Origin of the sequence: Paraburkholderia sp. SARCC-3016, assembly GCF_031119615.1 — a bacterium.
In the GTDB taxonomy this organism is placed as follows: domain Bacteria; phylum Pseudomonadota; class Gammaproteobacteria; order Burkholderiales; family Burkholderiaceae; genus Paraburkholderia.
In genome coordinates this window covers 1-91962 of the sequence record NZ_JAVHZD010000034.1, presented here as the reverse complement: position 1 = coordinate 91962, position 91962 = coordinate 1, and the positions used below count along the sequence as shown (strand labels likewise).

The 91962-nt window shown below is 63.6% G+C and carries 83 protein-coding genes, 1 tRNA gene and 4 pseudogenes; 49 read left to right on the top strand and 39 right to left on the bottom strand.

All coding sequences use genetic code 11. The features are described from left to right. The first annotated feature begins 466 nt into the window (after positions 1-466). Positions 467-916: a hypothetical protein gene (locus QYH69_RS28800; RefSeq protein WP_083615197.1), complete on the top strand. Its 450-nt coding sequence runs from the start codon at positions 467-469 to the stop codon at positions 914-916. Between the two features lie 335 nt (positions 917-1251). On the opposite strand, the gene QYH69_RS28795 is transcribed toward QYH69_RS28800, so the two are convergent. Further along, positions 1252-2814, bottom strand: coding sequence for a YifB family Mg chelatase-like AAA ATPase (locus QYH69_RS28795; protein ID WP_308835092.1), 1563 nt, complete (start codon positions 2812-2814; stop codon positions 1252-1254). 105 nt (positions 2815-2919) lie between these two features. After that, entirely contained in the window at positions 2920-3174 is a 255-nt protein-coding gene (locus QYH69_RS28790) for an accessory factor UbiK family protein (RefSeq protein WP_308835091.1), read from the bottom strand. 433 nt (positions 3175-3607) lie between these two features. Between QYH69_RS28790 and QYH69_RS28785 the strand changes: the two genes are divergently transcribed. From QYH69_RS28785 to ptsP (QYH69_RS28755), 7 genes are all read left to right on the top strand, one after another. Further along, entirely contained in the window at positions 3608-3946 is a 339-nt protein-coding gene (locus QYH69_RS28785) for a P-II family nitrogen regulator (RefSeq protein ID WP_006048089.1), read from the top strand. A gap of 27 nt (positions 3947-3973) precedes the next feature. Beyond that, positions 3974-5428, top strand: coding sequence for an ammonium transporter (locus QYH69_RS28780; protein ID WP_075155658.1), 1455 nt, complete (start codon positions 3974-3976; stop codon positions 5426-5428). Between the two features lie 245 nt (positions 5429-5673). Continuing rightward, positions 5674-6963, top strand: a complete 1290-nt coding sequence (gene gshA / locus QYH69_RS28775) for a glutamate--cysteine ligase (RefSeq protein ID WP_075155659.1) — start codon at positions 5674-5676, stop codon at positions 6961-6963. Positions 6964-7083: 120 nt separating this feature from the next. Further along, positions 7084-8040 carry a glutathione synthase gene (gene gshB / locus QYH69_RS28770; protein WP_308835090.1) on the top strand — a complete coding sequence of 319 codons (957 nt, stop codon included), beginning with the start codon at positions 7084-7086 and terminating at the stop codon, positions 8038-8040. Positions 8041-8322: 282 nt separating this feature from the next. Further along, on the top strand, positions 8323-8859 hold the full coding sequence (locus tag QYH69_RS28765) for a PTS mannose transporter subunit IIA (RefSeq protein ID WP_308835089.1): 537 nt from the start codon (positions 8323-8325) through the stop codon (positions 8857-8859). Positions 8860-8975: 116 nt separating this feature from the next. Next, positions 8976-9245: an HPr family phosphocarrier protein gene (locus QYH69_RS28760; protein ID WP_308835088.1), complete on the top strand. Its 270-nt coding sequence runs from the start codon at positions 8976-8978 to the stop codon at positions 9243-9245. Between the two features lie 273 nt (positions 9246-9518). Beyond that, positions 9519-11273 carry a phosphoenolpyruvate--protein phosphotransferase gene (gene ptsP, locus QYH69_RS28755; protein WP_308835087.1) on the top strand — a complete coding sequence of 585 codons (1755 nt, stop codon included), beginning with the start codon at positions 9519-9521 and terminating at the stop codon, positions 11271-11273. Between the two features lie 102 nt (positions 11274-11375). Here the strand turns inward: ptsP (QYH69_RS28755) and QYH69_RS28750 are convergent, their stop codons facing one another. From QYH69_RS28750 to gpmA, 3 genes are all read right to left on the bottom strand, one after another. After that, the gene (locus tag QYH69_RS28750) at positions 11376-12188 is read right to left on the bottom strand and encodes a molybdopterin-synthase adenylyltransferase MoeB (protein WP_308835086.1); all 813 of its coding nucleotides are present in this window, start codon (positions 12186-12188) and stop codon (positions 11376-11378) included. Between the two features lie 198 nt (positions 12189-12386). Then, on the bottom strand, positions 12387-13988 hold the full coding sequence (locus QYH69_RS28745) for a S41 family peptidase (protein WP_308835085.1): 1602 nt from the start codon (positions 13986-13988) through the stop codon (positions 12387-12389). A 357-nt stretch (positions 13989-14345) separates the two neighbouring features. Beyond that, on the bottom strand, positions 14346-15092 hold the full coding sequence (gpmA, locus tag QYH69_RS28740; protein WP_308835084.1) for a 2,3-diphosphoglycerate-dependent phosphoglycerate mutase: 747 nt from the start codon (positions 15090-15092) through the stop codon (positions 14346-14348). A gap of 151 nt (positions 15093-15243) precedes the next feature. On the opposite strand from gpmA, the gene QYH69_RS28735 reads away from it, so the two are divergent. The 5 genes from QYH69_RS28735 to QYH69_RS28715 all read left to right on the top strand — a co-directional run bounded on the left by QYH69_RS28735 (position 15244) and on the right by QYH69_RS28715 (position 18431). Beyond that, positions 15244-15669, top strand: coding sequence for a rhodanese-like domain-containing protein (locus tag QYH69_RS28735; RefSeq protein WP_075155667.1), 426 nt, complete (start codon positions 15244-15246; stop codon positions 15667-15669). Beyond that, positions 15666-15929, top strand: a complete 264-nt coding sequence (gene grxC, locus QYH69_RS28730; RefSeq protein ID WP_308835083.1) for a glutaredoxin 3 — start codon at positions 15666-15668, stop codon at positions 15927-15929. Before QYH69_RS28735 ends, grxC begins: the two co-directional genes overlap by 4 nt. Before the next feature lie 376 nt (positions 15930-16305). Next, positions 16306-16776: a protein-export chaperone SecB gene (gene secB / locus QYH69_RS28725; protein ID WP_219798121.1), complete on the top strand. Its 471-nt coding sequence runs from the start codon at positions 16306-16308 to the stop codon at positions 16774-16776. A gap of 22 nt (positions 16777-16798) precedes the next feature. Beyond that, a complete protein-coding gene (locus QYH69_RS28720; RefSeq protein WP_308835082.1) occupies positions 16799-17797 on the top strand; it encodes an NAD(P)H-dependent glycerol-3-phosphate dehydrogenase in 999 nt (332 codons plus the stop codon). Positions 17798-17864: 67 nt separating this feature from the next. Beyond that, the gene (locus QYH69_RS28715; RefSeq protein WP_308835081.1) at positions 17865-18431 is read left to right on the top strand and encodes an O-acetyl-ADP-ribose deacetylase; all 567 of its coding nucleotides are present in this window, start codon (positions 17865-17867) and stop codon (positions 18429-18431) included. On the opposite strand, the gene trmL is transcribed toward QYH69_RS28715, so the two are convergent. After that, on the bottom strand, positions 18404-18874 hold the full coding sequence (trmL, locus tag QYH69_RS28710) for a tRNA (uridine(34)/cytosine(34)/5-carboxymethylaminomethyluridine(34)-2'-O)-methyltransferase TrmL (RefSeq protein ID WP_308835080.1): 471 nt from the start codon (positions 18872-18874) through the stop codon (positions 18404-18406). The two genes, QYH69_RS28715 and trmL, sit on opposite strands and share 28 nt — an antisense overlap. A gap of 19 nt (positions 18875-18893) precedes the next feature. Next, positions 18894-19556 (bottom strand): ComF family protein, encoded by a 663-nt coding sequence (locus QYH69_RS28705; protein WP_308835097.1) that lies wholly within the window; start codon positions 19554-19556, stop codon positions 18894-18896. 373 nt (positions 19557-19929) lie between these two features. Between QYH69_RS28705 and QYH69_RS28700 the strand changes: the two genes are divergently transcribed. The 8 genes and pseudogenes from QYH69_RS28700 (at position 19930) to QYH69_RS28665 (ending at position 27186) form a co-directional block, all read left to right on the top strand. Further along, positions 19930-20898 carry a methyltransferase domain-containing protein gene (locus QYH69_RS28700; RefSeq protein ID WP_308835079.1) on the top strand — a complete coding sequence of 323 codons (969 nt, stop codon included), beginning with the start codon at positions 19930-19932 and terminating at the stop codon, positions 20896-20898. A 371-nt stretch (positions 20899-21269) separates the two neighbouring features. Beyond that, on the top strand, positions 21270-21743 hold the full coding sequence (locus QYH69_RS28695; RefSeq protein ID WP_308835078.1) for a DUF2244 domain-containing protein: 474 nt from the start codon (positions 21270-21272) through the stop codon (positions 21741-21743). A 146-nt stretch (positions 21744-21889) separates the two neighbouring features. Then, positions 21890-23233, top strand: a pseudogene (gene coxB, locus QYH69_RS28690) (cytochrome c oxidase subunit II); the annotation flags it as partial. Positions 23234-23373: 140 nt separating this feature from the next. Then, positions 23374-24987, top strand: coding sequence for a cytochrome c oxidase subunit I (gene ctaD / locus QYH69_RS28685; RefSeq protein ID WP_308835077.1), 1614 nt, complete (start codon positions 23374-23376; stop codon positions 24985-24987). 115 nt (positions 24988-25102) lie between these two features. Next, positions 25103-25237 (top strand): cytochrome oxidase small assembly protein, encoded by a 135-nt coding sequence (locus QYH69_RS28680; protein WP_232243500.1) that lies wholly within the window; start codon positions 25103-25105, stop codon positions 25235-25237. Positions 25238-25279: 42 nt separating this feature from the next. Beyond that, positions 25280-25876, top strand: a complete 597-nt coding sequence (locus QYH69_RS28675) for a cytochrome c oxidase assembly protein (protein WP_308835076.1) — start codon at positions 25280-25282, stop codon at positions 25874-25876. A 101-nt stretch (positions 25877-25977) separates the two neighbouring features. Then, positions 25978-26187: a DUF2970 domain-containing protein gene (locus QYH69_RS28670; protein ID WP_308835075.1), complete on the top strand. Its 210-nt coding sequence runs from the start codon at positions 25978-25980 to the stop codon at positions 26185-26187. 141 nt (positions 26188-26328) lie between these two features. Then, positions 26329-27186: a cytochrome c oxidase subunit 3 gene (locus QYH69_RS28665; protein ID WP_075155676.1), complete on the top strand. Its 858-nt coding sequence runs from the start codon at positions 26329-26331 to the stop codon at positions 27184-27186. A gap of 204 nt (positions 27187-27390) precedes the next feature. On the opposite strand, the gene QYH69_RS28660 is transcribed toward QYH69_RS28665, so the two are convergent. After that, positions 27391-27600, bottom strand: coding sequence for a twin transmembrane helix small protein (locus QYH69_RS28660; protein ID WP_075155677.1), 210 nt, complete (start codon positions 27598-27600; stop codon positions 27391-27393). A gap of 90 nt (positions 27601-27690) precedes the next feature. Between QYH69_RS28660 and QYH69_RS28655 the strand changes: the two genes are divergently transcribed. From QYH69_RS28655 to QYH69_RS28625, 7 genes are all read left to right on the top strand, one after another. Beyond that, positions 27691-28470 carry an SURF1 family protein gene (locus QYH69_RS28655; protein ID WP_308835074.1) on the top strand — a complete coding sequence of 260 codons (780 nt, stop codon included), beginning with the start codon at positions 27691-27693 and terminating at the stop codon, positions 28468-28470. Positions 28471-28571: 101 nt separating this feature from the next. Beyond that, on the top strand, positions 28572-29264 hold the full coding sequence (locus QYH69_RS28650) for an SCO family protein (RefSeq protein WP_374992516.1): 693 nt from the start codon (positions 28572-28574) through the stop codon (positions 29262-29264). Between the two features lie 46 nt (positions 29265-29310). Beyond that, entirely contained in the window at positions 29311-30420 is a 1110-nt protein-coding gene (locus QYH69_RS28645) for a COX15/CtaA family protein (protein WP_308835073.1), read from the top strand. Positions 30421-30426: 6 nt separating this feature from the next. Next, a complete protein-coding gene (gene cyoE / locus QYH69_RS28640; protein WP_308835072.1) occupies positions 30427-31332 on the top strand; it encodes a heme o synthase in 906 nt (301 codons plus the stop codon). Between the two features lie 131 nt (positions 31333-31463). Next, positions 31464-32093 carry an SCO family protein gene (locus QYH69_RS28635; protein ID WP_308835071.1) on the top strand — a complete coding sequence of 210 codons (630 nt, stop codon included), beginning with the start codon at positions 31464-31466 and terminating at the stop codon, positions 32091-32093. Between the two features lie 270 nt (positions 32094-32363). Beyond that, on the top strand, positions 32364-34223 hold the full coding sequence (locus QYH69_RS28630) for a methyl-accepting chemotaxis protein (protein ID WP_374992515.1): 1860 nt from the start codon (positions 32364-32366) through the stop codon (positions 34221-34223). A gap of 276 nt (positions 34224-34499) precedes the next feature. After that, complete coding sequence (locus QYH69_RS28625) at positions 34500-35333, top strand: MetQ/NlpA family ABC transporter substrate-binding protein (protein ID WP_308835070.1); 834 nt, start codon at positions 34500-34502, stop codon at positions 35331-35333. A 74-nt stretch (positions 35334-35407) separates the two neighbouring features. Here QYH69_RS28625 and QYH69_RS28620 read toward each other — a convergent pair whose 3' ends face one another. Next, the gene (locus tag QYH69_RS28620; protein WP_308835069.1) at positions 35408-36334 is read right to left on the bottom strand and encodes a bifunctional helix-turn-helix transcriptional regulator/GNAT family N-acetyltransferase; all 927 of its coding nucleotides are present in this window, start codon (positions 36332-36334) and stop codon (positions 35408-35410) included. Between the two features lie 371 nt (positions 36335-36705). Here QYH69_RS28620 and QYH69_RS28615 point away from each other — a divergent pair, with 371 nt between their 5' ends. The 5 genes and pseudogenes from QYH69_RS28615 to nagE all read left to right on the top strand — a co-directional run bounded on the left by QYH69_RS28615 (position 36706) and on the right by nagE (position 44229). Continuing rightward, on the top strand, positions 36706-37440 hold the full coding sequence (locus QYH69_RS28615) for a GntR family transcriptional regulator (RefSeq protein WP_308835068.1): 735 nt from the start codon (positions 36706-36708) through the stop codon (positions 37438-37440). 84 nt (positions 37441-37524) lie between these two features. Further along, entirely contained in the window at positions 37525-38628 is a 1104-nt protein-coding gene (gene nagA, locus QYH69_RS28610) for an N-acetylglucosamine-6-phosphate deacetylase (RefSeq protein WP_308835067.1), read from the top strand. Continuing rightward, positions 38621-39628, top strand: a complete 1008-nt coding sequence (locus QYH69_RS28605) for an SIS domain-containing protein (protein ID WP_308835094.1) — start codon at positions 38621-38623, stop codon at positions 39626-39628. Before nagA ends, QYH69_RS28605 begins: the two co-directional genes overlap by 8 nt. Positions 39629-39640: 12 nt before the next feature. Further along, positions 39641-42314, top strand: a pseudogene (ptsP, locus tag QYH69_RS28600) (phosphoenolpyruvate--protein phosphotransferase). Positions 42315-42441: 127 nt separating this feature from the next. Further along, a complete protein-coding gene (gene nagE / locus QYH69_RS28595) occupies positions 42442-44229 on the top strand; it encodes an N-acetylglucosamine-specific PTS transporter subunit IIBC (RefSeq protein WP_308835066.1) in 1788 nt (595 codons plus the stop codon). Positions 44230-44288: 59 nt separating this feature from the next. Here the strand turns inward: nagE and cydX are convergent, their stop codons facing one another. From cydX to rpoH, 5 genes are all read right to left on the bottom strand, one after another. Further along, positions 44289-44402 carry a cytochrome bd-I oxidase subunit CydX gene (gene cydX, locus QYH69_RS28590; protein WP_075155688.1) on the bottom strand — a complete coding sequence of 38 codons (114 nt, stop codon included), beginning with the start codon at positions 44400-44402 and terminating at the stop codon, positions 44289-44291. Between the two features lie 61 nt (positions 44403-44463). Beyond that, entirely contained in the window at positions 44464-45600 is a 1137-nt protein-coding gene (cydB, locus tag QYH69_RS28585) for a cytochrome d ubiquinol oxidase subunit II (protein WP_308835065.1), read from the bottom strand. Between the two features lie 51 nt (positions 45601-45651). Next, positions 45652-47241 carry a cytochrome ubiquinol oxidase subunit I gene (locus QYH69_RS28580; RefSeq protein WP_308835064.1) on the bottom strand — a complete coding sequence of 530 codons (1590 nt, stop codon included), beginning with the start codon at positions 47239-47241 and terminating at the stop codon, positions 45652-45654. After that, complete coding sequence (gene cydP, locus QYH69_RS28575) at positions 47231-47497, bottom strand: cytochrome oxidase putative small subunit CydP (RefSeq protein ID WP_308835063.1); 267 nt, start codon at positions 47495-47497, stop codon at positions 47231-47233. Before cydP ends, QYH69_RS28580 begins: the two co-directional genes overlap by 11 nt. Before the next feature lie 340 nt (positions 47498-47837). Then, complete coding sequence (rpoH, locus tag QYH69_RS28570) at positions 47838-48773, bottom strand: RNA polymerase sigma factor RpoH (RefSeq protein WP_075155692.1); 936 nt, start codon at positions 48771-48773, stop codon at positions 47838-47840. A 365-nt stretch (positions 48774-49138) separates the two neighbouring features. Here rpoH and QYH69_RS28565 point away from each other — a divergent pair, with 365 nt between their 5' ends. Next, positions 49139-49702 (top strand): acyloxyacyl hydrolase, encoded by a 564-nt coding sequence (locus tag QYH69_RS28565; RefSeq protein WP_308835062.1) that lies wholly within the window; start codon positions 49139-49141, stop codon positions 49700-49702. 44 nt (positions 49703-49746) lie between these two features. Then, positions 49747-50130, top strand: a complete 384-nt coding sequence (locus tag QYH69_RS28560; protein ID WP_075155694.1) for a nuclear transport factor 2 family protein — start codon at positions 49747-49749, stop codon at positions 50128-50130. Positions 50131-50384: 254 nt separating this feature from the next. On the opposite strand, the gene leuA is transcribed toward QYH69_RS28560, so the two are convergent. Together leuA and ybiB are read right to left on the bottom strand one after the other, a co-directional pair. Next, a complete protein-coding gene (gene leuA / locus QYH69_RS28555; protein ID WP_308835061.1) occupies positions 50385-52073 on the bottom strand; it encodes a 2-isopropylmalate synthase in 1689 nt (562 codons plus the stop codon). A gap of 542 nt (positions 52074-52615) precedes the next feature. Continuing rightward, positions 52616-53602 (bottom strand): DNA-binding protein YbiB, encoded by a 987-nt coding sequence (ybiB, locus tag QYH69_RS28550; RefSeq protein WP_308835060.1) that lies wholly within the window; start codon positions 53600-53602, stop codon positions 52616-52618. Between the two features lie 272 nt (positions 53603-53874). Between ybiB and QYH69_RS28545 the strand changes: the two genes are divergently transcribed. Beyond that, positions 53875-54573, top strand: coding sequence for a fumarylacetoacetate hydrolase family protein (locus QYH69_RS28545; protein WP_308835059.1), 699 nt, complete (start codon positions 53875-53877; stop codon positions 54571-54573). A 74-nt stretch (positions 54574-54647) separates the two neighbouring features. Continuing rightward, the gene (maiA, locus tag QYH69_RS28540) at positions 54648-55292 is read left to right on the top strand and encodes a maleylacetoacetate isomerase (RefSeq protein WP_308835058.1); all 645 of its coding nucleotides are present in this window, start codon (positions 54648-54650) and stop codon (positions 55290-55292) included. A 41-nt stretch (positions 55293-55333) separates the two neighbouring features. On the opposite strand, the gene ftsY is transcribed toward maiA, so the two are convergent. Then, positions 55334-56806 (bottom strand): signal recognition particle-docking protein FtsY, encoded by a 1473-nt coding sequence (ftsY, locus tag QYH69_RS28535; protein ID WP_308835057.1) that lies wholly within the window; start codon positions 56804-56806, stop codon positions 55334-55336. A gap of 271 nt (positions 56807-57077) precedes the next feature. Here ftsY and rsmD point away from each other — a divergent pair, with 271 nt between their 5' ends. The 3 genes from rsmD (at position 57078) to QYH69_RS28520 (ending at position 58710) form a co-directional block, all read left to right on the top strand. Further along, positions 57078-57695, top strand: a complete 618-nt coding sequence (rsmD, locus tag QYH69_RS28530) for a 16S rRNA (guanine(966)-N(2))-methyltransferase RsmD (protein ID WP_308835056.1) — start codon at positions 57078-57080, stop codon at positions 57693-57695. A 133-nt stretch (positions 57696-57828) separates the two neighbouring features. Next, entirely contained in the window at positions 57829-58335 is a 507-nt protein-coding gene (coaD, locus tag QYH69_RS28525) for a pantetheine-phosphate adenylyltransferase (RefSeq protein WP_075155701.1), read from the top strand. A gap of 117 nt (positions 58336-58452) precedes the next feature. Continuing rightward, the gene (locus QYH69_RS28520) at positions 58453-58710 is read left to right on the top strand and encodes a YfhL family 4Fe-4S dicluster ferredoxin (protein WP_308835055.1); all 258 of its coding nucleotides are present in this window, start codon (positions 58453-58455) and stop codon (positions 58708-58710) included. Between the two features lie 43 nt (positions 58711-58753). On the opposite strand, the gene hisC is transcribed toward QYH69_RS28520, so the two are convergent. The 8 genes from hisC to QYH69_RS28480 all read right to left on the bottom strand — a co-directional run bounded on the left by hisC (position 58754) and on the right by QYH69_RS28480 (position 66095). Continuing rightward, on the bottom strand, positions 58754-59830 hold the full coding sequence (gene hisC / locus QYH69_RS28515) for a histidinol-phosphate transaminase (protein ID WP_308835054.1): 1077 nt from the start codon (positions 59828-59830) through the stop codon (positions 58754-58756). A gap of 48 nt (positions 59831-59878) precedes the next feature. After that, the gene (gene pth / locus QYH69_RS28510) at positions 59879-60481 is read right to left on the bottom strand and encodes an aminoacyl-tRNA hydrolase (RefSeq protein WP_308835053.1); all 603 of its coding nucleotides are present in this window, start codon (positions 60479-60481) and stop codon (positions 59879-59881) included. 207 nt (positions 60482-60688) lie between these two features. Next, positions 60689-61312, bottom strand: a complete 624-nt coding sequence (locus QYH69_RS28505; RefSeq protein WP_308835052.1) for a 50S ribosomal protein L25/general stress protein Ctc — start codon at positions 61310-61312, stop codon at positions 60689-60691. Between the two features lie 163 nt (positions 61313-61475). Then, the gene (locus tag QYH69_RS28500) at positions 61476-62432 is read right to left on the bottom strand and encodes a ribose-phosphate pyrophosphokinase (protein ID WP_075155705.1); all 957 of its coding nucleotides are present in this window, start codon (positions 62430-62432) and stop codon (positions 61476-61478) included. A gap of 47 nt (positions 62433-62479) precedes the next feature. Next, positions 62480-62556: transfer RNA gene (locus tag QYH69_RS28495), tRNA-Gln, on the bottom strand. 52 nt (positions 62557-62608) lie between these two features. Beyond that, positions 62609-63502, bottom strand: coding sequence for a 4-(cytidine 5'-diphospho)-2-C-methyl-D-erythritol kinase (gene ispE / locus QYH69_RS28490; protein WP_308835051.1), 894 nt, complete (start codon positions 63500-63502; stop codon positions 62609-62611). Positions 63503-63558: 56 nt separating this feature from the next. Next, positions 63559-64233 (bottom strand): lipoprotein insertase outer membrane protein LolB, encoded by a 675-nt coding sequence (gene lolB, locus QYH69_RS28485; protein ID WP_308835050.1) that lies wholly within the window; start codon positions 64231-64233, stop codon positions 63559-63561. Beyond that, positions 64233-66095: a tetratricopeptide repeat protein gene (locus tag QYH69_RS28480; RefSeq protein WP_308835049.1), complete on the bottom strand. Its 1863-nt coding sequence runs from the start codon at positions 66093-66095 to the stop codon at positions 64233-64235. The genes lolB and QYH69_RS28480 overlap by 1 nt, the downstream gene beginning before the upstream one ends. Positions 66096-66182: 87 nt before the next feature. Here QYH69_RS28480 and mutM point away from each other — a divergent pair, with 87 nt between their 5' ends. After that, complete coding sequence (gene mutM / locus QYH69_RS28475; protein ID WP_308835048.1) at positions 66183-67013, top strand: bifunctional DNA-formamidopyrimidine glycosylase/DNA-(apurinic or apyrimidinic site) lyase; 831 nt, start codon at positions 66183-66185, stop codon at positions 67011-67013. Positions 67014-67061: 48 nt separating this feature from the next. Next, positions 67062-68150: an A/G-specific adenine glycosylase gene (gene mutY, locus QYH69_RS28470; RefSeq protein ID WP_308835047.1), complete on the top strand. Its 1089-nt coding sequence runs from the start codon at positions 67062-67064 to the stop codon at positions 68148-68150. A gap of 21 nt (positions 68151-68171) precedes the next feature. On the opposite strand, the gene QYH69_RS28465 is transcribed toward mutY, so the two are convergent. The 11 genes and pseudogenes from QYH69_RS28465 to kdsD form a co-directional block, all read right to left on the bottom strand. Then, complete coding sequence (locus QYH69_RS28465; protein ID WP_308835046.1) at positions 68172-68807, bottom strand: LON peptidase substrate-binding domain-containing protein; 636 nt, start codon at positions 68805-68807, stop codon at positions 68172-68174. 37 nt (positions 68808-68844) lie between these two features. Then, positions 68845-69738, bottom strand: coding sequence for an RNase adapter RapZ (rapZ, locus tag QYH69_RS28460; protein ID WP_075155711.1), 894 nt, complete (start codon positions 69736-69738; stop codon positions 68845-68847). 86 nt (positions 69739-69824) lie between these two features. Next, positions 69825-70793 (bottom strand): HPr(Ser) kinase/phosphatase, encoded by a 969-nt coding sequence (gene hprK, locus QYH69_RS28455; protein WP_075155712.1) that lies wholly within the window; start codon positions 70791-70793, stop codon positions 69825-69827. A gap of 220 nt (positions 70794-71013) precedes the next feature. Continuing rightward, entirely contained in the window at positions 71014-71529 is a 516-nt protein-coding gene (ptsN, locus tag QYH69_RS28450; RefSeq protein WP_075155713.1) for a PTS IIA-like nitrogen regulatory protein PtsN, read from the bottom strand. Between the two features lie 276 nt (positions 71530-71805). Further along, positions 71806-72165, bottom strand: coding sequence for a ribosome hibernation-promoting factor, HPF/YfiA family (gene hpf / locus QYH69_RS28445; RefSeq protein ID WP_075155714.1), 360 nt, complete (start codon positions 72163-72165; stop codon positions 71806-71808). Between the two features lie 172 nt (positions 72166-72337). Further along, positions 72338-73855 carry an RNA polymerase factor sigma-54 gene (locus tag QYH69_RS28440; RefSeq protein ID WP_308835045.1) on the bottom strand — a complete coding sequence of 506 codons (1518 nt, stop codon included), beginning with the start codon at positions 73853-73855 and terminating at the stop codon, positions 72338-72340. Between the two features lie 241 nt (positions 73856-74096). Further along, a complete protein-coding gene (gene lptB / locus QYH69_RS28435) occupies positions 74097-74879 on the bottom strand; it encodes an LPS export ABC transporter ATP-binding protein (RefSeq protein ID WP_075155716.1) in 783 nt (260 codons plus the stop codon). 95 nt (positions 74880-74974) lie between these two features. After that, positions 74975-75616 (bottom strand): annotated as a pseudogene (gene lptA / locus QYH69_RS28430) (lipopolysaccharide transport periplasmic protein LptA); the annotation flags it as partial. 30 nt (positions 75617-75646) lie between these two features. Further along, a complete protein-coding gene (gene lptC / locus QYH69_RS28425) occupies positions 75647-76234 on the bottom strand; it encodes an LPS export ABC transporter periplasmic protein LptC (RefSeq protein ID WP_308835044.1) in 588 nt (195 codons plus the stop codon). Between the two features lie 13 nt (positions 76235-76247). Then, positions 76248-76784, bottom strand: a complete 537-nt coding sequence (locus tag QYH69_RS28420) for an HAD family hydrolase (RefSeq protein WP_308835043.1) — start codon at positions 76782-76784, stop codon at positions 76248-76250. After that, positions 76784-77767 carry an arabinose 5-phosphate isomerase KdsD gene (kdsD, locus tag QYH69_RS28415; protein WP_075155719.1) on the bottom strand — a complete coding sequence of 328 codons (984 nt, stop codon included), beginning with the start codon at positions 77765-77767 and terminating at the stop codon, positions 76784-76786. The genes QYH69_RS28420 and kdsD overlap by 1 nt, the downstream gene beginning before the upstream one ends. A gap of 136 nt (positions 77768-77903) precedes the next feature. On the opposite strand from kdsD, the gene QYH69_RS28410 reads away from it, so the two are divergent. From QYH69_RS28410 to purU, 5 genes are all read left to right on the top strand, one after another. After that, complete coding sequence (locus QYH69_RS28410; RefSeq protein WP_308835042.1) at positions 77904-79910, top strand: cation:proton antiporter; 2007 nt, start codon at positions 77904-77906, stop codon at positions 79908-79910. 179 nt (positions 79911-80089) lie between these two features. Next, positions 80090-80656 (top strand): adenine phosphoribosyltransferase, encoded by a 567-nt coding sequence (locus tag QYH69_RS28405; protein ID WP_075155721.1) that lies wholly within the window; start codon positions 80090-80092, stop codon positions 80654-80656. A gap of 123 nt (positions 80657-80779) precedes the next feature. Then, on the top strand, positions 80780-81394 hold the full coding sequence (locus QYH69_RS28400) for a LysE family translocator (protein WP_308835041.1): 615 nt from the start codon (positions 80780-80782) through the stop codon (positions 81392-81394). Between the two features lie 82 nt (positions 81395-81476). After that, positions 81477-82355: a DUF4743 domain-containing protein gene (locus QYH69_RS28395; protein WP_308835040.1), complete on the top strand. Its 879-nt coding sequence runs from the start codon at positions 81477-81479 to the stop codon at positions 82353-82355. A gap of 106 nt (positions 82356-82461) precedes the next feature. Beyond that, the gene (gene purU, locus QYH69_RS28390) at positions 82462-83343 is read left to right on the top strand and encodes a formyltetrahydrofolate deformylase (protein ID WP_308835039.1); all 882 of its coding nucleotides are present in this window, start codon (positions 82462-82464) and stop codon (positions 83341-83343) included. Positions 83344-83377: 34 nt separating this feature from the next. Here the strand turns inward: purU and QYH69_RS28385 are convergent, their stop codons facing one another. After that, entirely contained in the window at positions 83378-84661 is a 1284-nt protein-coding gene (locus QYH69_RS28385; RefSeq protein ID WP_308835038.1) for a PepSY-associated TM helix domain-containing protein, read from the bottom strand. A 503-nt stretch (positions 84662-85164) separates the two neighbouring features. Here QYH69_RS28385 and QYH69_RS28380 point away from each other — a divergent pair. After that, positions 85165-87261: a TonB-dependent receptor gene (locus QYH69_RS28380; RefSeq protein ID WP_308835037.1), complete on the top strand. Its 2097-nt coding sequence runs from the start codon at positions 85165-85167 to the stop codon at positions 87259-87261. A 113-nt stretch (positions 87262-87374) separates the two neighbouring features. On the opposite strand, the gene QYH69_RS28375 is transcribed toward QYH69_RS28380, so the two are convergent. Together QYH69_RS28375 and uvrA are read right to left on the bottom strand one after the other, a co-directional pair. Next, positions 87375-88460 carry an AI-2E family transporter gene (locus tag QYH69_RS28375; RefSeq protein ID WP_308835036.1) on the bottom strand — a complete coding sequence of 362 codons (1086 nt, stop codon included), beginning with the start codon at positions 88458-88460 and terminating at the stop codon, positions 87375-87377. Positions 88461-88501: 41 nt separating this feature from the next. Next, entirely contained in the window at positions 88502-91456 is a 2955-nt protein-coding gene (gene uvrA, locus QYH69_RS28370) for an excinuclease ABC subunit UvrA (protein WP_308835035.1), read from the bottom strand. Positions 91457-91743: 287 nt separating this feature from the next. Here uvrA and QYH69_RS28365 point away from each other — a divergent pair. Next, a pseudogene (locus QYH69_RS28365) lies at positions 91744-91890 on the top strand (MFS transporter); the annotation flags it as partial. Between the last annotated feature and the right edge of the window lie 72 nt (positions 91891-91962).

Here is a 91962-nt window from a genome sequence, read left to right as displayed (position 1 = left end):
CAAGCGGTCTTAGGAAGACAAAACATTCTACCAACTCCTTGGCTCACAGAACGACATGGCTACGATCCGACTTGAATCGGGCTGGTGCGTCGGGAAACAGTGTCTTGGCTCATGAGTCGGGATCTCTGGGGCGCACCGTGTGCGCGAAAGGGGCGGGCAGTGCGCCGCGCGGCTGTCATTGTAGCCTCATTCAGTATAGGAGGCAGTCCCGACCGTGCGGGCGGATAATGAGGTTTTCAGCGCAATTTCGACTGTCCTGTCATTCATGTTTCGCGTCAATTTCCGATCGCTTTCGCTTGCCCGCCTTCGTCCCCGTGCTTCCGGTCCCCAGTCTGCTGCATGGCTCCTGCGTCGCGGCGCGCGGCGTAGCCCGCTGGCGCGTTCATCGTGGTGCCGCGCCCTGTTGGTGACCGTGTGCGCCGCGGCGTTCGCCGCATGCTCGCCGACTTACGACTGGCGCACGATCATGAATAACGACAACGGCTACACTGTCGATCTACCCGCCAAGCCGAGCCTCGACGAACGGCAGATCGACATCGACGGCACGCCGATGAAAATGGACATGCAGACCGCCGAAGCTGGCGGAGCGGTGTTCGCGATCGGCACGGTGCAACTCCCCGACGACGACCCCAATACGCAACGTGCGGCGCTCGAGTTCCTGCGCGCGGGCCTTGCACGCAATCTGGGCGCGGCGCCCGACGCGCACGCGACGATGATCCCACTGGCGGTCGGCGGCGACGTGCCGGGGCTCGAAGTGACATTCAGCGGCGCCGCCGGCCCGAAGAAAGAGGCGCGCATCATGCATGCGCGCCTTGTCGCAAAGGGACGGCACGTGTACCAGGCGGCTGTCGTCGCGAAAAAAGAGTTGCCGCCGGAGCAGCTAGATCAGTTCTTCCAGTCGTTCAAACTGTATTAAGAGCGGTAAATGCTCCGCCGCACGGCGCCGACCGAGCAGCGCCCGGAGTGAAAGTTTCTTCGTAGCTAGCGTCTGTAATCGATGGATTTCAATGAAGTTTTCGGGTTACCCACAGGACTTGTGGATATCTTTGTTGAGAACTATGCGCGGTAGGCCGCACAAGCCCGCCCAGCGGGCCTCGGGTTATTTTGCCCTGATTGTTGGCACTCGATAAAACTCAATAGAATCAAAGGACTTTGACGCCGGCCTCACAAGTCGCTTTCAGTTGTATCTAAACGTATCGGCGAGCGGTTCGTGTGCATAAGTCAAGTCTTGACACGCGTTTTTTGCTGAGATCACGCTGAGGCGAACACGCGCCGGTACTGCACGGCTTCCGCTATCTGGGACGCACTCGGTGTCTCGACGCCGGCGAGGTCCGCAATGGTTCGCGCTACTTTCAGCACCCGGTAATAGGCCCGCGCCGACCAGCCGAAGCGCTCGCCCGCTTCGCGCAACAGACTCTCGCCCGCGTTGTCGGGGCGACACACTTCGTCGACCTCGCGTCCGTCCAGTTCGCGGTTGGTCTTGCCCTGGCGCGTGATCTGGCGATCGCGCGCCTGCTGCACGCGAGCGGCGATCGTGGCGCTCGGCTCGCCGCTATCGGCGGCGCGCGCCGAAAGCTCCGCCGGCGACAGCGCGGGAATTTCGATCTGGATGTCGATGCGGTCGAGAAGCGGGCCCGACAGCTTGCGCATGTAGCGCGCCGCAATTTCCGGAGTGCACCGGCAGCGGCCGTTCGGGTCGCCGCGCCAGCCGCAAGGACACGGGTTCATGGCGGCTATCAGCTGGCACGCGGCGGGAAAATCGGCCTGCCAGGCGGCGCGTGAAATCGTGATGCGCCCGGCTTCGAGCGGCTCACGCAGCGTTTCGAGCACATGACGATCGAATTCGGGCAATTCGTCGAGAAACAGTACGCCCAGATGCGCGAGTGTGATTTCTCCAGGCCGCGGCGGATTGCGTCCGCCGACCAGCGCCGCCGCGCTCGACGAATGATGCGGCGCGCGGAACGGCCGTTGCCGCCATTGCGCCGGCGAGAAGCCGCAGAGGCTTGCCGACAGCAGTGCCGCCGAGGTCAGCGCTTCGTCGTCGGTCATCGGCGGCAGCAGGCCGGGCAGGCGCGCCGCGAGCATCGATTTGCCCGCGCCCGGTGGTCCGACCATCAGCACATGATGACCGCCTGCCGCCGCGACTTCGAGTGCGCGGCGCGCGCCGCGCTGACCGATCACGTCGGCCATGTCCGGCCTAGCAGCCGACGTCTGAGCGGACACCGGCGGGGTCGCGACTGGCCACAGCCGCGCGTCGGCGTCCCCCGCCAGATGCGCGCACAGCGACGGCAGATCCACCGCGCCGTATACGTCGACCCCAGGCACGAGCGCCGCTTCGGCCGCGCTCGCGGCAGGCAGATACAGCTCGGGAACGCGGTGCGCGGCATCGTTACCTTCGGTGGCGGCCAACGACGCGGCGCTGCGCGCGGTGCCGCACGCCATCGCGAACGCGCCGCGCATCGGCCGCAGCGCGCCGGTCAGAGACAGTTCGCCAGCGAACTCCCGGTGTGCAAGCGACTCGGCGGGAATCTGTCCGCTCGCGGCGAGTATGCCGAGCGCAATTGGCAGATCGAAGCGGCCGGACTCCTTCGGCAAATCGGCGGGGGCGAGATTGACGGTAATTCGGCGGACCGGGAAATCGAGTCCGCAGTTCTGCAAGGCGGCCCGCACCCGTTCGCGGCTTTCGCGCACTTCGAGATCGGGCAAACCCACTATCGAGAAAGAAGGCAAACCGTTCGCGAGGTGGACCTCGACGGTGACTTCAGGCGCGCGGCCAGCAGCCGGCGCGCGGCTCTTGACCACGGCAAGCGACATGTTTACTCCCGTCGGAACGCGCGGTCGTGGCCGCGCACTCCCATTAATACGCTGATGACGTCACGGCTCGCTTGCCGATGAAGTGCAGCTTGAGGAGGGGTTCAGTCAGGACGATTGGGTAACGGGCAGCTTCTGCTCGAGTTCGGCGACTCGCCGCTCGAGCTCTTCGAGCCGCGCACGCGTGCGCACGAGCACCTGGGTTTGGGTATCGAATTCCTCGCGCGTGACGAGATCGAGCTTCGAGAACCCTTGGGCCAGCATCGCCCTCACATTGCGTTCGACATCTTTGGCCGGTGAATTTTTGAGCAGGTCGCTCATGCGCGCCTGCAAATCGTTGAAGATGTCGTTCGGTTGTCTCATTGCGTTCCCCTTGTGCACAAATTATGTGCAAACGTCGTTACCTCAGTGCTTCGCGAGCGCCGATGTTCGTTGATGGTGCATCCCGCGCCGGCAAAGCACGCCGCATGTGCGAGACTGGTGCACATTCGCTGCGCACAGCCGTGCTGCATGCGTGCGGACACTCTAACAACGATCAACGCGCCGCGCCACCGTAGGCCGCCAACGCTGGCCGTTCGGACGAGTCTGCGCGCCGGTCGCGGCGAGAGCCTTGTGCGCCATGAACTTTACCCGTTCTGCGATGCAGCATGGCATGGAAGCTGCTGTTGTTGGCCCGCGCATCAATCGGGACGCCGATCGGCGCGCGGGCCCGCGGCTTCATTGGAGTGGCCGCCGACAGGCGAAAGGCACTAGAAAGCAGCACGCAACGGGTTGAGTCACTACAGCGAGGGATTTCATGAAACTGATTACCGCAATCATCAAGCCGTTCAAGCTCGATGAGGCGCGCGAAGCCCTGTCGGCGATCGGCGTCTCCGGGATCACGGTGACGGAAGTCAAGGGCTTCGGCCGTCAGAAGGGACACACGGAGTTGTATCGGGGCGCGGAGTACGTAGTCGACTTTCTGCCCAAGGTGAAGATCGAGGCGGCCGTATCGGACGACATCGTCGATCAGGCCATCGAAGCGCTCGAACGCGCGGCACGCACCGGCAAGATCGGCGACGGCAAGATCTTCGTCACGCCGATCGAACAAGTAATTCGGATTCGCACCGGGGAGACCGGCGCGGATGCCCTTTAGAAGAACAGTGACAAGAGGAAACCGGAAATGCGCAAACTTTTGATGTCCCTGCTGATGGTCGGCTCGCTGCTCGCAGCCGGCATCGGCAACGCCGTCGCGGATGACGCGTCGGCACCGGCCGCTGCATCGGCCCCCGATACGACCGCAAGCGCGCCGGCCGCGGATGCTTCCGCGGCGCCGGCCGCCAGCGCCCCCGCGGACGCGTCCGCTGCCGCCGCGGCAGCGCCTGCCGCACCGACCGCGCCGTTCTCGGTCGATTCGTCGAAGATCAGCTCCGGCGACACCGCCTGGATGCTGACCTCTACCGCGCTCGTGCTGTTCATGACGATTCCGGGCCTCGCGCTCTTCTACGGCGGCATGGTCCGCAAGAAGAACGTGCTCGCGACCGTGATGCAGAGCTTCGCGATCACGTGTCTCGTGACGGTGGTCTGGACCGTGATCGGCTACAGCCTCGCGTTCACGCCGGGTAACTCGTTCATCGGCGGATTCTCGCGGGTGTTCCTGTCGGGCATGAACTACATCAAGGGCGACAAGGCAACCACGCTGACCGTGAGCCACCTCGCGACGACGATTCCGGAATCGGTCTACTTCTGCTTCCAGCTGACCTTCGCGATCATCACGCCGGCGCTCATCACCGGTGCGTTCGCGGACCGTATGAAGTTCTCGTCGATGCTCGTCTTCATGACGCTGTGGTCGATTCTCGTCTACTCGCCGATCGCGCACATGGTGTGGGAACCGACCGGCTGGCTGGCTAGCGCGGGCATCCTCGACTTCGCGGGCGGCACGGTCGTGCACATCAATGCGGGTATCGCGGCGCTCGTCTGCGCACTCGTGCTCGGCAAGCGCACCGGCTACGGCAAGGACGTGATGGCGCCGCACAACCTCGTGCTGACGATGATCGGCGGCTCGATGCTGTGGGTGGGCTGGTTCGGCTTCAACGCCGGTTCGGCGGTGGCCGCCGACGGCCGCGCGGGTTTCGCGATGCTGACGACGCAAATCGCCACCGCGATGGCCGCAATGGGCTGGATGTTCGCCGAGTGGATCGCCAAGGGTAAGCCGTCGGTGCTCGGCATCGTGTCGGGCGCGGTGGCGGGTCTGGTCGCGATCACGCCGGCATCGGGCTTCGTCGGCGTGGCCGGCGCGCTCATCATCGGCCTCGTCGCAGGCGTGATCTGCTTCTGGTCGGCTACGTGGCTCAAGCACAAGCTCGGCTACGACGACTCGCTCGACGCGTTCGGCGTGCACTGCGTCGGCGGTATCGTGGGCGCCATCCTGACCGGCGTGTTCGCGGTCAAGGACATCAGCGGCCTCGACGCAAGCGTCATGCTGCAGGTCAAGGGCGTGCTGACGACCGTCATCTATTCGGGCGTGGTCAGCTTTGTCCTGCTGAAGGTGATCGATATGGTCATGGGCCTGCGCGTGACCGAAGAAGAAGAGCGCGAAGGTCTCGACGTGATCCTGCACGGCGAACACGTCGAATAAAACAACAGACGAATCTCAACCCGGATTTGACCAGAACCACCTGACCGGTTGGTAAGTGCAGCGACCTTAGCCCGCCTCTTCGGCGGGCTTTTTTCTTTCCACGCCATCTCGTAAATAGAGGATTTTCCTCACATTTTCCGCGATGGGAAGAATAGCTCCACCTGTGCCTTGCGATTGGAGAAAGCGTCCCCAGATGGGCCTAGCATTTGCTCTACAATCTTTCTTCTCCAGTCTGCGAGTGATCAATGGTTCCGCATCTAGTTACGGCGTTAAATGGTCCGCTGCTCGATCTCGAGCGGAAGATCCTCGACGCGACTCCCGCTATCGAGCGCTGGTTCCGGCTTGAATGGCAGGAGCACACGCCGCCGTTCTACTGCTCGGTCGACCTGCGCAACGCCGGCTTCAAGCTCGCACCGGTCGATACGAACCTGTTTCCGGGTGCGTTCAACGCGCTGCCGGTCGAAGTGCTGCCGCTCGCGGTCCAGGCCGCGATGGCATCGATCGAGAAGATCTGTCCGGATGCGAAGAACCTGCTCGTCATTCCCGAGCGCCATACGCGCAATGCGTTTTACCTCGAGAACGTCGCGCGGCTCGCGACGATCATGCGGCAGGCAGGCCTGAACGTTCGCTTCGGCACGCTCGATGAATCGATTCACGGCCCCGTCACGATTGCGCTGTCAGACGGGCAGAAGATCGTGCTCGAACCGCTCGAGCGCTCGCAGCGCCGGCTCGGCCTGAAGAATTTCGATCCGTGCTCGATCCTGATCAACAACGATCTGTCGGGCGGCATTCCGCCCGTGCTCGAGAATCTGCACGAGCAATATCTGTTGCCGCCGTTGCATGCGGGCTGGGCCGTGCGCCGCAAGTCGACGCATTTCTCGTGCTACGACGACGTCGCGAAGAAATTCGCGAAGATGGTCGAGATCGACCCGTGGATGATCAACCCCTATTACGCGCACGTCGAGGGTGTGGACTTCGAAGCGCGCACCGGTGAGGAAGCGCTCGCGGATGCGATCGACGGCGTGCTGAAGAAGATTGCGAAGAAGTATCGCGAGTACGGTATCTCCGAAAAGCCGTATGTCGTGATCAAGTCCGACGCGGGCACGTACGGCATGAGTGTGATGACGGTGCACGACGCGTCCGAAGTGGCCGCGCTCACCAAGCGCGAGCGTACGAAGATGGCGGCGACGAAAGAAGGCCTCGAAGTGCACGACATGCTCGTGCAGGAGGGCGTTTATACGTTCGAGCGCATCGGCGAGGAAGTCGCGGAGCCGGTCGTCTACATGATCGACCGATACGTGGTGGGCGGCTTCTACCGCGCGCACGGCAGCCGCGAGCGCGACCAGAACCTGAACGCGCCCGGCATGCATTTCGTGCCGCTCGGCTTCGAGCACACCGCGCTGCCCGATGCGCATGCAAAGCCGGGCGCGGCGCCGCCAAATCGCTTTTACATGTATGGTGTCGTTGCGCGGCTGGGTTTGCTTGCCGCATCGCTGGAACTCGAGCGGACCGATCCGGAAGCGATCCAGGTCTAAGTCCGAGGTCCGGGTCCGGGTCTCAGTGACGTCCGGGCGGGTGCCGGCGAGCGCGCGTCTTTCCGGCCATTTCCGTGTCACGAAATCAACGCGAGCCCGCGTGGCTGCACCAGGTATTCCATGGACATTCTTTTTATCGCCGACCCGCTTTCCCGTTTCAAGATCTACAAGGACACGACGTACGCGATGATGGCGGAGGCCGCGCGCCGCGGCCATAAGCTCTACACGTGCGAGCCGCGTCATCTGGCATGGACGGGCGGGGCGGTCGAAGCGAGCGCGCAGCGCTTCGAGATCGTCGGCGACGAAGCGGATAGCCACCGCGAGCCGTGGTTCGCGGCGCAGGACGCGGCGCCGCGCGCGCTGACGAGCTTCGGCGCGGTGCTGATGCGCAAGGATCCGCCGTTCGACATGGAGTACGTGACGTCGACGTGGCTGCTCGAGCTCGCCGAACGCGCGGGCGCGCGCATCTTCAACAAGCCGCAGGCCATTCGCGACCATTCGGAGAAACTCGCGATCGGCGAGTTTCCCCAGTTCGTCGCGCCGACGCTCGTGACGCGCGACGCGGCGCGCCTGCGCGGATTCCACGCCGAGCACGGCGACGTGATCCTCAAGCCGCTGGACGGCATGGGCGGGATGGGCGTGTTCCGCGTGAAGGCCGATGGCATGAACCTCGGCTCGATCGTCGAGATGCTGAGCCACGATGGCGCGCGAACGGTGATGGCGCAGAAGTTCATCCCCGAAATCAAGGACGGCGACAAGCGCATCCTGCTGATCGGCGGCGAGGCCGTGCCTTATTCGCTCGCGCGCATTCCGCAAGGCAACGAGGTACGCGGCAACCTCGCCGCGGGCGGCCTTGGCGTGGCACGGCCGCTCACGCCGCGCGATCGCGAGATCGCCGCAACGCTCGCTCCCGTGCTTGCCGCGCGCGGCCTTCTGCTGGTCGGGCTCGACGCGATCGGCGACTGGCTCACCGAAGTCAATGTGACGAGCCCGACGTGCTTTCGCGAGATCATGGATCAGACTGGCTTCGACGTCGCCGGCATGTTCATCAATGCGTTGGAGCGCGCGGTCGGGTAGGCGTGGTTTCGGCGCGGTGCTTTCCCACCGCAGTGCGCGCGCGTCGCGAGCGGGAATCGCCTGAAGGCGCGAAAATGACGCTGTTACAATGCCCGCTCGCGCGCTGATCTGCGTGGATACCGCAGACGTTCGGTTTCCTGGACATACGTTCGGACCCTTACGACGAAACAGCGGGCAAAGCGCCGCGCGCCCGCGGCAGCGCCTGGTTCGATACCGGGCCGCCGCTTGCGGGTCACGACTTCCGGGTCACGACAGCGGGCCGTTTTCTGCAGCAAGGCTGACATGGCAGGCATTCTGATCATTGCGCACGCTCCGTTCGCCACCGCGTTACGCGAGTGTGTCGCGCATATTTACGGCGGCTTGCCCGCCCGCATCGGCGTGATCGACGTCACGCCCGATTGCGATCCCGCACAGATCGTCGCGCTCGCGCATCGCGAGATCGAACGTCTGAAGGAAGACAACGGCGCGCTCGTCATGACCGACATGTTCGGCGCGACGCCTTCGAATATCGCGGGCCGGCTCGCGGCGATACCGAACGTGCGCGTCGTCGCGGGCGTCAATCTGCCGATGCTCGTGCGCGCCGTGTGCTACCGTGCTACGCCGCTCGATACGCTCGTCGACAAGGCACTTGCGGGTGCGACGAAAGGCATCCACGCGGTTGGCCCCGCTACGCCGCCGCCCGCCGCGCCGATCGCAAGCGACGCGGACTGCATTCCGGCGATGCCGCCCGACTGCGAGCTGAATACGAATGCGGAGGGGAAAGCCGAGGCGGGGGTGGCGGCCAATACCGAAGCGAGCGGCAAGGCAGGCGGCCGATAGGATCGGCGGCGTCCGCAGGCTGTCTGTCGCACGACGTTCGCGCACGCAATGCCAACGCTACCAGCAGCACCAACAACAGCACCGACAACTTTAATAACCGCTTTTCGGATCATCAGATGCTGCAACAGGAAACCACAATCGTGAACAAGCTGGGCCTGCACGCACGCGCGTCGGCCAAGCTGACGCAACTGGCCGCGAACTTCCAGTCCGAAATCTGGATGAGCCGCAACGGCCGCCGCATCAACGCGAAAAGCATCATGGGCGTGATGATGCTTGCGGCGGGCATCGGCAGCACCGTGCTGATCGAGACCGAGGGCACCGACGAAAAAGAAGCGATGGATGCGCTGCTGAAGCTGATCGCGGACAAGTTTGGCGAAGGTCAATAGCAGGCTGCGGCGTTGTGCCCGATGTGAGAAAACGCCGCGGTCGTTCCCGCGGCGTTTTTCTTCCGGCATAACGGCGGCATGCGCGGTGTGGGACCGCAGCCGCCGCCCGAGCGCAACGGTGCGGACTTTTCGCCGGCATGATTGCGTTCCGTGTGACGGCTTTTCTGCTGCATCGCACATCACACGGGGATGCCGCGGAATCTATAATCGTGGGCGGGGTCTGAGAGCACTGCAGCGGTTTGCCGCGGCATCAAACAACTAGAGGAGGTGCGCGTGTCTTTCACGCTGCATGGAATTCCCGTGTCACGCGGTATTGCCATCGGGCGGGCCTATCTGATCGCCCCGGCCGCACTCGACGTCGACCACTATCTGATCGAACCCGCCGAAATTGAAGGCGAGATCGAACGCTTTCGCTCAGCCCAGCTCGTCGTCACCGATGAACTCAACGCATTGCGCGCCGACCTGGCCGCCGATGCGCCGACCGAGATGGGCGCGTTCATCGATGTGCACTCGATGATCCTGAACGACGCAATGCTCGTGCAGGAAACGTTCGATCTGATCCGCACGCGCCGCTACAACGTCGAATGGGCGCTGACCGAGCAGCTCGAGCGCCTGTCGCGCCATTTCGACGAAGTCGACGACGAATACCTGCGCGAGCGCAAAGCCGATATCGAGCAGGTCGTCGAGCGCGTGCTGAAGGCGCTTGCGGGCGCATCGGTGAATCTCGCGCACGGCGCGCACGGCGCCTGCGACGAGATGATCGTGGTCGCGCACGACATTGCGCCCGCCGACATGATGCAGTTCAAGACGCAGACGTTCCAGGGCTTCGTCACGGATCTCGGCGGCCGCACGTCGCATACGGCGATCGTTGCGCGCAGTCTCGGCATTCCGGCTGCGGTCGGCGTGCAGCAGGCGAGCGCGCTGATTCGCCAGGACGATCTGATCATTGTCGATGGCGATCATGGCATCGTGATCGTCGATCCCGCGCCGATCGTTCTCGAAGAATATTCGTACCGTCAAAGCGAGAAGGCGCTCGAACAGCGCAAACTGCAGCGGCTCAAGTTCTCGCCGACCAAAACACTGTGCGGCACGAACATCGAATTGTGCGCGAACATCGAATTGCCCGACGACGCGCGCGCGGCGATCGATGCGGGCGCGACCGGCGTGGGCCTGTTCCGCACCGAGTTCCTGTTCATGAACCAGAAGGACGGCCGGCTGCCCGAAGAGGAAGAGCAGTTCGATGCGTATCGCCGTGCGGTCGAACTGATGAACGGCATGCCCGTGACGATCCGCACGATCGACGTCGGCGCCGATAAGCCGCTCGAAGCGATGGGCAGCACCGGCGACGGCTACGAGACCGCGCCGAACCCCGCGCTCGGGCTGCGCGCGATTCGCTGGAGCCTGTCCGAGCCGCAGATGTTCCTCACGCAATTGCGCGCCATTCTGCGTGCGTCGGCGTTCGGCAGCGTGAAGATTCTGATTCCGATGCTCGCGCACGCGCAGGAGATCGACCAGACGCTCGACCTGATTCGCGAGGCGAAGCATCAGCTCGACGATGCGGGACTTGCGTACGATCCGAACGTGCGCGTCGGCGCAATGATCGAGATTCCGGCGGCGGCGATCGCGCTGCCGCTCTTTCTGAAGCGGCTCGATTTCCTGTCGATCGGCACGAACGATCTGATCCAGTACACGCTCGCGATCGACCGCGCCGATAATGCGGTCGCGCACCTGTACGACCCGCTGCATCCGGCCGTGCTGCATCTGATCGCGTTCACGCTGCGTGAGGCGAGGCGGGCGGGCGTGCCGGTTTCGGTATGCGGCGAGATGGCCGGCGATCCGGCGTTGACGCGGCTTCTGCTCGGGATGGGGCTGACTGAATTCTCGATGCATCCAAGCCAGTTGCTGCTCGTGAAGCAGGAGATCTTGCGCTCGAGCGTGAAGGCGCTGGAAAAGCCGGTAGCCGACGTGCTGGCGGCATTCGAGCCGGCCGAACTCGAAGCGGCGCTGAAGCGCCTCGCGCAAGCCTGATGGCCGGGCTATTCGCGTAAAGAGAGCGGTGCAGGAGCCGGTCACGCGGTGAGGGGCGGCGGTCCTGTCGATATGCGGTGCGCGGCGCCTGAGTCTGCGCTGTTAAGCCGTGCCGCGCGAAGCGCTGTCGGCGCCGGACTTAACCCCGTCCCCAACGCCGCGGCCGTGCCGCTCGCCGCACACCGCGCAATCGGGTTGCCGCGCGATTCGCATCGTCGTCCACTCCATGCGCAGCGAGTCCAGCATCATCAGGCGGCCGACGAGCGGCGTGCCAATGCCCGCGATCACGCGCAGCGCTTCGGCTGCCTGCATCGCGCCGATGATGCCGACCGTCGGCGAGAACACGCCCATCGTCGAGCACGCGACTTCCTCGAACGGCTGGTCTTCCGGGAACACGCACGCATAACACGGCGACGCGTCGTCGCGCAGATCGAACGTGCTGATCTGCCCGTCGAAGCGTAATGCCGCGCCGGAGACGAGCGGTACGCGGAGCGCGACGCACGCGCGATTGATCGCATGGCGCGTTGCGAAGTTGTCGGTGCAGTCGAGTACGACGGTCGCCGACGGCACGGCCCGAGCGAGCCATGCATCGTCGACCCGCTCGGTCACCGCGTGCACTTTCACATCGGGATTCAGGCGTGCAATCGCGTCGCGTCCCGATTCGACTTTCCTGCGGCCGACCGACGCGGTCACATGCAGAATCTGCCGCTGCAGGTTAGTCAGATCGACCGTATCGGCATCGACGAGCGTGAGTTGCCCGACGCCCGCCGCCGCCAGATACATCGCGGCCGGCGACCCCAAGCCACCCGCGCCGACGACGATTGCGTGCGCGTCGAGAAAGCGCTGCTGCGCCTCGATGCCGAGTTCGTCGACGAGGATATGGCGGGAATAGCGGAGCAGTTGTTCGTCGTTCATGGCGGGGCGCGTCGCGTTATCGCGTTACGAAGCCGCCGCGCGACGGCACGGCGGACAGCGGCAATGATCTTATTCTAGCCGCGCGCGAAATCAGGACTTCGAGTAGGGACTTGCGGATTCGGACTCGGGAAGCACGGTTTCAAACGCGTTCGGGTCTTCGCGACATGCAGCCAGCCGCGAAGACCCGTGGTTCAACCGTTACTTGCTGCTGCTCGACGTCGCACCCGCCGACGCCGGCGCGGGCGCCGCAGCACCCGGGCCCGACGCGCCCGGCGTGACCGGCAGCGCCGGCTTCACCGCGACCGGCGCCGAAGCCGATTGCGCCGGCTTGTTCTGCGCGAGACGGCGCTCCATGAGCGACTTCGATTCCACGACAGGCTTGCCTTCGAGCTTGTTGAGCCCCTGTTGCAGCATGAAGTCATCGTTCGAACCGAACTCGACCGGCTTGCGATCACGATCTTTCTGACGCTGTTCCGCCGTCTTCTTATCGTTTTGCTCTTCGAGCAGACGCAACTGATCCATGCGTTCCTGTTCGCGCTCTTCCTGCTCCTTCTTCTCGTTCGGATCCTGCGTGTTCGCCAGGTGATTCGAATAATCGACTTCACGCGTGACGAGTGCGTCGTCCGGATCGCCGTCGGCGTATTGATCGACCGCGATATCGGGGCGAATGCCCTTGTTCTGGATCGAACGGCCGCTCGGCGTGTAGTAGTACGCCGTGGTCAGACGCAGCGCCGTGTCGGCCGTCATCGGCCGCACGGTTTGCACCGAACCCTTGCCGAACGTCGTCTTGCCGACGATCAGCGCGCGATGCTGATCCTGCAGCGCGCCGGCGACGATTTCCGACGCCGAAGCCGAATACGCATTGGTCAGCACGATCATCGGCACCGTCTTGAAGATCGGCGGCAGACCTTTCAGCGGATCGCCGTCGAACGACGACAGGCGGTAATTATCGTAGGTGTCGCGATAGACCTGCTTCGAATCCGGAATCTGGCCGTTCGTAGAAACGACGACCGAATCGGGCGGCAGGAACGCGCCCGCGACGCCGACCGCGCTTTGCAGCAGCCCACCCCCGTTGTTGCGCAGATCGAGAATCAGGCCCTTCAGGTTCGGCTGCTGGCGCGCGATGTCCTGCAGCGCGGCGGCGAGATCCGGCACCGTCCGTTCCTGGAAGCTCGTAATACGGATGTAGGCGTAGCCCGGCGCGAGAATCTTCGACTTCACGCTCTTCACCTTGATGATCGCGCGCGTAACCGTCAGCGGGAAGGTGCGGTCGTCGGTCTTGCGGAAGATAGTGAGCGTGACCTTGGTGCCCGGGTCGCCGCGCATCTGCTTGACAGCCTTGTCGAGCGTCATGCCGCGCACGGGTTTGTCGTTGATGCGCGTGATCAGGTCGCCCGGACGGATGCCGGCGCGGAACGCCGGCGTGTCTTCGATCGGCGAGATCACCTTGATCAGGCCGTCTTCCTGCGAAATCTCGATGCCGAGACCCGCGAAACGGCCCTTGGTCTGTTCCTGCAGCTCTTCGTAGTCGGTCTTGTCGAGATACGACGAGTGCGGATCGAGGCTCGACACCATGCCCTTGATCGCGGCCGTCAGCAGCTTTTTATCGTCGACGGGTTCGACATATTCATGCTTGATCTGACCGAAGACTTCGGCGAAGAGCCGCAACTGGTCGAGCGGCAGGGGACTGGACGCGGGGACGGGCGTTTGCTGGGCCGAGGCGGAAAGTTGCAAGGTAGCAAAAACGCCGGTAGCAAGGCCCGCGGCGATCAGGCCGATAGTTTTCAGGTTCTTTCGCATAGAGTCTGTTGCGGTCGGAAGCGCGTGGCAGCGTGAAGGGTAAGGACGGACAAGTATAACTTCTCGACGCCGGGACGGCCGTTTGGGCGGCCGACCGGTTTTTCGACAAGGTCAGTACAGCGAGGTTCTTCGGATCGTCGCGGGCGGCAGCGCATAGTGTATGTGCGCTAACCGACACGCGGCGGTGCGTCGATACGGCGTGGCGGCTAGCGTGTTTATAGGCGAGCGCGCTTAAAGCCGTCTTAAAGCCAACTTGAAGCGGCCATCTGAATAACACGGTCTGAAGCGCGGGGCTCGAAGCAGCGTTCCTGCCGCGCAGATCCCGCCCGCGCCCCGCCGCGCGCCGTTTCCGCTCGATCAGCCCGCCTTGCCCTGATTGGCGACGGCCGCCTGCGCCTTCGCGATCGCTTCCGGATCTCCCAGATAGTAGTGTTTGATCGGCTTCAGCGCTTCGTCGAGTTCGTAGACGAGCGGCACGCCGTTCGGAATGTTCAATCCGACAATATCCTTGTCCGAGATTTCGTCCAGATATTTGACCAGCGCGCGAATCGAGTTGCCGTGCGCGGCGATCAGCACGTTGCGGCCCGATTTAATGGCCGGGGCGATCGATTCATTCCAGATCGGCATCACGCGCGCAACCGTATCCTTCAGGCACTCGGTCAGCGGCAACTGTTCGCGCGGCACCTTCGCATAGCGCGGGTCGTCGAACGGCGCGCGCGAATCGGACGGATCGAGCGCGGGCGGCGGCGTGTCGTAGCTGCGGCGCCAGATCAGCACCTGTTCGTCGCCGTACTTCTGGGCCGTCTCGGCCTTGTTCAGGCCGGAGAGCGCGCCGTAATGGCGCTCGTTGAGCCGCCACGAATGGACCACGGGCAGGTACATCAGATCCATCTGGTCCTGAACGTGCCACAGCGTGCGGATCGCGCGCTTGAGCACCGACGTGTACGCGATATCGAAGGTGTAGCCGGCGTCCTTGAGCAGGTCGCCCGCCTGTTTTGCCTCGCGAACGCCCTGCTCGGTCAGGTCGACGTCGACCCAGCCCGTGAAGCGGTTTTCCTTGTTCCACGTCGATTCGCCGTGGCGGATGAGAACGAGTTTGTACATGGTCTTGCCGGTCGGTAGTAAGGAAGCGGTGTGCGAGGCGCGGGCCGCGGCACATTCTATGCGGTCGCCATCGAGACAGGCGGTTATTTTATAATGGCCGGATTGCCCTTTTTTATTTCTCACCGTTTCTTACTTTTCCGGCAAATATTCCGTGACGTTTTTCACCGACTACTCGAACCTTGTCCTGATTGCGGCCGCCCTCATCTCCGGAGCATTGCTCCTGTGGCCGATGATCGCTCGCCGCGGCCGCGGCGGCCTGTCCGCGGCGCAAGCGACGCAGCTCATCAACCGTCGCAATGCCGTGGTGGTCGACCTGCGCCCCGCAGCGGAGTTCGCCAAAGGCCATTTGCCGTCGGCGCGCCACGTGGAGCTTGCGGAATTGCAGGCAAAGGTCGGGCAGCTCGTGAAGAACAAGAGCAACCCGGTGCTGCTGGTGTGCCAGACCGGTCAGCATTCGAACAAGGCCGCACGTATCGTGCGGGACGCAGGCTATGCCGAAGTGCATGTGCTCGAAGGCGGCGTGAACGCCTGGCAGCAAGCGGGCATGCCGGTCGTCAAACAAGGAGCAGCGAAGTGAACAAAGTGATCATGTACAGCACGCAAGTGTGCCCGTATTGCCAGATGGCCGAGCGGCTGCTGAAGTCGCGCGGCGTCGACCAGATCGAGAAGGTGCTGATCGACAAGGATCCGGCGCGTCGCCAGGAAATGATGACCCGCACGGGGCGCCGCACGGTGCCGCAGGTTTTCATCGGCGAAACACATGTCGGCGGGTACGATGATCTGTCCGCGCTCGATCGCGCAGGCGGTCTGATGCCGCTGCTCGAAGAAGTGGTCTGAGCGTTTTCGGGCATCGGCCTGCGCCGCCGGTCGCGCTGCCCGCACTTTATGGGGGCTCTGTCGGCGAAGCGGATGCTTCGAACGTATCGGCGCGGGGTCGGCTCGACCGTCTGGCGCGACCGTCCGACGCAACCATTTGGCTCAACCGCTGGCTGGCTTCAACGGACGGGTTCGGCCGCCGCTGCCTTCGCCAGGGGCTCCAACCGCTGCCACGCCCGTTCGAGCGCCCGAGCCGGCGTCACTTCGACGTCATGCGAATGTGGCCCGAACGCGAGCGCGCATACGCTCCGCCCCGGCGCAGTGTAGAAACTAGCGAACTTATAATCCGGCGGGCCGCCAAAGCCCGCCGCAACGTACCACGAGGGAGTACCGAATCATGTCCGACGAGAACAACCAGCCGTTCTTCAACATCCAGCGCATTTATCTGAAGGACATGTCGCTCGAGCAGCCGAATTCGCCGGCGATCTTTCTCGAGCAGGAAATGCCGTCGGTCGAAGTCGAAGTCGACGTGAAGGCCGAGCGACTCGCCGACACCGTGTTCGAAATTCTCGTTACCGGCACCGTCACCGCGAAGGTCAACGACAAAGTCGCGTTCCTGATCGAAGCGAAGCAAGCGGGCATTTTCGACATCCGGAACATCCCGGCCGAGCAGATCGATCCGCTCGTCGGCATCGCATGTCCGACTATTCTGTTCCCGTACCTGCGTTCGAACATCGCCGACGCGATCACGCGCGCCGGTTTCCCGCCGATCCATCTCGCCGAAATCAACTTCCAGGCGCTCTATGAGCAGCGTCTCGCGCAAATCGCCTCGCAAAACGGCGGCGCGCAAAGCGGCGCAACGCACTGACGCGCCCCGCACGGTGCCGGCCATGAAGGTCGCTGTACTGGGCGCCGGCGCATGGGGCACCGCGCTCGCCGGGCATCTGGCGACGCGGCACGACACGGTGCTGTGGGCGCGCGATGGCGCGCTTGTTGCCGAGCTTGCCTCGACGCATCAGAACGCTCGCTATCTGGCGGGCGTTGCTTTGCCTGCGGCGCTTCGTTACGAAGCCGGTCTGTCCGCGGCGCTCGATCACGCGCTTGCCGACGACGCGCTCTGCGTCGTTGCGACGCCCGTCGCGGGCTTGCGGGCGTTGCTTCGCGCGATGCACGACGCGCAGCGCGTGCCTGCGAACGTCGTGTGGCTGTGCAAAGGCTTCGAAGCCGATACGCAATTGATGCCGCATCAGGTCGTCGCACAGGAACTGGCCGGCCATCCGGGCAACGGCGTGCTGTCGGGACCGAGTTTTGCGCGCGAAGTCGCTCAGAACCTGCCGGTCGCATTGACGGTGGCGAGCGCGTCGGCCAGGTGTCGCGAACGCACGCTTGCCGCGTTTCACCATGGCGCGATGCGCATCTATACCGGCGACGACGTAGTCGGCGTCGAAGTGGGCGGCGCGGTGAAGAACGTGCTCGCGATCGCAACCGGCATTGCCGACGGATTGGGCCTCGGGCTCAACGCGCGCGCCGCATTGATCACGCGCGGGCTCGCTGAAATGACGCGCCTTGGCGTGACGCTTGGCGGTCGTGCGGAAACGTTCACGGGCCTCACGGGCCTCGGCGATCTGATCCTGACGGCGACCGGCGATTTGTCGCGCAATCGCACGGTCGGCATGCAACTCGCGTCGGGCCGCTCGCTGGCCGATATTCTCGGCGCACTCGGTCATGTGGCCGAAGGCGTGCGCTGCGCGCAAGCGGTGCTTTCGATCGCGCGCGCGCACGCGATCGACATGCCGATCACGCAGGCCGTGTGTGCGGTGCTGTTCGATGCAGTGGCGCCGCGTGACGCGGTCAGCGCATTGTTGCGCCGCGACGCGAAAGCGGAGTAGCGGCGGCGGGCGTGCCGCGTACGCCGCATACGGCTACGCCGCGAGCAACCTCGGGACGGAGGTACCCATGCTCACCATCGATCATTGCACGCTCGAAGCGCGAGTCGTCGACATCACGACGCTCGACGTCGATGCCATCGTCAACGCGGCGAATACGTCGTTGCTGGGCGGGGGCGGCGTCGACGGCGCAATTCATCGCGCGGCGGGCCGCGAGCTGTTACGCGAATGCGAAACGCTGAACGGCTGCGCGACCGGCGACGCAAAGATCACGCGCGGCTACAAGCTGCCGGCCAAACATGTCATTCACGCGGTCGGGCCCGTGTGGCATGGCGGCGGCCGGGGCGAGGCCGAACTTCTCGTGTCCTGCTACCGGCGCTCGCTCGAACTCGCGCAACACGCGCGCCTCAAAGGCATCGCTTTTCCGGCAATCAGCTGCGGCGTTTACCGCTATCCACCGGACGCCGCCGTACACATCGCCGTGTCGACCGTTATCGATACGCTGCCGCATGCGCGCAGCATCGAGCGCGTGGTCTTCGCATGCTTCGACGACGCGATGTTTCGCCGTTATGAAGCGAGGCTCGATGCGGAGCTCGCGACGCGGCGCGATCAGGCGCCGCCTTCGAAGCCGGCCTGACGCCACGCCTCGAACACGACCACGGCCACTGTATTCGACAGATTGAGACTGCGGTTGCCCGGCCGCATCGGCAAGCGCACGCGCTGCGCGGCGTCGAAGCGGCTCAATACCGCATCGGACAGCCCGCGCGTCTCCGCGCCGAATACGAACCAGTCGCCCGGGACGAACGCGTGCGAGTGGAACGGACTCGAGCCGCGCGTCGTGAACGCGAACATTCGCGCTGGGTTCGGGGCTTCGGCGGCAACCAGTGCATCCCAGTCGCGATGCACATGCATCTGCGCGTATTCGTGATAGTCGAGACCCGCGCGACGCATTTTCGCGTCGTCGAGCGGGAAGCCGAGCGGCTCGATCAGATGCAGCCGTGCGCCGGTGTTGGCACACAGGCGGATGACATTGCCGGTGTTCGGCGGGATTTCCGGCTCGACGAGTACGACGTTGAACATGGTCAGCGAATTTAGAGGGCTAGTGTTTCGGCGTACGGAACACGACGAAATTCGTCACGCGGCGCGCGCCGGCCGTTTTCAGCATATGAGCGAGCGCTTCGAGCGTGGCGCCGGTCGTCATCACATCGTCGACGAGCGCAACGTGCAGGCCCGTCACGGGTCTGGTCAGCGCAAACGCTCGCCCGACGTTTTGCCGGCGCGCGTTCAGATCGAGCCGCGATTGCGGCGCGGTCTCGACGATGCGGCGAATCAACGTCGCGTCCACCGGTACGCGCAACGCGTTAGCGAACGGCCGCGCGATTTCCCACGCCTGGTTGTAGCCGCGTTCGACGAGCCGCTTGTGCGCGAGCGGAACCGGCGCGACGACGTCGGGCCGCTGCGCGCCATCGAGTGCATCGTCGGCGAGCGTCGCAAGGCGCGACGCAAATTCGCGTGCAAGCATCAGACGCGCGCGAAACTTGAGACCTAGCGCAAGCGCATCGAGTGGCGCACGGTAATCGGCGAGCGCGAACGTCGCATCGAATGGCGGCGGCTCGGCCCGGCAGGTCGCGCATCGATAGCGCGCGACGCCGGTGCGGCTCCGTGAGCCTGTGGCTAGCGGAAACGCACAAGCCGTGCAGCGCAGACGCGCTTCGTTCCAGTACGCTGCGTCGCAACCAGCACACAACGTTTTATGCGACATATTGCCGCACAACGCGCACAGATTGGGCAGCGCGAACTGCAGGATGCGAGGTGCGACCTTCGACCCGCTCCGTTTCAACCATCGCGCGGCCGATCGTGCGACGCCAGCGAGCCGCGACAAGAACGGCCGCGCACCGTCGATCGACTTTGCGCAATGCAAAGTCCGACGAATCATGGCTGACGACTGCCGGAGAAAAGTGCTCGACTGCATGGGCTCGACTGCATACGAAGGCTACGCGCTTCGACGGATGCCAAAGTGCCTGGTAGGCGATGGTAACCGCCTGATAAGCGCCTGATGAGCGCCCGCGAGGCGCTGGCGCTGAACGGATGGAAGCGAGCGAGTATACTTCGCACTCTTCGTCAGTACGACACTCATGCCCCCCTCTTCGAGCCACACTGGCCGTCCGGCCTATGATTCGCGACGCCTGAGGCGCATTTTCGATCGCCGTGCCGCGACCTTCGGCGAGGTCGCGTTCCTGCCGCGCGAAATCGCGCAGCGCATGCGCGAGCGGCTCGACTACATCAAGGTGACGCCAGCGCACGTGCTCGACGCGGGCTGCGGCGCGGGCGACGATCTGCCGGTGCTGCGTCAGCGTTTTCCCGAGGCGCCGGTCTTCGGCGCGGATCTGTCGTGGCAGATGCTTTCGCGCGCGGTGCATCACGACGTCGGCGACACGAGCTGGCGGCGCTTCCTGCCTGCCGCGCTCGGCAAGGCGCTCGGCGCGCGCGGTCCACGCTTCGCGCAGGCGGACTTCGCCGCGCTGCCGTTTAGCGCAGGCGCGTTCGAGCTGGTCTGGTCCAACCTCGCGCTGCATTGGCATTCGCGACCCGATCTCGTTTTCCCCGAATGGCAGCGTGTGTTGAAAGTGGGTGGCCTGTTGATGTTCAGCACGCTCGGCCCGGACAGCCTGAAGGAATTGCGCGGCGCGTATGCCGAGGTCGAAGCGGCGCACGGCGGTTCGTCGCGCGCGCACGTGATCGACTTCGTCGACATGCACGATCTCGGCGACATGCTCGTCGAGAGCGGCTTCGAGATTCCCGTGATGGACCAGGAAACGCTGACGATTACCTATAAATCGCCGCAGTCGTTATTGACGGACGTGCGCCGCTGGGGCGCTTATCCGTTCGAACGCACGGCAGCGACTTCGGGCATATCCGCGCGGCGCCTGCACCACGCGCTGCTGGCCGCGCTTGAAGCGCGCCGCCGCGCGGACGGCACGATCCCGCTTACGTTCGAAGTGATTTACGGCCATGCGTGGAAGGCGGTGCCGCGCACGACCGCTGAAGGGCACGGCATCGTACGGATCGAGGACATCGGACGCGGTCCATCGAAGAACCGTTGACGAAAATGATGCGAAAGGCGGCAACGCGCGCATCCGTTATGTCGGGAATCAGCCTCGCGAAGACCCCTGGGCAAGGTGCGGCAAATCGGCGCAGAGGCTTGTCGCACATGGCTTACAGGCCGATAGACGCTTGCTTGTGGATGCCATAGAACGCGCCTATAATGCGTCAGTTTGTCGCCCGGGGTTCCCACATTTGAGCGGCAGGCGCAACGGATTGGGCACTGGGGTTTGTACCGGCGTGCATCTCGGGGTGCGCCCCGGGGTTGCCGGGGTTGTCTTGATACGGCCGGCGGTCAGAGGCAAGCGAGCGGCATGGCAGCAGCGCCAGGGTCGAGCGGTAATCGGCGGCGGGCAGTACGCGGGAGGCAGCGATGGAAGCAACCAATCTGCTGACGGGTTCTGAACCGGTCGTAAAAGACTGGCTGATGAAGCGCAACTGCGCGGTCTCGCCGCGGCAGTTCGTGTGGTTTTATATGTCGCTCGCGTCGTTCTCGCTGTTCATCGCTTTCCTGCTGGTGTTGTGTGGCGCATGGCTGGTGTTGCCGTTTACCGGCATCGAGTTGTTGGCGGTCGGCGTTGCTTTTGCGGTGTATGCGCGGCACGCGGTCGATTACGAGCGCATCAGGCTCTATCCGAACCGGCTTGTCATCGAACAGGTCAGCGCCGAAGATGTCACGCAGTTCGAGTTCAATCCGCGCTGGGTGCGGGTCGAAACGGGAGCGACGCCGCGCGACCGGATCAAGCTGGTCTCGCGTGGCGAGACGATCATGATTGGGCAGCATCTTGCGCAGTATCGGCGCGCGGAATTTGCGAACGAATTGCGCAGGTGGCTCAGACAGTGTTGACGTGACGGGTGTCGGCGAACGATTAGCGAGGCATGCGCGCCGCAGCATCAGCGTGCGCGCCGGTAAGCATCGGACGCAATCGGACGAACACTGACCGCGCCATTGAGGGGAGCGCGGAACACCTTCCTGCGGGGTCGAGGGTTTGAATGGAAATTTTGGGTAAGGAAGCTATGAAAACAATCAAGCGAGCCCTGATGGGCGTGCTGGCGGGTAGCGGGCTGCTGTTCGCCGGTGCCGCCCTTGCAGTCGGCGACAGTCCCGGCGGTCCCCGCGTGAACGAGATCAATTTCCAGCCGCCGGTGACGAAGATCGCTGCAGAGCTCTACAGCCTCCACATGTCCATGCTGGTCCTCTGTACGGTGATCTTCGTCGGCGTGTTCGGCGTGATGTTTTACTCGGTGTTCATGCACCGTAAGTCGAAAGGCCACAAGGCTGCCAATTTCCACGAAAGCACGACCGTGGAAATCATCTGGACGGTCGTTCCGTTCATCATCGTCGTGCTGATGGCGCTGCCCGCCACGAAGACCGTGGTTGCGATGAAGGACACGAGCAACGCCGACCTGACGGTCAAGGTCACGGGCTATCAGTGGAAGTGGGGTTACGACTACGTGAAGGGCCCGGGCGAAGGCATCAGCTTCCTGTCCACGCTCTCCACCCCGCGTGCCGAGGTAGACGGCCGTGAGCCGATCAGCGATACCTACCTGCAGGAAGTCGACAATCCGCTCGTCGTTCCTGTCAACAAGAAAATCCGCATCATCACCACCGCCAACGACGTCGTGCACTCGTGGTATGTGCCTGCGTTCGGCGTGAAGCAGGACGCGATTCCCGGTTTCGTGCGCGATACGTGGTTCAAGGCCGACAAGGTCGGCACGTTCCGCGGTTTCTGTACCGAGCTGTGCGGCAAGGAACACGCATTCATGCCGGTCGTCGTCACCGTGCTGTCCGACGATGACTACGCAAAGTGGGTCGACGCCGAGAAGAAGAAAATGGCGGCCGGCGCCGACGATCCGAACCGTACGTACACGCTCGCCGAACTGACCGAGCGCGGCGCGAAAGTCTATGCGGCGAACTGCGCGGTGTGCCACCAGCCGACGGGCAAGGGCGCGGGCCAGTTTCCGGCGCTCGACGGCAGCAAGATCGTCAACGGTCCGATCGCGCAGCACGTGAGCATCGTGCTGAAGGGCAAGAACGCGATGCCGTCGTGGGCGCCGACGCTGAACGACGTCGAGATCGCATCGGTCATCACCTTCGAGCGCAACTCGTGGGGCAACCACACGGGCGACATCCTGCAGCCGAAGCAGGTTGCCGATGCGCGTAACGGCAAGCTTCCGGAAGGCGGCGATCACCTGGCCGGCGGTGCGGGCGGCGCTGCGGGGGCGAGCGAGTCGGCCGCGAGCGGCGCGGCAGGTGCGAGCGATGCGGCAGCAGCAGGCAGCGAACCGGCCGGTGCGTCGGACACTGCCGGCGCGTCGGCAGCGGCGCCGGCATCGGGTGCACAATGAAGCGAAAAAACATGATGGGCGGCGCGAGCAGCGCATGGAGCAAGCGCAACGACGCCCCGCGTATTGAATCAGCCCTGCGGCCTGACATGTTGCTGTCGGCCAAGAAGTATTCGTTTTAGGAGATTGTCATGTCTAGCATCGGACACGATGTTGTCGCAGGGCACGAGCATGTGCACGGCGATCATGCGCACGGCACGCCGACCGGCTGGCGCCGCTGGCTGTTCGCGACGAACCACAAGGATATCGGCACGCTGTATCTGCTGTTCTCGTTCATCATGTTCCTGTCCGGCGGAGTGATGGCGCTTGGCATCCGCTCGGAGCTGTTCGAGCCGGGCCTGCAGATCATGCGTCCCGAGTTCTTCAACCAGTTGACCACCATGCACGGCCTGATCATGGTGTTCGGCGCGATCATGCCGGCTTTCGTCGGCTTCGCGAACTGGATGATTCCGCTGCAGATCGGCGCGTCGGACATGGCCTTCGCGCGGATGAACAACTTCAGCTTCTGGCTGCTGCCGGTTGCTGCGTGTCTGCTGGTCGGCTCGTTCTTCGTGCCCGGTGGCGCGACGGCCGCGGGCTGGACGCTGTACGCGCCGCTCTCCACGCAAATGGGCCCGGGCATGGACTTCGCGATCTTCGCGGTCCACATCATGGGTGCCTCGTCGATCATGGGCGGTATCAATATCGTCGTGACGATCCTGAATCTGCGCGCGCCCGGCATGACGCTGATGAAGATGCCGATGTTCGTGTGGACGTGGCTCATCACCGCGTATCTGCTGATCGCCGTGATGCCGGTGCTTGCGGGCGCGATCACGATGATCCTGTTCGATCGCCACTTCGGTACGTCGTTCTTCAACGCGGCAGGCGGCGGCGACCCGGTCATGTACCAGCACATCTTCTGGTTCTTCGGTCACCCCGAGGTGTACATCATGATCTTGCCGGCGTTCGGGATCGTCTCGCAGGTGATTCCGGCGTTCGCGCGCAAGCCGCTGTTCGGCTATAGCTCGATGGTCTATGCAACGGCGTCGATCGCGATCCTGTCGTTCATGGTCTGGGCGCACCACATGTTCGCGACGGGCATGCCGGTCACGGGGCAACTGTTCTTCATGTACGCCACGATGCTGATCGCCGTGCCGACGGGCGTGAAGGTGTTCAACTGGGTCGCGACGATGTGGCGCGGTTCGCTCACGTTCGAAACGCCGATGCTGTTCGCGGTCGGCTTCCTGTTCGTGTTCACGTTCGGCGGTCTGACGGGCCTGATGCTCGCGATGGCGCCGCTCGATATCCAGTACCACGGCACCTACTTCGTCGTCGCGCACTTCCACTACGTGCTGGTGGCGGGGTCGCTGTTCGGGCTCTTCGCGGGCTGGTATTACTGGTCGCCGAAATGGACCGGCTGGATGTACAACGAGACGCGCGGCAAGATCCACTTCTGGTCGTCGCTGTTCTTCTTCAACCTCGCGTTCCTGCCGATGCACTTCGTCGGTCTCGCCGGCATGCCGCGTCGTTATGCCGACTATCCGGCCCAGTTCACCGACTGGAACCAGGTGATCACGATCGGCGCGTTCGGCTTTGGCCTCGCGCAGGTTTATTTCCTGTTCGCGGTCGCGCTGCCGGCCTATCGCGGCGGCGGCGACCTCGAAAAGGCAGGCGACAAGCCGTGGGAAGGCGCGACGGGCCTCGAGTGGACGGTGCCGAGCCCGGCTCCTTTCCACACGTTCGAAAACCCGCCGACGGTCGAATAAGCGCGCCGGCGAGCGAACTCAAAACCAGGAGAAGGCGATCTCCCGGCGCGTACGCCGGCTCTGAGATCGCCGGATCGAGCAGGCAGCGATGGAAGAAGCAACCCGAAACATCGGCATGACGCGAAAACCACCGAAGAGGCGTACTCCCGAGGAAATTCGCGCAGGCACCCGGCGGCTTGGCCTGATTCTGTCTGCCATTGCGGTCGCGTTTTTCGTGGCGGCCTTTGTCAAGCAGATCTGGTTCTCGTAGCTGCTTTTTCGTAGTGGCTTGACGCTTCATTAAGGAAGTTCGATGTCGATGCATTCGCCGAACGAGGCCACTCGCTCGTTCAACCGCTCGATGCTGTTCAAGCTCGTGGTGGTGGCGTTTCTAATGTTCGGTTTCGGTTTTGCGCTGGTGCCGATGTACCGGGCGATCTGCGAGGTGACGGGCATCAACAATCTCGTGCAGCGCGATACGAGCAAGCGCGAGGCGAAGAACACGCAGGTCGACATGACGCGCACGATCTCGATCGAGTTCGATGCCAATGCGCGCGGCCCGCTGGGTTTCAAGCCGGAGCAGAGCGCTGTCGACGTGCATCCGGGCGAAGTGACGACGGTGATGTATCAGGTGACCAACGCGCAAGCGCGCGCGATCGACGCGCAGGCGATTCCGAGCTACGCGCCGCGCGAGGCCACCGAGTACTTCAGGAAGATCGAATGCTTCTGTTTTACGCAGCAGAAGCTCGCTGCACACGAGACGAAGCTGCTGCCGGTCGTGTTTGTGGTTGACCCGAAGTTGCCGAAGGACGTAAAGACGATCACGCTGTCGTACACGTTCTTCGAGTTGAATGCGCCGGCCGTGCCGGCGAAAGACAACACCGATGGGCAGGGCCCTGACCCGGCCTGACGGACATCGAGAAAAGCGGTTGAAAACCATAAGCTTCAAAAGGCGGCTGCACGGGCAGCGACAGCAAAAGCGGGAACAGCGCGACGGGAGAGACGGCGACGATGGGCGATAACGGCCGTGGACGCAGCAAGAGCAGCTTCGGCCAGTCGATGAGGGCCGTGATGTGGTCGTTTTTCGGCGTGCGCAAGCGGCGCGACCTCGAAGCGGATGCAACGCAGCTGAATCCGCTGCATGTGATTGCCGCAGCGCTGATCTGTGCCGCGGTGTTTATCGGCATCCTGATTCTCGTCGTGCACGCGGTGGTGGGTTGACGGCGATAGCTTGACGCTGGTGAATTGCGCGGGTGGATTTGAACAGGCAGGACGATTAGAGCGAAGCGGTGCGGTATCGACGCGCCGTCGGGATACAGCCGGGCAAGCCCGGAACAACTGGACTGAAGTGGAGAATCAAGAATGAGCGGCCAAAACGAGAGCCCGTACTATTTCATACCGCACCCGTCGCGGCACCCGATCAGCGCGGCGGTGGGGCTTTTGATCATGCTTTCGTCGTTTGCCTCATGGGTGAACGGCGAGCCGTGGGCGCCATATACCTCGCTGGTCGGTCTGCTCTGGTTGCTCTTTACGCTGTGGCACTGGTTCGGCGACGCGATCTCCGAATCGGAAGGCGGCATGTATGGCAAGCGCGTCGACGTGTCGTACCGCTGGAGCATGAGCTGGTTCATCTTCTCCGAAGTGATGTTCTTCGGCGCGTTTTTCGGTGCGCTGTTCTACGCGCGCGAAATCGCGATGCACCAGTTGGGCAGCCTCGACTACAAATTGATCTGGCCGGATTTCTCGGCCGTGTGGCCGAATAACGGACCGGCGGAACTCGTCTCGCACTTCAAGTCGATGACGCCGTGGCCGGTGCCGACCATCAATACCGCGCTGCTGCTGTCGTCGGGCGCGACGCTGACGGTGTCGCACCATGCGCTGCGCGACAATCATCGTAAGAAGGCGATCGTGTGGCTCGCGGCAACGATCCTGCTCGGCCTCACATTCCTGTTCTTTCAGGCTTTCGAATACTTCCACGCGTACAACGAGCTGAATCTGACGCTCGCATCGGGCGTGTACGGTTCGACGTTCTTTCTGCTGACGGGCTTCCACGGTTTCCACGTGTTCCTCGGCGGCACGATGCTGACCGTGGTGCTGGTTCGCCTGATCCGCGGCCACTTCACAGCGGACCATCACTTCGCGTTCGAAGGCGCCGCGTGGTATTGGCACTTTGTCGACGTCGTATGGCTGGGGCTGTACGTCGTTGTCTACTGGCTTTAATACGGGCTTTAATGCGGGCTGTAATGCGGCTCGGGTGCGCGCATATGTCGCGCACCACCGGAATGGCAGGACAGATAAGACGGCAGTAGCGAAGATCAACAAGGCGCCGCCCTCGACTGTATCGGGGCGGCGTTTTGCTATCGGGCCGCGCCGCTATAATCGGCGCGCTTCTGTAGCGGTGTTTTTAGCGGTCTGTAGCGGTCTTTACCGGCCGTACGGAATGCCGGTCGACTGGATCCAGCCCATCCAGTGTGCGAACAGGATGAACAGGAACAGCGAGATAGACAGCCCGACGCGCGTCGCGAGCGACCAGACCATGCGCTTTGTGCGGCCGCGATCGTGCATCATGAAGTACAGCGCCGAGATCATGCTCGCGATGATGAGCGCAAAAGCGATGGGAACCAGTATGTGCATGAAAGCCACGGAAACTCTTCAGGAAAGCGAACGTAACGCGGCTATTATCGCACCGGCCGCAATGGTTCGTTGGTTCGCGGGGCCGCTACGATGAAGATCCGCTGGCTGCCGGCGCTGCTCATTCTGATTGTCGTCGCGGTAACGGTGCGGCTCGGCTTCTGGCAGCGCGACCGCGCGCATCAGAAGGAAGCGCTCGAGGCGCGCATTACGCAGTTCGAAAACGCGCCGGCCACGCCGGTCGGCGCGACGCCGGTGGCGCTGAAGGATATCGAATTTCACCGCGTGAGGGCAGTCGGTCAATTTATGCCCGAGCAAGTGGTGTACCTCGACAATCGGCCGTATAACGATCAGGCGGGCTTTTACGTCGTGATGCCGCTTAAACTGCGCGACGGCGGTTACGTGCTGGTCAATCGCGGCTGGCTGCCGCGCAATGCCGACGTGCGCACGGCGATCGAGCATTACGACACGCCGAAAGGCGAGGTCGAAATCGAAGGCATTGCGCGCGCCGATGCGAGCAAGGCGTTCGAGCTCGGCGAAGGCGGTTCCGCGCCGCATCAGAAGATTCGACAGAATCTCGACGTGCATGCTTATGCGGCTGAAACCGGCTTGCCGCTACAGCCGTTCGTGATCCAGCAGTTGAGCGACGACGGCGACAAACTCGTGCGCGACTGGCCCGCGCCCACGACGGGCGTCGAGCGTAATTACGGCTACATGTTCCAGTGGTGGGGCATGGCCGTCGCCGCGCTTGGTTTCGGTTTGTATGCGGCGCGTCGTGCAGCGAAGAAAGATCAGCGGATTCTGGACGCACAGCCGATGCAGAATCCGAAGCACCCGCACGAGCAGGAAAGCGAAAGCACGCGCGGCGTTTAAGCGCGTCGACGCCGGGGCGCTGATGCGGCTTGTTGTCGCACGCAATGCACCGGTCTACGCCGATCCGCCCATGCAATCATTAATGAGGTCAAGCAGTGTCGATGCAAAAGTCGCCTTCACAGTCATCCTCCGACCGCGCACAGCCAGGCAGTAGGCAGTCCGGCCAGCAGCGTGGCACAACGCCCGCATCGGACCAGCGCGCGCCGGGCGGCGGCTCGTGGCAGCGCGGCCGCTGGACGATGCTGCTGATCGCGCTGATCTGCGCGGCGCCCGTGATCGGATCGTATTTCACGTACTACGTGATCAAGCCGACCGGCGGCACGACGAGCTATGGCAAGCTGATCGAGCCGCAGCGGCCGATTCCCGATACGCTCGTCGTCACCGGCGAAGACGGCAAGCCGATGAAGCTCGCGTCGATGCGCGGCCGCTGGCTCATGATCTCGGTCGACGGCAGCGCGTGCGACAAGGCTTGCGCGACCAAGCTGTACTTCATGCGGCAGATCCGCGCGACGCAGGCCGGCGAACGCGAACGCATCGTCAATATCTGGCTGCGCACCGATGCGTCGAAGGTGCCGGATGTGATCGAGAATGCGTATCCCGATACGGAAAAGTTCGTCGCGTCCGCCGCCGATGTGGCCGCATGGCTGCCCGTCGACGACGGCACGCAATTGACCGATCACATTTACATGGTCGATCCTAACGGCAACCTGATGATGCGTTTCCCGAAGGATCCGAACCCGAGCAAGATCAAGGGCGATGTGTCGAAGCTGCTGCGCAATTCGAGCATCGGCTGACGACATCGAAGCGTCATTGAAGATCGCGAGATAGAGGTAGACACGGATGTTCGTACTGCAACTCGGCCTGATCGGACTGTGCATCGCACTGTTGCCGCTCTCGTACGTATGGGTCAAGGCCGACGACGACAAATTCCGCAAGCTCGTCTGGGTGACGACGTTTCTGACGCTCGACCTCGTGATGTTCGGCGGCTTCACGCGGCTCACCGACTCCGGCCTCGGCTGTCCCGACTGGCCCGGCTGCTACGGCACGTCGTCGCCGTTCATCGCGCATGCGGCGATCTCGGCCGCGTATCAGGCGATGCCGACCGGCCCGGTCAGCATGACGAAAGCATGGATCGAGATGATCCACCGCTACTTCGCGATGGCAATCGGCGTGCTCATCATCGCGCAGGTGTTGATCGCGTGGACCGCGCGTATCCGCAGGCGCCTGTTGCATGTGTCGCCGTGGTGGCCCACGTCGCTGCTGTTGCTCATCGTCGTGCAGGGCATTTTCGGCGCATGGACCGTGACGATGAAGCTGCAGCCCGTCATCGTCACGACGCATCTGCTGCTCGGCCTCACGCTGCTCGGCGCGCTCGGTTGGCTCGCGGCGCGGCAAACGCCGCTGCCCGTGTTCGAACCCGCGGCGGGCCGCTGGCGCGCGGCCGCGTTGGCGGGCCTCGTGCTGCTGATCGTGCAGATCGCGCTCGGCGGCTGGGTCAGCACGAACTATGCGGTGCTCGCGTGCACCGACTTCCCGACCTGCAACGGCCAATGGCTGCCGCCGATGGATTTCGCGCACGGCTTTCACCTGTGGCGCGCACTCGGCATGACCGGCGACGGCGACATGATCACGCAAGACGCGCTCGTCGCGATCCACTGGACGCATCGCACGTTCGCGCTCGTCGTCGTGGCGTACCTGCTGTGGCTCGCATTGAAACTGCGCCGTTTCGAGTCGCTGCGGCGGCCCGCGAACGGCGTGCTGCTCGTGATCGTCATCCAGTTTTTCACGGGCCTGTCGAACATCGTATTGCAATGGCCATTGCCGATTGCGGTCGCCCATAACGGCGGTGCCGCGGTCCTGCTGCTGCTGCTCGTTATGCTAAACTTTCGAATCGCTTCTAGCCGTCCCGGCCGCGCCATGTTGCCCGCGCGCGATGCCGCACCAGCGTGACCCCACATGGACAGCACAACTTTCCTTCATTCATCCGGTAACCGGATCTCCCAATACCTCGCGCTGACGAAGCCGCGTGTCACACAGCTCGCCGTGTTCTGCGCGGTGATCGGCATGTTTCTCGCGACGCCGGGCATGGTGCCGTGGACCGTGCTGATCGGGGGCACGATCGGCATCTGGCTGCTCGCGGGCGCCGCGTTCGCGATCAACTGCCTCGTCGAACAGAAGGTCGATGCGATGATGCGTCGCACCGCATGGCGCCCGTCCGCGCGCGGCGAAATCACCACGACGCAGATCCTGCTGTTCTCGGCCGTACTCGGCGGCCTCGGCATGTGGACGCTCTACGCGTTCACGAATGCGCTGACGATGTGGCTCACCATCGCCACATTCGTTGGGTATGCGGTGATCTACACGCTGCTGCTCAAGCCGTACACGCCGCAGAACATCGTGATCGGCGGCGCGTCGGGCGCGATGCCGCCGGCGCTCGGCTGGGCAGCGGTCACGGGACACGTGCCCGGCGATGCATGGATTCTGGTGCTGATCATCTTCGTGTGGACGCCGCCCCACTTCTGGGCGCTCGCGCTCTATCGCCGCAAAGACTATGAGAACGCAGGCTTGCCGATGCTGCCGAACACGCACGGCGAGCAGTACACGCGTCTGCACATCTTCCTCTACACGGTTATTCTGTTCGCCGTGACGCTGATGCCGTTTATCTCGGGGATGAGCGGCATTGTGTATCTGAGTGCGGCGGTGCTGCTCGGCGCCGTGTTTCTCGGTTACGCGTGGAAGATCTACCGGGAATATTCCGACGCGCTTGCGCGTAAGACCTTTCGTTACTCGATCGTTTATCTGTCGCTGCTGTTTGCGGCCTTGCTGATCGATCACTATGCGCGCGCCGTGATCGGTGCATGATCGGTGCATGCGCGGCGCACAGGCGGCGCATGATCCATGATCGTCGCGTGATCGTCACATAAGCGCACAGGGCCGACCCGGACCGCGGCGCCGGCCTGGATTCTCCCACCGTTACAGCTGCCACTCATGTCATGCTGAAAAAGAACCGGTTTGCTCTCGCGACGCGTGTCGCGCGCATCGCTGTCGCGGTCTGCGCGCTAGGCGGCGCCATGCTCGTCGCCGGCTGCGGCCAGGATGCGCCGGCATTCCAGAACGTCGATATCACGGGCAACAAGCAGTTCGCGACCGATTTCTCGCTGCCCGACACGAGCGGCAAAATGCGCACGCTCGCGGACTACAAGGGCAAGGTGGTCGTGCTGTTCTTCGGCTACACGCACTGCCCCGACGTGTGTCCGACAACGATGGCCGAACTCTCGCAGGCGATGCAGCAACTCGGGCCCGCGGACGCCAAACGCGTGCAGGTGCTGTTCGTCACGCTCGACCCCGAGCGCGACACGCCCGCGCTGTTCGGACAATACGTGCCCGCGTTCAACCCGACCTTCGTCGGCCTGCGACCCGCAAACGAGGCGCAGCTCCAGAAGATCGCGAAAGACTTCCGCGTCTACTACGCGAAGGTGCCGGGCAAGACGCCCGATAGCTACACAATGGACCATACCGCGGCGAGCTATGTGTTCGACCCGGATGGCCGCCTGCGGCTTTTCGCGCGCGACGGCCAGGGCGCCGGGCCGTGGGTGCACGACATCAAGCTGCTGCTCGGTTGAGCGCGCCGCACCGCTGACCCTCCCGCGATCCGATCGCGGGCCAAAACGGCAAACAGGCGCACGGGCCAAACGCGCGCCGAGCGCGTCCGGAATGCGCGCTTTCGCCTTTGCATCTGCTCCGTTTCTCCTTCGTTTCTTCCCTCGTTCGTCCTTTTAGCACGCCCGTTCAAGTCGCCTTCCTTTCGTGCCGTTATCCTGTAAGGCAATCGTTTGCGCCGCGTCCGCGCGCTTGCGCATTGCCGGAAAAACCACACGAAAGAGACCAAAACAATGAGCGGGATGAGTCTGAATCGCAAGCTGTGGCTGTCGCTCGCGCTTGTCTGGCTGGGGTTGCTGGGCATCGGTTTGCTGAGCGCGGTCGAAACGCGCTCGACGATGCTGGCCGAGCGCAAGGCCGGCATGGTGAATCTCGTCGACGCCGCGCAGAACGTCGTGAACGGCTATTACGCCCAATCGCAGGCCGGCAAACTGACTGAAGCCGACGCGCGACGCGAAGCACTGGCGCGTCTGGCGACGATGCGTTACGGCGACGCCGGCTATCTTTTCGTGATCGACTCGAAGCCGGTCGTGCTGATGCACCCGACGCTGCCGCAGATGGTCGGCAAGCCGGTCGGCGATTTCAAGGATCCCGACGGCAAGCTGCTCTATATGTCGGTGATCGACAGCGCGAAGGCAACGGGCCGCGGCTTTGCCGAATATCGCGGCCGCCTGCCGGGCAGCGAAACCGCGTTGCCGAAGCTCAGCTATGTCGAGCGCTTCGCACCGTGGGACTGGTACATCACGAGCGGCGTGTTCGTGCGCGATATCGATACGGCGTACTACGGGAACATCGTCGAACATCTGGTCGCCGTGCTCGTGATCGGCACGCTGATCACGCTGGCGATGATCGTCGTGATGCGCAGCATCCGCAATGGGCTCGGCGGTGAGCCGCAGGAGGCCGCGCTGCTTGCCACGCGCATCGCGGGCGGCGATCTGACGCAGGTCGTCGAGGTGCGTTCGAGCGACACGTCGAGCATGATGGCGGCGATGCAAGCAATGCAGGACCGCCTGCAACGCGCGATCGGCGAGATCCGGCGTTCGGCCGAAGCGATCGCGTCGGCCACGCAGCAGATCACGGCCGGCAACAACGACCTGTCGCAGCGCACCGAACAGCAGGCCGCATCGCTGCAGGAAACGGCAGCGAGCATGGAGGAGCTGACTGCGACGGTCAAGCAGAACGCCGAGAATGCGCGGCAGGCGAGCGGTCTCGCCAACAACGCATCGGATATCGCGACGAAGGGCAACGAAGTGGTGACCCGCGTGATCGGCACGATGGGCGAGATCAACGACAGCTCGCGGCAGATCGCGGACATCATCGGCGTGATCGAGGGGATCGCGTTCCAGACCAACATTCTCGCGCTCAATGCGGCGGTCGAAGCGGCGCGCGCGGGCGAACAGGGCCGCGGCTTCGCGGTCGTCGCCGGTGAGGTGCGCAGTCTGGCGCAGCGTAGCGCGACGGCGGCGAAAGAAATCAGGCAACTGATCGGCGCTTCGGTCGAGCGCGTCAACAACGGTTCGGCGCTCGTCGAGCAGGCCGGCGCGACGATGGGCGAAATCCTGCAGGCCGTGCGGCGCGTGACCGACATCATGGGCGAGATCGCAGCGGCTTCGGAGGAACAAAGCAGCGGCATTTCGCAGGTCGGACGCGCGGTCGCGCAGATGGACGAAGTGACGCAGCAGAACGCGGCGCTCGTCGAACAGGCGACGGCCGCCGCGGCTGCATTGCAGGACCAGGCGGCCCGCTTGCGCGAGGCAGTCGACGCGTTTCGCGTGAGCGATGCGCAGGCGTCGACAGCAGCGGTGCGCGTTGCGCTGCCGGGCAGTTTGAAGCCTGCTGTCGGGAAGCAGCCGGCAAAACAACCTGCGTTGAAGGCGTCCGCGGGGGTGTCTGCTGGGGTGGCCACTGTCTCGCTTGATGTTTCGCGTGTTGCCGCACCTGCCGCAGTGCGCGCCGCGCAAAAAGTGGCCGCAGTGGGAGTTGCCGCGACCGGCGCACCCGGCGCAAGCGCTGCAACAGAGCGGGCTGACGCGCCAAGCGCGCGACCGCGCGCGGCCAAACGGGTCGACGACGGCGACTGGACGACCTTCTGAACGTCGCATCGAGCCAGATCGCGACGATCAGCGCAAGCAGACCAACGGCGCGCCTTCGGGCGCGCCGTTGTCGTTTCCCGCAGCCATTCGCGTCGCGCCGCCGCAGCCTTCGTTTGCCGCGGCTGCGCATATCGATATGCGATGACGGTATTTCCGATTGCAAAAGCCTTGTGAGACCATTCACGCCCGGCGACAGGGCGTCGGCACCTAACGTGTCGCGCGGCCCGCGTTGCCCGAATCAGCAATCGTTAGAAAAGCCGTCAAAGCGAGAATCACATGCAGCGCAGAAACATCCTCAAAATCTTGTCAGCCGTCATCGCGGGCGCAGCCGTGATGACAGGCATCGGCGCACACGCCGCCGGAAACCCAAACAACGGCGCCGATAAAGTCATCAAGGTCGGCACGATCAGCGGACCCGACGCGCAAATCTGGTCAGTCGTCCAGAAGGTTGCGAAACGCGAGGGCCTCAACGTGAAAGTCATCGAGTTCAACGACTACGTGCAGCCGAATGCCGCGCTCGACGCAGGCGATCTTGACGCAAACAGCTTCCAGCACCAGCCGTATCTCGACAGCCAGGTCAAGCAGCGCGGCTACCAGATCGCCAACGTCGGACTCACCTACATCTCGCCGCTCGGCATCTACTCGAGAAAGCTCAGGACACTGAAGGATCTGCCGCAAGGCGCAAAGGTAGCGGTGCCGAACGATCCGTCGAACGAGAATCGCGCGTTGTTGTTGCTGCAAGCGCAAGGCGTGCTGAAGCTGAAGGCGGGCGCAGGCACGAACGGAAACAATGCGACGCCGCTCGATGTTGCCGACAATCCGAAAAAGGTCAAGCTCGTTGAACTGGACGCCGCGCAATTGCCGCGTTCGCTTGCCGATGTCGACGCCGCCGCGATCAACACGAATTTCGCGCTTGCCGCCGGGCTGCAGCCGATGCGCGACGCGATCGCGCTCGAAGACGTGCACAGCCCGTATGCGAACCTGATCGCGGTTCGCGCGCAGGACAAGGACAAGCCGTGGGTGAAGAAGCTCGTGGCCGCGTATCAGTCGGACGATGTGCGGCAGTTCATCAAGTCCGAGTTCAAAGGCTCGGTCCTGCCGTCGTTCTGATGCACCGGGCCTGCTGATGCAAGGGGCCTTCCGATCCGATCCATCGGACGGCTCGCGCGTGCACGACGCTCGACTCAGAGATTGCGCACCCAGCGCTCGAGTACGAGCTGGCGGCCGAAGCGCTGCGCCGGCTCGGCGGTCATGCGGATAAAGCCGGCGTGCGCGAAAAGACGGCGCGCGTCGAGCAGGGTGGTTGCCGTCGTTACCGACAGCTTCGTATAGCCGGCGCGTCTGGCAAAGTGCACACACTCGTTCATCAGATGCGTGCCGATACCGAGACGCTGAACGTCCGGCTCGACGTACAACATCTGCACCCTGGCGGTATCGGGCGCTTGCTGCGTGATCAGCGCGGAACCGGCAACCGTTCCCCGCTGCTCCGCAATCATGCACGTTTCGCGCTGCGGATCGTGATCTTCCGAAAACGCAGCCACCGTTCGCGCGAGCAACCCTTCGAACCGATGGTCCCAGCCGTAGCCGTTCGCGAACAATTGCGCCTGGCGCTGCACGAGAAAACCGTAGTCCCCGGCTTTGGGACCGCGCAGCATGACCGCGCCGTGCCGCGGCCCTTCGTTGATCAGGCGCTCGATCAGTTTCATCGCGCCGATCAACTGTTCCTGCGAGTTGTCAGCGAGCTTCGCGAGCATCGCGGACACCTCCCGGATCGCGGCCGCGTCGAGCGGCTGATACGCGGCGCGTCCGTTATCGGTCAGCGATAGCATCGACTGCCGCGCATCGGCGGTCGAGGGTTGCCGGTTGATCAGCTTGCGCCGCTCGAAGCCGGTCAGCAGCCGGCTCAGATAACCGCTGTCGAGGCCAAGACCGCGCGCGAGCGCTGCGGCGGTCTGCGCGCGTCCGAGCGCAAGCTCGCGCAGGACGCGGACTTCGGTAAGCGAGAACTCGCTGTTGTGCAAATGGTCGTGGAGTTCGCCGATGTGCTTCGTATAGAAGCGATTGAAATGGCGGACGGCTTCCGCGCGTCGCAAGGCGGTCGAATCGGACACCGTGATGGCTCCAGTAGTTTTTACCTGGCGGCCACTATATTCGGATCGATCCTGCGATAAAACCTACACAGGTTGGCAGTGTCCACATTGCGCACATGCATGCTGCGTTTGCGAATCGAAAGATAACGCGTCAACGGGGCGCCGCGTCGCTGACTGGTATCAGAACTGGCGCTGATTCGGGTATATCCTGGTCACCTCCGCCAGCCTTGGAAACCGCTCATAAATCGCGGAAATCACTTGAAAAACAAGGGCTTGAAAAATAATACCGGTTAGATACCAGCACGTTGACTGGTATTATGTTGGTTATATAATGGGCTCCGATTTTCGTTCTACGCGCAACGTCCTCGTCATCCCCTTCCTGCCGGAGCCCCATGGAAACACGCTGGTCCGCACTGATGCCCGATGCGCGCAACGTGACGCCGTTGTACCTGCAGCTCGCGCGCAACCTTGCAACGGCGATTCATTGCGGTGTCTGGTCGGCAGGCGAGGCGTTGCCGTCCGAGCGCACGCTGTCGGATTCGATCGGCGTGTCGCGCATCACGGCGCGCAAGGCGATCTCGCTGCTCGTCGAGCAAGGCCTGATTCGCCGCGCACCCGGTGCGCGCAGTTTCATCACGCCGCGTGTCGAAGACCCGTTGTCGCGACTCATGGGTTTCACGAAGAAGATGGAACAGCGCGGGTTTCGTCCCGACTCGATCTGGCTCGAGCGCGACGTGCGCGCGGCGAGCCGCGACGAGATCGTGCATCTCGGGCTGTCGCCGGGCGCAAATGTCGCGAACCTGCGCCGCCTGCGCCGCGCGGACGGCATCGTGATGGCGGTCGAGCATACGGCGCTGCCGACGTCGATCGTGCCGGACCCGCTGCTGATCGACGGCTCGCTGTACAGCTATCTCGAGCAGCGCGGCATCGCCGTCGTACGCGCGCTGCAGCATTTTCGCGCGGTCAATGCGTCGAGCGAAATCGCCACGCTGATGGACATCGAGCCGCGCACCGCGCTGCTGTTGATCACACGCGTCGGTTACAGCGCGGATCAACGCGCGATCGAACTCACCGATACGTATTGCCGGGACGACTACTACGATTTCGTCGCCGAACTGCGCCTTTAAATATGCCGTCGCGGCGGAACACTGCCGCGCGACTTCAGTCATGCATTGCATCACCCCCATCGCCTCAGGCTCCCAGAGAAACCCATGCTGACCGGAAACATACTCACCACCGATGGTTGGATCCACGGCACGCTCGAATTCGAGAATGGCCGCATCACGGCGCTGACGGGCCACGTTGCCGACCCGTCGACCAACGACGCGCCGTACATCCTGCCCGGCTTTATCGATCTGCATGTGCACGGCGGCGGCGGCGCCGATGTGATGGAGGCCGGCAATGCGATCGAGGCGATCACGCGTACGCATGTGCGTCACGGCACGACGAGCCTGCTCGCGACGACGATGACCGCGCCGCGCGACGAGCTGATGGACGTGGTCGCCGGACTCGCCGAGGTGGCGCGCAATCGCACGCCGGGCGGCTCGCGCGTGCTTGGCGTGCACCTCGAGGGGCCGTACATCAACCCCGGCAAGCTCGGCGCGCAACCGGACGCGGCGGTGTCCGCGGTGCTCGACGAGGTGTTGAAATATCTCTCGCTGGGGCCGATCCGCGTCGTCACGATCGCGCCTGAGATCGCTGGCCATATGGACATCATCTCGGAAATCACGGCACGCGGCGTGCGCGTGCAGCTCGGCCATTCGCTCGGTACATACGACGATGCGGTCGCCGCGATGAAGCACGGCGCGCGCGGCTTCACGCATCTGTTCAATGCGATGTCGCCGCTGCATCACCGCAACCCGGGCATGGTCGGCGCGGCGCTTGCGCATGCCGAGTACGCGGAGATCATCCCGGATCTGCTGCACGTGCATCCCGGTGCGATTCGCGCCGCCATGCGCGCGATTCCGCGCCTTTATGTCGTGACCGACAGCACGTCGGCGACTGGCATGCCCGACGGCGAATACCGCCTCGGCAGCCAGCACGTGACGAAATGTCTTGGCGGCGTGCGTCTTGCAGACGGCACGCTCGCCGGCAGCACGCTGACGATGGATCAGGCGCTGCGCAACCTGTGTTCGCTCGGCCTGCCGTTGGCCGACGTTTCAAACCGTCTGTCGCGCCATGCCGCCGACTACCTCGGCATCGAAGACCGGGGCCGCATCGCGCGTGGCGCGTGGGCCGACGTCGTCGTGTTCGATCGGGAGCTGGCGCTGACCGCGACATACGTCGAAGGAGAATCGATTGTCGAATATGCTTAAAGAGGCGCTCGCGTCCGCTGAAGCGGTCGCCGCGCAACTCGCGGACACGTCCTATGTCGAGGCGCTCGCGGTGCGCCTGTCGGCACGTCCGCGCGATGTCGCGCTGACCGTCGCGCGTGGCAGCTCGGACCACGCGGCGAGCTATTTCGCGTGCCTCGCGATGAGCCGGCTCGGCGTGCCCGTCGCGTCGCTGCCGATGTCGGTCGCGACGCTGCAGCAAGCGCCGCTGCGCGTGCGCGAGCAGCTCGCGATTGCGTTCTCGCAATCGGGCAAGAGCCCTGATCTCGTCGGCACGATGGCCGCGTTGCGCAATGCGGGCGCGCTGACTGTCGCCGCGGTGAATGCGCCGCAATCGCCGCTTGCCGATGTCTGCGAATGGCAGTTGCCGCTCGTCGCCGGTCCGGAACTCAGCGTTGCCGCTACGAAGAGCTATATCGCGATGCTGGCCATTTCCGCGCAGCTGGTCGCGCGCTGGCAACGCGATGCCGCGCTGCTCGGTGCGCTGCAAGGCTTGCCCGATGCGTTGCAGAAGGCCGGCGTACTCGACTGGTCGCATGCGGTCGACGAATTGCGCGGCGCCGAGCGGATGATCGTGGTCGGCCGCGGCCTCGGTCTCGCGATCGCGCAGGAAGCGGCGTTGAAGCTCAAGGAAACCTCGGGCATCCAGGCCGAAGCGTTTTCGAGTGCCGAAGTGCGGCACGGTCCGATGGAACTGATCGGCGACGGCTATCCGCTGCTCGTGTTCGCGCTGCCCGGACCCGAGCAGTCCGGCCTGTTGCAACTTGCGCGCGACATGCGCTCGCGCGGCGCGCGCGTGCTGCTCGCGGCGCCGGATGGCGTCGCGGAGCGCACGCTGCCGCTCGTCTCGACGGCCAATGCGGCGCTCGATCCGATCGCCGCGATCCTTTCCTTCTATGTGATGGCGGCCGGCCTTGCGGCTGCCCGCGGACGTAACCCTGACGCGCCTCGCCATCTGAACAAGGTCACAGAAACTCACTGATCGGGAAAACAGATGCGACGTGTCGAGGAGACAGTTTTGATGAGCCATAACGCGAGCCCTGCAATCAGCCATGCGGCTGAAATCGCAGGCCATACCGTGCCGGGTCATATCGTATTGACTGCGCCGTTGAGCGGACCGGTCGTGCTGCTTGCGGATGTGCCCGACCCCGTGTTTTCGGGCGGCATGTTCGGCGACGGGATCGGTGTCGATCCGCTCGAAGGCAAACTCGTTGCGCCGTGCGACGGCGTGGTGACCCATATCGCACGCACGGGCCACGCGGCGACGCTCGTCACGGGCGAAGGCGTGGAAGTGCTGTTGCATATCGGCATCGACACTGTTGCGCTCAACGGCAAAGGTTTTCGCGCCGATGGTCGAGCAGGGCGCGCGGGTGCGTGCCGGCGACGTGCTGATCGAGTTCGATCAGGACATTGTCGCGTGTTCCGCGCCGAGTCTCGTGTCGGTCGTGGCGATTGCGAATTCGGAGGCGTTCGAGATTGTCGAGCGCAGCAGCACCGGCGGCACGCTGAAGGCTGGCGAAACGCCGCTGCTCGTGCTGCGTGCGCGCGATGGCGCAACGGCCGTCGTGGCGCGCGGTGCGAGCGCGATCATGGAGGAGGCACGCCGGCAGGTCACGCTGACGCACGCTGGCGGCCTGCACGCACGGCCCGCGGCGCGCGTGCGCGAAGCGGCGCGCGGCTTCGATGCGCGTGTCGAAGTGCGTTTCGACGGGCGCAAGGCGCCGGTCGAAAGCATCGTCGGTCTGCTCGGGCTGGGGGCAGGCGAAGGCGCGACGGTCGAAATCCTTGGGATCGGCGCGCAGGCAGCCGCAGCCGTCGAAGCAGTTGCGAACGAACTGATGCGCGAAGCGCACGGCGAGAATGAAGAGAAGCCCGCACGGCAGATGCCGCCGGCGCCGCAGGCTGTCGGCGATGCGACGCCGTCTTCGTCGAATGCGGATGCGGCGCCCGCGCCCGCGCCTACGCTTGCGCCCAATACGCTTGCCGGCGTATGCGCCGCGCCGGGCGTCGCGGTCGGCAAGCTCGTGCGCTGGGACGACGCCGATATCGTGCCGCCCGAGCAGGCGCAGGGCACGCCAGCGGCGGAAAGCCGTCGCCTCGACAAGGCGATCGCCGCAGTCGACGCCGAACTGAATTCGACGGTGCGCGACGCGTCGCAGCGCGGCGCCGTCGGCGCAGCCGGCATCTTCACGGTCCATCGTGTGCTGCTCGAAGATCCGACGCTCGTCGACGCGGCACGCGATCTGATCAGCCTCGGCAAAAGCGCGGGCTTCGCATGGCGCGAAGCGATCCGCGCGCAGATCGCAGTGCTCGCCAACCTCGACGACGCGCTGCTCGCCGAGCGCGCGGCGGACCTGCGCGATATCAGCAAGCGCGTGCTGCGTGCCCTTGGGCTTGCGAACACAGCGGCGCGCGAGCTGCCCGACGAAGCGGTGCTTGCCGCCGACGAATTCACGCCGTCCGACCTGTCGTCGCTCGATCGCACACGCGTGACCGCGCTCGTGATGGCGCGCGGCGGCGCGACGTCGCACGCGGCGATCATCGCGCGTCAGCTCGGCCTGCCGGCCCTCGTCGCGATGGGCGATGCGCTGCACCGAATCGCGGAAGACACGCAAGTGGTTGTGGATGCAACGAACGGCCGGCTTGAATATGCCCCGAGCGCACGCGACGTCGAACGGGCGCGCAACGAATGCCGGCGCCTCGCCGGCGTGCGCGAAACGAATCGCCGCGCGTCGCATCAGGTCGCGGCGACGAGCGACGGCCGCGGCATCGAGGTCGCCTCGAACATCGCGACACTCGACGATGCGAAGACCGCAGTCGACAACGGGGCCGACGCGGTCGGCCTGTTGCGCACCGAACTGCTGTTCATTCACCGGCAAGCCGCGCCGACCGTCGACGAACATCGGGAGAGCTATCAGGCGATCGTCGATGCACTCGCCGGACGCACGGCGATCATTCGCACGCTCGATGTCGGCGCGGACAAGGAAGTCGACTATCTGACGCTGCCGCCGGAGCCGAACCCGGCGCTCGGCTTGCGCGGCATCCGGCTCGCGCAGGTGCGGCCCGAGCTGCTCGACGACCAGTTGCGCGGGATGCTCGCCGTGCAGCCGGCCGCCGCGGTGCGCATCCTGTTGCCGATGGTGACCGACGCGGGCGAACTCGTGCGCCTGCGCCGGCGCATCGACGAACTAGCGCGTGAAAGCGGCCGTGCCGAGCCGATTGAAGTGGGCGTGATGATCGAAGTGCCGTCGGCGGCGTTGCTTGCCGATCAGCTCGCGCAGCACGCGGACTTCCTGTCGATCGGCACCAACGATCTCACGCAATACACGCTCGCAATGGACCGCTGCCAGCCCGACCTGGCGGCGCAAGCGGATGGCCTGCATCCTGCCGTGCTGCGCCTCGTCGATGCGACCGTGCGAGGCGCGCAAAAGCACGGCAAGTGGGTCGGCGTGTGTGGTGCGCTTGCGGGCGATCCGCTGGCGGTGCCGCTGCTGGTCGGCCTTGGCGTCACCGAGCTGTCGGTCGATCCGCCGTCGGTGCCGGCGATCAAGGCGCGCGTGCGCAAACTCGATTATCAGCAATGCCGGCAGCGCGCGCAGGACGCGCTCGCGCTCGACTCGGCGCAAGCGGTAAGAACGGCGAGCCGGGCGCATTGGCCGCTCGATTGAGCGAAAACTGAACGAAAGCGCGAACGCGCGGCTTACTGCTCATGCACGCCGCGCCGACGCGCGTCCCATGATGCCAGGGATATCGAAACGACGTCCCAAACAAAAGAAAGATGGAGTGGAGCAGGCAATGGATGCAAACCCCTTTTTGAAAGTGCAGCGTCTCGGCCGTGCGCTGATGCTGCCGATTGCGGTGCTGCCGGTCGCAGGCCTGCTGCTGCGGCTCGGACAGCCGGACGTATTCAACATCAAGATGATCGCCGACGCGGGCGGCGCGATTTTCGACAACTTGCCGCTGCTGTTCGCGATCGGCGTCGCCGTCGGTTTTGCGAAAGACAACAACGGCGTCGCGGCGCTCGCTGGCGCGATCGGCTATCTCGTCGAAATCGCGGTGATGAAGGACATCAACGATAAACTCAACATGGGCGTGCTGTCGGGGATCGTCGCCGGTATCGTCGCCGGGATGCTGTACAACCGGTACAAGGACATCAAGCTGCCCGATTACCTCGCATTTTTCGGCGGCAAGCGCTTCGTTCCGATCGTGACGGGCGTGGTGTGTCTCGTGCTCGGCATCGCGTTCGGTTATGCGTGGGCGCCCGTGCAGTCGGCGATCGATGCCGCCGGCCATTGGCTCACGACGGCCGGCGCAATCGGCGCATTCGTGTTCGGCCTGCTGAACCGGCTGCTGCTCGTGACGGGCCTCCATCACATCCTGAACTCGCTTGCGTGGTTCGTGTTCGGCTCGTTCACGCCGCCGAACGGCGCCGCGGTAACGGGCGACCTGCATCGCTTCTTCGCCGGCGACCCGAGTGCGGGCACGTTTATGACGGGTTTTTTCCCGGTCATGATGTTCGGCCTGCCGGCAGCGTGCCTCGCGATGTTCCACGAGGCGCCGAAGGAGCGTCGTGCGATGGTCGGCGGCCTGCTGTTCTCGATGGCGCTGACCTCGTTCCTGACCGGCGTCACCGAGCCGATCGAGTTCAGCTTCATGTTCCTCGCGCCGGTGCTGTACGCGATTCACGCGGTGCTGACGGGCCTTGCGCTCGCGGTCTGCTCGGCGCTCGGCATCCATCTCGGCTTCACGTTCTCGGCTGGTGCGATCGACTACGCGCTGAACTACGGGCTGTCGACGAAGGGCTGGGAGGCGATTCCGATCGGGCTTGCCTATGCCGCCATCTATTACGGCCTGTTCCGCTTCTTCATCCGCAAATTCAATATGGCGACACCGGGCCGCGAGCCCGAAAACGCGGATGCCGCGCAGGCTGCTTCGTCGGCTACCGAAGACGGTTACGCCGCGCCGGCTGCGGGCGCGCGGCTCACGCGCGCGCAGCGCTATATCGCGGCCCTGGGTGGCGCGGGCAACCTGACCGTTGTCGATGCGTGCACGACGCGTTTGCGTCTGTCGGTCGTGAACTCCGAAAAAGTTTCGGATGCGGGACTGAAAGCGATTGGCGCGCGTGGCGTGTTGAAGCGTGGCTCGACGAACGTGCAGGTGATTATCGGACCCGAGGCGGACATGATCGCCGACGAGATTCGCACGACGATCGGACACGGCGCGGACGCGGCCGGTGCCGGTTCACAGGCGATGGCCGCATCGTCGGCTGCAGTGCAAACCGCCGCGGTCGTAGCCGCCGCGTCGGCGGCGGCCGGCGGACCGCTCGATCCCGACCCGCTGCGTTGGCTCGCGGTGTTCGGCGGCGCGACGAATATCGTGTCGCTGCAGGCGGTTGCGGCCACGCGTGTGCGTATCGTGGTGCGCGATGCATCGGCTGTGGACCGTCAACGGCTTGGCGCGCTGGACGTTGCGTGGGTCTCGACCGATACGTTCCATATCGTCGTCGGGCAGGCGGCGCAGCGCTATGCGCAGCAGTTGTCGTCGCGTTTGCCGGCAATCGGCGGGGCGGCACAGCCGGCGTGATGCGCGCCTGACGCGTTTGAACAGAGCGGCGCCCTCGTACACAGGGCGCCGCTTTGCGTTTACCGCTTCGTCTTCGTGGCCTCGGACGCCCGCTGCGCTTCAAGCCACATCACGTTGATAATGCCGAACGCGAGCGCGACGCCAATGCCTAGAATCCAGCTGAAATACCACATCGAAATGCTCCTTCGTTTCTGTTAATGCGACACACGTGCCTGACCGCGTGATCGTGCGCAATCAATACATCGAGTGACTGTTTTGCTCGAGCGCTTGCGCGGTGACCTTGCCGCGCATCACGCGATACACCCAGCCCGTGTAGACGAGAACGATCGGCAGAAAAACGACGACCGCGATCAGCATGATCTGCAGCGTCATGTGGCTCGATGTCGAGTCCCAGACCGTCAGGCTGCTGCGCGCGTCGAGCGACGACGGCATGACGAACGGGAACATCGAGAAGCCCGCCGTCAGAATCACGCCGATCACCATCAGCGAGGTCGCGAGAAATGCAGTCGTTTCGAAGCGCGATTTCGCAAGCAGCGCCGCGAGCAATGCGCCAAGCACACCGGCGACGGGCGCGGCCACCATCCACGGATAGAGCGCGTAATTCGTGAGCCACAGTCCGGGCGCGCCGATCACGCTTTTCAGCAGCGGATTCGACACCGTATCGAGCGGCGCGGCATCGACGATCTGATAGCCGCCGATCACCGTTGCGATCAATGCGCCGGCGAGCAGAAACAGCACGACGGCGACAAGCGAGGCGATGCGCAGCGCGCGCGCGGCCCGTTCGGCGATCACGCCGTCCGTCTTCATCTTCACGAACGCAGCGCCGTGCGCCATTAGCATCGAAACGCTGACGAGCCCGCACAGCAGTGCAAACGGATTCAGCAGCGCAAAAAAGCTGCCGTGGTAAGTGGAGCGCAGGTCCTGATCGAACGCGAACGGTACGCCTTGCAGCAGATTGCCGAACGCCACGCCGAACACGAGTGCCGGCACGAAGCCGCCGACGAACAACGCCCAGTCCCACGCGTTGCGCCATCCCGCATGTTCGCGTTTGCCGCGGTAGTCGAAGCCGACTGGCCGGAAAAACAGCGCGAACAACACGAGCAGCATGGCGAAATAGAAGCCCGAGAACGACGCGGCGTAGACGAGCGGCCAGGCCGCGAACATCGCGCCGCCTGCCGTGACGAGCCACACCTGGTTGCCTTCCCAGGTCGCACCGACGGTATTGACGACGATGCGCCGTTCGCTATCGGACTTGCCGATGAACGGCAGCAGAATCGCGGCGCCCATATCGAAGCCGTCAGTCAGCGCGAAGCCGATCAGCAGCGCGCCGATCAGCACCCACCAGATCAGTTTGAGGGTTGCGTAGTCCATGATGATGTTTTCCGTTCCTGTGCAGAATGAGGCGTGCCGGATGGCGTCAAATCAGACGGCCGTCTTCACGTTGACCGGCTGCTGACCGGACAACTCGTGGTGATAACGCCCGGTATGCAACGATGACGGACCGAGCCGCGCGTACTTGAACATCAGCATGATCTCGATGATGAAAAGCGCCGTGTAGAACACGACAAAGCCCGCGAGGCTCAGATAGAGATCGCTCGGCGCGAGGCTCGAAGCGGACAGCGACGTCGGCAGAATGCCGGCGATCGTCCATGGCTGGCGGCCGACTTCGGCGACGATCCAGCCGAATTCGGCGGCGAGCCACGGCAGCGGAATCGCCCAGACGGACCAGCGCAGAAACCAGCGGCGTTTTTCGAGCAGCAGCGAGCGCTGTGCGCAGAACCAGAACGCAAGCACGAACGTCGCGAGAAACAGGATGCCGAGACCGACCATCAGACGGAACGAGAAGAATACGGGTGCGACAGGCGGGATCGTTTTCTTCGCGGCCTGCTGGATCTGCTCGGACGTAGCGTCGGTCACGTTCGGCGTGAACTGCTTGAGCAGCAGGCCGTAGCCGAGGTCGGCCTTGTGCGCGTCGAACGCGGCGCGCACTTCATCGCTGGTATCGCCCTGTTTCAGCTTCTGCAACGCTTCGTACGCGAGCATGCCGTTGCGGATGCGCACTTCGTGACGCGCCATCAGTTCTTTCAGGCCGACCACGGGCTCGTCGAGCGAACGCGTCGCGATCAGGCCGAGCGCATATGGGATACGGATCGCATAGTCGGTTCGCTCTTCCTTCTGATTCGGGATGCCGATGATCGTAAACGGCGCGGGCGCCGGCGACGTCTCCCATTCCGATTCGATCGCCGCAAGCTTGACCTGCTGCACTTCGCCCGTGCGATAGCCGGATTCGTCGCCGAGCACGATCACGCAAAGCGTAGACGCGAGGCCGAAGCCGGCGGCGATCGCAAACGAGCGCAACGCAAACTCCGTATCGCGGCGCTTGAGCAGATACCACGACGACACGCCGAGCACGAACATCGAAGCGGTCACATAGCCGGCCGACACCGTATGCACGAACTTCACCTGCGCAACCGGATTGAACACGACGTCGAACAGGTTCACGAGCTCCATGCGCATCGTTTCGTAGTTGAATTCGGCGCCGACCGGGTTGTTCATCCAGCCGTTCGCCACGAGAATCCACAGCGCCGACAGGTTCGAGCCGAGCGCGACGAGAAACGTGATGATCAGATGCTGGACCCGCGACAGCCGGTTCCAGCCGAAGAAAAAGAGCCCCACGAACGTCGATTCGAGGAAGAAGGCCATCAGTCCTTCGACGGCAAGCGGCACGCCGAAAATGTCGCCGACGTAGTGCGAGTAGTACGACCAGTTCGTGCCGAACTGGAACTCGAGCGTGAGACCGGTGGTGACGCCCATCGCGAGGTTGATGCCGAAGAGCTTGCCCCAGAACTGGGTCATATCCTTGTAGATCTGTTTGCCGGTCATCACGTAGACCGACTCCATGATCACAAGCAGCCACGACAGCCCGAGCGTGAGCGGTACAAACAGAAAATGGTAGAGCGCCGTAACGGCGAACTGAAGACGCGAAAGATCGACGACTTCGCTAACGGGCATGGTGATCACCTTCGGACGGATTCGATGCGGGCACCGACAGTAGTGCCTGTGCGACTTGTTCAGGCGGCAGCGACATGTGCTGCGCCTGCGGATGGTTGAAAAATGCAAACTTGAGCGCGAACAGCAATGCAAACTTGATGGCGAGGACGATCGCGATATCGCGTGCGAAGGTCGGGCCGCGCGCCCAGCCTGCGATGCGCGTCCATGTCCACGATGCGGCTCGCATTGGGTTCCTGAGATTCAGCGTGATGATCATGATCGGTTGACAGCGACGTCACCCGGCCGCCCGCGCATCGACGCGCGGCGCTTGCCGGATGCATAACGATTCTAGGAGCGCGTTTGCCTTCGCGCGTGCGATGCGCTGCGGCATGAAGTCGCGAAGGCATCCTTACGATAGAAGTATTGTGATCCGGGTTGCGCCAGGTCAAGGAAACGCAACGTGGGCAACGTCGACGATGCGGATGTGATGCGAGCGGAGACAAAAAAGCCCCGCCGGTCTTTCGAGGGCGGGGCTTTCTGAATGCGTTAACGAATGTTCAGGCGAACCTTCGTTGCTGCGGTAGGTGGTGTGCCGGGCCTAGCCCGGCATTCATGCGTTATGCGTATTCGGCGAGCGCACTGCGCATCTTCTTCATCGCACTTGCTTCGATCTGACGGATCCGTTCCGCCGATACGCCGAATTCATCCGCGAGTTCGTGCAGCGTCGAGCCGCCCGAGCCATCGTCTTCGACTTGCAGCCAGCGCGCTTCGATAATCCGGCGGCTGCGCGCGTCGAGCGACTCCAGCGCGGAAGCGATGCCGTCGCTGTGCAGCTTGTCGCGCTGGCGCTGGGCCAGCACCGCCGTCGGCTCGCTGTGCGAGTCGGCGAGGTAGGCGATCGGTGCGAACGACTCCTCGCCGTCCTCGATCTGTCCTTCGAGCGCGACATCGCCACCAGACAGCCGCGTTTCCATCTCCGCGACTTCCTCGCGCTTCACGTTCAGTTCTTTCGCGAGGCCTTCGATTTCGTCCGGCGTGAACGCCTGCAAACCCTGCTTGTGGCTGCGCAGATTGAAGAACAGCTTGCGCTGCGCCTTCGTCGTGGCGACCTTCACCATGCGCCAGTTGCGCAGGATGTATTCGTGGATCTCGGCCTTGATCCAGTGCATGGCGTACGAGACGAGACGCACGTTCTGCTCGGGATCGAAGCGTTTGACCGCCTTCATCAGACCGATGTTGCCTTCCTGAATCAGATCCGCGTGCGGCAGGCCATAGCCGAGGTAATTGCGTGCGATCGACACCACGAGCCGCAGGTGCGACAGAACGAGCCGCCGTGCGGATTCGAGGTTGTTCTGCTCGCGAAACTCCGTCGCGAATTGCCGCTCTTCCGCCGGCGTCAGCATCGGAATCCGGTTCACGGCCTGGATGTAGGCGTCGATATTGCCCAGCTGCCCGGGCAGAAGAGAAGCGTGCGCGAGCGTCAGTGCACCTGCCGAGCCGGCCTTAGCCGACAACGGGCTGAGAGTATTCGGAAGGGTCATTGCGTTACTCACGTAGCGTACTCCTTTGGGTCAGACAAAACGCCGTGTTTTAAGCGGCGCCACCATGGATGTTAGCACTCAAGTCTACCGAGTGCTAACACTTAGAGGCCCTAGGGTCATCCAAGTTCCCGCTTTTCCTATTGAAATCCAAATCTCAATAGCATTGTACCTTGCCTGCGAGATTTGCCCTAGCAGGTTAGGATTCATCCGCACTGCGGTTGTGGACATATAAGGCGCATGATCCGTATGCAAACCGCAGAAACCCGTGGCGGCGGTGGGGCGGCATATATAGGGAACGATACATGCTGCTGTCTCAAAAATAAGTCGCTTTGCTCTTAATTCACTTAAGGTTCAACCTGCCAAATTCAGGGCGCAAGATGAACGAAAACAAAGAGTTTTGGCGTGATCTGGTACTAAAAAGTGTTTGCGCAGCCACTTTTCTCGGTCTATCCGGAGCTGCGGCGGCTGATCAGTTTGGCGTTCAGATAGCGGGCGGCTGGGCCGATCGCCACACGAGCAAGGCCGACCTCGGCTTCGTGTGGGACCCCAACCTGACGTGGTGGCAAATGGGAGACTGGCATTTCTCGCTGGTCGGCGAGGCGCACGCGGCCTGGTGGAATACCGGCGAAGGAAACGTCAACAGGAACATCGGCGAATTCGGTGTCACGCCGGTCGTCCGATTCGTCAAGACGAGCGGATGGATACGGCCGTACCTCGAAGCCGGTATCGGCGTTCGACTGCTTACCCACGCGCGGCAATCCACCAATTTCACGATGAGCTCTGCGTTCCAGTTCGCGGATATGGTGGGGGTCGGCTTCGGCCTTGGCGAGAAACAGCATTACCAGGTCGGCTATCGCTTTCAGCACCTGTCCAACGCCAGTATCAAAGAGCCCAATCCTGGTATAAATTTCCAGCAAATCTACGTGCAGTACAACTTCTGACAACCGCGGCCGCTTTCGGCTCCGTCGGTGAAGGGGCGAATGCGATGGCCGCTAAAGTGATCGAGGCGATTCGCGGGCTCGAACGCGAGCGCTTTCGGGCGATGGTCGACGGCAATGGGCCGCAGCTCGACGCGTTGCTGTCGGACAGCGTGATCTACGTCCATACGAACGGCAAACGCGAGACGAAGCAGCAGTTCATCGACGCAATCACCGCGGGCCGCCGTCGCTATCGCCAGATCGAGATCCAGTCGCAGGACGTGCTGCCGGTCGGGCGCGAAACCTGTGTGGTCACCGGGCGTGCGTTGATCGAAATGGAAGCGAACAACGGCGCTCTACTCTTTCCAATTGCTTACACCGCGATCCAGGCTCAGGAAGAAGGGCAGTGGCGGTTGATCGCCTGGCAGGCGACGCGCTGCGCGCTCGAGTAACGACGGGCGGGTGCTCCCGTTGCGATGACCGTTTTCCATTTCACGCTGTCACTGCTGTTCCGGTCGCGTCTTGTGGACGGACCATTTACGCGCGGCAATCCGGTCCGAACTGCCCGCGTCGCGCTTCCTCCGCGCTTCCTCCGCGCTTCATTCCCGCTTCATTCGCGCTTCCCCAGTGCACCTCGTTGCGCCGCCTGCCTGCTTCGGCCTCTTCCGACGCCCCTTCTTCGTTTCGTACGCGTGTCGACGCGACGTCAGGCCGCAACCCTGATCCGCTCGGGCGACAGCCATGCGGCGCAGCGGTTGATTCCGCTAACCACCGCATCGATGATCGCCGTCGACTCGTCGTCGGCGATGCCGGCGCCGTGCCGAAGCGTATCGTCGCCGACGCGACAGCCTACGAAGACCGCGACCCGGCCGTCGATCGCGCGCACGGTTTCGCATGAGGTGACTTCGATGTGCCGTCCGGCGGCCGTGGCGATTTCACTGGCGATATGTCGCGCGTAGGCGTCGTGCGTGCCGCCGGCGGATGACCGTGTTTCCGCCACGGTCGCTGCCGCTGCCGCGCCGATGCGAATCGCGCGGCCTTCCCAATGCACGCTTTGCGCATCGACACGCCGCGCAGGCCCGGCAACCTCGAGGTATTCGCGTGCGAAGAGTGCGCAGATCGCTTCCGCGCTGACTTCGGCGCCCGACTGGTCCGCGACCGCCTGCACCGCATGGCTGAACTCGATCTGCACCCGGCGCGGCGGCGCGAAGCCCATTGCGCGCTCGAGCAGATAGGTGGCCCCGCCTTTGCCCGACTGGCTGTTGACGCGAATCACCGCGTCGTAGCTGCGCCCGACGTCGGCCGGATCGATCGGCAGATACGGCACTTCCCACACCGCATCGGGCGCCTGCCGCGCAAAGCCCTTGCGGATCGCATCCTGGTGCGAGCCCGAGAAGGCGGTGTAGACGAGGTCGCCCGCGTATGGATGGCGCGGATGCACGGGAATCTGATTGCATCGCTCGACGACACGGCGCACGGCGTCGATATCGGAGAAATCGAGGCCCGGATCGATGCCCTGCGTATAGAGGTTCAGCGCGAGCGTGACGAGATCGACGTTGCCGGTGCGCTCGCCGTTGCCGAACAGGCACCCTTCGATGCGATCGGCGCCGGCCATCAGCGCGAGCTCCGCGGCCGCGACCGCGGTGCCGCGATCGTTATGCGGATGTACCGAAAGCACGATGCTGTCGCGGTAGCCGAGATTACGGTCCATCCATTCGATCTGGTCCGCGTAGACATTCGGCGTGGCCGCTTCGACGGTGGCCGGCAGGTTCACGATCATCTTGTGCTCGCGCGTCGGCCGCCATGTCTGCGCGACCGCGTCGCACACTTCTCGCGCAAACGCGAGCTCGGTCATGCTGAAGGTTTCCGGCGAGTATTGATAGGTCCAGCGCGTGTGCGGCCGCGCGTCGGCGTACTCGCGGATGAGCCGCGTGCCGTCGACGGCGAGCGCCTTCACCTGCTCCTTCGTCTGGTTGAACACGATCTTGCGGAACGACGGGCAGATCGCGTTGTACAGATGCACGATCGCGCGCGGCGCGCCTTGGAGCGCGTCGAACGTGCGCGCGATCAGATCCTCGCGCGACTGCACGAGCACTTCGATCGTCACATCGTCGGGGATGCGCGACTCGTCGATCAGCTTGCGAATGAAATCGAAGTCGGTCTGCGATGCGGACGGAAATCCGACTTCGATTTCCTTGAAGCCGATCGCGACGAGCATCTCGAAGAATTCGAGCTTCTGCGCAATGCTCATCGGCTCGATCAGCGACTGGTTGCCGTCGCGCAGGTCGGTGCTCATCCAGATCGGCGCGTGCGCGATCGTGCGGCTCGGCCATTTGCGGCCGTTCAAACGGACGGCGGGGAAGGGACGGTATTTCTCGGCAGGGTTGTTCAACATGATGGGTGGCCTCGTTCGTTCAGTCGTATGCGATGGGGTGTGGCGTCCGGCGGCTGGCCGGGTGCCACGGATGCACGATCCGCGCGTGCATGGTCGAAGCCGGCGCTAGCGGCAGCAACGAACGGGCGCGGACGAACAAGGACGTCGGGAACGCGATGGCGATGGTGACGCCGGCAACGTTCGACAACAGAGCGCATGCAATGTGCATTTGACCCTCGCGACTCGTCCGAACGGTATTCGGGCGAGCACAGACGACTACAGGTTGTGAAGAACTACGGTGGGATACAGCTGAAACTACAGGGAGGACCGCGGGAGCTATCGGACGGGAGTCCTGGGCAAACGCGGCGCTACGTCTTGCTTACGCTAGACGTAGCGATAGGGGCCGCGCTAGGCGACCGATGTTAATTCGGAGGGAGTTCAGGATTGAACGCATTTTGCGAATTTAAGCGAGCGGGCGCCCGGATGTCAACTGATGATTCAGCGACAAAGCGGCGCAACAGCAGCCGCACGACCGCTGCGAGCACGCCCGTCGGGTCTCAATCTCAATCCGCCGCCTGCTTTGCGATGCCCGCGATCACGTCGATCTGACGCGCAATTGCGCTGGGCACCGGCGCGGCGCCGCGCAACACGTCTTCGATCCACGCGGCGGTGGTCGCCGCGTCGCGGGCTTCAGGCAGATCGACGACCGGTGCATCGGCCGACGAGCGCTCGGGTGCGACGAGCGTATCGCATCGTCCGTCGTGCAGCCAGTCGATCTGGACCTGGCGGCGCGTGTCGGCGACGGCCTCGCCTTCTGTGCCGCGTGCGAGCAATGCGCCGCCCGCGGCCACGTCCGGATGCGTGACGAATAGCTCCGTGAGGCTCTCGCGATACGGCGGATGCGTGTAGTTGACGAGCCGCAGCCCCGGCTGCGCGAACGGCTGCAGGATCTTCACGAGCGTGTGCGTCGAGTTGCGCACGCCCATCCGGCGGCGCAGCGCAAGCAGTCGCGCGAGCTTCGGCGCGAGCGTCTCGATCGGCGCAAAGGCGACGCGGCGCGCGGCGAGCGCGTCCTCGATCTCGCTGTGCGTCTGGGCGGCGGCAACCTGCAGGCGAGCGAAGATTTCGGCGCTCGTCACGCGGCCCGGGTCTTCGGTCACGCCATGCACGAGCACCGGCACGCCTTCGCGCGCGAGCAGCAGCGCGAGCAGCGGCACGAGGTTCGGCTGCTTGCGCGCGCCGTTGTAGCTCGGGATCGAAACGGCGGACACGGCGTTCGCTGCATCTTGCGTCACGCGGATCGGCTCGAACGATGCATGCGCGGCCGCATGCATGGCGGCCAGTTCCTCGGCGGTCTCGCCCTTCAGGCGATAAGCGAGCAGCACGGCACCGAGTTCGAGTTCGGGCACGCGGCCATCGAGCATCGCGCCGTAGAGCGCCTGCGTATCTTCGGGTGCGAGCGCGCGGGCGCCATGCGGTCCGCGCCCGATCTCCTTGATGAAGCGGGCGCACGGAAAGGGGGACAACTCGGTAGCGGCGGAATCGTTCATCTGCGGATGGAGGTCTTGTAGTGACGGTGGGGCGCTTGCAGGTCGAGTATCGCATGACGCGTGGTTCGTCTCACGCGGACGAAGCCGATGCCGGGCATCGCCGCGGGGCCGGTTGCATCGCTCGCGAACGCGCGCCCCAACGAGCCAGGGCGCACGAGCCGTTTCTTCTGCAGAAAGCGCTCCGTCAAGCGTCGGATATATCAGCGCGTTAAACTCGCTGTTTTGTCGTTTTTATCGCCGCATGTGCGGCTTCATGAATATCGGAGAACGGAATGGGTTACGTCATTACGCCGGCGCCGATCGTCGGCGTGCAGGTGGTCGGGTCGGACGACCAGTTCGCGGTGCGTCGCATCTACTGCGTCGGCCGCAACTACGAGGCGCACGCGCGCGAGATGGGCCACGACCCGGATCGCGAACCGCCGTTCTTCTTCTGCAAGCCGGCCGATGCGGTGCTGTACGTCGCGCCCGGCGCAACCGGTGAAATGCCGTATCCGTCGCAGACGAGCAACCTGCATTTCGAAATGGAAATGGTCGCGGCGATCGGCAAGGCGGGCAAAGATATCTCCGTCGATAGCGCGCTCGATCACGTGTACGGCTATGCGCTCGGCCTCGATATGACGCGCCGCGATCTGCAGGCCGAAGCGAAAAAGCTCGGCCGTCCGTGGGATACGGCCAAGGGCTTCGACCACTCGGCACCGATGGGGCCGATCCATCCGGCGTCGAAGGTCGGTCATATCGGCAAGGGCGCGATCTGGCTGTCGGTGAACGGCAACGAGAAGCAGCGCTCGGACGTGTCGCAACTGATCTGGTCGGTGGCTGAGACGATCGCCTGTCTGTCGACGCTGTTCGAGCTGCAGCCGGGCGACCTGATTTTCACGGGTACGCCGGAAGGGGTCGGCGCAGTCGTGAAGGGCGATCTGATGAAGGGTGGCGTCGACGGGCTCGGCGAGTTCAGCGTGCGCCTCGTTTGACAGCGCGGCGCAGGGGCAGCGGAACCGCGATGTAGCAGCCGGGTTTCGCTGCAGGCAGGGAGGGGAGACATCAAATGAAGCTGTACAGCTACTTTCGCAGTTCCGCCGCGTACCGCGTGCGGATTGCGCTCAATCTGAAGAAGCTGCCGTACGAATATCTGCCGGTGCATCTGTTGCGCAACGGCGGCGAGCAGTTCGCCGGCGCGTACCGCGCACTCAATCACGACGCGGTCGTGCCGACGCTGATCGACAACGGCAACGTGCTGCAGCAGTCGATCGCGATCATCGAATATCTCGAGGAGACGCATCCGCAGCCGCCGCTGTTGCCGGGCACGCCGGCCGAGCGTGCGTTCGTGCGCGGCGTTGCGCTGCAGATTGCGTGCGAAATCCATCCCGTCAACAACCTGCGCGTGCTCAAGTATTTGAAGCGCACGGTGGGCGCGAACGACGACGTGAAGGACGCGTGGTATCGGCACTGGATCACGTCGGGCTTTACGGCGCTCGAGGAACATCTGGTCGCGAGCCGCCGCAGTGGTGCGTTCTGTTTCGGCGATACGCCGACCGTTGCCGATGCGTGTCTGATTCCGCAGGTGTTCAACGCCGATCGCTTCAACGTCGATATGAGCGCGTTTCCGACCATTCGCCGGATTAACGATCACGCGATGCAATTGAGCGCGTTCGCGGATGCGGCGCCGGGCGCGCAACCGGACGCGGAGTGAACATCGGTTGAGAAGGCGGCGTTGGTGCGCCGCCGATCTGCCTAGCTGCCGAGCAGCGCGTCCGAGAATTCTTCTGCGCTGAACGGCTGCAAATCCTCGACCTTTTCGCCGATGCCGATGAAATACACGGGCACCGGCCGTTGCCGCGCGATCGCGGCGAGAATGCCGCCTTTCGCGGTGCCGTCGAGTTTGGTCACGATGAGGCCGGTAAGGCCGAGCGCGTCGTCGAATGCCTTGACCTGAGCGAGCGCGTTCTGGCCGGTATTCGCATCGATCACGAGCAGCACTTCGTGCGGCGCGCCGTCGAGTGCTTTGCCGATCACGCGTTTGACCTTGCGCAGTTCTTCCATCAGATGCAGCTGCGTTGGCAGGCGCCCCGCGGTATCGGCCATCAGCACATCGATCTTGCGCGCGCGCGCCGCGCCCACCGCATCGAAAATGACCGCGGCCGGGTCGCCGCTTTCCTGTGAGACGACCGTCACGTTGTTGCGCTCGCCCCAGATTGCGAGTTGCTCGCGCGCGGCCGCGCGGAACGTGTCGCCTGCGGCGAGCAGCACCGATTGATCGAAGCGCTGCAGATGCTTCGCGAGTTTGCCGATGCTCGTGGTTTTGCCTGCGCCGTTGACGCCGGCGATCATCATCACGAGCGGCTGGGCGCGGCCGAGCATCAGCGATTTTTCGAGCGGCTTCAGCAGGCCGACCAGCAGTTCGCGCAATGCGGCCTTCACCTGTTGCGGGTCGGTGAGACGCTCGGCGCGCACCTTTTCGCGCAGCGTTTCGAGCAGATATTCGGTCGCGTCGACGCCTGCATCGGACATCAGCAGCGCGGTTTCGAGCTCTTCGTACAGTTCTTCGTCGATTTTCGCGCCGACGAAAATGCCGGTGATGCTCGAGCTCGTCTTCGACAGTCCGCTCTTCAGGCGCGTAAGCCACGAGCGCTTCGCGGCCGGTTCGGGTGCGGGCGGCGGGACGATTTCGACGGTTTCGTAGGCGGTCGATATGTCTGAGGATTCAGACACGGCGGGCGCTTCAGGCGCGCGCGCCATGGCGGCCGGCCCAATGGCAGGGCGCTCTGGTTCGCGCGCGACCGGAGGTGCCGGCTGGAACGGTGCTCGAGGTTGTGGCTCAGTTTGTGGTTGCGCTTGCGGGTTCTGCGACGTGTGCGGCTGCGTTTGCGTGCGCGGCGGCTCCGTGCGCTGTGGCTCGGCACGCGGCGGCGCGACGGGTTCGGCCGACGCGGGCGCGAACGCTTGCGTGCTGGCGACGGGCGCCGGCGCCGCTTGTGGCGCAATCGAGCGCACCGGCTGCGGCGCGGGCTGCACTGGCTGCGCGGCTTGTGCCGGCGCTTGCGCGACATCGGCGCGTGCTTCGATCGCGGGCTGAAGCGGCGTTTCGGTTACCGGGGCGGCATCGGCCGGCACGTCGGGCGTTGCCGCGTCGGCTGCGTCCGGCGATTCGGCCGGCGCATTGTCGGACGCTTTGGAACCCCTGAATCGTTTGAGAAAGCTGAACATGTGCTGGCGTATTGGAAAGGCGAGCCGGCATTTCCGGCGACGGGGGGCGCATGCGCATCGTGGTGCGGCATCGATGCGAGCAAATGAATTCGGGCGCGGCGGATGCGGTGCGACCGTAACGCTCTGCGCAATGCTGCGCGCGCAAGCGTGACATTTTATCAGGCACAGCCGCGCTCGCGTGGCAGCGAGTTGCTGCCGACCCATGTGGTAACGTGAGCGCTCCGGCCGGCGAGCGTTGCGCGGCCGGCACCCGTTCAGCGACTTCACTTACATGTCCCGTCTTTCCTCATCCCGCGCGCGCAGCGCGCCGCCGCCCGGACGCGGCTCTGCTCATACGATCCGTATCATCGGCGGAGACTGGAAGCGCACACCGCTCGCGGTGCTCGATCTCGACGGTTTGCGGCCGACGCCCGATCGCGTCCGCGAAACGCTCTTCAACTGGCTCGGCCAACGTCTCGATGGGCAACGCTGCCTCGATCTGTTCGCGGGCAGCGGCGCGCTCGGTTTCGAGGCGGCTTCGCGCGGCGCCGCGCGCGTGCTGATGGTCGAGCGCAACGCGCGCGCAGCTGCTCAGTTGCGCTCGATCCAGGCGAAGCTCGGCGCGCGTGCAGTCGAAGTTGCCGAAGCCGATGCGCTGCGGCTTGCGGCCGGCCTCGCGCCCGGTTCGTTCGACGTCGTGTTTCTCGACCCGCCGTTCGGCTCGAACCTGCTGGACCGTGCGGTTGAACTCGCTTTGCCGCTCGTCGCGGCTGGCGGTTCCGTCTACGTCGAAACAGGAGAAGCGCTGGCGATCGAACAGACACCGGCGCTGGCCGGATGGACCATCGTCCGGCACGGTAAGGCCGGCGCGGTCCACTATCATTTGCTGCAGCGCGAAAATGAGGAATAATGCGCGTTCGATTACAAGTGCCGGATAACGGCCCATGCGTCGAAGCCGGACGCCGCGCCCAGCGGTTCTGTTGCATGCGCGGGCAGCGCACCCGGACGGCGCCCTTTAGTCTGACGGAACAGAGGAGAAGTCCATGGTAGTCGCCGTGTACCCGGGTACGTTCGATCCGCTGACGCGCGGTCACGAAGACCTCGTTCGGCGTGCGTCAAGCATCTTCGACACGCTCGTCGTGGGCGTCGCCGACAGCCGCAACAAACGGCCGTTCTTCACGCTCGATGAGCGCCTCGATATAGCACATGAAGTGCTCGGCCACTATCCGAACGTACAGGTCGCGAGCTTCACGGGGCTGCTAAAAGACTTCGTACGCAGCAACAACGCGCGCGTGATCGTGCGCGGTCTGCGCGCCGTGTCGGACTTCGAATACGAGTTCCAGATGGCCGGCATGAACCGCTATCTGCTGCCGGACGTAGAGACGATGTTCATGACGCCGTCCGATCAATACCAGTTCATTTCGGGCACGATCGTGCGTGAGATCGCGCAACTGGGCGGCGATGTCAGCAAGTTCGTGTTCCCGTCGGTCGAAAAGCGTCTGCAGGACAAGGTTGCGGAAAATCTGGCGCAGCAGGCGAGCCAGCCCTGAACGAAAGTGGCTGAAGCGCGTAAACTACGAGTTTTGACGCGTTACAGGCAGGCGCCATGTCCGCGAGGCTTCGCCGGCATCGACGCAAGGAAGTGACAGGCAGGAAGTGAGGCAGGTATGGCCCTGATAATTACCGACGAGTGCATCAACTGCGACGTCTGCGAGCCCGAGTGCCCAAACGACGCAATCTCGATGGGCCCGGATATCTACGTGATCGACCCGAACAAATGCACCGAATGCGTCGGCCATTTCGATGAACCGCAATGCCAGCAGGTGTGCCCGGTCGAGTGCATTCCGCGCGATCCGCAACATGCGGAATCGCGGGAACAGTTGATGGTCAAGTATCGCGCGCTGCAGGCGGCGAAGGGCGCGTGAGCGCGCGATCCGGTCGGGAGATCGACGATCGCCGCGTGGCGAACTACGCGGCGCCGTCGAGCAGTTCCTTCAACGCGGCAAGCAACGTATCGCATTCGGCATCGTTCCCGATCGTGATCCGCAGATGCTGATCGATACGCGGCAGCTTGAAGTGCCGCACGAAAATTTCCTTTTCCCTGAGCCGCGCCGCAAGCGTCGCGGCATCGCGACCTGGGTGGCGCGCGAACACGAAGTTCGCTGCCGACGGCACGACATCGAATCCCAGCGCCGTCAATCCCGCTGACAGCCGTTCGCGGCTCGCAATGACCTTCGCGCGACAGTCGCGGAACCATGCTTCGTCCGCGTAGGCGGCGGTCACGGCCGCTTGTGCGACGCGATCGAGCGGATACGAGTTGAAGCTGTCCTTGACGCGCACGAGTGCATCGATCAGCTTCGCATCGCCGAATGCGAAGCCGACGCGCATGCCGGCGAGCGAGCGCGACTTGGACACCGTGTGCACGACCAGCAGATTCGGATACCGGTTGATCAGCGCGATAGCCGATTGCGCGCCGAAGTCGACATACGCCTCGTCGATCACGACCACCGTGTCCGGATTCGCCGCGACGAGCTTTTCGATTTCGGCAAGCGGCAAGGCGTGACCGGTCGGCGCGTTCGGATTCGGGAACACGATGCCGCCGTTCGGCACGGCGTAGTCGCCGACGCGAATCGTGAAGTCATCGGCGAGCGGTACGGTTTGATAGACGATGTCGTAGAGCTTCGCGTAGGTCGGATAGAAACTGTACGTAATGTCGGGAAAAAGCAGCGGGTGCTCGTGTTTGAGCAACGCCTGGAACGTTATCGCGAGCACTTCGTCCGAACCGTTGCCGGCGAACACCTGCTCGACGGCGAGCCCGTGATATGCGGCGACCGTCTCGCGCAGCTTGCGCGCGGTCGGGTCGGGGTAGCGGCGCAACGACTCGCCGGTCTCGCCGAGCTCATGGCGAATCGCGGCAAGCACCGCGGGCGACGGCGGGTACGGGTTCTCGTTGGTGTTCAGCTTCACCGGATGCGCGAGCGCAGGCTGTTCGCCGGGAACATACGGCGAGAGTCGGTGGACGATGTCACTCCAATAGAGGCTCAATTCATTCTCCTTCGCATCGAGTCGACACTGCGAGTCGGCACTGTTGCACTAACCATTGCGATGCAACTGCATCATCGCGCGCTCGAGTTCACCTTTGACCACATGCGGCATCACCGCGAGCGCACGCTCGATCGATGCGTCGATCACATCCTGCTCTTCCTTGCGCGGCGGCTTCAGCACGAAGTTCGCGACGTCGGGCTTCGCACCGGCGCGCGCGCTTTCCGGGATCAGGTCGCGCGGATGCCCGATGCCGATCCGCAAGCGCCAGTACTGCTGCGTGGTCAGATGCGCGGAAATGTCCTTGAGTCCGTTGTGCCCGCCGCTGCCGCCGCCGAGCTTCAGCTTGACGGTGCCCGGCGGCAGATCGAGCTCGTCGTGCGCGACGAGAATCTGGTCCGGAAGAAACTTGAAGAAATGCGCGAGCGCGACGACCGATTGGCCCGAGCGGTTCATATACGTCTGCGGCTCGAGCAGATGCACTTCCTCGCCGTAAAGCCGCGCCTTCGTATAGAAGCCGTGAAAGCGCCGCTCGTCGCGCAGCGTCGCGCCGGCTTCGCGCGCCAGCTGGTCGACGAGCCAGAAGCCGGCATTGTGGCGTGTCGCGGAATATTCGGCGCCCGGGTTACCGAGTCCGACGATCAGCTTGATCATGGTGTCGAGGTTAGCCTTGGTCTTCGGTTGCCGGGTCTGGCGGGCTTGGCGCGCTTGGCGAATAGCCAACCATTAACAGGAACTGTCCACTTCGCGGCAGAAAATCGCGAAAAAAAACCCGCCGGGGCGAACCTCGGCGGGTCACGTCGTCCGTTCCATTGAAACGGATCGAGAGGATAGCTCGCAGATTGCGGCTCAGGTGGCCACTCAGGCGGCCGGTGCTGCGCCTTCGCCTTCGGCAGCCGAGGCCGCTTCGTCTGCAACCGCACCAGCCGGGATGGTCGCGGATGCGATCACCGGGTTTTCCGCGTCGATGTGCGCGGTCAGCGACACGCCTGCCGGCAGCACGATGTCCTTCGCGTGCATCGTTTGACCCGCTTCGATTTTCGCGAGATCGACTTCGAGGAACTCCGGCAGCGAGGCCGGCAGACATTCGACTTCGATTTCGTTCACGACGTGGGAGATCACCGCGCCCGACAGCTTCACAGCCGGGTTGGTTTCCTGGTTCATGAAGTGCAGCGGCACCTTCGTGTGCAGCTTCTTGTTCGGGTCGACACGCTGGAAATCGACGTGCAGGACGATCTGGCGGAACGGATGGTATTGCACATCGCGCAGCAGCACTTGCTGCGACTTGCCGGCCACTTCCAGATCGAGGATCGACGAGTGGAACGATTCCTTCTTCAGTGCATGCCACAGCGCGTTGTGATCGAGTTCGATCAATTGCGGTTCGCTGCTTGCGCCATACACAATACCCGGGGTCTTGCCCGTGTTGCGCAGGCGGCGGCTCGCACCCGTACCTTGCTTGTTACGCTCAAAAGCGACGACTTTCATTTGCTTCTCCATACGACTGCCCGCGACCAGGCAGTGAAAAGGACCTCGCGTGACGTGCTTGACGCGACTTGAGGCCCCGGACTCGACGGCATGAACCTTCGTTCGTTCACGCCGATTGTGCGAAACGCCGCGTCAAACCATACGGCGGCTTCGCAAATTCAGTTCAGCTTTCTGCAAACAGCGACATCACCGAATCGCCGCGGCGGATGCGCGAGAACGTTTCGGCAAGCAGCCCCGCGCTCGACAGCGAACGGATTTTCGCGCACGAGCGCGCTTCTTCGCTGAGCGGGATGGTATCGGTCACGACGAGTTCGTCGAGCGCCGATGCGGAGATCCGTTCGCCGGCGCCGCCGGACAGCACCGGGTGCGTCGCATACGCGTAGACCTGCTTCGCGCCGCGTTCCTTCAGGACTTGCGCAGCCTTGCACAGCGTGCCGGCCGTATCGACCATGTCGTCCATGATCACGCAGGTACGACCTTCGACTTCACCGATGATGTTCATCACTTCGGCAATGTTCGCCTTCGGACGACGCTTGTCGATGATCGCGAGGTCGCAGTTCAGCTGCTTCGCGAGCGCACGTGCGCGCACGACACCGCCGACGTCCGGCGACACTACGAGCAGGTCCTCGTGATTCTGCTTGCGCAGATCGCCGAGCAGGACGGGCGTGGCGTAGATGTTATCGACAGGGATGTCGAAGAAGCCTTGAATCTGGTCCGCGTGCAGATCCATCGTGATGATCCGCTCGACGCCCGCTATTTCCAGCATGTTCGCGACGACTTTCGCCGAGATCGCGACGCGCGCCGAACGTGGACGCCGATCCTGGCGCGCGTAGCCGAAATACGGAATCGCAGCGGTGATGCGGCCGGCCGAAGCGCGCTTCAACGCATCGACCATGATCATCAGTTCCATCAGATTGTCGTTTGCCGGCGCGCAGGTGGACTGCAGGACAAACACATCCTTGCCTCGCACGTTCTCCTGAATCTCGACCTGGATCTCGCCATCCGAGAAGCGGCTGACCATTGCTTTGCCGAGGGGAATACCGAGAATCTTGACGACTTCCTGTGCAAGCGCCGGATTCGCGTTGCCAGTAAAAACCATCAGGCCGTCATGGCTGCTCATCGTGCACCTGCTTCAGGCTGTGGGAGGCGAGGAACTGCGAGAAATTTTGGCAGGGGAGGAAGGACTCGAACCCTCGCATGCCGGAATCAAAATCCGGTGCCTTAACCAACTTGGCGACTCCCCTACACTAACTTTGAGCGCCGCCGGATGCGTAGGAACACCCGACGTTGCGAAATTCATGACGCGAAGCCAAAGAGTGGATGCGTATCCAGGCTTGCCGTTACTGCGCTGTTCCATCCAGCTGGCAAGGCGGCCTGTGCCGCTTCTGCTTCGCCGATGCTGCGGAATGCTGCAAAAACGCTTGCACCCGACCCGGTCATCCGCGCGGGTGCGATGCTGTTCGATACGCTTTCGAACCACCGCAACACCTGCGCTACCTCCGCGTATTTTCCCACGACAACTTGCTGCATGTCATTCCGGCCAAAACTGTCTGGCCATTCCGATCCGCAGCTTCGCTGTGCAAGAAAGTCCGTAATTGTGATGGGTTCGGAATCCCTTGTCAACGATTTTTCAGAGAATATCGCTGCGGTCGGGACGTGCACTTCCGGCTTCACCACGAGGAAATAACGCGGCGGCAATTGTACCGTCTGAAGCGCCTCGCCGACACCCTCGGCGAACGCATTTTTGCCGAACACGAAGAACGGCACATCGGCACCGAGACGCAGCGCGAGCGCTTGCAGTTCGGTGCGCGGAAGATTCAGGTTCCAGAGCCGGTTCAATGCGAGCAAAGTGGTCGCCGCATCGGAGCTTCCGCCGCCGAGCCCCGCACCCATCGGCAGATGCTTGTCGATTTCGATGTCGACGCCATCGGCGCAACCGGAGTGTTCCTTCAGCAGTTTCGCGGCACGTACGGTCAGGTCGCTTTCGGCGGGGACGTCCGGCACGTCGGTCAAGCGCTCGATGCGGCCGTCGGCGCGCCGCGTGAAATGCAAACGGTCGCCCCAGTCGATCAGCTGGAAGACCGTTTGCAGCAGGTGGTAACCGTCTGGCCGGCGGCCGGTGACGTGCAGGAAAAGATTGAGCTTCGCCGGAGCGAGGCAATCGCGCAGCGAATCGTTCGTGTCGGTCATGAGTCCGGAGTGTGACGCGTGATGTTCGGGGAACGCGTCATTCTATTGCGTAATTTTTATCGGTCCAGCACGAGCTTGATGTTCAGCGGCGGCTGCTCGCGGTCCAGGTCGACACGCTTGACGGCGGTGGCGGGCTTATCCGAGTACGCGACATAGTCGATCGTCCAGCCGTCCTGGTCGATCTGCTTCGGACGCGACGGATCTTCGGGATCGGGCGTCGTTCTCGCTCGCGAAGTCGGCGCAACGGACGGCTGCAGCCAGTAGCGCAAGCCTTCGACCGGCAAGGCAAAACCGAGCGCATTCTGCATTAGCGTCGATACGTTGTCCGCGGTGAGCGGCTGACGGTTCGGCAGTTCGAGCGTAGCCGAAGACGGCGACGACGTCACGATCGCCATGGTCTGCCCGAGCGGATTGCGCAGTTCAACGGTCACGGTGTCGCCGGTCTCGCGCCAGTCGAAGTTGCCATAGGCGTTCTGCTGATGACCGTAGCCGTCCTCGTATTGCACCGCGAAGCGCCCGCGATACTCATGCGCGGTCTGCGCGGTGACGGCCGTCGCCGCGTTGGACGTGGACGGACCTTGCGGCTTCACACTCGCACAACCGGCGAGCGCGAGAACCGCAGCGCTAGCGAAAGCGGGAAGGACGAGCGCCGCGCGACGCGACGCTCGTGTGCTACGCAGTTGACGGAAAAGCCCGATGAACAGTTCGTGAAGAGGTGCGAAAAAAAGCATTAGAGGTCGTTCACCTGAAAGCGTTTGAGCGTCTTGAGAAGGGTGTCGTTATCGGGCTCGAGCTTGCGCGCTTCGCGCCATGCGGCCTTGGCCTGTTCCTGATCGCCGCTCTTCCACAACACTTCGCCGAGATGCGCGCCGATTTCCGCGTTCGGCTGCAGATCGTAAGCCTTGCGCAGAATCTTGATCGCATCCGAGTTGTCGCCGAGGCGATACTTGACCCAGCCGACGCTATCCATGATGAACGCGTCGTTCGGCGCGAGCGCCGAGGCCTTCTCGACGAGCTTGTCCGCTTCCTGCAGACGCTGGTTGCGATCTGCGAGCGAATAGCCGAGCGCGTTGTACGCCTGCGCATTGTCGGGCTGCGTGCGCATGAGCTTGCGCAACTGCGCTTCCATCACCTCGTAGTGGCCGGTCTTTTCGGCGGCCATTGCGTAGTCATACGTCAGATCGGGATCGTCGGGGAAATCGGCCGTTGCCTGCTGCAGCCGCGCTTCGGCTTCCTGATAGCGCTTTGCGTCGAACAGGATCGCCGCGTCCGTGCGTGCGATCAACGCCTGATCGCGTGGGTCCAACACATGGATATTCGCAAGCAGCTTGCGCGCTTCATCGGGCTTGCCCTGCTTCTCGAGCAGTTGCGCGCGCGTGATCTGCGCGGGGATGTATTGCTGGCTCGTCTGCGGAATCTTGTCGAGATAAGTGGCCGCGCCCGCCTCGTCTTTCTGTTCGAGAGCGATCTGCGCGAGGTAAATGTAGGCCTGCCCCGAATCCGCGCCCTGAGTCTTGTCGGCCTGCTGCACATACTGCGTCAGGTAGGTTTTCGCCTCGGGGTAGTTCTTTTGCTGGATCTTGATCAGCGCGAGCGCCATCAACGGCGTGAGGTCGTTCGCGTCGTTCTTGTGCATGAACTCGAACTGCTTTTGCGCATCGTCGAGGCGGTCGCTTGCGAGGTACATTTGCGCGAGCGCGAGACGCGCATCGTGCGACTTCGGATTCTGCTGCACGTATTTTTCGAGCGACGCGATGCCTTCGGCGCGCTCCTCGGGACCCATCTGCGCGAGCGTCAGCGCGGCGGGCAGATAGTCGGGCTTCAGCGCGAGCGCCTGTTCGAGCGATTTGCGCGCGCCCGGCGCATCGTCGGCGAGCAGCTGCTGGCGCGCAATGGCCAGTTGTGCTTCGGGCCGATTCATGTCGTTCTTCAGCAGATCCTGCAGCACATGCAGGCCGCCGATGCGATTCGGACCGCGCGAAATCAGCAACTGCAGCGAGAGAATTCCGGCGCCGCGATTCTCCGGCTTGATCTTCGCGAGCTCGTTCGCGAGTAGCGGTGAGGCTTCATCGGGCTTGCCCGACAGCACGAGCAGCGAAGCGTCGAGCTGGGCCGCGCGCTCGGAGCCTGGCGCGTACTGTTGCCACAACTGCGCGGCCGCGAGCGCATCGGTCGGGCTCTGCGCCGCGAGGGCGATCTCGGTCGCGCGCTGCGCCATGCGCGGGTCGTGCGTGTCGCGCGCGAGCGCGAGGTAGGTCTGATAAGCGGGGGCCGGCTGATTGCGCTGCAACGCGACTTCCGCCGCGAGCACCTGGAATACGATCTGGCTCGAGAGCGGCACGTCCGGAAGATTTTTTTGCTCGTCGGCATCCGGTCCGAACGCATCCTGCACCGAAACCGAATTGTCATCTGTATCGGGTGACGGGTCCTGCGCATGTGCGGGCAACGCGGCGAGCGTCCATGCGGCCAGCGCCGCAGCGGCCATCAGCCGGCGCGCGAAGCCGCCGCGCGGCGCCGGGTTCGCCTCGCCGTAGGGCTCGCGGCCGGCCTCGGCCGAACGCTTCAGAAAGAGCTTTACGAAGGACAGGTTCATGGAAATCCGTTCAATGTTTCGGTCGATTGTAACGCGCTCGCTACAATACGCGCATAACCAACAACGCAAGTTGCAGACCCGTTAGACATGCCAGAGCTTCCAGAAGTCGAAGTCACCCGCCGTGGGATCGAGCCTTATGTGGCCGGGCGCCGCGTCGAACGGGTGGAGGTGCGCACAGCAGCGCTGCGCTGGCCGATTCCGGCTGATCTGCCGCGCATGCTGCGCGGCCGGCTCGTGAAGCATGTCGAGCGACGCGGCAAGTATCTGCTGTTCGAGATCGACGAAGGCTGGTTCATCGTTCACCTCGGCATGACGGGCACGCTGCGCGTGCTGCGCAACGTGCCGCATCCGCCGGCGGCTGCGAAGCACGACCATGTCGACTGGGTGTTCGACGACTTCATCTTGCGCTTTCGCGACCCGCGCCGTTTCGGCGCCGTGCTTTGGCATTCGCGGTCGGACGGCGACGTGCTCGAACACCCGCTGCTCGCCGGCCTCGGCATCGAGCCGTTTGCGCCGGCCTTCACGGGCGCGCTCATGCATCGTAAGACGCGTGGAAGGACCGTATCGGTGAAGCAGGCGCTGCTCGCCGGCGAGATCGTGGTCGGCGTGGGCAACATTTACGCTTCCGAAAGCCTTTTTCGAGCGGGCATCCGGCCGACCACGGCCGCGGGCCGCGTGTCGCTCGTGCGTTACGAACTGCTTGCAGATGCGGTGCGCGCGACGCTTGCCGCCGCGATCGAAAAAGGCGGCAGCACGTTGCGCGACTTCGTCGGCAGCGACGGTGAGAGCGGCTACTTCCAACTCGATTATTTCGTCTATGATCGCGCGGGGCTGCCGTGCCGGGTATGTGAAACGCCGATCAGACAGATCGTGCAGGGGCAGCGTTCCACTTACTATTGTCCGACCTGTCAGCGCTGAATTGTTCAGTGACCGAATGACCCAACGAACCACTGACCCAGTGACCCAATGTCCGTAGCGTCCACGATACCCGTTCTGGCCGATTTCTCTGTGCGCTTGATCGCATGGCAACGCGAGCACGGCCGTCACGACTTGCCGTGGCAGAACACACGCGACGCATATCGCATCTGGCTATCCGAAATCATGCTGCAGCAAACGCAGGTGTCGACGGTGATCCGGTACTACGCGAAGTTTCTTGCCCGCTTTCCCGATGTCGCGTCGCTCGCCGCCGCGCCGTCGGACGATGTGATGGCGCTATGGGCCGGGCTCGGCTACTACTCGCGCGCGCGCAATCTGCATCGTTGCGCGCAGGTGGTCGTCGAGCATCACGGCGGCGTGTTTCCGGACTCGGTCGAAGCGCTTGCAGAATTGCCCGGCATCGGCCGCTCGACCGCGGCGGCGATCGCGTCGTTCGCGTTCGGCGCGCGCGCGACGATTCTCGACGGCAACGTCAAGCGTGTGCTTGCGCGCGTGTTCGGCGTCGAAGGCTTTCCCGGCGAGAAGCGCGTCGAAAACGCGATGTGGCTGCTGGCGGAATCGCTGCTGCCGCCGGATGCGACGAACGACGAGGTCAGCGCCTATACGCAAGGCCTGATGGACCTCGGCGCGACGCTGTGCGTGCGCGGCAAACCCGATTGCATGCGTTGCCCGTTCGCGGCGGACTGCGTGGCGAACGTCACGGGCAGGCAGCGCGAACTGCCGGCCGCGCGCCCCAAAAAGGCCGTGCCGACGCGTCGCACGTGGATGCTCGTGCTGCGCGACGGCGATGCGGTCATGCTCGAAAAGCGTCCCCCGTCCGGTATCTGGGGCGGTCTGTGGAGTTTGCCGGAAGCCGCCGACGAAGCGGCGCTCGCGGCGCGCGCACGATCGTATGGCGCAAGCGCGACGGTCTCGCCGCTTGCGTCGCTCACGCATACGTTCACGCATTTTCGGCTCGATATCGAGCCGCGTGTCGTCGAGTTGAATCGCGTGGCGGGGGCGCAAGTGGCGCTCGCCGATGGCGAAACGGCGTGGGTCGCGCTTTCGGATATCGACGCGTATGGCGTGCCCGCACCCGTGCGCAAGCTGCTCGTCGGATTGCACGGCTCGCTGCTGTAGCGGAAAGGAGCGGCAGAGGCGTTACAGCAACTGATGCTGCTGCATATAGTGATGCACGATGTCGATGCGCGCCCCTGCATCGAGCAGCTCCATCAGCTTTTGCCGCGCGCGCAGCGCTACGGGCAGCACTTCCGACAAGCGGTTCGACACCCACGACGGGTCGTCGAAACGGAACGGTTCGAGAAACGGCAGGCTTTCCGGATCGCGCTCGCGAATAGTCGCGATAATCCGCTCGAGCACCTCGGCGCACGCACCGAACTTCTCGACATGCGTCGAATCTTCGAGCGGCACATCGTCGCCGAGCGGATCGGCCATGCCGACCAGCAAACCGCTCGGTTCGACGCGGTGCGACAGCAGCCTGAAGCGTTCCGTCCCGCGTGCGCGAATCAGCAGCATGCCGAATTCGTCGACGTCGCATTGATCGATCTCGGCGAGACAGCCGACCGGTTCGGGCACCGACGGCTCGTCCGGCTTGGCCACCTCGCCGCCGCTTTTCAGCAGACACACGCCGAACGGCGACTTGTCGCGCAGGCAACCTCGCACCATGTCGAGATAGCGCGCTTCGAAGATCTTGAGGGGCAACAGCCCACCGGGAAACAGCACTGTGTGCAGCGGGAAAAGCGGCACATCGGCATACACAGGCGATGTAGAGGACATGGCGCAACGCTTCGGTTAAGGCCGCGCACGCGGCCGGCTAAGCCACCAGCTTCGACGATTGGTCGACGTCGATCGGTGCGTCCCGATGCCGCACGATGACGTTTGCTTGACCCTTGAGACGCGCAGCAAGCGTCTCTGCAATGAACACCGAGCGGTGCTGGCCGCCCGTGCAGCCGATAGCAACGGTCAGATAGCTGCGGTTGTCGTCGCGAAAGTGCGGCAGCCATTTGACGAGAAACGCCTCGATGTCGTCGATCATGTGATGCACGACCGGCAACGCGTCGAGAAAATCGATGACGGGTTGATCGAGGCCGGTCAGCGGCCGCAATAGATGATCGTAATACGGGTTCGGCAGCGTGCGTACATCGAAAACGAAATCGGCGTCGAGCGGCACGCCGCGCTTGAAGCCGAACGATTCGAACATCAGCGCGAGGCCGCCGTGCTCCTGTTCGATGAAACGTTTGACCCACGCGCGAAGCGTATTCGCACGCAGATTGCTCGTGTCGATCTGGTGCCCGAATTCGGCGAGGCCCGCGACCAGTTCGCGTTCGCGCTCGATCGCTTCGGCAAGCGACGTCAGCAGGCCGACGTCGGCGTCGTGCGAGGTCGATCCGGACAGCGGGTGGCGGCGGCGGGTTTCCGAAAAGCGCTGGATCAGAGACTGCGTGCTCGCATTGAGAAACAGCACGCGCACGTCATGCTCGCGCGACAGGTCGCGGATCATCTCGGGCATTTCGTCGAGCGACGAACTCGAACGGGCGTCGATCGCCACGGCGAGGCGGTCGTAGCCGTCGGCGGCGAGATAGGTGGCCAGTTCGGGCAGGAAACGCGGGGGCAGGTTGTCGACGCAGTAATAGCCTGCGTCTTCGAGCGCGTTCAACGCAACAGACTTGCCGGAGCCGGAGATGCCGGTGATCAGGACGATGCGCATGGGGTCGAGTGGTCGGTTCGTTTCATCATAGCATCAGGTCTTTGCGCCGGCCCCCGTCACCCGCCACCTGTTACTTCAATTGAGCATCAGATGAGCTTGCCCGGGAACTGGCTGTCGGGATCCTGCATCGCCAGACGCTGGCGGTCCATGAAATCGCGCAGCGTATCGATGCCGCGCAGCTGCAGGATCGTATTGCGTACCGCGGCCTCGACGAGCACTGCGAGGTTGCGGCCGGCCGCAACCTGGATGGTTACCTTGCTGATCGGCAAGCCGAGCACGTCGACGGTCTGGCTTTCGAGCGGCAGGCGCTGGAATTCGCCGTCCGGACGGCGCACGAGCTGAACGATGAGCTTGAGCTTCATCTTGCGGCGCACCGCGGTCTCGCCGAAGATCGTCTTGATGTCGAGCAGGCCCAGGCCGCGCACTTCGAGCAGGTTCTGCAGCAGCGGCGGGCAGCGCCCTTCGACGAAGTCCGGGCCTAGGCGGACGAAATCGACGGCGTCGTCGGCCACGAGGCCGTGGCCGCGGCTGATCAGTTCGAGGCCGAGCTCGCTTTTGCCGAGGCCCGAGTCGCCGGTAAGCAGCACGCCCATGCCGAGGATGTCGAGAAACACGCCGTGCAGCGTTGCGCGCGGCGCGAGGATGCGCGACATGTAGAGCCGCAGGCTGTCGATTACCGCAGCCGGCGACATCGGCGTGGTGAAGAGCGGCGTCGACGAGCGCGTGCAGCGCAGCACCAGTTCCGGCGGCGCGGCGACCCCGCCCGCCACCACGAGGAACGGCGGCTCGAGCGCGATCAGCTCGGCCATATGGCGCGAGCGGTCTTCGTCGGACTGCCGCTGGTAGTAGTTCGTTTCGGCTTCGCCGAGCACCTGAATACGGTTCGGGTGGATCAGGTTCAAGTGGCCGACGAGGTCCGCACTGGACGTTGCAGTTGCAACCGTTTCTGCCGAGAAGCCGCGTTCCCAGCCTTCATGCCCGGTCAGCCAGCTCAATTTCAGCGTGGCGGCGTTGTCGTCGAAAATGCTTTGGGCGTTGATGCTGGACGTATCCATGTGTCCATGACTCCGGTGTGCGCCGCTTGCGTGCTACTCGCAGCGGCGCGTGCGCCGTGGGTTTGGCCGGCGCGGGCCATAACGGTTTCAGGCTGCGGCTCCATGACGGTCGCGGCGGCGCCGGCTGGCGACCGTCCGCCGCGCTCGCGCGTCGCCCGATCGTTGCTCGACCCCTGGTCGCGCATTGTGCCGCTTTACCCGTAACTGTCAACGGTATCCGTTAAGGTTGCCACTGAGTCAGCAGGCGATGCAACGCTTCGCGATTTTCTTCCGTGTGCAGACGCTCGCGTGTCTCGCGGTCGGAGAGCAACTGGGCGATTTCGGACAGAATTTCGAGGTGCTGCTGGGTGGCCTGTTCCGGGACCAGCAGGAAGATCAGCAGCGACACCGGCTGGCCATCGGGAGACTCGAACGGAATCGGTTCCGCGAGGCGCACGAACGCCGCGAGCGGCTGCTTCAGGCCTTTTATCCGGCCATGCGGGATCGCGACGCCTTCGCCGAGCCCGGTCGAGCCGAGGCGTTCGCGTGCGAAAAGATTGTCGGTGACGGTACTGCGGGCAATGCCGTTCTGGTTCTCGAAGATCAGGCCCGCCTGCTCGAATACACGCTTCTTGCTGGTAACGGAAAGGCCGACGACGACGTTCTCGAGCGGAAGATATTTGGCTAAACGATTCATGTTGGCAGGCGCGTTGATCGCCTGGGTTCTCCTCGCTGTGGCGTTTGAATAGCGTTCCATGCTCGGCAGATGCTGCGGCGATACGCAGTGGAGTCCCACAGTATGAGCCTTCAGTTGACCCCGTAAGGCGGGACTCGGGCTGGTTGACCCCGAAAGTAACCAAAACATTATAGAACAGCGGTGCTTAAGATGGTGCGCCGCGCCATGGCCGCCGGATTCGCCTCCGGCGCACGCGAACCGCGCATTTCGTCGAAAAACCGCAAGCACGCACCCGCAGCTTTCGCTAAACGAAAAACCGCCCTGAATAGGGCGGTTTCGCATTAGGGATCCGCAGCGCTATTGCGGCGGCACTTCCGCCTGGGATGGCACCGGTTGATACTTGATCGCTTCGTGCTGGTGGCCCTGCAATCGATCCTTGTGACGAATGACTTGCCTGTCCAGCTTGTCGATCATCAGGTCGATAGCCGCGTACAGATCGCTATCGCAGCTCTCGACAAAAATATCCTTGCCCTTCAGATGCAGGTTGATTTCAACCTTTTGTCTCTTTTCCTTTTCCTTGTGATTGTCGACCGAGAGGACCACACTGCCGTCGATCACCTGATCGAAATGTCTTAGCACTCTATCCAGTTTGGTGATCACGTATTCTCGCAATGCTGGTGTGACTTCGAGATGGTGTCCACTGATCTTCAGATTCATAGTGCTTCTCCAAGCGAATGGCCGCCAGGATCCGCGTGAATGACGTCAGCACCGGTCGATCTGCGGGCCTGCCCGTGCCGTCCCCCGGAAACAGCGTAGCAGCTCGTATCGGCCGGCCTGCTCCGCCAACAAGCGGTGCGGCCGGAAAATGCCCGCCACGGGAGGCAGCGAGCTATAGAGACTTGCGCAGATTGACTGCCGGGATCTTCAGCGCTTCGCGGTACTTCGCTACGGTGCGCCGTGCGACCACGAAACCTTGTTCGGCCAGCAGTTCGGCAATGCGGCTGTCTGAAAGAGGAGATTTGGTGTCTTCTGCTCCTATCAGTTGCTTGATGAGGGCGCGAATGGCCGTGGAAGAGGCCGCGCCCCCAGTGTCGGTCGATACGTGCGATCCGAAGAAGTACTTAAATTCAAGCGTCCCGAAAGGGGTGAGCATGTACTTCCCGGTTGTCACACGCGAGACCGTCGACTCGTGTAGACCCAGCGTATCAGCAATTTCCCGCAAAACCAAGGGGCGCATGGCAATTTCACCATGGGCAAAAAAATTCTTCTGACGCTCGACAATGGCCTGCGCGACGCGCAGTATCGTTTCGAATCTTTGCTGGATATTCTTGATGAGCCAGCGTGCTTCCTGTAGTTGTTGACGCAGCGATCCACTGCCCGGATCGCCACGATTGTTGCGCAGAATGTTCGCGTACAGATGGTTGATGCGCAGCTTCGGCACCACTTCGGGATTGAGTTCGGCGAGCCACCCCTGTGCTGTTTTGCGCACCATGATGTCCGGCACCACGTAGTCCGCTTCGGCCTTGCCGTAAGCGGCGCCGGGGAACGGCTCGAGCGAGCGGATCAGCGTATGCGCGTCGCGTAGGTCGTCATCGCTTGCTTTCAGGTGTTTGCGCAGGCGCGTGAAGTCGCGCGCGGCAAGCAGTTCCAGATGGTGAGCGACTATTTCGAGTGCAAGCGTGCGCGTGGGCGATGGCTCGAGACGGCACAGTTGCAGCTTCAGACACTCCGACGCCGAGCGTGCACCGACACCCGCCGGGTCGAAGCTTTGCAGCAGCGCAAGTGCAGCATTCAGTTCGTCGAGATCGACTTCGAGTTCTTCGGGAAGGTCCGCGAGCACTTCTTCGAGCGTCGCGGTCAGGTAACCGTCGTCGTCGAGCGATTCGATCAGGAACGTGATGAGCGCGCGATCGCGCGGGCTGGCCTGCGTAACACGCAATTGCGCGGTCAGATGATCGCGCAGCATGGTCGCGGATTCGTGGATTTGCAGCGGCGGCAGGTCGTCGTCGTCGGACGCGTTGCCTGAGCGGCCGTAATCGTCGAGATTCCACTGGTTTGCATCGGCATTGCTGTCCGACGCGAGACCGTTATATTCGTCGACGCCTTGCGGCTCGCTGCTCTCCGAGCTTTCGCCAGACGTGGAAGTGCTGGTGGACGATGGCGCGCTTGCCATCGGCTCGGGCGCGCTCGCGTTCGGCACCTGCGCGATGACCGAGCCGTCGGCCGCGACGCGCAGCGGGCTGGCGATCCAGTCGTCTTCGGTTTCGAGCAACGGATTCTGCGCGATCGCCATCGACACCTCCTGCTGCAGCTCAAGCGTAGACAACTGCAGCAGCCGGATGGACTGCTGCAATTGGGGTGTCAGCGCAAGATGCTGTGACAGGCGAAGTTGGAGGCTAGCTTTCATGGCGATGTGTGAATCATTTTAGAGAGTTTGCCACGACCGCGAAACCTCGCAACAGCGCATAAATGCGGGTTACGGAGATTTTTCGCTGCGCAGGGACACGACCAGGTGCAATGGACCGAAGCCATTGAGCCCATGTCGTCAAAATTACTGGAACGGCAGCCGTCCTGCGCGCGGACGGTGCAAGCTCGCGCGTGCACGCAGACATTTGCAGGGAGGCCCTGCGTCTGCGACGCGCGCGGCGTTACATGCGGAAGTGCTCGCCCAGATAGACGCGGCGAACGCTCTCGTTTTCAATAATGTCGCCGGGCGCGCCCGCGGCAAGCACGCTGCCGTCGCTGATGATGTACGCGTGATCGCAAATGCCGAGCGTCTCGCGCACGTTGTGGTCCGTGATCAACACGCCGATATTGCGTTGCTTCAGGAACTTCACGATCTTCTGGATTTCGAGGACCGCGATCGGGTCGACGCCCGCGAACGGTTCGTCGAGCAGAATGAAACTCGGATTCGTCGCCAGCGCACGCGCGATTTCGACGCGCCGACGCTCGCCGCCCGACAACGACAGCGCCGGGTTTTCGCGCAGGTGAGCAATCTGCAATTCGTCGAGCAACGCTTCGGTGCGTTGCGCGATCGCGTCTTTCGACAGCCGTCTGCCGTCTTCCCCGTATTGCAACTCGAGCACCGCGCGAATGTTCTGTTCGACGGACAGTTTGCGGAACACGGACGCTTCCTGAGGCAGATACGAAAGTCCGAGCGATGCGCGCTTGTGAATCGGCAGCAGGCTGATCGAGTTGCCGTCCAGATCGATTTCACCCGCGTCGAGCGGCACGAGGCCGACGATCATATAGAACGACGTGGTCTTGCCGGCACCGTTCGGGCCGAGCAGGCCGACCACTTCGCCGCTCTTCACATCGAGCGAGACGTCCTTGACGACCGTGCGCGAGCCGTAGCGCTTCTTCAGGTTGCGCACGACGAGCGAACTGCTGGTGCCTGCCGGCTTGCGATTGGGGAGGGCAGGTGCGCTCACGGTTTCGTCGTTCCTTGTCCTTGACTTTCGGTGGCCGACGGGGCGGTCGACCGCTCGGACGTCGAAGTTGCGTCCGGCGTCGGGTTCGCGTTCTGGCCTTGAAACCGCGTGGCGGGCTGCAGCGTCGTGGACGGGCCGGTAGCCGGCTGCGCGCCGCCGTTGCGCGGCGCGAGCATCGCGCGCACGCGGCCGTTCGGGTTGCCCGGGCCCGCGACGTCGGGCCCCGCTTTCGCGGTATAGAAATCGTTCTGGCCGTCGTAAGTGATGACGCTGCCGTGCACTTCATCCATCACCGTCGACAAACCTTGCAGGCGGCGCACGGTTGCGCGCGTGGTCAGCGTGGTGAGGTCCTTCTTGCCGTCATAGTCGATGCGCTCGGCATCCCCGTCGATGTATTCGTCGACGCCGTCGCGCTTCTGCCGGAAATACGCGTGGTTCTTGCCGGTCGACGTGCCCGTTGCGTACTGGTAGCCCTGCGGATCCTGCGTCACTTCGACGCGATCGGCCTTGATCACGATCGTGCCCTTCGTCGCCACCACGTGGCCGGTGAAGATGTTGATCTGCTTCAGGTCGTCGTACGTCATATTGTCCGCTTCGATATTGAGCGGCTTGTCCTTGTCGGCGCGTTCCGCATGCGCGAACGGCGCGAAGGCCGCGAGCGGCAGCGCGACGAGCAGGGCGGCCAGCAGCGTGAGCTGCGGGCGGCTGAAGTTGAAACGGGGGAACGATTCGCTCATGCAGTCACGTCTGGATATGAAACGCCCGGGTTACTTGGTGTCCGATGCGGCGATCGCGCCGCGCACGTTGCCGAACAGCTTCATGACCCGGGTCACGTTGTTGTAATTCATGCCTTCTTGGGCCGTCATGACCGAAAGGCCGCGACGAAGTTTAACCGGCTTTTCTGTTTCGATGACATCGTCGTTCACCAGTACCCGAAAATGCTGCGAATCCGCCTGCATCTCCGGATCGCCATAACCGGCCGCACGGATGATGTGCGCGTTGTCGTACAGATTGACGACCGACGCGTCGCTATTGACGGTGCCCCGGTCGCCGGTCGCGGTAACGATCGGCTTGCCGGGCTGGAACGCGCGGATAGCCGGCTTCGTCAGGTCGCTGTCTTCGGTGTCTTCGTAGTGAATCAGCTTTTGCGCGGTGAGACGATATTGCGTCGAACCGGACTGATCGAGTTCCGATACCGAGAAACTGTCGGCGAAGTAATCGGGCGTATGCGTCTTCGGGCGGACCACGTCTTCGTTTTCGCGCGGCTTCGTCGCTTGCAAAAGCCAATACGTGACGCCGGCGAGCAGGGCCATGGCGACGACCGGAAGCAGTGAAGTCCAGCGAAACCTGTTCATTCGCGTGTTCCGGTTACATTCCGCACGCGGCGCGCAGCAGATCGTCGTAGCGATTCTGCGCGCGCAGCAGCGTATCGCACACTTCGCGCACCGCGCCGTGGCCGCCGCGCGCTTCGCTAACCCAATGCGCGCGTGCGATGACTTCTGGATGCGAGTTCGCCGGCGCCGCGGCGAAGCCGACCTTCAGCATCACGGCGAGATCGGGCCAGTCGTCGCCCATGTAACCGCAATTCTCCGCTTTCATGCCGGTCGCCTTCAGCAGGTCGGCGAATGCGACGCGCTTGTCCTCGACGCCCTGGTACACATGCGTGATCTTCAGATTCTTCGCGCGCTCGACGACGATGCCCGACTGGCGCCCCGTGATGATCGCCGTTTCGATGCCCGCTTCGCGCAACAGCTTGGCGCCGTGGCCGTCCATCGAATTGAACGACTTCATATAGTCGCCTTCCGCGGTGAACATGAGGCCGCCGTCGGTCAGCACGCCGTCGACGTCGAAAATCATCAGCTTGACGCGGCTTGCGCGCTCGGTAGCGGTCAGGGTGGTTGCCATCAAATCACCTTCTTCGAAAACAGATCGTGCATGTTGAGTGCGCCGACGAGCCGTCCGGCTTCGTCGACGACGAGCAATTGATTGATGCGGTGGCGCTCCATCAGTTCCACGGCTTCGACTGCAAGGCGGTCCGGACCGATCGTGCGCGGATGCGGCGTCATCACCGAGCCGATCGGCAGATTGCGGAAGTCGCCGTCGCGTTCGAGCACGCGGCGCAGATCGCCATCGGTGAAAATGCCCTTGACGCGCGCTTCGTCGTCGATGATCGCGGTCATGCCCATGCGCTTTGCCGTCAGCTGGAACAGCGCGTCGCGCACGGTCTCGTCGGGCTTCACGCTCGGCAGCTGGTCGCCGGTGCGCATCACGTCGTGCACGTAGGTGAGCAATCGACGTCCGAGCGCGCCGCCCGGATGCGAGCGCGCGAAGTCGTCGGGACCGAAGCCGCGCTCTTCGAGCACGGCGACGGCGAGCGCGTCGCCGAGCGCCAGCGCAGCGGTCGTGCTGGCCGTCGGCGCAAGATTCATCGGGCAGGCTTCTTTCGATACGCCGGAATTCAGATGCACGTCCGCAATCTTCGCGAGGCTCGAATCGGGACGGCCCGTCATCGCGATCAGCTTCGAACCGAGGCGTTTGATCAGCGGCAGAATCGCAAGCAGCTCTTCGGATTCGCCGGAATTCGACATCGCGATAAACACGTCGTCGGCCGTGATCATGCCGAGATCGCCATGGCTCGCTTCGGCCGGATGCACGAAGAACGCAGGCGTGCCGGTACTGGCGAAGGTCGCGGCAAGCTTGCGTGCGATATGGCCTGATTTGCCTATGCCGGACACGACCACGCGTCCGCGGCAGCTGAGAATGAAGTCGATCGCTTCGACAAAGCCGTCGTCGAGCTGATCGCGAAGCGCGCGCACGGCGTCCGCCTCGATGTCGAGCACGTCGCGAGCCAAGGCTAACGCCCGGTCGCCATTGATTTTCGCTATCATTCGCGAAGTATAACAAAGGCGTATGTTCGCCGCGCCGGACGGAAGTCGTCCGGATGTTGCCTTCACGGGCCTCTGAACCTTGCTGCGCGGGGCTTTGCGCGCAGCGTTCTCTGACGAACCAGGACGCTCATCGCCGATGATTTCCCCGCTTGAAATGACGCTCTTCCTGCTGCTTGCTTCAGTCGTGGGCGTCGTCGTGTTCCGGTATCTGAATCTTCCGCCGATGCTCGGATATCTGACCGTGGGGATTCTCGTCGGGCCGCACGCGTTCGGCATCGTGCCGGACTCGAAGGGCGCGCAGAATCTGGCCGAGTTCGGTGTCGTGTTCCTGATGTTCTCGATCGGCCTCGAGTTTTCGCTCGCGAAGCTGCGCTCGATGCGCAAGCTCGTATTCGGCCTCGGTCTGCTGCAGGTGCTCGGCACGATTGCGGCTGCGATCGTGCTCGGCTTCGCGGTCGAGCGTTGGGTGCATCTGTCGTGGCAGGGCTGCATCGCGCTCGGCGGCGCGCTGGCGATGTCGTCGACCGCGATCGCCAGCAAGATGCTCGCGGAGCGGCTCGAGATCGAGACCGAGCACGGCCGCAATATCTTCGGTGTGCTGCTGTTCCAGGATCTTGCCGTGGTGCCGCTGCTGATCGTGATCGCTGCGCTCGCCGGCGGCGATACGCACGATGTGATGGCGGCGCTCGGTCTCGCGTTCGTGAAGATCGTCATCGCGCTCGCGCTGCTGCTCGTGATCGGGCAGCGCTTCATGACGCGCTGGTTCAACGTCGTCGCGCGGCGGCGCTCGCAGGAACTGTTCGTGCTGAACCTGCTGCTCGTCACGCTCGGCGCCGCGTTCGTCACCGACAGGTTCGGCCTGTCGCTCGCGCTCGGCGCGTTTATCGCCGGCATGCTGATCGCCGAAACGCCGTACCGGCATCAGGTCGAGGAAGACATCAAGCCGTTTCGCGACGTGCTGCTCGGTCTCTTCTTCGTGACGACCGGCATGCTGCTCGATCCGCTCGTGATCTGGCAGCACCCGCTTATCGTGCTCGGCTTTCTGCTCGGGCCGATTCTGCTGAAGGCCGTGATGGTCACGGCGCTCGCGCGGCTGTTCGGCGCGACGCCGGGCGTGGCGATGCGCACCGGCATCGGCCTCGCGCAGGCAGGCGAGTTCGGCTTCGTGCTGCTGAATCTGATTCTCGACAAGCACCTTGTCGATGCGACGCTGCTGCAGGCAATCCTCGCGGGCATGCTGCTGTCGATGCTCGCGGCGCCGTTCCTGATCCAGAACGCGGACCGGATCGTGCTGCGCCTGTCGTCAACGGAGTGGATGCAGCAGTCGCTGCAAATGACGCGCATCGCAACGCAAAGCCTGAAGCAGAGCGGGCATGTGATCATTTGCGGTTACGGCCGCTCGGGGCAGAACCTAGCGCGGATGCTCGAGCACGAAGGGCTCTCGTATGTCGCGCTCGACCTTGACCCGGATCGCGTCGCGGCCGCGGCGGCGGCCGGCGAGCAGGTCGTATTCGGCGATGCCGGCCGCCGCGAATCGCTGCTTGCCGCGGGTATCCACCGCGCGCGAACGGTGGCGATCACCTACGCGAACACGCCGTCGGCACTACGCGTGCTGCACAACATCCACGAACTCGAACCGACGCTGCCGGTCATCGTTCGCACCGTCGACGACAGCGATCTCGAACGGCTGCTCGCCGCGGGCGCAACCGAAGTGATTCCGGAGATCGTCGAAGGCAGCCTGATGCTCGCCTCGCATACGCTCGTCGTGATGGGCGTGCCGATGCGGCGCGTGCTGCGGCGGGTCGAGGAATTGCGCGACGAGCGCTACAGTCTGTTGCGCGGCTACTTCCACGGCGCCGACGACGTCGACGATGACGACGGCCACGAACAGGTGCGGCTACAATCGGTGCCGGTCGACGAAAAGGCCGATGCGGTGGGACGCACGCTTGCCGAGCTAGGTTTGTTCGAACTGGGTCTCGAAGTGACGGCGATTCGCCGGCACGGCATTCGCGGCGTCGAGCCGGACCCGTTGACGAAGCTGCGCGCAAGCGACATCGTCGTGCTGCGCGGTTTGCCCGAAGCGCTCGCCGAAGCGGAAGAGCGGCTGTCGAAACATCGGCGGGCGGGTGCGGCGACGGCCTGAATCCCACTCCATGTGCCCGCGGCCCGGTGTTGCGAGGGGCGCCGCGATCCCGAACGGCAACAAAAGGCAACAAGGGACAACAAGCGGCAACAAGCGGCAACAAGGGGCACATGGCGAACATGCGGGAAACTTTCTTCCCGAGTTTGATCCGGATCGTTAAAGATCCCTTTGGAGACATCATGTCCATCGCACCTGCGAACGTGCCGCTCAACGCGGCCGAATTCGTCAAAAGCCAGATCCGCACGGTGCCCGACTGGCCGCAGCCCGGCGTGCAGTTTCGCGACATCACGCCGCTTCTGCAGCATCCGAAAACGCTGCGCGTGCTGATCGATCTGTTCGTGCAGCGCTATATCGATGCGAGCCTCGATTACGTCGCGGGGCTCGACGCACGCGGTTTCATCATCGGGCCGATTCTCGCGTACGAGCTGAACCTCGGCTTCATTCCGATCCGCAAGAGCGGCAAGCTGCCGTACAAGCGCGTGTCGGAATCGTACGAGCTCGAATACGGCGCGGCCACCGTCGAGATTCACGAAGACGCATGCAAACCCGGCGACCGCGTCGTGATCGTCGACGATCTGATCGCGACCGGCGGCACGATGCTCGCCGGCAAGAAGCTGCTCGAGCGTCTCGGCGCCGTGGTGGTCGAGGGCGCGGCGATTATCGATCTGCCCGACCTCGGCGGGTCGGCGCTGCTGCGCTCCGCGGGTCTGCCGCTTTATACGGTGACGGACTTCGGTGGTCATTGAGGTGGTCACTGAGGCGGCAACTGAGGCGGCAACTGAGGCAGCGACCGCGCCGAAAACCTGCAGCCGCCGCAGTTGCCGTGCATTACCCGTCGCACCAGGTCATCCCCTAAAAAGGTTCGCGCGATGCCCAATTTTTTGCTCTTTCTCGCCACGTCGCTTGCGATCACGTTCGCGCCCGGCCCGGACAATTTGCAGGTGCTCGCGCGTGGCATTTCGCAGGGCCGCGCCGCGGGCTTCGTCGCGGCGCTCGGTTTTGCCGCCGGCATCACGATTCACACGACACTTGCCGCGCTCGGCGTGGCGGCCGTGTTGCGATCGTCGCCGGTCGCATTCCAGGCGATCAAGCTCGCGGGCGCCGCGTATCTGATCTGGATCGGCATCAAGGCGCTGCGCAGCAAAGGTCTCGCGACCGCGCACGAGCGTCCCCCGCAGCCGCTTTTATCGATCTTCCGGCAAAGCGTGATCGGCAACGTGCTGAATCCGAAGGTCACGCTGTTCTTCATCGTGTTCCTGCCGCAGTTCGTCAACCCGCATGGCGTGCAAAACGTGACCGTGCAGATGCTCGAACTCGGCGCGTTGTTCATGCTGCAGACAGTCGCCGTGTTTTCGCTGTTCGGCGTGTGCGCGGGGATGATCGGCAACTGGCTGAAGCGCCGTCCGCGCGCGGGCGTGTGGCTCGATCGCATTGCCGGTGCGACGTTTATCGCGATCGGTTTGCGCGTCGCGCTGCGCGATTGATGCGCGGGCGCGCCGTGTCGCGTCGCCTCGAGTTGCCTCGCATGCAGGACCAACCGATGAAAACGAATTTGCCGGAGCTTCAATGACTTTGCCTTCAATCGCGGCCGCGCGCCGCTTCGACGCGCACGCGCACGCTTCGTTCTGGATCGACGGGCAGCAGGTTGGCTGGTTGCGCGCGGCCGACGTGCCGCTGCTTGCGCGCTGGCCCGATGTGTTCGAGATCGACGCGCAGCGCGTCGTGCTGAGCGCGCGTTTTTCGACGCTCGACAGCCGCAGCGCGGCGCTCGGCGCCGTGATCGGCGCGCTGGCCGCGGACGGCCGCATTCCGGGCTGGCGCGACGAGACCTATGCGATCCGCAACGCGTTCGATGCGCCGCCGCTCGCGTATATCGAACGCGCCGCATCGCGCTTCTTCGGCACCATGACGTACGCGGTGCATCTGAACGGCGTCGTAGAATACGCGCAAGGTGCGCCGCGGCTCTGGATCGCTCGCCGCAGCGAGACCAAGGCCACCGACCCGGGCATGTTGGACAACGTCGTGGCGGGCGGGATCGGTTGGGGCTTCAGCATCGGAACGACGATTATCAAGGAGTGCTGGGAAGAGGCGGGCATTCCGGAAGACATCGCGATTCGCGCGACGCCGGGACGTACGGCGCATGTGTTGCAGTCGTTGCCCGAAGGCACACAGGCCGAGCAGATCTTCATCTACGACCTCGCCCTGCCCGAAGACTTCGCGCCGCGCAATCAGGATGGCGAAGTAGGCGAGCATCGGCTCGCCCGCATCGAAGAAGTGGCGCGCTGGATCGAGGAAGGGTCGATGACGGTCGATGCAAGCCTCGCGACGCTCGATTGCATGCTGCGCCGCCAATGGATCGACGAAGAGGTGTGCGCGGGCATCGAGGCGCTGTTCGAGCCGCCCGCGCTTGCATCCGCGACGGCGTCCGCACGGGCGGCCAGGTAGCGGCCCAAACACGCGGGCAAACGCGCGGGCCAAACGCGCGGCCCAAACACGCGGGCCACACTAGCAAAACGAACCACAGGTTTAGCAGAAGGGAGTCACCAGGGTCATGTCGACCGATCACAGCTTTATCCTCAAACTGTCGTGCGCCGATCGGCCCGGCATCGTGCATGCGGTCTCGGGCTTTCTGTTCGAGCGCGGCAGCAATATTCTCGACTCCGCGCAATTCGGCGACAGCCACACTGGCGAGTTCTTCATGCGCGTGCACTTCCAGCAAGTCGGCGGCGACCCGGGTCTCGACGCGCTGCGCACGGCATTTTCGGCGCTCGCCGAACAGTTCGGCATGCGTTGGGAATTGCACGACGCGACAGTGAAGCCGCGTGTGGTGATCATGGTGTCGAAGATCGGGCATTGCCTGAACGACCTGCTGTTCCGCTATCGCACCGGGCAACTGGGCATCGAGATACCGGCGATCATTTCGAACCACAAGGATTTTTATCAGCTCGCCGCGAGCTACGACATTCCGTTTCATCACTTCCCGCTCGCTGCGGCGAAGGGTGATGGAAAGGCCGATGCGAAGGCTGCGCAGGAGGCGCGCGTGCTCGAAGTGATCGACGAACATCAGGCCGATCTCGTCGTGCTCGCGCGCTATATGCAGATTCTGTCGCCGCAACTATGCGATCGTCTGGCCGGGCGCGCGATCAATATTCACCATTCGTTTTTACCGAGCTTCAAGGGCGCGAAGCCGTATTACCAGGCGTTCGACCGGGGCGTGAAGCTGATCGGCGCGACGGCGCACTATGTGACGACCGATCTCGACGAAGGCCCGATCATCGAGCAGGAAGTCGAGCGTGTCGACCACAGCATGGCGCCCGAGCAACTGACGGCGATCGGCCGCGACGTCGAATGCGTGACGCTTGCACGCGCGGTGAAGTGGCACGTCGAACACCGGATCGTGCTGAACGGCAGCAAGACCGTGGTGTTTCGCTAGGCGGCAGGGGGCGCGTCGCCTGTCGCCGCGTTGCCTATTGCGGTGACGCGATCTGCTCTCCTCGTTCCGGGCGCTTTGCACGCCGGGCCTGCGGTGCATCGATGTCGGCCGGCGTCGCGTCGCGCACGGATTGCCCATGGCGCGTCTGGCGCCGCCGCGCTTCGAGCTTCTTCAACCAGATCATCAAACCGGTCGCGCTCAGTACGGCCACTGCCACGCCCAACGCGCTGACCGCAATCCGTCCGCCCAGTCCCGCAATCCGTCCCGAGTGCAGCGGGAATTGCGCCTGCATGAAGATGTCGCCGGCCGAACCCTTGCCGGGAATCGTCGCGCCCGTCGGCTGGCCGGTCTCCGCGTTCAGATAGATCCACGCATTACCGAGCGGGCCGTCGCCGTGATCCTTGCCGGCGGCGAAGTAGCCGACGCCATAGGTGTGCAGCGTAGGCGCATAGAAGATTGCGCCCGGCGGCGCGGCGATGTGCTTTTCAGCGGCGATCTTGCCGGCCGCCTCGAGCACCTGTTCACGCGTCAAATCGGGCCTGCCCGGCTGCGGCGTGCCCGCAAGCGCCGGATCGGAGAACGGCGTCGGTGCGAGCGGCGACAGCAACGACACGATTGGCCGCACGACCTCGTTGCTGAGGTTCATCGACACCGACGTGACCGCCATCATCAGCAGCAGTCCCCAGATCCAGACGCCGCCGGAGCGGTGCAAATCGAAGGTCAACGGATAGCCGCCGCGCGCGACACGAAACGCAAACGACTTGCGCCACGCCTTCGCGCTCGGAAACGACAGCACGAGCGCAATCACGCTGTCGAAGATCCACACGATGCCGACGATGCCCATCAGCCATGTGCCGATGTCGATGCCGCCCGCGAACGGCAGATGCAGCGTGTAGTGCAGCTTGTACAAAAACGGAATCAGATTGAGCCGCGCGAGCGAGACCGCGCCCCATTCGCGGCGGCCCTGAATGTCGCCGGTCGCGGGGTCGACGGCGATCTGGTTGAAGTCGAGCTTGTACGGCTGCTGCGTCTTCGGATCGGTGCGCGGCCAGACCATCGCCTGCAACGTATGGCCTGGTTCGACCGCGAGCGGCAGATAGGTGACGCGAAGACGCGGGTCGGCCGCCTCGATGCGGCGCGCGAGTTCGAGCGACGACAACGCGGGACCGTCGGTGCGCGCGTGAAAGAACGATGGGTTCAGCAAGCCGTCGAGCTCGTGATCCCAGGCGATCACGGCGCCGGTCGACCCGGCGACGAACAGGAATAGCGCGATCGCGATACCGAACCATCGATGCAAACGGACGAGTGCAGGCCTCATGCGCGAACCGGAACGCGCAGAGAAAGCGGCGCGTGCTGCAGGCGCGGCGCGGCAAAAACGCTCAGCGCGGCGCGCGGAACGGCGCTCCCGATTGAATCCAGATCCATAGGTCTGCGTCCGTTTTTTAAATAAGAATTGTTCGCATCTTAAGGATTGTCGAGGCAGGCTGCAAGGGGGAGGGTTTGGTGCTGCGCGCCGGTGGTGAAAGCACGTCGAAATCGAATTGGCGATTCGGCCTGTCGCTTCGCTTTGCCGTGCCGGCCTTTCCGGCATATGCGACGAAATGCCGCACTTCATTAGCTTACAAATATCAGACGACATTTGGCATCATCGCGTCTCTTGTAAATAAGAATTGTTCGCAATTAATCTCGAGCGACGCGATGAGGGTTCAGACAACAATGCACGACGCCGCACGACACGCGCGGTCACACCGGTCAGGCAACCGGTTCCGCGCGCGGTTCTCCAGAAAGCCGATTCACCTGACGGTTTTGATGACGGCGGCGATGGCCACCGTTGCCGCGCCGGCGTTCGCGCAGCAGCAGGCGACGAGCGGCGCCACGCAGCCCGACACCGCAGAGAAAGCGCTGCCCGCAGTGCGCATCACCGCATCGCAGGACATGCCGCTGCATCTGAACGAAGACGTGAGCAGCGGCGCGCTCGGCACCCGCTCGCAACTCGATACGCCGTTCTCGACCACGATCGTCACCGACGAGCAGCTACAGGACATGCAGCCGGCCAGCCTCGGCGACGTGTTCATGCGCGACGCGTCGGTATCGGACAACAGCAATCCGTACAACGCATGGGCGAGTTACGTGACGGTGCGCGGCATGCAGCTCGACTGGCAGAACGCGTTCAAGATCGACGGCCTGCCGTTCAACGCCTATGGCGTCACGATGCCGTACGAGCAGCTCGAGAGCGTTCAGTTGCTCAAAGGTTTGTCGGGCTTCATGTACGGCTTCGGCGCACCAGGCGGCATCGTCAACTACGTGACGAAGAAGCCGCCGCGTTCGGCGGCGTTTCTCGGCAGCGTCGACGTCGGATATCGGACCGACGGCGTTTGGAGCGAGCACGTCGACCTCGGTGGCCGCGTCGGCCCGAACGCGATGTTTGGCTACCGGATCAACGCGACGCACGAGGAAGGGCAGACCTTCAACGACGGAACCATCCGACGCGAAGCGGTATCGCTCGCATTCGATGCGCGGCTTACGCGCGACCTGACGGCGACGTTTGGCCTGCTCTGGCAGCAGCGCCGCGCGACCGGCATCACGAGTGCGATCTACACGGCGCAGTATCCGGGGCTCAACCTGCCGCCGCCGGTCAGCGGCGGTAGCGACAACCTCTCGGGCCCGGACCAGCATCTGAACACCAACCTGCAGTGGTACACGGCCGGCCTGCGCTACAACCTGACGCCCGACTGGACCGCGAGCTTCACCTACGGCTTCAGCAAGAGCTACCGCGATCGCAACGAAGGCACTTTCTTCCTGCAGAACTATCTCGGCGACTACGACGACTTCCGTTTCGCAGGCAAGGAAGGGCACCGGCTGACGTCGTGGCAGGCGATGATCGAAGGGAACGTGAAGACAGGGCCATTCGGCCATCAACTGGTGTTCGGCGCCGCATACCAGAAGCAGGTCAACGACTACGAGGTGACGAGCTTCTACGACCAGATCGGCACCGGCAACCTGTATCAGCCGAATACGAACGTGTTCTATAGCCCGGAGGGCCTCACGACCTATCCGAGCGCCGACATCACGCAAAAGGCGCTGTTCGCGAGCGATACGATCGAGTTGACCGACCGCTGGTCGGTGCTCGGCGGCGTCCGATACACGAATTACGAGCAGAACGGCTACGCGCTTGGCGGCGCCACGACCTCGACGTACGGAAAGAACGGCGTCGTGACGCCGACCGTTGCGCTGATGTTCAAGCTCGCACGTACGACGACGCTTTATACGAGCTACGTTCAGTCGCTCGAGCCCGGTTCGATCGTCGGGCCCACGTACGCGAACGGCGGCACGTTGCTGCCGCCGATCCGCAGCAAGCAGTACGAGCTCGGCGTGAAGAGCGAACACGAACGTTGGAGCGCGACCGCCGCATTGTTCCGCATCGAGCGCGGCGCCGAATATCCGAACGGTGCCAACGTCTTCGTGCAGGACGGCGAGCAGATCTTTCAGGGCGTCGAAGCGGGCGCCGACGTGCGGCTCGGCAAGAGCTGGACCGTCGGCGGCGACCTGATGTGGATCGACACGAAGTACGAGCGCGGCGCGGCGAACGTCGGCAATCGCGTCGCGGGCGCGCCGAAGTTCGTCGGCGCCGGCTACGTCAGCTATGCGGTGCCGGGCGTGCCGGGGCTGCGTCTCGGCGTCGACGCGAAGTACACGGGCAACACGGAAGTGCGTCCGGCGGGCGGTCTGGAAACAGGCGGCTATCTGCTGGTCAATGCGGGCGCGAGCTACACGACGCGCCTCGCCGGGCACGATGTGACGCTGCGCGCGGCCGTCGACAATCTGTTTAACCGGCGCTACTGGATGTTCCAGTACGCGGACTATGTCGGACCGGGCGATCCGCGCACGTTGGCGCTCAACGCGCGCTTCGACTTCTAACCGGCCTGAGCCGAGGACGGGCGGGGACTGGCGAACTGGCGGCTTGCGTGGCCGCCTGCCGGCGAGCACGCAGGCGGCGCGAAGGTGGCGCGAAAGTGGCAACTGCGCCTGTGCTAAACCAGCCGCAAGTAGATCAGCTCGCGCTTGATATAAGCGTAGAAGACCGGCGCTGCGATTACGCCGGGAATGCCGAAGCCCGCTTCCATCACGAGCATCGCGATCAGCAGCTCCCACGCGCGCGCCTCGATCTGCCCGCCGACGATGCGCGCATTGAGGAAGTACTCGAGCTTGTGTATCACGATCAGAAATACGAGCGACGTGACCGCCGCCGGAAAACTGACCGATAGCGCGACTGCGACGATCAGCGTGTTCGAGATCAGATTGCCGATCACCGGCAGCAGCCCGACGATGAACGTGATGATCACAAGCGTTTTCGCGAGCGGCAGCGGCGCGTGAAAGAGCGGCAGCAACAGCAGCAGGAAAATACCGGTGAATACGGTATTGATGCTCGAGATCTTCACCTGCGCGAACACGATGCGCCGGAACGCATCGGAAAAGCGCGACAGGCGCTGGATAAACGCCGTGGAAAGCGGCAGCCGCTGCACGTGCTTTTGCGCGCCGACCGCGATGATCGCGCCGATGATCATGCCGATCAGCACATGCGTAAAGCCGCGCGCGACCATCTTGCCGCTTTGCTGCAGCAAGCCGGCGTGCGTGTGCATCATCGACGCGGCCTTTTCCTTCATCTGATCGGCATCGACCGGCAGGTTATCCGCGATGAACTGCGGTACGCGGCTGCGCGCGTCGTTCATCAGCTGCATGGCCTGATCGAGCAGCTTCTGCACGCTCGGCACGTCGTGCTCGAAATGCTCGATGATGCCGATCGTAAAGCCGGTCAGCACGCCGACAATGATGACGGACAGCCACACCACCGAGATCCACCGCGCCCACTGGCTCGACATATGCCGTTCGATGCGAGGCGCGATCGTGTGCACGAGCTGGAACACCAGCATGCCGGCGAGCAGCGCGCCGAGCAGCTTCAGTTCGAGCACCGCCCACATCGCGAGCAGCGCGACGAGATAGCTGCCGATTTCCACCGCCGACAGCTTCGGCAGACTCATATCGCTCGTCAGCCTGACCGGGCGAGGGCGCAGATCCTGTACCGGCTTTTCGTCGGTCGCCTCGTTACGCTTGGCCATGGCGTTGTCCAGTCTCCAACCTCGGGTTATGCGCGCTTGGGTTATGCGCTTTGCTTTGCGGCTCGCACCGATCGGTTTGCCGCGTTGCGTGCTGCCTTGCAGCTCGGACTGGCTGATTCCGCTTGCGCCGGCTGCGCACCGCGCTCGAGCAGCGGCGCGAGATAACGGCCGGTAAAACTTGCCTTCGACTGCGCAACCTGCTCGGGCGTCCCCTGCGCGATGATCTGCCCGCCGCCCGCGCCGCCTTCCGGACCGAGATCGACGACCCAGTCGGCGGTTTTGATCACGTCGAGATTATGCTCGATGATCACGACCGTATTCCCCTGATCGCGAAGCCGGTGAATGACTTCGAGCAAGAGCGCGATGTCATGGAAGTGTAGCCCGGTCGTGGGCTCGTCGAGAATGTATAGCGTGCGACCCGTGTCGCGCTTGCTCAGTTCCAGCGACAGTTTCACGCGTTGCGCCTCGCCGCCGGACAGCGTGGTGGCCGACTGGCCGAGCCGAATATAACCGAGGCCGACGTCGAGCAGCGTTTTCAGCTTGCGCGCGACGACGGGCACCGCCTTGAAGAACTCGTGCGCGTGTTCGACGGTCATGTCGAGCACTTCGCTGATGTTCTTGCCCTTGTACTGTACTTCCAGCGTTTCGCGGTTGTAGCGCTTGCCGTGGCACACGTCGCACGGCACGTAGACGTCGGGCAGAAAGTGCATTTCCACCTTGATCACGCCGTCGCCCTGACACGCTTCGCAGCGGCCGCCCTTTACGTTGAACGAAAAGCGGCCCGGGTCGTAGCCGCGCTCTTTCGCGGCCGGCACGCCCGCGAACAGCTCGCGGATCGGCGTGAACACGCCCGTATAGGTAGCCGGGTTCGAGCGCGGCGTGCGGCCGATCGGCGATTGGTCGACGTTGATCACCTTGTCGAAATGCTCGAGGCCTTCGATCGCCTCGAACGGCGCCGGCTCGGTTGCCGAGCCGTAAAGATGGTGCGCGACCGCCTGGTAAAGCGTGTCGTTGATCAGCGTCGACTTGCCGGAGCCCGAGACGCCCGTCACGCACGTGAGCAGGCCGACCGGCAGGTCGAGCGTCACGCGCTTCAGATTGTTGCCGTACGCCTCGATGATGCGCAGATGCCGCTCGTCGGGCTGCTTGCGATCTTCAGGATATTCGATGCGGCGCGTGCCGTTCAGATACTGGCCCGTCAGCGATGCCGGATCGGCCTGCACTTCGTCGGGCGTGCCTTCGGAGATGATCATGCCGCCGTGCTCGCCGGCGCCCGGCCCCATGTCGACGATATAGTCGGCCATCCGGATCATGTCCTCGTCGTGCTCGACGACGACGACCGAATTGCCGAGGTCGCGCAAGTGCTTCAGCGTCGAGATGAGCCGGTCGTTGTCGCGCTGATGCAGGCCGATCGACGGTTCGTCGAGCACGTACATGACGCCGGTCAGGCCCGAGCCGATTTGCGACGCGAGCCGGATGCGCTGCGCTTCGCCGCCCGACAGCGTTTCGGCGCTGCGTTCGAGCGACAGGTAATCGAGCCCGACGTTATTGAGGAACATCAGCCGTGCGACGATTTCCTTGATCACCTTGTCGGCAATGTCGCGCTTGGCGCCTTCGAGGCGCAGCGTCTGGAAATAACCGAGCGTGTCGCGCAGCGGCCACCCGCTGATTTCGAAGATGCCGCGCGCGTGCTCGTCCGCGCCGATTCGCACGAAACGCGCTTCGCGGCGCAGGCGCGTGCCCTCGCACGCGGGGCATGCCTGGTTGTTCTGATATTTCGCGAGTTCTTCGCGCACGGCGACCGAATCGGTTTCGCGGTAACGGCGCTCGAGATTCGGAATGATCCCTTCGAATACATGCTCGCGCACCGACGTGCGGCCCCGCTCGTTGATGTACGAGAACGGAATGGTTTGCTTGCCCGATCCGTACAGCAGCACCTTGCGGATTTTTTCGGGCAGATCTTCGAATGGCGTGTCGATGTCGAATTCGTAGAACGCCGCGAGGCTTTGCAGCATCTGGAAATAAAACTGGTTGCGCCGATCCCAGCCCTTGACCGCGCCCGCCGCCAGCGACAGCGACGGATGCGCGACCACGCGTTTCGGATCGAAGAACGTGATCTGCCCGAGCCCGTCGCACTCGGGGCACGCGCCCATCGGATTGTTGAACGAAAAGAGGCGCGGCTCGAGCTCCTGCAGCGAGTACGAGCAGATCGGGCACGCGAACTTCGAGCTGAACAGATGCTCGGTGTCGGTGTCCATTTCGAGCGCGATCGCGCGGCCGTCGGCCAGGCGCAGCGCCGTTTCGAACGATTCGGCGAGACGCTGCTTCATATCCGGCCGCACTTTCAGACGGTCGACGACGACGTCGATCGAGTGCTTGTCGTTCTTTTTCAGCGCGGGCAGCGAATCGACCTCGTAGATTTTCGCGACGCCTTCATTCGCGGTACCGCCGCCAGAGCGCACGCGAAAACGAATGAAGCCTTGCGCCTGCATCTCTTCGAACAGCTCCGCGTGCTCGCCCTTGCGGTTTGCGACAACGGGCGCGAGGATCATCAGCTTCGTGTCTTCCGGCAGCGCGAGCGCCGCGTCGACCATTTGCGACACGCTTTGCGCTTCGAGCGGAATGTTGTGATCCGGACAGTAAGGCGTGCCGACGCGCGCGAACAGCAGGCGCAGATAGTCGTGAATTTCGGTGACCGTGCCGACGGTCGAGCGCGGATTGTGCGACGTCGCTTTCTGCTCGATCGAAATGGCCGGCGACAGCCCCTCGATCAGATCGACGTCGGGCTTTTCCATCAGTTGTAGAAACTGCCGCGCATAGGCCGACAGACTTTCCACGTACCGCCGTTGCCCTTCCGCATATAGCGTGTCGAACGCAAGCGACGACTTGCCCGACCCCGACAGCCCGGTAATCACGATCAACTTGTGACGCGGCAAGTCGAGATTGACGTTTTTCAGGTTGTGGGTGCGAGCCCCACGGATACGGATTTGTTCCATGAATCCTGCGGGAAGAAGGGAAACTAAACCTGCTACTATAACGACTTTTCCAGACCGCCGTTATGGCGACCTGATCGTGCCCGAAAGCCTGTGCAAGCTCGGTGAAACGGCTGTGCAGCGGGCTGTGCGGCGGGCCGTGAATCGGACTCTGCAGCGGACGGTGTGGCAAGATGCGGCGCATCGCAAATGTGCATCACCGCAAGTGCAGCAAAAAGCGGGCGCGGTGCGTCACCCAACGCGAGCCGGGCCGAGCCCGCATCCGCACGTTCATCAGAAAATCTCCATCGATGTCCAATCCGTCTGCCGCTTCCACTCGCATGAGCGCATCTGAGATGCGCGCGACCGTGGCGCTTGCGTCGATTTTCGCGCTCCGCATGCTCGGTCTCTTCATGATCATGCCGGTGTTCTCGATCTACGCCAGGACGATCCCGGGCAAGTCGGATCGTAGCCATGTCGTTCTGTGAGCCAAGGAGTTGGTAGAATGTTTTGTCTTCCTAAGACCGCTT

Bases quoted from the DNA above. Each gene is read 5' to 3' on its own strand.
- QYH69_RS28800 (WP_083615197.1), top strand. From the start codon at position 467: ATGAATAACGACAACGGCTACACTGTCGATCTACCCGCCAAGCCGAGC.
- QYH69_RS28795 (WP_308835092.1), bottom strand. From the start codon at position 2,814: ATGTCGCTTGCCGTGGTCAAGAGCCGCGCGCCGGCTGCTGGCCGCGCG.
- QYH69_RS28790 (WP_308835091.1), bottom strand. From the start codon at position 3,174: ATGAGACAACCGAACGACATCTTCAACGATTTGCAGGCGCGCATGAGC.
- QYH69_RS28785 (WP_006048089.1), top strand. From the start codon at position 3,608: ATGAAACTGATTACCGCAATCATCAAGCCGTTCAAGCTCGATGAGGCG.
- QYH69_RS28780 (WP_075155658.1), top strand. From the start codon at position 3,974: ATGCGCAAACTTTTGATGTCCCTGCTGATGGTCGGCTCGCTGCTCGCA.
- gshA (WP_075155659.1), top strand. From the start codon at position 5,674: ATGGTTCCGCATCTAGTTACGGCGTTAAATGGTCCGCTGCTCGATCTC.
- gshB (WP_308835090.1), top strand. From the start codon at position 7,084: ATGGACATTCTTTTTATCGCCGACCCGCTTTCCCGTTTCAAGATCTAC.
- QYH69_RS28765 (WP_308835089.1), top strand. From the start codon at position 8,323: ATGGCAGGCATTCTGATCATTGCGCACGCTCCGTTCGCCACCGCGTTA.
- QYH69_RS28760 (WP_308835088.1), top strand. From the start codon at position 8,976: ATGCTGCAACAGGAAACCACAATCGTGAACAAGCTGGGCCTGCACGCA.
- QYH69_RS28750 (WP_308835086.1), bottom strand. From the start codon at position 12,188: ATGAACGACGAACAACTGCTCCGCTATTCCCGCCATATCCTCGTCGAC.
- QYH69_RS28745 (WP_308835085.1), bottom strand. From the start codon at position 13,988: ATGCGAAAGAACCTGAAAACTATCGGCCTGATCGCCGCGGGCCTTGCT.
- gpmA (WP_308835084.1), bottom strand. From the start codon at position 15,092: ATGTACAAACTCGTTCTCATCCGCCACGGCGAATCGACGTGGAACAAG.
- secB (WP_219798121.1), top strand. From the start codon at position 16,306: ATGTCCGACGAGAACAACCAGCCGTTCTTCAACATCCAGCGCATTTAT.
- QYH69_RS28720 (WP_308835082.1), top strand. From the start codon at position 16,799: ATGAAGGTCGCTGTACTGGGCGCCGGCGCATGGGGCACCGCGCTCGCC.
- QYH69_RS28715 (WP_308835081.1), top strand. From the start codon at position 17,865: ATGCTCACCATCGATCATTGCACGCTCGAAGCGCGAGTCGTCGACATC.
- trmL (WP_308835080.1), bottom strand. From the start codon at position 18,874: ATGTTCAACGTCGTACTCGTCGAGCCGGAAATCCCGCCGAACACCGGC.
- QYH69_RS28705 (WP_308835097.1), bottom strand. From the start codon at position 19,556: ATGTCGCATAAAACGTTGTGTGCTGGTTGCGACGCAGCGTACTGGAAC.
- QYH69_RS28700 (WP_308835079.1), top strand. From the start codon at position 19,930: ATGCCCCCCTCTTCGAGCCACACTGGCCGTCCGGCCTATGATTCGCGA.
- QYH69_RS28695 (WP_308835078.1), top strand. From the start codon at position 21,270: ATGGAAGCAACCAATCTGCTGACGGGTTCTGAACCGGTCGTAAAAGAC.
- ctaD (WP_308835077.1), top strand. From the start codon at position 23,374: ATGTCTAGCATCGGACACGATGTTGTCGCAGGGCACGAGCATGTGCAC.
- QYH69_RS28680 (WP_232243500.1), top strand. From the start codon at position 25,103: ATGACGCGAAAACCACCGAAGAGGCGTACTCCCGAGGAAATTCGCGCA.
- QYH69_RS28675 (WP_308835076.1), top strand. From the start codon at position 25,280: ATGTCGATGCATTCGCCGAACGAGGCCACTCGCTCGTTCAACCGCTCG.
- QYH69_RS28670 (WP_308835075.1), top strand. From the start codon at position 25,978: ATGGGCGATAACGGCCGTGGACGCAGCAAGAGCAGCTTCGGCCAGTCG.
- QYH69_RS28665 (WP_075155676.1), top strand. From the start codon at position 26,329: ATGAGCGGCCAAAACGAGAGCCCGTACTATTTCATACCGCACCCGTCG.
- QYH69_RS28660 (WP_075155677.1), bottom strand. From the start codon at position 27,600: ATGCACATACTGGTTCCCATCGCTTTTGCGCTCATCATCGCGAGCATG.
- QYH69_RS28655 (WP_308835074.1), top strand. From the start codon at position 27,691: ATGAAGATCCGCTGGCTGCCGGCGCTGCTCATTCTGATTGTCGTCGCG.
- QYH69_RS28650 (WP_374992516.1), top strand. From the start codon at position 28,572: ATGCAAAAGTCGCCTTCACAGTCATCCTCCGACCGCGCACAGCCAGGC.
- QYH69_RS28645 (WP_308835073.1), top strand. From the start codon at position 29,311: ATGTTCGTACTGCAACTCGGCCTGATCGGACTGTGCATCGCACTGTTG.
- cyoE (WP_308835072.1), top strand. From the start codon at position 30,427: ATGGACAGCACAACTTTCCTTCATTCATCCGGTAACCGGATCTCCCAA.
- QYH69_RS28635 (WP_308835071.1), top strand. From the start codon at position 31,464: ATGCTGAAAAAGAACCGGTTTGCTCTCGCGACGCGTGTCGCGCGCATC.
- QYH69_RS28630 (WP_374992515.1), top strand. From the start codon at position 32,364: ATGAGCGGGATGAGTCTGAATCGCAAGCTGTGGCTGTCGCTCGCGCTT.
- QYH69_RS28625 (WP_308835070.1), top strand. From the start codon at position 34,500: ATGCAGCGCAGAAACATCCTCAAAATCTTGTCAGCCGTCATCGCGGGC.
- QYH69_RS28615 (WP_308835068.1), top strand. From the start codon at position 36,706: ATGGAAACACGCTGGTCCGCACTGATGCCCGATGCGCGCAACGTGACG.
- nagA (WP_308835067.1), top strand. From the start codon at position 37,525: ATGCTGACCGGAAACATACTCACCACCGATGGTTGGATCCACGGCACG.
- QYH69_RS28605 (WP_308835094.1), top strand. From the start codon at position 38,621: ATGCTTAAAGAGGCGCTCGCGTCCGCTGAAGCGGTCGCCGCGCAACTC.
- nagE (WP_308835066.1), top strand. From the start codon at position 42,442: ATGGATGCAAACCCCTTTTTGAAAGTGCAGCGTCTCGGCCGTGCGCTG.
- cydX (WP_075155688.1), bottom strand. From the start codon at position 44,402: ATGTGGTATTTCAGCTGGATTCTAGGCATTGGCGTCGCGCTCGCGTTC.
- cydB (WP_308835065.1), bottom strand. From the start codon at position 45,600: ATGGACTACGCAACCCTCAAACTGATCTGGTGGGTGCTGATCGGCGCG.
- QYH69_RS28580 (WP_308835064.1), bottom strand. From the start codon at position 47,241: ATGCCCGTTAGCGAAGTCGTCGATCTTTCGCGTCTTCAGTTCGCCGTT.
- cydP (WP_308835063.1), bottom strand. From the start codon at position 47,497: ATGATCATCACGCTGAATCTCAGGAACCCAATGCGAGCCGCATCGTGG.
- QYH69_RS28565 (WP_308835062.1), top strand. From the start codon at position 49,139: ATGAACGAAAACAAAGAGTTTTGGCGTGATCTGGTACTAAAAAGTGTT.
- QYH69_RS28560 (WP_075155694.1), top strand. From the start codon at position 49,747: ATGGCCGCTAAAGTGATCGAGGCGATTCGCGGGCTCGAACGCGAGCGC.
- leuA (WP_308835061.1), bottom strand. From the start codon at position 52,073: ATGTTGAACAACCCTGCCGAGAAATACCGTCCCTTCCCCGCCGTCCGT.
- ybiB (WP_308835060.1), bottom strand. From the start codon at position 53,602: ATGAACGATTCCGCCGCTACCGAGTTGTCCCCCTTTCCGTGCGCCCGC.
- QYH69_RS28545 (WP_308835059.1), top strand. From the start codon at position 53,875: ATGGGTTACGTCATTACGCCGGCGCCGATCGTCGGCGTGCAGGTGGTC.
- maiA (WP_308835058.1), top strand. From the start codon at position 54,648: ATGAAGCTGTACAGCTACTTTCGCAGTTCCGCCGCGTACCGCGTGCGG.
- ftsY (WP_308835057.1), bottom strand. From the start codon at position 56,806: ATGTTCAGCTTTCTCAAACGATTCAGGGGTTCCAAAGCGTCCGACAAT.
- rsmD (WP_308835056.1), top strand. From the start codon at position 57,078: ATGTCCCGTCTTTCCTCATCCCGCGCGCGCAGCGCGCCGCCGCCCGGA.
- coaD (WP_075155701.1), top strand. From the start codon at position 57,829: ATGGTAGTCGCCGTGTACCCGGGTACGTTCGATCCGCTGACGCGCGGT.
- QYH69_RS28520 (WP_308835055.1), top strand. From the start codon at position 58,453: ATGGCCCTGATAATTACCGACGAGTGCATCAACTGCGACGTCTGCGAG.
- pth (WP_308835053.1), bottom strand. From the start codon at position 60,481: ATGATCAAGCTGATCGTCGGACTCGGTAACCCGGGCGCCGAATATTCC.
- QYH69_RS28505 (WP_308835052.1), bottom strand. From the start codon at position 61,312: ATGAAAGTCGTCGCTTTTGAGCGTAACAAGCAAGGTACGGGTGCGAGC.
- QYH69_RS28500 (WP_075155705.1), bottom strand. From the start codon at position 62,432: ATGAGCAGCCATGACGGCCTGATGGTTTTTACTGGCAACGCGAATCCG.
- ispE (WP_308835051.1), bottom strand. From the start codon at position 63,502: ATGACCGACACGAACGATTCGCTGCGCGATTGCCTCGCTCCGGCGAAG.
- lolB (WP_308835050.1), bottom strand. From the start codon at position 64,233: ATGCTTTTTTTCGCACCTCTTCACGAACTGTTCATCGGGCTTTTCCGT.
- QYH69_RS28480 (WP_308835049.1), bottom strand. From the start codon at position 66,095: ATGAACCTGTCCTTCGTAAAGCTCTTTCTGAAGCGTTCGGCCGAGGCC.
- mutM (WP_308835048.1), top strand. From the start codon at position 66,183: ATGCCAGAGCTTCCAGAAGTCGAAGTCACCCGCCGTGGGATCGAGCCT.
- mutY (WP_308835047.1), top strand. From the start codon at position 67,062: ATGTCCGTAGCGTCCACGATACCCGTTCTGGCCGATTTCTCTGTGCGC.
- QYH69_RS28465 (WP_308835046.1), bottom strand. From the start codon at position 68,807: ATGTCCTCTACATCGCCTGTGTATGCCGATGTGCCGCTTTTCCCGCTG.
- rapZ (WP_075155711.1), bottom strand. From the start codon at position 69,738: ATGCGCATCGTCCTGATCACCGGCATCTCCGGCTCCGGCAAGTCTGTT.
- hprK (WP_075155712.1), bottom strand. From the start codon at position 70,793: ATGGATACGTCCAGCATCAACGCCCAAAGCATTTTCGACGACAACGCC.
- ptsN (WP_075155713.1), bottom strand. From the start codon at position 71,529: ATGGAACGCTATTCAAACGCCACAGCGAGGAGAACCCAGGCGATCAAC.
- hpf (WP_075155714.1), bottom strand. From the start codon at position 72,165: ATGAATCTGAAGATCAGTGGACACCATCTCGAAGTCACACCAGCATTG.
- QYH69_RS28440 (WP_308835045.1), bottom strand. From the start codon at position 73,855: ATGAAAGCTAGCCTCCAACTTCGCCTGTCACAGCATCTTGCGCTGACA.
- lptC (WP_308835044.1), bottom strand. From the start codon at position 76,234: ATGAACAGGTTTCGCTGGACTTCACTGCTTCCGGTCGTCGCCATGGCC.
- QYH69_RS28420 (WP_308835043.1), bottom strand. From the start codon at position 76,784: ATGGCAACCACCCTGACCGCTACCGAGCGCGCAAGCCGCGTCAAGCTG.
- kdsD (WP_075155719.1), bottom strand. From the start codon at position 77,767: ATGATAGCGAAAATCAATGGCGACCGGGCGTTAGCCTTGGCTCGCGAC.
- QYH69_RS28410 (WP_308835042.1), top strand. From the start codon at position 77,904: ATGATTTCCCCGCTTGAAATGACGCTCTTCCTGCTGCTTGCTTCAGTC.
- QYH69_RS28405 (WP_075155721.1), top strand. From the start codon at position 80,090: ATGTCCATCGCACCTGCGAACGTGCCGCTCAACGCGGCCGAATTCGTC.
- QYH69_RS28400 (WP_308835041.1), top strand. From the start codon at position 80,780: ATGCCCAATTTTTTGCTCTTTCTCGCCACGTCGCTTGCGATCACGTTC.
- QYH69_RS28395 (WP_308835040.1), top strand. From the start codon at position 81,477: ATGACTTTGCCTTCAATCGCGGCCGCGCGCCGCTTCGACGCGCACGCG.
- purU (WP_308835039.1), top strand. From the start codon at position 82,462: ATGTCGACCGATCACAGCTTTATCCTCAAACTGTCGTGCGCCGATCGG.
- QYH69_RS28385 (WP_308835038.1), bottom strand. From the start codon at position 84,661: ATGAGGCCTGCACTCGTCCGTTTGCATCGATGGTTCGGTATCGCGATC.
- QYH69_RS28380 (WP_308835037.1), top strand. From the start codon at position 85,165: ATGGCCACCGTTGCCGCGCCGGCGTTCGCGCAGCAGCAGGCGACGAGC.
- QYH69_RS28375 (WP_308835036.1), bottom strand. From the start codon at position 88,460: ATGGCCAAGCGTAACGAGGCGACCGACGAAAAGCCGGTACAGGATCTG.
- uvrA (WP_308835035.1), bottom strand. From the start codon at position 91,456: ATGGAACAAATCCGTATCCGTGGGGCTCGCACCCACAACCTGAAAAAC.